Source organism: Nocardioides abyssi, from assembly GCF_030412915.1.
GTDB classification, from domain to species: Bacteria; Actinomycetota; Actinomycetes; order Propionibacteriales; family Nocardioidaceae; genus Nocardioides; species Nocardioides abyssi.
Genome location: NZ_JAUHJR010000008.1, coordinates 57672 through 170836, shown reverse-complemented (window position 1 = coordinate 170836; position 113165 = coordinate 57672). Strand labels below are relative to the sequence as shown.

Here is a 113165-nt window from a genome sequence, read left to right as displayed (position 1 = left end):
CGTCCTGCCGCAGGACTGGCGCCGCACCGTCGTCGTCTACGCCCTGTCGTCCACCGCCTTCCTCGGGACCATCGACGAGCTGCCCGGCGGCGACCCCGAGCGGCTCGACGGGGTCGCCTTCCCCGTCGCGGCGGGGCCGGGTCGCGACGGCTCGGCCGCCACCCGCTTCGCGCTGCACCCGCGCGTGCTCGGCCGTGCCGGCCCCGAGCGCGACCGGCTGGTGCGCCACGAGCTCGTCCACGTCGCGCTGGGCGACCGCGACGACGACGTACCGGTCTGGCTGAGCGAGGGGATCGCGGAGTACGTCTCGGTCCGGCCCGTCGACCCGGCCGACCGGGTCGTCGCCGAGGCGGCGCTCGGCCGCGCGGTCGCGGGCGTCGACGGGCTGCCCACCCGCGCGTCGTTCACCGCAGCCGGGGACGAGCCGGTCGCGTCGTACGGCCTGTCGTGGTGGGTGTGCGAGCACGTCGCCCGCTCCTTCGGCGAGGAGGCGCTCTGGACGCTGCTCGACGCGCTCGCCGAGGAGGGCGCCGACGAGGCCGAGGTGCTGCGCCGCGTGCTCGGGCTGACCGCCGACCAGCTGGCCGACCGGGCCTCGCGGCTCATGGTCGCCACCTTCGTCCCGGGCGTGCGGGCCACCCCATAGGCTGGGCGGGTGACCCAGGAACCCCGTCTCGTGCACATCGTCGACGAGGTGCCGGAGCTCGACGACGCCACCGACCTCACCCTGGTGCTCGTGCTCGACGGGTTCCTCGACGCGGGCAACGCGGCGGCCCGCGCCGCCCAGCACCTCGTCGACCTCTCCGACGCGCCCGTGCCCGGCGGGAAGGTGGTCGCGACCTTCGACGTCGACTCCTTCCACGACTACCGCGCGCGGCGTCCGGCGATCTCGTTCGTCCGCGACCACTACGAGCAGTACGACGCCCCCCGCCTGGTCGTCCGCCTGCTGCGCGACACCGGAGGCACGCCGTACCTGCTGCTCAACGGCCCGGAGCCCGACAACCGCTGGGAGGCCTTCGCCCGCGCGGTGCGCGAGGTCGTCGAGCGGCTCGGCGTGACCCGCGTCGTGGCGATGGGCTCGGTGCCGATGGCGGTGCCGCACACGCGGCCGATCGCGATCACCCACCACGCCAACGACCACGCCGAGCCGGTCGGGCAGAGCCCGTGGCGCGGCGAGCTGCGGGTGCCGAGCAGCGCGCAGGCGCTGCTCGAGGTGCGGCTGGGGGAGTGGGGCCACGCGGCGCTCGGCTTCGTCGTCCACATCCCGCACTACCTCGCCCAGCTCGACTACCCGCGCGCCTCCACGGCGCTCCTGGAGCAGCTCGAGCGCGGCGGACGGCTGACCATCGACCTGTCCGGGCTGCGCGCCGAGGCCGAGGACCGTGAGGTCGAGATCGCCCGCTACCTCACGGCCAACGAGGAGGTCGCCGAGGTGGTGGCCGCGCTGGAGCGGCAGTACGACGCGTTCGAGCGCTCCGAGGAGTCCGGCAGCAACCTGCTGGCCGAGGACCAGCCGCTGCCCAGCGGGGAGGAGCTCGGCCAGCAGTTCGAGCAGTTCCTCGCCGCCCTGGACGAGGACCCGAAGTCCGGCACCGAGCCGGGCAACGACGAGGACGGGGAGGGCTGAGTGCCGCGCGACGCCGCCGACCTGGTCGACCTGCTCGACCTGGAGACGATCGACACCAACCTCTTCCGCGGCCGGCAGGCGGTCTCGTCGCTGCCGCGGCTCTTCGGCGGCCAGGCGGCCGCCCAGGCGGTCGTGGCCGCGGGGCGGACCGTCGACCCGGCGTACGTCCTGCACTCGCTGCACTCCTACTTCCTGCAGCCCGGTGACGCCTCCGCGCCGATCATCTTCGACGTCGAGACGATCCGCGAGGGCCGCTCGTTCGCGACCCGGCGGGTGCTGGCGCGCCAGCACGGCCGCCCGATCTACGCGCTGACCGCCGACTTCCAGCGGCCCGAGGAGGGCTGGGAGCACCAGCAGGTCGCTCCCGTCGTGCCGCCGCCCGAGGAGTGCCCGGACCCCAAGAAGCTGCTGGGCCAGCCCGAGGACGACCCCGAGTGGGGCGTGATGGAGATGCGGTACGCCGGCAGCTCCCTCGACGGCGGGCTCGAGCCGGACGAGGTGCGCCCGGGCCGGCAGCGGGTGTGGCTGCGGGCCAAGGGCCGGCTGCCCGAGGACCCGTTCGCGCACGTCGCGGCGTTCGTCTACTTCTCCGACATGACGCTGATGGGCGCCGCGCTCGTGCCGCACGGCATCCGCATCGGCAGCGCGGACGCGATGGTCGCGTCGCTGGACCACTCGGTCTGGTTCCACCGGCCGTTCCGCGTCGACGAGTGGTGGCTCTACGACCAGGAGTCGCCGTTCGCGGGCGGCGCGCGCGGGCTGGTCCACGCCCGGGTCCACACCCCCGACGGCACGCTGGTCGCGTCGGTGTCGCAGGAGGCGCTGCTGCGCAAGCCGCGCCCGCGCCGGACCGAGGAGGGCGCGTGACCAGCGTCGAGGAGCTCGTCGCGCTGCTCGACCTCGAGGACATCGACGCCGACCTGTTCCGCGGCGCCCAGCCGCGGTCCCCGCGTCCGCGGGTCTACGGCGGCCAGGTGGCGGCGCAGGCGCTCGTCGCTGCGACCCGCACGGCCGGCGAGGGCTTCGCCGTGCACTCGCTGCACTCCTACTTCCTGCTGCCGGGCGACTACTCGGTGCCGATCGTGTACGACGTGGAGCGGATCCGGGACGGCCGCTCCTTCCTGACCCGCCGGGTCGTGGCCCGGCAGCACGGGCGGCCGATCTACTTCCAGACCGTCAACTTCCAGCTGCCCGAGGAGGGCTGGGAGCACCAGGACGCGATGCCCGAGGTCGGCGGCCCCGACGACGGGGTCGACATGGCCGACCTGATGCGCCGCTCCGGCACCGCGGAGGCCGACGCGCTCGCCGAGGAGTGGAGCGCCATCGACGTGCGCCACCTCGGCACCACCCGCCGCGGGCTCGCGCCGCACCCCGAGCACCCCTCGCGGGCCCAGCTCTGGCTGCGCGTGCGCGACGGGCTGGCCACCGACGACCCGGTGATCCACCTGGGGTTGTTCACCTACGCCAGCGACATCAGCCTGCTCGGCGCCGCGTTGGCCGCCCACGACACCACCCCGGCCCGCACGATGATGGCCTCGCTGGACCACACCATCTGGTTCCACCGGCCGTTCCGGGCCGACGAGTGGTGGCTCTACGACCAGTGGTCGCCGTCGGCGTCGGGCGGTCGCGGGCTCTCGCTCGGCCGGGTCTACACCCAGGACGGCCGGCTCGTGGCGACCGTCGCCCAGGAGGGGCTGATCCGGCCGGTGCGCTGAGCGCCGGCCGGACCCCGCCTCACAGGTCGGTCGTGCGCCCCGCCAGGTGCGGCGCGCCGGACCGCGGGTTGCTCAGCGAGAACGCGTAGCCGTCGTCGAGCGGGCGCGACCCGAGGGCCACCGTGCCCGGCAGCAGCACCGGCTTCTTGAACGCGACGTCGACGCGGACCGCGTCGGCGAGCCGGTTCTCCAGCGCGGCGGTGCAGCGCGCCAGGGTCCACATGCCGTGCGCGATCTGGCGCGGGAAGCCCAGCGCCTTCGCGGTCAGCGGGTAGAGGTGGATCGGGTTGTGGTCGCCCGACACCGCGGCGTACGTGCGGCCCAGGTCGCCGGGCAGCGACCACACCGTGCCGCCCGCCGGGGCGTCGGGGAACGTCGCGCCCGCGGGCGCGGACTCGTCGCCCTTGCCGCGGCGCAGGTAGGCCGAGGACTCCTCCCAGACCGTCTCGCCCTCGGCGGTGACGGTGGTGCGGAAGTCGAAGACCCGGCCCTTGGCGTGCGGGCGCGCCGGGTCCACCGTGACGGTGACGGCCAGGCTCTCGCCCACCCGCACCGGGCGGTGCTGGGTGATGGAGTTCTCCAGGTGCACCGTGCCGATGGCCGGCGCCGGGAACGCCGGGTCGCTCATCAGCGCCATGTGCAGCGGGAACGCGAGCATGTGCGGGTACGGCAGCGGGACGGTGTCCTTGACCGGGAAGCCGCACACCGCGGCGTACCGCTCGACGTGCGCGCGCTCGACCGTGACCGGCGGGCGGGTGACGGTGAGCCCGGTGAAGCCCTCGCCCGACGCCTTGCGGATGCCCGGCAGCTGCCCGACGACCGGGAGCGAGGGCAGGGCCGCCCGCAGCAGCGTGGTGAGGCCGCCGGCGTCGCCGCTGACCTCGCGCGCCGGGGTGCCGGGGCCGCTCTCGGGGGTGCCGGCCATCAGGCGCCCAGCATCATCTGGCCGCAGACGCGGACGACGTTGCCGTTGACCGCGCTGGAGGCGGGGTTGGCGTACCAGGCGATGGTCTCGGCGACGTCGACCGGCAGACCGCCCTGCGACATCGCGTTGAGCCGCTGGCCGACCTCGCGGGTCGCGAACGGCACGGCGGCGGTCATCTGGGTGATGATGAAGCCGGGGGCCACCGCGTTGATCGTGATGCCGTTGTCGAGCTCGTCGGCGAGGGAGTCGACGAGGCCGATGACACCGGCCTTGGAGGCGGCGTAGTTGGTCTGGCCGACGTTGCCCGCGATGCCGGCGATCGAGGCGACGCCGATGATCGAGCCGTGCGCGTTGACGACGCCCTGGTCGAGCAGCTCGCGGGTGATCCGCTCCGGCGCGGTGAGGTTGACGCCGATCACCGACTCCCAGCGGTCCTCGGCCATGTTGGCGAGCTTCTTGTCGCGGGTGATGCCGGCGTTGTGCACGACGACGTCGACGCCGCCGTGCTTCTCCTCGAGGTGGTGCGCGATCCGCTGGGGCGCGTCCTTGCCGGTGATGTCGAGGGTCAGCCAGTCGCCGTCGAGCTCCTTCATGAGCCGCTGGAGCGGGTCGGCGGCCTGCGGCACGTCGACGCCGACGACCGTCGCGCCGTCGCGGTGCAGCACGCGAGCGATCGACTCGCCGATGCCGCGGCTCGCGCCGGTCACGAGCGCGACCTTGCCGGCCAGCGGCTGCTGCCAGTCGGCGACCTCGCCGGCGACCGTCGCGCCGCGGGCGCCGATGCGGACGACCTGGCCGGAGACGTAGGCGGACTTGGGGGAGAGCAGGAACGCCAGCGTGCTGGTGACCGCGCCCTCCGAGCCCTCGGCGACGTAGACCAGCTGGACCGTGCCGCCGCGACCGACCTCCTTGCCGAGGCTGCGGGTGAAGCCCTCGAGCGCGCGCTGGGCGACCCGCTCGGCGCCGCTGACCTGCTCCGGCGGGGTGCCGAGCACGACGACCCGCGGGTTGGTCTCCAGGCTGCGCAGGAGCGGGGTGAAGAAGTCGCGGAGGGCGACGAGGTCGGCGGAGCTGGTCAGTCCGGTCGCGTCGAAGACCAGGCCCTTGAACCGCTGGCCCTCCTCGGGTGCCCCGGTCACCTCGGTCGAGGCGATGCCGACCGTCCCGAGGATGCCGCCGAGCGACTCGGCCAGCCGGCCCCGACCACCGAGGCCGACCGTGCCGGTGACCAGCGGTGCGCCGGCCTCGTACCGCTCGAGCTTGGTGGGGTTCGGCAGGCCGAGGTTCTTGACCAGGAGCTTGCCGATCGGGGACGAGGTGAAGTCGCGGTAGCGGTCGCTCATGCGACCACATGTAACTAGAGGTGTAACTCGGAGTCCACCTTTCGTGACGTGCCCCTCATGTCCTTCTGAAGACACGCGAACGGGGCAAGGATAGGAACATGGAGACCACCACTCGCCGCGTCGCCGTGCTCGGCGGCAACCGCATCCCCTTCGCCCGGTCGAACGGTGCCTACGCGACCGCCTCGAACCAGGACATGCTCACCGCCGCGATCGACGGGCTCGTCGCCCGCTACGGCCTCGAGGGCGAGCGCGTCGGCGAGGTCGTCGCCGGAGCCGTGCTCAAGCACGCCCGCGACTTCAACCTCGCCCGCGAGTCGGTGCTCGGCTCGCGCCTCGCGCCCACCACGCCGGCCACCGACATCCAGGAGGCCTGCGGCACCGGCCTCCAGGCCGCCATCCAGGTCGCCAACAAGATCGCGCTCGGCCAGATCGACTCCGGCATCGCCGGCGGCACCGACACCACCTCCGACGCGCCGGTCGCGATCAGCGACAAGCTGCGCAAGAAGCTGATGAAGGTCAACGCCGCCAAGGACACCAAGGGCCGGCTGACCGCCCTCGGCCAGATCCGCCCCGGCGACATCGGCCTGGAGATCCCCAAGAACGGCGAGCCCCGCACCGGGCTGTCGATGGGCGAGCACGCCGCGCTGACCGCGCTGGAGTGGCAGGTCACCCGCGAGGCCCAGGACGAGCTCGCCGCCGCCTCCCACCACCACCTCGCCGCGGCGTACGACGAGGGCTGGAACGACGACCTGGTGACCCCCTTCCGCGGCCTCGAGCGCGACAACAACCTGCGCCCCGACTCCTCGGTGGAGAAGCTCGCGAAGCTCAAGCCGGTCTTCGGCAAGGGCGAGTCGGCCACGATGACCGCCGCCAACTCCACCCCGCTCACCGACGGCGCGTCGACCGTGCTCCTCGGCTCGGAGGACTGGGCGAAGGAGCACGGGCTCGAGCCGCTCGCGTGGTTCGTCGACTCCGAGACCGCGGCCGTCGACTACGTCCACGGCGGCGAGGGCCTCCTGATGGCGCCGGCGTACGCCGTGCCGCGGATGCTCGCGCGCAACGGCCTGACGCTGCAGGACTTCGACTACTACGAGATCCACGAGGCGTTCGCCTCGCAGGTCCTCTCGACCCTCAAGGCGTGGGAGGACCCGGTGTTCTGCAAGGAGCGCCTCGGCCTCGACGCCCCGCTCGGCTCGATCGACCGCGCGAAGCTCAACGTCCGCGGCTCCTCGCTGGCCGCCGGCCACCCGTTCGCCGCGACCGGCGGGCGGATCGTCGCCAACCTGGCCAAGCTGCTCGCCGAGAAGGGCTCGGGCCGCGGCCTGATCTCGATCTGCGCCGCCGGTGGCCAGGGCGTCGTCGCGATCCTGGAGCGCTGAGCCGCAGGCTCCCGACGTGCGAGAGGGGCCGACCGCCGGATCCGGCGGTCGGCCCCTCTCGTCGTGCTGCGCTCAGTCGGCCTCGCGGACCCGCCACCCGTCCGGGAGGTCGGTGCCCGCGCGCACGCAGTCCTCCTCGACGTCCGGCTCGCCCCGCACGACCACGTCGCGCTCGACCGGGACCCAGCCGTCCTTGTCGCAGTTGTACGGCATCGGCCGGTTGCCGAACGGCTCCCAGCGAGCGCCGTCCGGCAGGTCCGTCGTCCCCTCGGGGAGGCACTCGCCGCCGCCCCGGGGGTACTCGATCGGCGCCTCGCCCTCCGAGCACACCCACTCGTCGCCCATCGGGTCGACGGCCCGCAGCGCGCCGAGCCCGAGGCCCACGAGGGCGGCCAGGCCGACGGCGGAGCCCACGACGCCGACCACCGTCGCCCGGACGATCCGCGAGCGGCGCGACCGCGGCGGCGGCTCGTCGGTCCGGTGCAGCGCCGGGTAGGCGGGGACGTCGAGGGGGCGCGGCTCGTCGGTCATGGCCCCAGCGTGACCCGTTCACGCGCCGGGCACATGAGTGCTGGTGCTCAGGTCGTGGTGCTCAGGCCGGACGGTGGGTGGCCAGCGCGAGCGCGGAGGTCACCAGGTGGTGGCGCACCTGCTCGGGGCTGATCTGCCCGACCGTCGGCACGCCGGGCGCGGCCTCGTCGACGAGGATGCCGAGCCGGGCCAGCTGCAGGGCGCCCAGCCCGCTGGCGTACAGCGTGTTGGCCAGCAGCGCCGGGTCGGTGACGTGGAAGTCACCGGTCGCCACCCCGTGCTCGAGCGCCGCGCTGAGCTGGCGCAGGCACGAGGAGATGCCGCGGCCGAGCCGGAAGAGCGCGCTCTCGCTGATCTCGTCGAGCAGCTCGGTGCCCGTGCGGCGCATCAGCGCCTGGGCGCAGTCGACGAACGCCGGGTGCTCGACGCCGTAGTCGACGAACGCCGTGACGATCGCGGCCAGCCGGTCGGGCGCGGAGTCGACGCCGTCCGCCGCGCGCTCCAGCTCCCCGCGCAGCTCGTCGAGGTAGAGCACGAGCGTCAGCGCGAAGATCTCCTCCTTGCCGGAGAAGTGGCGGTAGACGATGGCCCGGTTGATCCCGACCGCCGAGGCGATGTCCTCGATCTGGGCGTCGCGCACCCCGCGCTCGTCGAAGAGCCGGCGGGTCGCCGCGACGATCTCCTGCTCGCGTGCCCGCCGCCGGGCCGCGGCGGCGGACCGGCGCCCGTCGGGACGCTTCCCGCTCGTGCCCGCCTGCGCCTGCTCGGTCGTCATGCGGCCGATGCTAGTGCTCGTGCAACTCGCAGTTGCACGGCTGTGACGAAGTCGCCGCTCGCGCGCTCCACCCCAGGGGGCCCGTGGCTCAGCGGTCGACGAGCGAGGGGTCGACCTCCTGCCAGCGGCCCATCGCGTCGTCCCAGAAGACCAGCACGGCGGCGCCGTCCTCGGTGTTGGTGCCGCGGAAGAGGTGGCCGGGCGGGAGCGGGGTGTCCTCGATGTCGGCGTTGGCCTCGTAGCCCGAGACCTGCCAGAACTGCACGTTCCTCATGCGTCCTCCTCCGGGTCGGCCGCGCGGCCGGTGAGCAGCGCGCGGACGTCGTCGATGGTGTCGACCTCGTCGGGCCGCTTGTCGTCGCGGTAGCGGACCACCCGCGCGAAGCGCAGCGCCACGCCGCCGGGGTAGCGGGTCGAGCGCTGCACGCCGTCGAGCGCGATCTCGACGACCTGCTCGGGCCGCACCTGCACGGCGTAGGGGTCCCGCGAGGTCGCCAGCCCGAGGAACCGCTCGGTCTGCCAGGCGAGGACCTCGTCGGTCATCCCCTTGAAGGTCTTGCCGAGCATGACGAAGCCACCCGTGGCCGGGTCGCGGGCGCCGAGGTGGATGTTGGAGAGCCAGCCCTGGCGTCGGCCCGAGCCCCACTCGACCGCCAGCACGACGAGGTCGAGGGTGAGCACCGGCTTGACCTTGACCCAGGCGGCGCCGCGGCGGCCGGCGTCGTACGCCGCGGTGAGGTCCTTGACGACCACGCCCTCGTGGCCGGCGGCGAGCACCCGCGCGACGAAGGCGTCGGCCTCCGCGACGTCGGCGGTGACGAGGCGGGCGACGCGGTGTGCCTCGGGCACGAGCGCGTCGAGGGCGGCGAGCCGCTCGGTGCCGGGGGAGTCGAGCAGGTCGCGGCCGTCGAGGTGCAGCAGGTCGAAGAAGTACGGCGTGACCGCGACCCGGCCGTCCGAGGCCTGTGCCGTGCGGGACGCGGTCTCCTGGAACGGTCGCGGCCGGCCGTCGGCGTCGAGCGCGATCGCCTCGCCGTCGAGGACGAACCGTTGTGCCGGCAGCGACCGGGCGACCTCGACCACCTCGGGCAGCCGGGCCGTGATGTCGTCGAGCGAGCGGGTCGCGACGAGCACGTCGTCACCGTCGCGGTGGACCTGGATGCGGATGCCGTCGAGCTTGGTGTCGATCGCGACCTCGCCCGCCGTCCCGGCTCCTCCGCCGGCCTTGGCCATCGCCTCGGCGGTCGAGGTCGCCGACGAGGCGAGCATCGGCAGCACCGGCCGGCCCACCTCGAGGCCGAAGCCCGCGAGGGCCTCCTCGCCCCCGGTCAGCGCGGCCACGGCGACGGCCACCGTCGAGCCGGCGAGCATCGCCGCGCGGCGCACCGCGGCGAGCGGCACCTCCCCGGCGGCGGCCACCCCCTCCTGCACGAGCGCGTCGAGGGCGCCTTGCCGGACCTCGCCGGTCACCAGCCCGCGCAGCCAGGTCTGCTCCTCCTCGGTCGCGCGGCCGAAGAGGTCCGCGACGGCGTCCGCCCGGGCCGCCTGCGAGCCGGGGCCGGCGAGCGCGGCGATCGACCCGAAGGCCTCGTGGACCCCGGTGACGGTCAGCGTCGGCTGGTCCGCCGGGGCGGGCAGCGAGCCGAGCGAGCGCCACCCGAGGCCGGTGCGGCGCTGGCGCAGCGACCCGGCGACGTACGACACGACGGTGGCGACCTCGTCGGGGTCCGGCGTCGTGCCGTCGGCGACCAGGCGCCCGAGCAGCTCGGCGACGGCCGCGACCTTGGCCTTGCGGGACCGGGTCGCCGCGACGACCCGGGAGGTGGCGACGACGTCGGCGAGGAGCACGGGGCCATTCAACCGGCCGACGCAACAGTGTCCTCGTCGTTCGTGACCGCGGCGGCGTACCTCGACGCGCGACCCGTCGTTGGCAGACCGTGAAGCGCTCCCGCACCTCCCTCGCCGCCGTCGTCGGGCTGGCCGCCATGGCCACGCCCACCCTCACGGTGGTCAGCGCCGCCCACGCGACCTCGGCGCCCGCCCCCGCCGCCCGCACCGCCGGCCCCGTCGCCGGCTTGACCGGCGAGCTCCGCACGCTGGCGTACGACGCCCGCCGCGCCGTCCGCGCGCTCGGCCCGACCACGGCCCAGCGCACGGCGGGCCGGTCGCTCGGCGCGTCGGTGACGTGGAACCCCGCCGGCACCCCGCGGTCGGTGTGGAAGGACAGCGGTGCGCTGACCGGCCCGCGCGCGGGCGACCCGGTCGACATCGCCCGCGGCTGGCTCCGCGCCAGCACCCGGCTGCTCGGCCTCGACGCCGCCGACGTGGACCGCCTCGGCGTCGTCCGCGACCACGAGCTGCCCGGCATCGGCGCGCGCGTGGTCAGCTTCGAGCAGACCTTCGGCGGCCTGTCCGCGGGCTACGGCGGGGTGCTGACCGTCGTGGTCGACCGGGCCGGCCGGGTCGTGAGCTACGCCGGCAACCCGATCCGGCCTAGCCGGCTGACCGGCTCCTTCGACCTGTCCCCGGCCGACGCGATCGGCTCGGTCCTCGACACGGTCGCCCCGGCGGTCGACCTGGTGCTCAAGGCGCTGGGTCGCAAGCAGGCCGGCTACGACGTCTACGCCGCCGGGCCGCTGCTCGACGTGCTGCGGGTGCGCCGGATCGCCTTCCCGATGCCCGACGGCGCCCGCGCGGCGTACGCGGTCCTGGTCGTCAAGAGCGTCAACGAGGCCTACCTGCAGGTCGTCGACGCCTCGACCGGCGAGGCACTGCTGCGCAAGTCGCTGGTCCAGCACGCCGAGGGCACGGTCTACGAGAACTACCCGGGCGCCCCGAAGGGCGGCAAGCCGGTGCGGCGGTCGTTCGGGCGGACGCCGCAGTCCCCGAAGGGCTGGATCGACCCGGTCGGCCTGCTCGGCACCGGCATCACCACGCTCGGCAACAACGCGAACACCGCGAACGCCTGGACCGTCCCGCTCGTCCCGGTCGACCAGGCCATCCGGCCGATCTCGCCGACCGGCGCCTTCCACTACGACTTCCCCGACGCGTGGCGGAAGACCAAGGGCGGCACCGGCTCGTGGGTGCGCGACGCCAACGCGGCGGCGGTCAACCTCTTCTACCACCACAACCGGATCCACGATGAGTTCTACGAGTTCGGGTTCACCGAGACCGGCGGCAACTTCCAGCTCGACAACTTCGGCAAGGGCGGGCTCGGCGGCGACCTCGTCCTCGGCGGCGCGCAGTCCGGCGCGACCGGCCTGACCGACCCAGTCCTCGGGCTGGGCCGCAACAACGCCAACATGCTCACGCTGCCCGACGGCATCCCGGGCATCACGAACATGTACCTCTGGGCGCCGGTCGACGACGCCTTCGAGGGCCCGCACCGCGACGGCGACTTCGACGCCTCGATCATCCAGCACGAGTACGCCCACGGGCTGACCAACCGGTACGTCGGAGGCGGAGGCCTCGGGGCGCTGGGCGTCGTGCAGGGCGGGTCGATGGGTGAGGGCTGGGGCGACTGGTTCGCGATGAACCACCTCTTCCGCGAGGGACTGTCCCGCACGGCCGTCACCGCGGCGTACGTCGGCGACAAGCACCGCGGCATCCGCAACTGGAACTACGACGAGCACCCGACCACCTACGGCGACATCGGCTACGACACCTCCGGCCCCGAGGTCCACTCGGACGGCGAGATCTGGACCGCGACCCTGTGGGACCTGCGCAAGGCGATCCTGCGCACCGTCGGCGGCGACCACCGCCGGGCGAGCGACATCAGCGAGCACCTCGTCATGGACGCGATGCCGATCTCCGCGCCGGAGCCGTCGTTCCTCGACATGCGCGACGCGATCCTCAAGGCCAGCCGGCTGCGCTACGGCAAGAAGTACGACGACCTCCTGTGGTCCGTCTTCGCCAAGCGCGGGATGGGCGCGTCCGCCCGCACCCAGGGTGAGGCCGACACCGACCCGAGGCCGGGCTTCGACGCGAAGCGGGCCTCGCAGAACGGGCGGCTGCGGCTGAAGGTCGTCAACGCCTCGGCCGGCGGCCCGGTCAAGGGCGTCCGGGTGCTCCCGGGTGTCTTCGAGGCCCGCGCGACCCCGGTCGACACCACCGACAAGGCCGGCCGCGCGAGCGCGACGATGACGCCGGGCCGCTACACGCTGACCCTGCAGGCGCCCGGCTACGGCATCCAGCGCTTCCCGGTCACCATCCAGCGCGACACGACGCTCGACCGGACGATCCGGCTGCGGCCCAACCTCGTCTCGGGGCTCTCCGGCGCGAAGGTCGTCAAGGTCAGCAGCCAGAACCCGGCCCTCCCGGCGACCGCGATGTTCGACGACACCGAGGCCAGCGCCTGGCAGACCCGCGCGCAGGACGTCGCCTACGACCGGGGCCGGAAGGCCTCCGTCGTCGTCCGGCTCAAGAAGCCCTCGACCGTCGAGACGGTGGCCGTCAGCGTGATGAAGCCGCCGACGCTCCCGCGCTTCGCGGCGGCCGACAAGGTCCGCGTGCAGACCTCCACCGACGGCGAGCGGTGGCGCACCGTGACCACCGCCCGCTACTCGTTCCGGCAGCCCCGACCCACCGTCGGCGACCAGATGCTGAAGACCTACCGGCTCGACCGGCCCGTCCGGGCGCGGTTCGTGCGGGTCACGCCGCTGTCGACCTTCGGCGACAGCGCGGAGACCTCCTCGACCGCGATCGTCGGCGAGGTCCAGGTCTTCGGCCGGGCACCCGGCATCCGGCCCACCGAGCCGAAGCCGGACAAGCCGGTCACCACCCGCGGCTCGGTCGCGGTCGGCAACCCGCTGCAGGGCTCGCTGCTCGGTCTCGACCCCTACCGGCCCGGCGTCACCGAGCTGACCTGGGCGGCGACCTGCCCGGGGCTCCCGCCGGCCAACGGCTCCGACGCCTGGTTCACCAGGCTGCCGAAGGGCTCCGCCGACGGCGAGCACACGCTGACCTACTCCGGGTCGGTGCCGATCGGGGAGTGGCAGCTGTGGTGGTACGGCCCGGACTGCGCGCCGATCACCGGCGGCTTCCAGTACTTCGACGAGGCGGTCACCATCCCGCCGGGCGCGGCGTACGCCGGCTTCCTGCTGATCTACGGCGCCGGGGCGTCCTTCGACGTGACGGTGCGCGAGCCGCGCTGACCCGTGCCCGTCGGCGGGCCGGTCACATCCCGGTGAAGTCGGCCTCGCGGCCCTCGGCGAACGCGCTGAGGGCCTCGAGGTTGGCCGGACCGCCCATCAGCGCGGCGAACGCGGCGTTCTCGCGCTCGCGCGCGGCGTCGATGCCGGCGCGCAGCGGAGCGGTCATGGCCTGCTTGACCGCGACCAGCGACGCCACCGGGCGGGAGGCGAGCACCTCCGCGTGGCGTCGCGCCTCGGGCAGCAGGTCGTCGGGCTCGCAGACCCGCCAGACCAGGCCCATCTCCCGGGCCTCCTGCGCGGAGACCCACTCCGCGGAGAGCAGCACCCACGCGGCGTCCTGCCGGCCGACGAGACGCGGGAGGAGGTAGGAGGACGCCGCCTCCGGGGCCACGCCCAGCGAGGTGAACGGGCACTTCAGCCGGGCGGTCGAGCTCATGAACGCCAGGTCGGCGAAGCCGAGGATCGTCGCGCCGATGCCGAGGCCCACCCCGTTGACCGCGACGACCAGCGGCTTGGGGAAGCCGACGAGCGCGTCGACGAGCCCGGGGAAGCCGTGCCGGCCGCGCTCGAAGGTCGGGTCGGTGGCGATGCGGTGCATCTCCAGGAGGTCGGTGCCGGCGCTGAACCCGCGGCCGTTGCCGGTCAGCAGCACGACCGCCACGTCGGGGTCCGCCGCTGCCTCGAGGAGCGCGTCGGCGAGCGCGTCGTACAACGCCTCGTTGAAGGCGTTCAGCGCCTCCGGCCGGTCGAGGGTCAGGGTGCGGACGCGACGCTCGTCGGTGACCTGCAGCATGCGCGGCACCCTAGCGACCAGAAGTGGAACACGTTCTCGTTCGGGCCGGTGTCGGTGGCCCGGGTTAGCGTCGTGCCGTGACGTCGTCGACCCGCGTGTGGCGTCCCGACTGGCCGGCCGGCCTCGGGACGATGCGCGCGCACAAGCGCGGCGGCGGCGACCCGACGTACCGCATCGACGACGCCGGGCGGCACTGGCGCGGCATCCGCACCCCCGAGGGCCCGGTCACCCTCGCGCTGCACGTCGCCGCCCGCGACGGCGCGGTCCACGCCGAGGCGTGGGGCCCCGGCGCCGCCTGGGTGCTCGACACGGTGCCCGACCTGCTCGGTGCCGCCGACGACTGGAGCGGCTTCGACCCCCGCGACCACCCGGTGCTCGTCGACGCGCACCGCCGCCACCCACACGTGCGGCTCGGGCGCACCGGCCTGGTGATGGAGGCGCTCGTCCCCGCGATCCTCGAGCAGAAGGTCACCGGCCAGGAGGCGTTCGCGGGCTACCGCATGCTCGTGCGCCGCTACGGCGAGCCCGCGCCCGGCCGCGGCGCCGAGCTCGGCCTCTGGGTGCAGCCGACCGCCGAGGAGCTGCGCAGCGTGCCGTCGTGGGAGTGGCTGCGCATGCACGTCGACCACGCCCGCTCGCGCGCCGTCGTCACGGTCGCCCGGGTCGCCGACGCCATGGAGCGCCTGGCCCACCTGCCCGGCGACGAGGTCGAGCGGCGGCTCTGCACGATCCCCGGCATCGGCCGGTGGACGGCCGCCGAAGTCCGCCAGCGCGCGATCGGCGACCCCGACGCGGTCTCGTTCGGCGACTACCACGTGGCCAAGGACGTCGGCTGGGCGCTGACCGGCACGCCCTTCGACGACGCCGAGATGGAGGCCTACCTCGAGCCGTGGCGGCCGCACCGCGGGCGGGTCGTCCGGCTGCTGTACGCCGCCGGGCACCGCCGGCCCCGCCACGGCGCGCGGATGGCGCCGCGCACCCACCTGCCGGCCCGGGTCACACGTACCTGATCGGGCCCGCGACCGTTGGGCCGGGCATGACCCGACGGACCCCCGCCCTCCTGCTGGCGCTGCTGCTGTCCCTGGTGCTGTCCCTGACGGCGCTGGCCGGACCGACCGCAGCGACCGGACCGACCGCAGCGACCGGACCGACCGCAGCGACCACTGAGCCCGTGGCCGTCTCGGCCCTCTCCGCCGCCCCGGCCCGCACGACCGGCCCCTTCCGCGACGGACGGGGGATCCGGGTGGTCTCGGCCGAGCGGGTCGGCGCCCGCCAGTGGCGGCTGGTCGTGCGGACGGCGGCGCTGGCCCGCCCGGTGCGGGTGGTCGTGCTGCTGCCCCGCGGCTACGCCACCTCCGAGCGCCGCTACCCGGTGCTGCACCTGCTGCACGGCACCAGCGGCGGCGCGACCGACTGGGTCGAGCAGGGCGGCGTCGTCGCGGCGACCCGCACGCTGCCGATGGTCGTCGTCATGCCCGACGGCGGCTACGACGGCAACGGCGGCTCGTGGTGGACCGACTGGGTCGACCAGGGCACCCCGCTGGGCGCCGCCCGGTGGGAGACCTTCCACGTCCGGCAGCTCGTGCCGTGGATCGACGACAACCTGCGCACGGTCCGCGCCCGGCACGGCCGCGCGATCGCCGGGCTCTCCCAGGGCGGCTTCGGCGCGTTCAGCTACGCCGCCCGCCACCCGGACCTCTTCGTCTCCGCCGCGTCGCTGTCCGGCGCGCCCGACATCGCCCGCAACCCGCTGGCCCGCACCGTCGGCGCGGCCGTGGTCGGCGCGATCATGGGTGGGCTCAACGCGGTCCAGCCGTTCGCCGCGTTCGGCGACCCGGTGACCGACGCCGTCGTGTGGCAGGGGCACAACCCCGCCGACCTGGTCACGAACCTGCGCGACACCGACCTGCGGCTGTGGACCGCCAGCGGTGCCCCCGGGCAGTACGACGACGGCTTCCCCGACCCCGGCTCGATCGCCATCGAGGCGATCACCCACCTCTCGACGCTGTTCTTCGCCGACGCCGCCGACGCGGCCGGGGTCCGCTACCGGCTGACCGACCAGGGCGCCGGCACGCACACCTGGCCGTACTGGTCGCGCTACCTGCGGGCCTACCTGCCGGCGCTGCGGAAGGTCTTCGCCGAGCGGCGCCAGCGGCCGGCGACCGTCCGGCACCGGGCGATCGAGCGCACCTGGTCGCAGTGGGGCTGGCGGGTCGCCACGCGGCGTACGACCGAGCACGCCTTCACCGCGCTGCGCGGGGCCGGCCGACGTGGCTTCACCCTGGTCGGCGGCGAGGCCGTCGTCCGCACCTCGCGCGTGCACCGGCCGGGCGCGACGTACGCCGTCCGCTACCGCGGCGGGTCGGGACCGGCCCGGGTGCGCGCCGACGACGCCGGCCGGCTCCGCTTGCACGTCCGGCCCACCTCCGCGGGACGTAACTCCGAGGTGCATGTGGCGTTACAGCGGATGTGAGCGCCGTCACCTCCACCGCCGCGACCCGGGCCCAAAGCCCGCGGAGCGCGGGCCTGGGTGCGCGCGTCCGGGCCGGCGTGCGGACCACCGGGGCGATGGCGCTGCTCGCGGCGTCGGCCACGCGCGGCGCGGTCACCGACATCGCCGCGCGGCGCTTCTCCTGGGAGGAGTGCGTGCTGCAGGCCTGGTTCATGGTCCGGGTCTCGCTGGTGCCGACGATCCTGGTCGCGATCCCGTTCGGCGTGATCGTCTCGGTGCAGGTCGGCGGGGTGGCCCAGCAGATCGGCGCCGCGTCGTTCAGCGGCGCGGTCAACGGCATCGGCGTGCTGCGCCAGGGCGCCCCACTGGTGACCAGCCTGATGATCGCGGGCGCTGTCGGCTCGGCGATGTGCTCCGACCTCGGCGCCCGCACGGTGCGCGAGGAGGTCGACGCGCTGCGGGTCATGGGCATCGACCCCGTACGCCGCCTGGTGGCCCCGCGGCTGGTCGCCGCGGTGGCGGTCGCCCTGCTGCTCAACGTGGTGGTGGCCGTGACCGCGATCGGCACCGGCTACGCCCTCAACGTCGGCGGGGGAGACGTCGCGTCCGGCACCTACCTCGGCTCGTTCGTGTCCTTCGCCAGCCCGAGCGACCTGGTGCTGGCCGAGGTCAAGGCGGCCGTCTTCGGCTTCATCGCCACGATCGTGGCCGCCCACAAGGGCCTTGGGGCGACCGGTGGCCCGCGCGGTGTCGCCGAGGCGGTCAACCAGGCGGTGGTGCTGAGCTTCATCCTGCTCGCCCTGGTCAACGTCGCGCTGACCCAGGCCTACGTGCTCCTCGTCCCGCAGCGGATCGCCTGAGGTGGCCGGCTCCGCGCGCCGGCACCGCCCCGGCACCGCCCTCCTCGCCACGGCCGGCGACGCCGCGACGTTCTCGCTGCGGGCGCTCGCGGCGACCGGCTCGACGCTGCGGCTCTACCGCACCGAGGTGCTGCGCCAGCTCGCCGACATCAGCTGGGGCTCGGGCGCGATCGTCGTGGGCGGCGGGACGATCGGCGTGATGGTGTTGCTGGCGTTCTCGGCCGGCACGTCGCTCGGCATCGAGGGCTTCGCCGGCCTGGAGCTGGTGGGGCTCGCGCCGCTGACAGGCTTCGTCTCGGCCTCGGTCAACACCCGCGAGCTGGCCCCGCTGGTGGCCGCGCTGGCGCTGGCCGCGCAGGTGGGCTGCCGGTTCACCGCGCAGATCGGGTCGATGCGCATCCACGAGGAGATCGACGCGCTCGAGGTGATGGCGGTGCACCCGATGCGCTACCTCGTCTCGACCCGGGTCGTCGCGGCGATGACCGCGATCCTGCCGCTCTACCTCATCGGCCTGATCGGCTCCTGGATCGCCTCGCAGCTGGCGGTGACCGTGCTCTTCGGCCAGTCGCCGGGCACCTACCAGCACTACTTCGACACGTTCATCTCCGCGCGCGACGTCGGCTTCTCGATCGTCAAGATCCTGGTCTTCGCGCTGCTCGTCTCGCTGATCCACTGCTGGTACGGCTTCCGCGCCGCTGGCGGCCCCCAGGGCGTCGGCGAGGCGACCGGCCGCGCGATCCGCGCCTCGATCGTGGTCGTGGTGGTCGTCGACATGCTGCTGACCCTCGTCTTCTGGGGCAACGACCCCGGATTCCGGATCTCGGGGTGAGCAGGTGACCCGCAGCCGGCTCCTCGACGCGCTCCGCGGCCGCGAGCGCGACCCCTCGCAGGCCACGCTCGTCGTGCGCGGCGCGGTCGCGCTGGCCGTCGTCGCGCTGGTGGTCGCCGGGCTGGTCATGGTCGGCAACGGGTCGTTCTCCGACCGGGTCGCGGCGACGGTCGTGCTCGACGACGCCGGCGGCTCGCTGGTCCCCGGCGCCGACGTCAAGCACCGTGGCGTCGTGGTCGGCCGGGTCACCGGGCTGGCCCCGGGGGAGCGCGACGCGGTCGAGGTCGCGGTCGACCTGGATCCCGCCCTCGCCGAGGACGTGCCCGTCGACGTGACCGCCCGGGTGCTGCCCGCCAGCGTCTTCGGCACCTCCTTCGTCGACCTCGTCGCGCCCCGTGGCGGTGACCGCGGTGTGGTCACCGGCGCCCGGATCGCGCAGGACCGCCGCGGGCAGACCCTGGAGATCCAGGCCGTGCTCGACGGGCTGGACCGGGTCGTCGGCGACCTCGGCCCGGCCCGGCTCGCCACCGCGCTCGACGGGCTGGCCACCGCGCTCGACGGCAACGGCGAGCGGCTCGGCCGGACGATCGAGACCCTGCACCGCTACCTGGGGCGGCTCAACCCGAGCATGCCCCGCGTGCGCCGCAACCTGACCCTGCTCGCGACCAACCTCGAGTCGTTCGCGGCGTACGCCCCCGACCTGCTCGACGCCACCGACGACGCGCTCGTCGCCGCCCGCACGGTCGTGGAGCAGGAGGGCCGCTTCGGTGCGCTGGTGCGCAGCGGCGGGCGCACCTTCGCCCGCACGGCCGGGGTGCTGGAGACCAACGAGCGGGGGCTGGTCGACATGCTCGTGCGCACGGCCGTGGTCGTCGACGCGTTGTACGACGGGCGCCGCGACCTGGTCGAGGGGCTGCTGTCGACGATCGACTTCGCCGACGGCTTCGGCGAGGCGCTCTCGCACGGGCGCTACCTCCAGATCGAGGGCGACCTGCAGCTGCTCGAGGAGCCGGCGTACGGCCCGGGTGCCTGCCCGTCCTACGGCGCCCACCGTGGACGGGGGTGCTGAGGTGGCCGGCGCACGCGGGACCCGCTCGGCGGCCGTCGGGCTGGCGGTCTTCACCGCTGTCTCCCTGGTGCTGCTCGTCGGCCTGCACCGGATGATGACCAACGCGCCCGGCGACGGCGCCCGCTCGTGGACCGCACGGTTCGAGTCGGTCAGCGGGCTGCGCGCCGGCGACGACGTGCGGGTCGCCGGGGTCGAGGTCGGCCGGGTCGACGCGATCGAGGTGGTCGACGGCGACCTCGCGCGGGTGCGGTTCCGGATGGACCGCGACCAGGAGGTGCACGAGGGCACCCGGGTCACCCTGCGCTACCAGAACCTGCTCGGCCAGCGGTACCTTGCACTCAGCGCGCCCGCCGACCCCGCCGCCCGCGGCTCCCGGCTGCCCGACGGCGCCGAGATCCCGCTGTTGCGGACCAGCCCGGGCTTCGACCTGACCGCGCTGCTCAACGGCTTCGAGCCGCTCTTCTCGGTGCTCGAGCCCGCCGAGGTCAACGAGCTGGCCGGCTCGATCGTCTCGGTGCTCCAGGGGGAGTCCGGCACCGTCGAGTCGCTGCTCCAGGGCACGGCCGAGGCGACGGCGTACCTCGCCGACCGCGACGAGGTCTTCGGCGACGTCCTGGACAACCTCACCCCGGTCCTGCAGAACCTCGACGAGCAGTCGGAGGACGTCGACGCCACCGTCGTCGCGCTGCGCGACCTGATGCAGGGGCTCGCGGGGGAGCGGCGCACCTTCGGCCGCTCCATCGACAACCTCTCCGCGCTGGTCGACAGCACCTCCGGGCTGCTGCGCGAGCTCCGGCCCGGCCTGGACCGCGACGTCGCGGCGCTGCGCGAGGTCACCGGCCTGCTCGCCGAGGAGCGCGGCCGTGTCAGCCGCGCGGTCGAGCAGCTCCCGGACCTGCTCGGCTCGTTCGCGCGGACCATGTCCTACGGCGGCTTCCTCAACGTCTACCTCTGCAACCTCGGCGTCGACCTGGCCGACCGGACCGTCTGGGTCCCCAGCGGCGGCGGCCCCTACTCAGGAGCGTGCCGGTGAAGGCCCTCGCGGAGCGCGACCCGGCCCGGGTCGGCCTGGTCACGATCGTCGTCGTCGCGCTGCTGGGGGCGGGGGTGTCGGCCGCCGCGCGCGTCGCGCCCGGGTCGGACCGCTACACCGCCGTGCTCGAGCACACCGGCGGCCTGCGGGTCGGCGAGGAGGTGCAGGTGGCCGGCGTCGGCGTCGGCGAGGTGACCGGCATCGAGCTCGGCGACGAGATGGTCGAGGTCGCCTTCACCCTCGACGACGACCTGCGGCTCGGGTCGCGGACGAGCGCCGAGGTCAAGGTCGCGACCTTGCTCGGCACCCACTACCTCCAGGTCTCCCCGGCCGGCGAGGGCGAGCTGGCCGACGCCACGATCCCGGCGGAGCGCACCCGGGTGCCGTTCAACCTCCAGGACGTCATCGACCAGGCGGTCCCCGAGGTCGACGCCTTCGACACCGCCGCGATCGAGCGGTCGCTCGCCACCGTCGCGGACACGATGGAGGCCGCCGGCGGCGAGCTCGGCCCGGCCCTGGACGGCGTACGCCGCCTCTCCGGCGTCGTCGTCCGGCGCTCGGAGGACCTCGGGGAGCTGCTCGGCGCCACCCGCGACGTCACCCGCCGGCTCAGCGACAGCGGCGAGGACCTGGTGGCGCTCATGCGCGGCGCCGACGCCATCCTCGACACCCTGCGCGTGCGCCGCGAGACCATCCACGCCCTGCTGCGCGACCTCGCCGAGCTCGGCGACCAGCTCGCCGGCGTCGTGGAGGACACCCGGGCCGACCTCGCCCCGGCCCTGCGCGACCTGGTGGCCGTCACCGACCTGCTCGAGGAGCACGCGGGCGACCTCCGCTCGGCCGTGCGGAACCTCTCGCTCGCCTCCCGCTACTTCGCCAACGCCAGCGGCACCGGGCCCTGGCTCGACCAGTACGTCCCCGGCGCGACCCCCGACAACCTCGAGTGCATCCTGGAGCGGACGTGCGGATGACGTGGCCGGCCCGGACCCGGCGCTCCACCTCGGCGGTGCTCCTCGTCGCGGTGCTCGGCGGGCTGCTCGGCACCGCCGGCTGCGACCCGCTGGGGCCCTCGACGATCCGGCTGACCGCCGAGCTCGACGACGCCGCCGGCCTCTTCGTCGGCAACGACGTCGGCGTGCTGGGCGTGCCCGTCGGGGAGATCACCGCGATCGAGCCGCGCGGCCCGGTCGTCGAGGTCGAGCTGGAGGTCGACGGTGACACCGACCTGCCCGCCAGCGCCGGGGCCGTCGTGGTGGCCCGCTCGGTCGCGACCGACCGCTACCTCGAGCTGACCCCCGCCTTCGCCGACGGCCCGCGGATGGAGGACGGCGACCGCATCCCGCTCGAGCGCACCCGCACGCCGGTGGAGTTCGACGAGGTGCTCGCCTCCCTCGAGGGCTTCAGCACCGGCCTGGCCGGCGAGGACGGCGAGGCCCGCGCCCTGCGGCGCCTGCTCTCCTCCAGCGCCGAGGCGCTCGGCGGGCGGGGCGCCGACGCCAACGCGACGATCCGCGAGCTCTCGGCCGCCGCGGGTGGACTGTCGGACCACCGCGAGGAGCTGGTCGGTGCCGTGGACGGCCTGGACCGGCTGACCGCCCTCGTGGCCGCCAACGACGACGTCGTCGACCAGCTGCTCACCAGCGTCGCCGACGCCACCGACCTGCTCGCCGACGAGCGCCACGCCTTCGGCCGCTCGCTCACCTCGCTCAGCGGGGCGCTCGACACCCTGGCCGCGTTCGTCCGCGACAACCGGGGCGCCCTGCGCGGCTCGCTGCGCGGCCTGACCCGGGTCACCCGCAACCTGCTGGTCCACCAGGCCGACCTGGCCGAGGCGATCGAGGTCAGTCCGCTGACCTTCGCCAACATCGGCGACGCGATCAGCGACGACGAGCGGCTCAAGGTCCGGATGCCGCTGCGCCACCTCTCGCCGGCCCACGAGGTCACCGACGTCCTCTGCGACGACGTGCTGCCCGTCGGCGTCTGCGACGAGCTCGGCACCTCGCCGGACCTCCTCGACCTGCTCCGCGCGCTCCTGGGGCGCCGGCCGTGAGCCGGCAGCGGGCCGCGCGTCGCGGCGTACCGGCCGTCGTGGGTGCGGTGCTGGCCACCCTCGCCCTTGCCCTCGTCCTCGGCGGCTGCGGGCTCGGCGACTCCGTCGACCGGGTGCGCCCGCCCGCGGTCGGCGCCGACGAGTGGCGGCTCTCCGCCGTCGTCGACGACGCGCTCAACCTGCCCCTCGGCGCGGCGGTGAAGTCCCGCGGCCTCGTCGTCGGGCAGGTCGTCGACGTCCGGCCCGACGACTACCGCGCCCGGGTCGAGATGGCGATCGACGACGACGTGGAGCTGCCGCGGGGCAGCCGGTTCCGGCTGCGCTACACCACCGCGCTGGGGGAGATGTACGTCGACGTGGAGCCCGCCGGCCGCGGGACCCCGCTCGCCGACGGCGACGTCGTCGAGGGCCCGCGCGTCAGCACCTCGGCCACCGTCGAGGACACGCTCGCTTCGGCGTCCCTGCTCGTCAACGGCGGCGGCCTCGGGCAGCTGCAGACGGTCGTCTCCGAGCTCAACACCGCCCTGGGCGGCCGCGTCGGCGCGACCCGCGGCGTGCTCACCGAGACCGACCGGTTCTTGCGCGAGGCGCTGGCCAGCACGCGGCAGATCGACCGGGTCCTCGACGGCCTGGCCGACGCCGCGCGCACCCTGGACCGCCGCGAGGCGACCATCGACGCGGCGCTGCGCGACCTCCGGCCCGCTGCCCGCACGCTGACGCGCAACACCGACGACCTGGCGCGGCTGCTGCGCCGCAGCGACCGGCTCGCCGTCGTCGCCGACCGCCTCGTCCGCCGGACCCGCACCGACCTCACCACCGTCGTCGACGAGCTCGGCCCGGTGCTGGAGGAGCTGCTGGGCGCCCGCGACCGGCTGGTCCCGGGCCTCGACGTGCTGGCGGACTTCGGTGAGCGGGCGGACCACGCCGCGCCCACCGACTACCTCAACCTGCGGTTCCGGCTCGACGCCACCGCCGCGCTCGTCCCGGGCGGGCTCGGGGGCGGCTCGGGCGAAGGCTCAGGGGGCTCGAGCGACGGGTCGGGCGGGCTGCCGGGACTGCCCGGACTCCCCGGACTCCCGGGATTGCCGGGGCTCCCGGGCGCGGCACCCGCGCCGGGGTTGTCCGGCCTGCTCGGCACGGTGACCGACCTGCCCTGGCTGCTCGGCCTGCGACCGACGGGAGTGCCCCGATGACGCGGCTGCTGCGGGACCGGCTCGTGCTGGGCCTGGTGGGGCTGGTGGCGGCGTTCGCGCTGTGCGCGGTCTACCTGGTCACCGTCGTGCTGGACGTGCCGCTGACCGGGCGGGCCGACACGGTGCGCGTGGAGATGCCGCGCACCGGCGGGCTCTTCGAGGGCTCCCCGGCGACGTACCGCGGGGTGCGGGTCGGCACCGTGACCGACGTCGGGCTCGACCCGGCCGGGGGAGCGGTGGCCACGGTGTCGCTGCGCCCCGGCGTCGAGGTGCCGCGCGACGCCCGCGCGGTCGTGCGCAGCCTGTCGCCGGTGGGCGAGCAGTTCCTCGACTTCCAGCCCGAGCAGGACGCCGGGCCGTTCCTGGCCGACGGCGACGTCGTGCGGGCCACGGCGGCCGACGTGCCGGTCTCGATGGCCGCCGCGGCCGACGGGCTCGACAACCTCCTCGACCACGTCGACGGCCGCGACGTCCGGGTGCTGCTGCGCGAGCTCGCGGCGGCCACCGACGGCACCGGCGACGACCTCGAGGACCTCCTGGTCTCCGTCGACGAGGTGTCCGGCGCCCTCGACGAGGCCTGGCCGCAGACCGACCGGCTGCTCGACAACGGCCAGCAGGTCGGCGAGCTGCTGGCCGCCCACCGCGGGGACCTGGCGACGTTCGCCGGCTCGGCGCGGCGGTTCGCGTCGTGGCTGGAGGAGTTCGACCCGCAGTTCCGCCGGATCCTGCGCCGCGCGCCGGACGACCTCGACACGCTCGGCGACCTCGCCGACGACCTCGGGGTGGACCTGCCGCCCGCCCTGCGGGAGCTGGTGGCGGTCAGCGACCTGCTCGCCGACCGCGACCCCCACCTGCGCCGGCTGACCGGCACCCTGGGCTACGGCACCAGCCGCTTCGGCTCGGCGTTCAAGGACGGCTGGCTCGGCGTCGACCTGCTCATCGCCGGCCAGGAGCAGTGCAGCTACGGCACACCCCACCGCTCGCCGATGTCGACCGACCGCAAGCCGATCAACCGCGAGGGCCGCTGCACGATGGACGACGAGGTCTGGCGCGGCGCCGAGCACGCCCCGCCGCCCGTCGACCGCTGACCCGCGGCCGCGCGCCTACACTCCGCGGCGTGCCGATCCGCCAGGAGCTCCTCGACCTGCTCGCCCGCCGTGCGCTCACCGAGGACGCGGCCCGCCCCGACGCCGTCGCCCGCCTGCACGCCCGGGGCGGCCGCACCGCGCGGGAGAACCTCGCCGACGTCGTCGACCCCGGCAGCCTGGTCGAGTACGGCCGCTACGTCACCGCCGCCCAGGAGGGCCGGCGCGACCTCGACGACCTCCTCGACCGCACCGTCGCCGACGGCATCGTGGGCGGACTCGCCACGGTGGACGGCCGGCAGTGCGCGGTGCTCTCCTACGACTACCTCGTCATGGCCGGGACCCAGGGCATGCGCGGCCACCGCAAGACCGACCGGCTCCTCGACGTCGTGGAGCGGCTCGGGCTGCCGACGGTCTTCTTCGCCGCCGGCGGTGGCGGCCGCCCCGGAGACACCGACATCCCGCTCGTGTCCGCCCTCGACGTGACCACCTTCGCGGCGTGGGCGCGGCTGTCCGGGCGGGTGCCGCGCATCGCGGTCGTCGACGACAACTGCTTCGCCGGCAACGCCGTCGTCGCCGGCTGCTCCGACCTGGTCGTCGCCACCCGACGCGCGTCCCTCGGCATGGGCGGGCCGGCGATGGTCGCCGGCGGCGGGCTCGGCGACGTCGCCGCCGAGGACGTCGGCCCCCTCGACGTGATGACCGCCAACGGCGTCGTCGACGTCGTCGCCGAGGACGACGAGGCCGCGCTCGTCGCCCGCGAGCTGCTCGGCTACTTCCTCGGGCCGGTCGAGGGGTGGACCGCCCCCGACCCGACACCCCTGCGCGACGCGGTCCCCGAGGGCGAGCGCACGGCGTACGACGTCGTGCCGGTGGTCGAGGCGATCTGCGACGTCGACAGCGTGACCGTGCTGCGGCCGTCGTTCGCGCCCGAGCTGCTGACCGCGCTCGGCCGCATCGAGGGGCGGACCGTCGGGATCGTCGCGAACGACACCCGGCACATGGCCGGCGCGATCACCGCCGACGCCGGCGACAAGGCCGCCCGCTTCCTCCAGCTGTGCGACGCGCACGGCTTCCCCGTCGTCTCGCTGGTGGACACCCCCGGGATGATGGTCGGCCCCGACGCCGAGCGCACCGGGCTGGTGCGGCACACGTCCCGGCTGCTCGTGGCCGGCGCGCAGCTGACCGTGCCGCTGGTCGGCGTCGTGCTGCGGCGCGCCTACGGGCTCGGCGCGCAGGCGATGCTCGGCGGCAGCACCCACGAGCCGCTGCTCACCGTCGCCTGGCCGGGCGCCCACCTGGGCGCGATGGGCCTCGAGGGCGCCGTCCGGCTGTCGATGCGCCGCGAGCTGGAGGCGATCGAGGACGAGGCCGAGCGCGAGCGCACCGTCGCCGAGCTGACCGCCTTCGCCCGCGAGCGGTCCTCGGCGCTCAACGTCGCCCGGCACTTCGAGATCGACGACGTCATCGACCCCGCCGAGACCCGCCAGGTCGTCGCCCGGGTCATCGACGCCGCCGCCCGTGACGGCCGGCTCGTCGGCAGCGGCCGGCCCGTCGACACCTGGTGAGCCGGCGGTCCGGCCCTCAGCGGCGCCGGCGATCCGGCTGGACCCGCAGCACGCCGAGGGTGGTGGCCAGCATCTGGTAGTGCCCGACCAGCATCAGCACCTCGATGCAGGTCGGCTCGTCGAGCTCGGCGCGCAGGTCGGCCCAGGTGGCGTCGGAGAGGTCCTGGGTCGCGTGCAGCTCGTCGGTGACGCGCAGCAGGAGCCGCTCGCGGTGCGACCAGCCGGCGGCGTCCGGCCCGTCGGTGACCCGGTCGATCTCGGCGTCGGTCAGCCCGGCGCGGCGGCCGAGGCCGCGGTGCTGGGTCGCCTCGTACTCGCTGCCGGTCAGGTGCGCGACGCGGAGGATGACCAGCTCGGTCTCCCGTCGAGGCAGCCGGCCGCCGGGCATCATCCGGCCGGCGAAGTGCAGCCAGCCGCGGAAGAGCCGGCGGTGGCGGCCCAGCGTCAGGAAGACCGCCGGCGGCTCGGTGCCGGAGACCCGGCCGGCCAGGTGCGCGAAGGCCCAGGTCGCCAGGCCGACGTCGCGGCGCGACCCGGGGCCGATCCGGGCGCTCACGCGGCCCGCTCGGGGCGCCGGGCCTGCTCGACGGCCGGCAGGGCCTTGTTGGCGCCCCAGCTCATCACCCGCATCAGGAGCGCGTACGCCGGCGGCACGTGCCGCTGCAGCAGGTGCACCAGCCGGATGTCGCGCGACGTGTAGACCCAGTAGCGGTTGCGGCGCACGCCCTCGAGGATCGCCGCTGCGGCCTGCTCCGGCGTGGCCGCGCCGTGCCGGAAGCGCGCCTGCAGGCGGCGGAAGGTCGGGCTGGCCTTGTCGACGCCGGCGATGTGGATGGTCTCGGTCAGCGGGGTGTCCACCGCGCCGGGGCAGACCAGGCTGACGCCGATGCCGTGGCGGCGCAGGTCGAAACGGAGCACCTCGGAGACGCCGCGGATGCCGAACTTGCTGGCGCTGTAAGCCGCGTGCCACGGCATCCCGATGATCCCGGCCGCCGACGAGACGTTGACGAGGTGGCCGCCGCGGCCGGCGTCGATCATCGGCGGCACGAGCTCCTCGATGACGTGGATCGGACCCATCAGGTTCACCTCGACCAGGCGCCGCCAGTCCTCGTGCTCCAGGGAGCGGACGGTGCCCCAGCGGGAGATGCCGGCGATGTTCATGACGACGTCCATCGGGCCGTGGGCGTCGGTGAGCCGCCGGGCCAGCGCCCGCACCGCCTCGTGGTCGGAGACGTCGGCGGCCTCGACATGGCCGACCCGGCCGCCGGCGGCGCGGATGTCGGCGGCGACCTGCTCGAGCCGGTCGGCCCCGAGGTCGGTGAGGTGCACGACCGCGCCGTCCTCCGCGGCGAGCACCGCGGTGGCGCGGCCGATGCCGCTGGCGGCCCCGGTGACCAGGACCTGCTTGCCGGACAGGGAACGGAGGCGGCGCGAGCGCGGGAGCAGGCGGGTGAGCAGGCGAGGGAGCATGGCGCGCAGCCTCCCACTGCCCGCCCCCGCGCGGCCAGTGTCGTGCCGAGGGTCGGACGTGGTAGCCAGGTGCCGTGACCGCGACCTCCCTCGCCGCCCTGCGCACCGCCGACCGTGAGGAGGCGGACCGCTTCTTCGCCGAGACGCCCGCCGAGGACCTGGTCGCCGCGGTCGTGGCCACCGACGACGAGACCCTGCTGGACCTCATCGGCCGCGAGGAGGTGCGGGCCGCCGCGGTGCCGGGCATCCTCGCCCGCCTGGACGAGTATGCCGACCACGACCGCCTCGCCGCGGTGTCCGGCACGGTCCGCTTCGACCTGCGGCGGCGCGGCCGGCTGCTGGAGAGCCACGCGATCGTGCTCGACGGCGGGGCGGTGCGGCCGGTGGCCGACGAGCGGGCCGCGGCCGAGGCCGACGTCGTGCTCTCGACCAGCCTGCTGCGGTTCGTGCGGCTCGTGGCCGGCCAGCGCAACGCCGGGCTGGAGTACCTCTGCGGAGGGCTCGACGTCGAGGGCGACGCGATGCTGGCGCTGGCCGTCGGCGGGGTCTTCCGCGTGCCCGGCAGCGACGAGGTCGCCGTCGACCCGACCACCCTGGACCCGGACGCGGTGGCCCGGGCCGTGGGGGAGGCGTCGACCGACCACCTGCGCCGGGTGATGGCCGGCGGCTTCCGTCCGGTCGTGCTCGAGGAGGTCTTCCGCCGGCTGCCGTCGTTCGTCGACGAGCGCAAGGCCGACGGTCTCGACCTGGTCGTCGGGTTCCGGCTCGGCGGCGGCCCGGGCGACCCCGACCGCTACGTCGTCACGCTGCGCGACGGCGCCGCCTGTGTCACCCGCGACGACGAGGGCCGCCGCGACGCCACGATCGTCTGCGAGGCCCACGACTTCCTCCGGCTCGCCACCGGCCACCTCGGCGCCGTCGCCGGCGTCGTCAAGGGCCGGCTCGGCGTCAAGGGCGACAAGGCCAAGGCGCTCGCGTTCGCCGCCACCATCCGCTTCCCCTCCGGCTGAGCCCGGGCTGCTGCTCGGCGCGGCATGGCTGCGGGTCGCCGGGTCGCCGGCGGCGCTGGTGCAGGAGTCACCGGTTAACCGGTGACCCCTGCACATATCGGGGTAGATCTGCCCCGATATGTGCAGGACTCCCGTCAGCGGTGGGACGGACGTGACGGGTGGGACCCGTGGGACGGCACCCGGCAACCCGGCGCGATCGGGGCCCCACCGACCCCGCCCACCGACCCCGGCCCACCACCCGGCGAGCGGAGACAGCCGTCAGAGCAGCGGGCGCAACGGCCGCAGCAGCGACTCGGTGAAGCGGCGGTGCAGGTCGCGCGCCTCCCACTCGCCCCAGGTGAGCTCGATCGAGTTCGACTCGTCGACGAGGTGGATCTCCTCCAGCGTCCGGGCGAGGGCGCCGTCGATGACCTCGACGTTGATCTCGTAGTTGCCCTGCAGGCTGAGCCGGTCGATGTTGGCGGTGCCGACGGTCGACCAGGTGCCGTCGACGGTGGCGGTCTTGGCGTGGACCATCGCGTCCTTGAACCGGAAGATCCGCACCCCGGCCTCGAGCAGCTGCGAGAAGTACCCGCGCGAGATCCAGTCGGCGACGATGTGGTTGGACTTGAGCGGCACCAGCAGTCGCACGTCCACCCCGCGGCGGGCGGCGTCCCGGAGCGCGTCGACGAGCTGCTGGTCGGGCAGGAAGTAGGCCTGGGTGATCCAGATGTTGCGGCTGGCGCGGTTGAACGCCTCGAGGTACATCCCGCGGATGGGGAACATCCACAGCCGCGGCACGTTGCGCTGGAAGCGGATCATCGGCTCCCACGTCGACGCGGTCTCCAGCAGCAGCGGCCGCTCGCTGTGGCCGATGCGGCGCCGGCGGTGCAGGTTCCAGAAGTCGGCGAAGGCGCGCTTGAGGTCCCAGACGCCCGGCCCGGTGACGCGCACGTGGGTGTCGCGCCACTCGGTCTCGTAGGCCGAGCCGATGTTGTAGCCGCCCACGAAGCCGACCTCGTCGTCGACGACGAGCACCTTGCGGTGGTCGCGCCCGTAGCGGCCGAGGTCGAAGAAGCGCCACCCGGCGCCGTACACGGGGTAGCGCAGCACCTTCAGCGACGGCGGGAAGCGCTTGAAGCGGGGGGAGACGACGAGGTTCGCGAAGCCGTCGTAGATGCAGTAGACGTCCACGCCGCGCGCGGCCGCGTCGACCAGCGCCTGCTTGAACCGCTCGCCGACCGCGTCGCCCTTCCAGATGTAGGTCTCGAACAGGACCTGCTTCTTGGCGCCGGCGATGGCGGCGAGCATGTCCTCGTAGAGGTCCTTGCCGAAGGTGTACGTCGTCACCGTGCCCTCGCCGAGCGGCACGGTGCGCGGCGGGGTGACCGGGAACGGCTTGGGCTTCTTGCCACGGCGCCGGTAGGAGTCGACCAGCGACATCCCGATCGCGAGCGCGAGCTGGACGCCGACGACGGTCAGCAGCGTGCGGCGCAGGATCCGCAGCACCCGCTCGAGGACGAGCTGGCGGCGGGCGGTCACGGGGTCAATCTAGGGCACCGGCCCGGGGCGTCGTCGGCCGGAGCCGCCGCCTGCGACGGTCGTCACGGAGGGACTGTCGGCGCTGCGGCGTACGCTCGAAGCCATGCGTCCCGTGACCGATCTCGAGCGCCGCGTCGCCCCGTTCCAGGTGATCTCGGACTACCAGCCGTCGGGCGACCAGCCCGCCGCGATCAAGGAGATCACCAAGCGGATCAAGGGCGGCGAGGAGGACGTCGTGCTCCTCGGTGCGACCGGCACCGGCAAGACCGCGACGGTCGCGTGGGTCGCCGAGCAGGTGCAGCGACCGCTGCTGGTCATGCAGCCGAACAAGACGCTCGCCGCCCAGTTCGCCAACGAGCTGCGCCAGCTCTTCCCGGAGAACGCGGTCGAGTACTTCGTCTCCTACTACGACTACTACCAGCCCGAGGCCTACGTCCCGCAGACCGACACCTACATCGAGAAGGACTCCTCGATCAACGAGGAGGTCGAGCGGCTGCGGCACTCCGCGACCAACAGCCTGCTCACCCGCCGCGACGTGATCGTGGTCAGCACGGTCTCCTGCATCTACGGCCTGGGCACGCCGCAGGAGTACGTCGACCGGATGATCCGGCTCAAGGTCGGCGAGGAGCACGACCGCGACTCGATCCTGCGGCGGCTGGTGGAGATCCAGTACACCCGCAACGACATGTCCTTCACCCGCGGCACCTTCCGGGTCCGCGGCGACACCCTCGAGATCTTCCCGGTCTACGAGGAGCACGCGGTGCGCATCGAGTTCTTCGGCGACGAGATCGAGCGGCTGATGACGCTGCACGCCGTCACCGGTGAGGTGCTCACCGAGGACGAGGAGCTCTACGTCTTCCCCGCGACCCACTACGTCGCCGGCCCCGAGCGCATGGAGCGGGCGATCAAGGGGATCGAGCTGGAGCTGGAGGACCAGCTGGCGCGGTTCGAGCGCGAGGGCAAGCTGCTGGAGGCCCAGCGGCTGCGGATGCGCACGACGTACGACATCGAGATGATGCGCCAGGTCGGCTCCTGCTCGGGGATCGAGAACTACTCGATGCACATCGACGGCCGCGCCCGCGGCTCGGCGCCCAACTGCCTGCTCGACTACTTCCCCGAGGACTTCCTGCTCGTCGTCGACGAGTCCCACGTCGCGGTCCCGCAGATCGGCGGGATGTACGAGGGCGACATGTCGCGCAAGCGCAACCTGGTCGACCACGGCTTCCGGCTGCCCAGCGCGATGGACAACCGGCCGCTGCGGTGGGAGGAGTTCCTCGACCGGATCGGCCAGACGATCTACCTCTCCGCGACCCCGGGCGACTACGAGCTGGACAAGGTCGGCGGCGACGTCGTCGAGCAGATCATCCGCCCGACCGGGCTGGTCGACCCCGAGGTCGTGGTCAAGCCGACCAAGGGCCAGATCGACGACCTGATCCACGAGATCAGGCTGCGCGTGGACAAGAACGAGCGCGTCCTGGTCACCACGCTGACCAAGAAGATGTCCGAGGACCTCACGGACTACCTCCTCGACGCCGGCATCCGCACCCGCTACCTCCACTCCGAGGTCGACACCCTCAAGCGCATCGAGCTCCTGCGCGACCTGCGGCTGGGGGAGTACGACGTGCTCGTCGGCATCAACCTGCTGCGCGAGGGCCTCGACCTGCCGGAGGTCTCGCTGGTCTCGATCCTCGACGCCGACAAGGAGGGCTTCCTCCGCTCGGACAAGTCGCTCATCCAGACGATCGGCCGCGCGGCCCGCAACGTGTCGGGCCAGGTGCACATGTACGCCGACAAGATCACCCCGTCGATGGAGAACGCCATCGACGAGACCAACCGGCGCCGTGCCAAGCAGATCGCCTACAACACCGAGCACGGCATCAACCCGACGCCGCTGCGCAAGAAGATCGCCGACATCACCGAGATGCTCGCCCGCGAGGACGAGAGCACCCAGGCGCTGCTGGAGACCTGGGCCGGGACCGAGGCCAAGGGCCGCGCGGGTGGCGCCAAGGCCAAGCAGCCGGTGCCGACGCTCGGCAAGGACGCCGCGGGCAAGCACGCCAAGGACCTCGCCGGCATGCCCAGCTCCGACCTCGCGCAGCTGATCCAGGACCTCACCGACCAGATGCGGACCGCCGCCGCGGAGCTGCAGTTCGAGCTCGCCGCGCGGCTGCGCGACGAGATCTCGGAGCTGAAGAAGGAGCTGCGGCAGATGATGGAAGCGACCAAGTGAGCGGCAGCGCCGAGCGAGGAACGAGCTCGAGTGCTGGCCGCGAGCGCGGGAGCAGCGCGAGCGCAGCGAGCGCCGGCGACGAAGTGAGGCGCAGCGACGAAGCGAGCGCCGGCAACGAAGTAACCAGCAGGGCTTGGTGACGGAGGACCCCCGCCTGCGGACCGCGGTCCTGGTCTGGGGCGTCGGGCTCCTGGTCTACCTGCTGGCGGTCTTCCACCGCTCCTCGCTCGCGGTGGCCGGCCTGCTGGCCTCGGAGCGCTTCGACATCTCGGCGTCGCAGCTGGCGACGTTCACGATGCTCCAGCTGCTGGTGTACGCCGGCATGCAGGTGCCCGTCGGGCTGCTGGTGGACCGGTGGGGCTCGCGCAGCGTGCTGGCGGCGGGGCTGGCGGTGATGACGATCGGCCAGAGCGTGTTCGCCTTCGCCACGTCGTACGCCGTCGCGCTGGGCGCCCGTGCCTTCGTCGGCGTCGGTGACGCGCTGACCTTCATCTGCGTCATGCGGCTGGTCAACAGCTGGTTCCCGCGCCGGCGCATCCCGCTGTTCAGCCAGCTCACCGGCACGATCGGCCAGCTCGGCTCGGTGATCGCGGCGGTGCCGATGACCTGGGCGCTGCGCGACCTGGGCTGGACGAACGCCTACCTGACCGCCGCTGCCGTCGGGCCGGTGCTGATGGTCGCGCTGCTGCTCGTGCTGCGCGACAGCCCGAGGGCCCGCAACCTGCGGGGCGAGCCGATGTCGCTGGTCGCGGTGCGCCGCAGCCTGGCGGCGTCGTGGGCCGAGCCCGGGACCCGGCTGGGCTTCTGGATGCACTTCTCCACGCCGTTCAGCAGCAACATGCTCGGCCTGCTGTGGGGCTACCCGTTCTTCGTCCGCGGCGAGGGACTGTCCTCCGGCGAGGCCGGCGCGCTGCTGACGGTGATCGTCGCGGCGGCGATGACGGTCGGGCCGGTCCTCGGCTGGTTCGTCGGCGCCTACCCGTGGCAGCGGTCCTCGATGGTGCTGGCCGTGATCACGGCGCTGGCCGGTGCCTGGGCCGTGGTGCTGCTGTGGCCGGGGGAGGCGCCGTTCGCGGTGCTCGTCGGTCTCGCGGCCGTCGTCGGCATCGGTGGCCCGACCTGCATGATCGGCTTCGACGTCGGCCGGACGTCCAACCCGCCCGCGCGTCTCGCCAGCGCCACCGGGCTGATCAACCAGGGCGGCTTCATCGCGACCCTCGTGCTCGTCGTCGTCATCGGGCTCGTGCTCGACTGGCGGACCCCGACGGGCTCGGACTACACCGCGGACGCGTTCCGCTGGGCGATGGCGACCCAGTTCGCGTTGTGGGCGCTCGGCGGGTCGCAGGTCTGGCGGTTCCGTCGGCTGGCGCGGCGCGCCACGAGCCGGGAGCAGCTCGCGGCCTCGCTGCACTCGCCGACCTGATCGTCACCGGTACGACGCGGGCGGCCCTGGCGGGCTACCGGCTCGGCGAGCCGGACGAGACCCAGACGTGAGGCCGCTGGACGAGCGCGAGGTGCGGGCGTCGTTCGTCGACGCCAGCCGCGGCGAGGCGTCCCGGCTGCGGCGCAACCTGCTGACCTTCGTGCGCCGGGTCCGCGCGCGGCGCTGATGTCGGACGGAGGCTGGCTGGGTCAGCCGCCGACCTGCGCCAGCCAGGCCTGGTAGCCGCCGACGAGGTCGGTGGCGTGCGGCAGGCCCAGCCGCTGCAGCGTGGCCGCCGCGAGGCTCGAGCTGTAGCCCTCGTTGCAGACGACGACCACGCGACGCTCCGGGTCGTCGGCGACGGGCAGCCGGTGCGGGCTGGTGGGGTCCAGGCGCCACTCCAGCACGTTGCGGTCGACGACCAGCGCCCCCGGGAGCTCGCCGTCGCGCCGGCGCTGCTCGGCCGGCCGGGTGTCGACCACGAGCGCGCCCGCAGCGGCCGCGGCCGCGAGGTCGGCCGGCTCGACCCGGGCGAGGCCGGCCCGGGCCTCCTGGAGCAGCCTGCTGATCGCGGAGTCGTCGTCGGCGGCCATGGCCCGACAGTACGGTCCGCCAGTACGGTCCGGGGGTGGACGTCGAGCGGATCCGCGCGCACTGCCTGGCCAAGCCCGGCGCGTGGCCCGACGACCCCTGGGGCGAGGAGCACCCGGTGGTCAAGGTCGGCCCCGAGGGGCGGGCGAAGATCTTCGCGTTCCTGCGCGCCGACGGGGTCGGCGTCAAGGCCGGCATCCGCGAGGTCGCCGACGAGTGGCTCGACCGGCACCCCGGGAAGGCGCGGGTGATGGCCTACATCGGCCGCTCGGGGTGGAACGACCTGTCTTACGAGATCCCCGACGACGAGCTGCTCGAGGCGGTGGACGAGTCCTACCGGCTCGTCGTCGGGACGCTGCCGCGCAAGCACCGGCCCGACGGCTGGGACGCCTGAGCGGCCCGCCCGGTGGTCAGTCGCGCGGGGGGCGGGTGGCGTTGCGGGTGACGACCAGGCCGACGAGGCGGGCCACCACGAGCGCGACGTAGAGGACGCCGGCGACCATCTCGATCATCACCAACGACCGTGCGTGGGCGGCCACGGGGACGACGTCGGACAGGCCGACGCTGGTGAGCACGGAGAAGGACAGGTAGAGCAGCTCGAACCAGCTGCGGTGGTCCGCGGAGGTGGTGCCGATGAACGCGCCGTCCACGACGACCTGCACCGCGGCGTACAGGTAGGCGAACCCCCAGGCCACGACGGTGAAGGCCGCGCCGGTCGCGTAGAGCTCGTCGGTGGTGACCCGGTCGTCGTGGAAGAGGTAGCGGATCATCGCGTAGGAGACGTAGAAGTAGAAGGGCGCGTGCAGGCACGCCGAGACCAGGACGATCCAGTCGGTGTGCGGCCAGATCGCCTCGAGCACGGTGAAGACGATCGCCGGCAGGCCGAGGAACGCCGCTGACCAGTTCAGCGCCGGGGTGCGGCGCACGGCCCAGACCGCGATCGTCACGACGCCGATCTGGACCACGCCGATGACGGCCCGCCCGGCGGCGGAGTCCTGGAGGAAGGGGTAGACGAGCACCGCGACGAGCTGCACGCCGAGCAGCACGGCGGAGGGGTGCTGGCCCAGGACGCCGTGGACCCGCTGGTCGCGGGAGGCGTCGCGCGGGTGGAGGGCGCGGCGGGTCACGGGAGCAGGCCCCGCCCGCCCCGGCCGTCCCGGCCGCGCAGCGCCTTCGCCTGGCGGCGCTCGAGCCGCTCCAGCTCGGAGGCGATCAGCTCCTGGCGGGCGACGAGCGTGCGCACGAGGTGGAAGCCGGTCGCGGCCATCACGATGAGCGGCCAGGGGAAGGACGCCTCGAAGCCGTCCGGCCCGAAGGAGGTCGCCAGCCAGACCGCCCAGCAGATGAGGGAGGGGCCGATGAAGGCGAGCACCGCTGAGCGCCGGTCGGACTCCCACTCGCGCACGGCCATCCGGCGCAGCTCGTCGGGCCCCGCGGCCGCCAGCGCCGCCGTCTTTCCCCGCGAGGGCGCGGGGGAGGTCGGCACGAGGTCGTCGAGCAGCGGCCGCAGCTCGCCGAAGGTGCGGGTCGCGGCCAGCCTGGCGGCCCGCTGGTCGTGCTCCTCGCGGGTCAGCCTCCCGTCGGCGTACGCGTCGCCGAGCACGCGGAGCACGACCTCCCGGTCGGCGTCGCCGGCCCGCAGGCTCGCGTTGGCCTTGGCGCGCGGGTCGTGGGTGAAGGACGCCCAGGTGGCGGCGGGATCGGGCGGGCTCGGCACGTCGGCATCCTAGGCCGCCCGTTCGGTGGACGCCCGTTGCCCGAAACAAGAACACGTTCTACGGTGGGCCCCGCCGTCATCGATCTGGGGAGGTGGGGGGATGGCGTTCTCTGCTGTGTCCGTCATCCGCGGACCCGGTGAGCTGACCGCGATGGTCGTCGACGTCACCAAGCGCCTCTTCACCACCCCGTTCCAGCTGCGGGAGTTCATCGAGCAGGCCTGGTTCATCACCAGCGTGACGCTGATGCCGACGATCCTGGTCTCGGTGCCGTTCGGCGCGGTGATCTCGCTGCAGGTCGGCAACCTCACCGGACAGCTCGGCGCGCAGTCCTTCGCCGGCGCCTCCGCGGTCCTGGCGGTGGTGCGCGAAGCGGCGCCGATCGCCGCCGCCCTCATCATCGCGGGGGCGGCGGGCTCGGCGATCTGCTCGGACCTGGGCGCCCGCAAGATCCGCGAGGAGATCGACGCGATGGAGGTGCTGGGCGTCGACCCGATCGCCCGGCTCGTGGTGCCCCGCGTGATGGCCACCGTGTTCGTCGCGCTGATGATCAACGGCCTGGTGATCTCCGCCGGCATCGGCGGCGGCTACTTCTTCACCGTGATCATCCAGGACGGGTCGGCCGGGGCGTTCCTGTCCTCGTTCACCGCCCTGGCGAGCCTGCCCGACCTCTACATCTCGATGGTCAAGGCGGCGGTCTTCGGCTACCTCGCCGCGATCGTCGGCGCCTTCAAGGGGCTCAACGCCGGCGGCGGCCCCAGCGGCGTGGGCCGGGCGGTCAACGAGTCGGTGATCGTCGCCTTCATGCTGCTGTTCTTCCTCAACGCGATCATCACCGCGATCTACTTCCAGGTCGTCCCGCAGCAGGGGCTCTGAGGTGTCGGCGATCAGCGAGGTCGGGAGCGCCCTGCTCAAGGAGCGTCGCGCGCGCCTGGAGGAGTACGGCGACCAGCTGCTGTTCTACGTCAAGGCGCTCGCCTGGACGCCGCGGGCGATCCGCCGCTACCCCCGCGAGATCCTCAACACCCTCGCCGAGGTCTCCTTCGGCGTCGGCGGGCTGTCGGTCATCGCCGGCACCGTGGGCGTCATCGCGTTCCTGGCGTTCTTCGCCGGCACCGAGGTCGGCATCCAGGGCTACGCCTCGCTCAGCCAGCTCGGCGTCTCGAAGTTCACCGCCTTCATCTCCGCCTACTTCAACACCCGCGAGGTCGCCCCGCTGATCTCCGCGATCGCGCTGGCCGCGACCGTGGGCTGCGGCTACACCGCGCGCCTGGGCGCGATGCGGATCAGCGAGGAGATCGACGCCCTCGAGGTGATGGGCATCCCGTCGCTGCCGTTCCTGGTGACGACCCGCATGATCGCGGCGTTCATCGCGGTCATCCCGCTGTACGTCGTGGCGCTGAGCGCGTCGTACCTCTCGCCGCGCCTGATCACCACGATGGTCTACGGCCAGTCGGCCGGCACCTACGACCACTACTTCCTGCAGTTCCTGCCACCGATCGACATGCTGTGGTCGTTCTTCAAGCTGATCTTCCTGGCCGTGGCGATCATCCTCATCCACTGCTACTACGGCTACACCGCCTCGGGCGGCCCGGCCGGGGTCGGCATGGCCGTCGGCAAGGCGATCCGCACCAGCATCGTGACGACCGTCGTCGCCGACTTCTTCCTCAGCTTCGCGATCTGGGGCTCCACCACGACCGTGCGGATCACGGGGTAGCCGCGTGCTGGTCAACGTCCACCACGACACCCCCCGGGAGCACCGACGGCTGCTGGTCGCCGGCGTCGTGTTCCTGACCGTCATCGCGCTGCTGCTGTGGCTGTCGGTGGCGATCTACAACAAGGAGTTCGAGCGCTCGACGCGGATGACGCTCGAGGCCGACCGGGCCGGCCTGCAGCTCGCGGTCAACGGCGACGTGCGCTACCACGGCGTGCTGGTCGGGCGGATCGACTCGATCAGCCAGGACGGCGAGCAGGCGGTCGTCGACCTCGCCCTCCAGCCCGCGGCCGCGCGCGACATCCCGCGCAACGTGCGGGTCGAGATCCTGCCGACGACGCTGTTCGGGCAGAAGTTCGTCTCGCTCGTCGAGCCGGGCGAGCCGTCCGCGGAGCCGGTCGCCGACGGCGACGTGGTGCCCGCCGACCGGGTCGAGACCAACGTCGAGCTCAGCCGGATCCTGGCGAACCTCTTCCCGCTGCTGCGCTCGGTCAAGCCGGCCGAGCTCAACAGCACCCTCTACGCCCTGGCCTCCGCGCTCGCCGGCCGCGGCGAGCGGGTCGGCGCGCTGCTGGAGCGGCTCGACGGCTACACCGGCCGGCTGGCCGAGCGGCTGCCCACGCTCGAGCAGGACCTCGAGCTCATCGCCGACGTCTCGGGCATCTACGAGCGCGCGACCCCCGACGTGCTGCGCCTGCTGCGCAACGCCACCGTCTCGGCGCGCACGATCGCCGACCAGGAGGCCGAGCTCTCCTCCTTCATCGGCGACGTGACCGGCATGGCGGAGACGACCACCCGGGTGCTGGCCGAGAACGAGGACGGCATCATCCGCCTCGGTGAGCTCTCCCGGCCGCTGCTGCGGCTGCTGGACACCTACGCGCCGCAGTACCCCTGCCTGCTCGAGGGGCTCGACATCTACACCGCGAAGCTCGCCGAGATCTTCAAGAACGACCGCGTCAACCAGGTGCTCGAGCTCGGCTCGGTGCAGAAGCCGGCCTACGACGTCAACGACCGCCCGGAGTACGGCGAGGTCGGGCACGGGCCGTGGTGCGCGGGCCTCCCGCGGCCCGACGGCCCCAACAGCACGCCGCTGCGCGACGGCAGCGACCAGGACGAGATCGTCGGCTCGACGCTGCCGTTCCGGACCGTCGACCCGGCGTCGTACCGCAACCCCACCAAGGGGTACGCCGGCACCGTGCCCGAGCAGCGCCTGGTCAACGTGCTGCTGGCCAGCGAGGCGGGGCTGTCCTACCGCGACCTCGGCTCGCTCTCGGCGCTCCTCTACGGCCCGCAGGTCCGCGGGACGGTGGTGGAGCGATGAGCACCCGCAACACCACCACGATCCTCGCGGCGGTCAAACTCGGGATCTTCACCGTCGTCTCGGTGCTCGTCACCGGCCTGCTGGCGGTGATCATGGGCAACATCGGCTTCGGCGACAAGCGCACCGTGCACGCCGAGTTCACCAGCGCGAGCATGCTCCAGGAGGGCGACGACGTCCGGATCGCCGGCATCCCGGTCGGCGAGGTCAAGGAGATCGAGCTGCACGAGCGCAGCCGCGCGATGGTCACGTTCTCCGTGGCCGCCGACGTGCCGCTCACGACGACCAGCCGGGCGGAGATCCGCTACCTCAACGTCGTCGGCGACCGCTACCTGGCGCTGGAGGAGGGCCCGAGGGGCGGCGAGCGGCTCGACGACGACGCGACGATGCCGGTCAGCCGCACCGAGCCCGCGCTGGACCTGACCGCGCTCTACAACGGCTTCCAGCCGCTCTTCTCCGCGCTCGACCCGGCCGCGGTCAACGAGCTGTCGCAGAACATCATCGACGTCCTCCAGGGGGAGTCCGGCACCGTGCAGGGCCTGCTGGCGCGCACCGCGTCGCTCACCAACACCCTCGCCGACCGCGACGAGCTGATCGGCGAGGTCATCACCAACCTCGACGAGCTGCTCGGCACCGTCGACCGGCGGCGCACCCAGCTCTCCGAGCTGGTCACCGGACTGGAGGAGTGGATGGGCAACCTCGCCGAGGACCGCGACGTCATCGGCACCTCGGTGCAGAACCTCTCCGAGCTCACCGACACCGTCGCCGACCTGCTCACCCGGGCCCGGCCGCTGCTCGCCGAGGACGTCCGCGGACTGCGTCGCCTCGTCCGCACGCTGTCGAAGCAGGAGAACCTCGAGGTGCTCACCACCCTGCTCGACCGGCTGCCCGAGGCGATGACCGACCAGACCCGGATCGGCACCTACGGGTCTTGGTACAACTACTACCTCTGCGACTTCGAGGGCAGCATCAAGCTCCCCAAGATCCTCGGCATCGACCTCGGCTGGCTCGAGGACGCGCTCAACGACCTGTCCTTCCACAGCACCGCTCCGAGGTGCCAATGATGGGGGACCGGTAGTGGGCGCGCGGGGACGCAGCGACCGCCAGGTCATGCGCTTCGGCGCGGTGGCCCTGGTGGTGCTGCTCGTGGTGATGGCGGCGGCGTTCAACCTGCAGAAGTTCCCGGGCTTCCGGGGCGTCGGCTACCACGCCGAGCTGACCGACGCGAGCGGACTGCGGCCGGGCCACATGGTGCAGATCGCCGGCAAGCGCGTCGGCCGGGTCAACGCGATGTCGGTCGAGGACGGCCTCGTGGTCGTCGACTTCGAGCTCGACGCCGGCACCGAGCTGGGGCCGGAGAGCCGGGCGTCGGTGGAGGTGCTCAACCTGCTGGGGGAGAAGTACCTCGAGGTCGTCCCCAGCGACGAGGGCCAGCTCGAGGCCGGCGGCACCATCCCCGTCGAGCGCACCCAGTCGGCGTACGACATCGTCAACGTGCTCGGCGACCTGACCACCACCACCGAGTCCATCGACGACGAGCAGCTCGGCGAGGCGCTCGACGTCATCTCCGAGACCCTCGACGGCGCCGCGCCGGAGGTGCAGGACAGCTTCACCGGCCTGTCCCGGCTCTCGCGCACCATCGCGACCCGCGACGAGGACCTCGCCGGCCTGCTCGACCGGGCCGAGTCGGTCACCGGGCTGCTCGCCGACCGGCGCGGCGACCTGGTGCAGCTGATGGCCAGCAGCAGCCAGGTCTTCGACGAGCTCGACCGGCGCGAGGAGGCCATCCACGACCTCCTCGTCAACGCCCGCACGCTCGCGACCCAGCTGAAGGGGCTCGCCAAGGACAACGAGGACGAGATCGGCCCGGCGCTGCGCGACCTCCGCACGGTGACCACGATGCTGCGCGACCGGCGCGACAAGCTCAAGGAGACCGCCCAGGCCGTCGGGCCGTACGCCGACATCCTCGGCCACATCGTCGGCACGGGTCCGTGGTTCGACGCCTACCTGGTCAACCTGCTCGGCCTCGCCGGCGAGTTCGTCCCCGGACGGAGGAGCTGACCGTGCCACGGATCACGATGCGGGCCGCCGTCGCCCTGGTCGCCGCGCTGCTGCTCGTCGGCACCGTGCTGGTGCTCGTCGACGGCGACGGCGGCCAGAAGAAGGTCACCGCGCACTTCGCGCGGGCCGTGAGCGTCTTCGTCGGCACCGAGGTGCGCATCCTCGGCGTGCCCGTCGGCGAGGTGACCGCGGTGGTGCCGGAGGGCGAGTCGGTGCGGGTGGAGATGGTGTACGACGACACCTACGACGTGCCGAAGGACGCCCGGGCCGTCATCGTCACCCCGACCCTGGTCGCCGACCGGTTCGTCCAGCTGACCCCCGTCCACACCGAGGGGCCGGTCATGGCCGACGGCGCCGACATCCCGCTGGCGGAGACCGCGAGCCCGGTCGAGCTGGACCGGATCTACGAGAGCCTCTCGACCCTGGCCAACGCGCTCGGGCCCAACGGCGCCAACAAGGACGGGTCGCTCGACACGCTGCTGGCCTCGGGTGCCGAGGCGCTCGACGGGCAGGGGCGCACGGCCAACCAGCTCATCCGCGACCTGTCGGCCGCGGCCCAGACCTTCGGCGACAACAGCGGCGACCTCTTCGGCACCGTGAAGCAGCTGGACGCCTTTACCCGGACCCTGGCGCGCAACGACGGCCTCGTCGACGAGTTCATGGGCGACCTGGGCCGGGCCACCGAGCAGCTCTCGGGGGAGCGGCAGGAGCTCGGCGCCGCCCTGGAGGCCCTCGCCGGCGCGGTCGGCACGGTCGAGGCGTTCGTGAAGGACAACCGCAAGGCGCTGGTCGGCGAGGTCGAGGACCTCACCGACGTGCTCGACGTGCTGGTCTCGGAGCAGGAGTCCCTGACCCAGGCGATCGAGAAGGGTCCGCTGGGCCTGGGCAACCTGGCGCTCGGCTTCGACACCAAGACCGGCTCGCAGAACGCCCGGATCCAGGTCGGCCCCAACGTCGAGGACCTCGACGGCTTCCTGTGCGCCGTCGTCACCAACGCCGGTGTCCCTGCGGCGGGCACGGTCTGCAAGCTGCTCACGTCGCTCCTCGAGCCGCTCGGCCTCGCGCTCCCGCGCGGCCCGGCCCGCGCCGATGCCCCCGACACCCGGGTCCCGGGCGAGGCCGTCCCGGCCCAGGACCTGCGCCAGCTGCTCGGAGGTGGACCCCGATGAGGACCTCGATCACGGGCCTGACCAGGCGGGCCGCCGGCCTGGTCGCCCTCGCGGTGGCCGTCCCGCTGCTCGGGGCCTGTGACTTCGACGGCGCCTACGACCTGCCGCTGCCCGGCAGCCCGGTCAGCGGCGAGGAGACGTTCACGGTGACCGCGGAGTTCGACGACGTGCTCAACGTCGTGCCCCGCTCGCCGGTCATGGTGAGCGACGTCGTGGTCGGCGAGGTGGACGACGTCGAGCGGGACGGGTGGAACGCCGTCGTACGCCTCAAGATCCGCAGCGACATCGAGCTGCCCGACAACGCGGTCGCCGAGATCCGCCAGACCAGCCTGCTGGGGGAGAAGTACGTCGCCCTCGAGGAGCCCGCCGGCCGCGCGCGGGGCCGGCTGGAGGACGGCGACCGGCTCGACCTCGCCGACACCGGCCGCAACCCGGAGGTCGAGGAGGTCCTCGGCGCGCTGTCGTTCCTGCTCAGCGGTGGCGGCGTCGGCCAGATCAAGCAGATCAGCGACGAGGTCAACGACATGCTCTCCGGTCGCACCGACGACGTGAGGTCGCTGTTCAACCAGCTCGAGCAGCTGGTCGGCGGGCTCGACGAGCAGAAGGACGACATCGTCTCGGCGATGGAGTCGCTCGACAAGCTCGCCCGCACCCTCAACCGGGAGTCGCGCACCATCACCGACGCCATCGAGGCGACCGGCCCGGCGCTGGAGGTGCTCAACGAGCAGCACGACCAGCTCGTGGCGATGCTCGGCCAGCTCGACGAGCTCGGCGAGGTCGGCACCCGGGTCATCAACGGCACCAAGGAGAACCTCCTGGCCGACCTCGACCACCTGCGGCCGATCCTGCGCCGGCTCAACGAGACCGGCGACTCGCTGCCGCGCGGCCTCTCGCTGCTGATCAGCTTCCCGTTCCCCGAGCAGGCCAGCGAGATCGTCAAGGGCGACTACGCCAACGCGAAGTTCGCGCTCGACGTCTCGCTGGAGGGCATCACCCAGCTCATCGAGCAGCCCGGCGACGGCCCGTCGATCCCGCTGCCCGACATCCCCGGCCTGCCGGACCTGCCGGACATCCCGCTCCCGGACATCCCGGGCCTGCCGACGCTGCCGGGGCTCGGCCGCGCCGGCACCGACGGCTACACCCGTGACTCGTCGGTCGGCACCGGCGGCGGCCTCCTCGCCGAGGGGCTGGGCCGATGACGCGCGGGGTGAAGGTCCGGCTGGTGCTCTTCGTGGCGCTGGCGGCCATCGGCATCGTCTACGTGACCGGCACCTACCTCGGGCTCGTCGACCGGCTGCTCGGCCGCGGCCTGACGATCTCCGCGACGCTGCCCGACTCCGGCGGCCTGTTCGTGGGCAGCGAGGTGACCTACCGCGGCGTCAAGGTCGGCAAGGTCGCGGGGATGGACGTGACCCGCGAGGGGCTCGAGGCCGAGCTCGCGCTCGAGGAGGGCACGAAGATCCCGCTCGACGCGAAGGTGGAGGTGCACAACCTCTCCGCGGTCGGGGAGCAGTACCTCGACATCGTCCCCGAGGGCGGCGACGGGCCGTACGCCGAGGACGGCGCCGTCCTGGCCGGCGACGCCGACAGCCTGCCCGTGGGGGAGGACGAGCTGCTCGTCGACCTCGACCAGCTGGTCTCCTCGGTCGACCAGGGCAACCTCTCGACCGTCATCGAGGAGCTCGGTCTGGCCTTCGCCGACACCGCCGGCCCGCTGGAGCGGATGGTCGACAGCGGCTCCCGCTTCGTCGAGGCCGCGCTGGAGAACGAGGAGTCGACGTTCCGCCTGCTCGACAACGGCCGCACCGTGCTGCGCACCCAGCAGCGCCACCGCGAGGACATCCGCACCTTCGCCCGCTCGCTGGCCGACCTGACCGGAACGCTGAGGGGCAAGGACCCCGAGCTGCGCACCGTCCTGGAGGGCGGGGCCAGCGCGGTGCGCGAGGTGGACAGGCTGATGGCCGGCCTCGAGCCGACGATGCCGGTCTTCATCGGCAACCTGGTGACGCTCAACCAGATCGTCACCACCCGGCTCCCGGCCGTCGAGCAGCTGCTCGTGACGTTCCCCAAGATCGTCGCCAACGGCTTCACCGGCACCCCCGGTGACGGCTACGGCCACATCAACCTCCAGCTGGCGCAGAACCCTGGTCCGTGCCGGGAGGGCTTCAGGCCGAGCAACGAGTGGCGGCCGTCCTCCGACCTCACCGACGCCCCGATCTACCCGGCCACGTGCCTCTCGGGACCGCCGTACAACCAGCGCGGACCGAAGTACGCTCCCCGCTTCGGGGGCTCGACCAACCGGGTCGCGCCGGGCGCTACCCTCGCCGACGAACCGGCCGTGACCATCGGGAGCAAGGGCGGGCTGCAGGACGTGTTCGGCGAGGACTCCTGGCGCTGGATGCTCATCGGCCCGCAGGAGGGGATGTGAGTCCGCTGCGCCTGGACCAGGCTCGGACCTCGCGCTGGGGCGTGCTGACCGCCGTCCTGGCGGTGCTGGCGGTGGCCCTGACCGGGGCGATCGCCGTGACCGCGCTGCGCTCCGACGAGGGCCGCGACGCGTTCCGGGTCGCCGTGACCGGCAGTGCCGGCGGCGGCGACGAGGAGCTGACGCAGGCGCACCGCGACGTCGCCGAGGCGGCGCGACAGCTGACGCTCGCGTTCCTCGAGGTCGACCACCGCGACATGGAGCCGCTGACGGAGAAGGTGCTGTCGCTGGCCACCGGCGAGTTCGAGGAGCAGTACGCCGCGAACGTCGAGCAGCTCGTCGAGGCGGCCGAGCGCAACAAGTCCGTCAGCACCGGCACCGTCGTCGCCCTCGGTGTAGGCGACCTCGACGCCGACTCCGCGCTCGTCTACGTCGCCGCCGACAGCGAGGTCTCCAACGTGACCACCGACGGCACGTCGCAGCCGCGCTACTACCGGCTCCAGCTCGACATGGTCCGTGAGGGCGACGAGTGGCTGGCCTCCAACGTGCAGTTCGTGGGATGAGGGGGCCGACCATGACCGACGAGACCAAGACCTGCCCGTTCTGCGCGGAGACCATCAAGGCCGCCGCCATCCGCTGCCGCTATTGCGGCTCCGACCTCGAGACCACCCCCTCGGCCGGCTGGTTGAGGAGGCGCGCCAGCGCCGTCTCGAAACCCGCCGCCGAGCCTGAGCCGCTGGTCGAGCAGCGAGCGCCAGCGAGCGTCGACGAGACCCCGCGAGCCGACAGCAAGCCGCACCGCCGCTGGCCCGTGGCGGTCCTGGCCGTGCTGGTCGTCGCGCTGGCCGTCGTCCTCGTCCGCATGCTCACCGTCGACGAGGGGACCGACGGCCCACCCGACGGCACGACCCCCCTCGCGGACGGCGTGGTCTTCGAGTCCGAGGGCGCGAAGTCGGCCGGGCTGAGCGCGGCGACGGAGGCGGCGGAGAAGGTGCTGTCCTACTCCGCGAAGACCCTCGACGCCGACATGGAGGCCGCGCTGCCGCTGCTCGCACCGAAGATGCAGACGGAGTACACCGAGACGCTCGAGGCGATCCGCGAGGACACCGAGCGCAACCAGGCGAAGGTCGAGGCCTCGGTCGTGGCGGCCTCGGCGATCTCGGCGAGCGAGCACGACGTCAAGGCGCTGCTGTTCGTCAACCAGGCGACGACGGGCAAGGGCAGCAAGCAGCCGCGGGCCGACCTCAACCGCGTGGTGGTCACCCTCCACCGCGACGCGGGGGACTGGGTCGTGACGGATCTCGACGCGCTCTGATAGAACTGTCCCGACCGAACCTAGAACACGTTCTAGTGGACCACCTCGGGCGGGAGGAGCAGGATCGCCGCCGTGACCGCGACCGCCAGCCCGACCAGCGCGCCCGCGCGCATCGAGACCGACCTGCTCGTGGTGGGTGCCGGCCCGACGGGGCTCTTCGCCACCTACTACGCCGGCTTCCGCGGGCACCGGGTCGCCGTCGTCGACTCGCTGCCCGAGCTCGGCGGCCAGGTCACCGCGATGTACCCGGAGAAGCTGATCCTCGACGTGGCCGGGTTCCCCGCCGTCAAGGGCCGCGACCTGGTCGCCGGACTGGTCGAGCAGGCCGCGACCGCCGACCCGGCGTACCTCCTCGGGCGCACCGCGACCACCCTCGAGCACGGTGACGACGGCGTGGTCGTGGGGCTCGACGACGGCACCGAGGTCGCCGCCGGCGCGGTGCTGGTGACCGCCGGCATCGGCAAGTTCAGCCCGCGGCCGCTGCCGGCGGGGGAGGGCTGGCTGGGCCGGGGGATGGAGTTCTTCGTCCCGAGCTTCGCGCCGTACGCCGGCAAGGACGTCGTCATCGTCGGCGGCGGCGACAGCGCCTTCGACTGGGCGCTGCACCTCGAGCCGGTCGCCCGCTCGGTGCGGCTGGTGCACCGCCGCGACGCGTTCCGCGCCCACGAGCGCACCGTCCAGCAGGTCCGCGACTCCTCCGTCGAGATCGTCACCCGCGCCGAGGTGACCGCGCTGCGCGGCGCCGAGCACCTCGAGGAGGTCGAGGTGACCGTCGACGGCGAGGCAACGACGTACCCCTGCCAGGCGCTCGTCGCCGCCCTCGGCTTCATCGCCGACCTCGGGCCGCTGCAGCAGTGGGGGATCGACGTGCACAAGCGGCACGTCGTCGTCGACCCCTCGATGCGCACCAACCTGCCGCGGGTCTTCGCCGCCGGCGACATCACCGAGTACCCCGGCAAGGTCCGGCTGATCGCCGTCGGCTTCGGCGAGGCCGCGACCGCCGTCAACAACGCGACCGTGGCGATCGACCCGACCGCCCACGTCTTCCCCGGCCACTCCAGTGAAGGGAGCTAGTCCATGAGCAGGATCAAGGTCGACTTCGACCTCTGCGAGTCGAACGCGCTGTGCGAGGCGATGGCCCCGCAGGTCTTCGAGCTCGACGACGACGACTACCTGCAGGTCAAGGCCGAGGAGACGACGCCCGAGACCGAGGGCGACGTCAAGCGCGCCGTCTCCGCGTGCCCGCGCGCGGCCATCTCCCTGGAGGACTGAAGCCCTGATGAGCACCACCTCAGACGACCTGTCGCTCGACGGCCGCGTCGCCGTCGTGACCGGCGCCGGCGCCGGCCTCGGGCGCGCCGAGGCGCTCGCCCTGGCCGCCGCGGGCGCGAAGGTCGTCCTCAACGACCTGCCCGGCGCTGCCGACGAGGCGGTCGAGGAGATCCGCTCGCGCGGCGGCGAGGCCGCCGTCGTCGAGGGCGACGTCTCCCAGCGGTCCACCGCCGACGCGATGGTCGCTGCCGCGGTCGACGGCTTCGGCTCGCTGGACATCGTGGTCAACAACGCCGGGATGACCCGCGACCGGATGCTGTTCAACATGTCCGACGAGGAGTGGGACGCGGTCATCGCCGTCCACCTGCGCGGCCACTTCCTGCTCTCGCGCAACGCTGCGGCGTACTGGCGTGGCAAGTCGAAGGAGACCGACGCCCCCGTCTACGGCCGGGTCGTCAACACCGCCAGCGAGGCGTTCCTCGGCGGGTCGCCGGGCCAGCCCAACTACGCCGCCGCCAAGGCCGGCATCGCCGCGCTGACGCTCTCGACCGCCCGCGGCCTCGGCCGCATCGGCGTGCGCGCCAACGCGATCTGCCCCCGCGCCCGCACCGCGATGACGGCGCAGGTCTTCGGCGAGGACACCTCGGGCGAGGCGGTCGACCCGTACTCACCCGACCACGTCGCGCCGTTGGTCGCCTACCTCGCCTCGCCCGCCGCGGAGGCGATCACCGGCCAGGTCTTCGTCGTGTACGGCGGGATGGTGGCGCTCGTCGCCGCGCCGGTCGTCGAGCAGCGCTTCGACGCCTCCGGCTCGGTCTGGGACCTCGAGGACCTCGCCAAGCAGGTCGGCGGCTACTTCGACGGTCGCGACCCGTCGGTGGGCTTCGCCGCCGACTCGATCATGCAGCTCACGGTCTGAGGGGGACGGTCATGGGACGACTCGCAGGGAAGGTCGCCATCGTCACCGGCGGCGCCATGGGCCAGGGCGCGGCGATCAGCCGCGCCTTCGTGGCCGAGGGGGCCGCAGTGGTCGTCGCCGACATCGCCAAGGACGCCGGCCAGGAGCTCGCCGACGAGCTCGCGGCGGCCGGCGGCCGCGCGCACTTCGCGCACCACGACGTCAGCGACGCCGCCTCCTGGGCGACGCTGGTGGAGGACACCGGCACCCGCTTCGGCCCGGTCTCGGTGCTCGCCAACAACGCCGGCCTGCTGCGGTTCGGCGAGATCGGCACCATGCCGCAGGACGACGTGGAGCTGCTGTTCCGCGTCAACCAGCTCGGCTGCTTCCTGGGCATGCAGGCGGTCACCGCGACCATGCGCGCCCACGGCGGCGGCTCGATCATCAACGCGTCGTCGGTCGAGGGTCTGGCCGGCATGCCCGGCTGCACGGCGTACGCCGCCACCAAGTGGGCGATCCGCGGCATGACCAAGTGCGCCGCGATGGAGCTCGGCCCCCAGGGGATCCGGGTCAACTCCGTCCACCCCGGCATGATCGACACCCCGATGACGCGCGTGCACGGCGGCGACGCCGCCATGGAGTACGGCGCCTCGAAGGTGCCGCTGCGCCGGGTCGGCCACCCGGAGGACATCGCCCCGCTGTACGTCTACCTCGCCTCCGACGAGTCGGCGTACGTCAACGGTGCCGAGATCGCCATCGACGGCGGCGTGACCTCCACGCACGCCTTCGGTGGCTGACCACTAGGTTCTGCGCCATGGCCAACCAGCGGTCCCAGGTCGTCATGTCCGACGACGAGGTGGACACCTTCCTCACCCAGCAGCGCAGCTCGACCGTCGCGACGATCGGCCCCAACGGGCAGGTCCACCTCGTGGCGATGTGGTACGCCTGGCTCGACGGCCACATCTGGCTGGAGACCAAGGCGAAGTCGCAGAAGGTCGTGAACCTGCGCCGCGACCCGCGGATGAGCTTCCTCGTCGAGTCCGGCCACACCTACGACCAGCTCCGCGGCGTCTCGCTCGAGGGCAACGGCGTCGTGATCGAGGACGAGCAGACCGTCTGGGACGTCTGCGTGAACGTCTTCGAGCGCTACAACGCGCCGTACACCGAGGAGCTCAAGCCCTTCGTGGAGCTGATGGCCAAGAACCGTGTCGTCGTCCGCCTCGACGTCGACCGCGTCCGCAGCTGGGACCACCGCAAGCTCGGCATGGCCCCCCTGGATCTCGGCGGCTCCACCGCCGAGTTCCTCGACTGACGTCTCCCCGACGGCTGGTTGAGGAAGGCGCGCTGGCGCCTGTCTCGAAACCCGCCCGGCTCCGGCTGGTTGAGGAAGGCGCGCTGGCGCCTGTCTCGAAACCCGCCGTGCTCCGGCTGGTTGAGGAAGGCGCCCTGGCGCCTGTCTCGAAACCCGCCCGGCTCCGGCTGGTTGAGGAAGGCGCTCTGGCGCCTGTCTCGAAACCTGCAGAGGAAGGCGCTGGCGCAACCTCCTCGCCGACCCGAGCTCCGTTGTCCACAGGCCGGCGTCGGCCCGCTGGACGGCGTACGGCCCTCGGACGATCGTCGATGCATGGCTTGGACCTACATCCTCCGATGCGCGGACGACAGCTACTACGTAGGCAGTACGACGGACCTCGAGCGGCGGGTCTGGGAGCACAACCGTGCCGACCACGGCGCGGCCGTCCGCACGCGGGCGCGTCGCCCGGTGGTGCTGGTGTGGTCGGCGGAGTTCGCGTTGATCAACGAGGCGTACGCGTTCGAGAAGCAGGTGCAGGGGTGGAGCCGGCGCAAGCGTGAGGCGCTCATCCGCGGTGAGCTGGAGGCGTTGCCCGGCCTCGCCAGCCGCGCGTGGTGCTACCGGCAGGAGCGGTGACCTGACCCGGCCCGGGTCGAGGCGCGGGCTGGTCCCGGCGGGTTTCGAGACGGTTGCTGGCGCAACCTCCTCAACCAGCCGGGGGCGCTGGCGCAGCCTCCTCAACCAACCGGACCGGACTGCCGGCGAGGAGTCAGATCAGTCGCGGAGGATGAGGTGGACGGCGCGCTCGATCTGGGCGCCGGTCTCGGCGGCGGTCATCCGGCCGGTGACCCAGCCGACGAGGGCGGCGAGCCAGACGTCGCCGATGATCCGGGTGATGGCGACGTCGTCCTCGGTGGGCTCGGACTTCCCGGGGTGCATGGCGCGGGTGAGCATCGTGCTCAGCAGCATGCCGACCTGGTGGATCTCGGCCTGGACCGAGGCGTCGGCGAACATGAACGCGCGGGTGAGGGCCTCGGTGAGGTGCGGGCTGCTCTGGAGGCCGCGGGTGGTGCCCTTGAGGACGTTGATGACCCGCTCGGAGGCGGTGTCGCCGGGGACGTCGACGTCGCGGCGGGCGGCCTCGGCGCGCTCGAACTCGCGGCCGAGGGCGCTGACGAGCAGGTGGATCTTGGAGGGGAAGTAGCGGTAGAGCGTGCCGAGGGCGACGTCGGCCTGGTCGGCGACGGCGCGCATCTGGACGGCGTCGAAGCCGCCCTTGGAGGCGAGGTCGATGGTGGCGTCGAGGATGCGCTTGCGGCGGTCGCGCTGGGCGGCGGAGCCGAGGTCCTCCACGCTGAGGGAGTTGGTCGCGCTCATTCGCTCGTGCCCCTGGGTGTCGATGCGGTCATGACGGAACCGGTGTCCCGCGTCGTGTGATCCGATGCGGACCCGACCGCCGGTATGTGGCACTAGGCTAGCCCCACGTGGTCCATGATAGGAACACGTTCCAGTTCGTCCGGCCCGGCGTGTCAAGCATCCGGATTGTGTCCGGATGTCGGCAACGGCACAGTCGAGAAAGGTCGTGACGCGTGCGGATCGCGATGCTGTCCTACCGGAGCGCTCCCCACACCGGAGGCCAGGGCATCTACCTGCGACACCTCACGCGGGAGCTGGCGAACCTCGGTCACGAGGTCGAGGTCTTCTCCGGCCAGCCCTACCCCGAGCTCGACCACCCCGAGGTGAGGCTGACGAAGGTGCCGAGCCTGGACCTCTACCGCCAGCCCGACCCGTTCCGGGTGCCGAAGCTGCGCGAGTTCCGCGACCGCATCGACGTCGAGGAGTTCCTCACGATGTGCGCGGCCGGCTTCCCCGAGCCGAAGACGTTCAGCTCGCGCGTCGCCCGGGTGCTGCGCGACCGGGTCGAGGACTTCGACATCGTCCACGACAACCAGGTGCTGGGCTACGGCATGCTCGAGATCGAGAAGATGGGGCTGCCGCTCGTCACGACGCTGCACCACCCGATCACCTTCGACCGGCGCATCGACATCGGCCAGACGAAGAACCCCTGGCGGAAGTTCACCCTGTGGCGTTGGTACGGCTTCCTGCGGATGCAGGCCAAGGTCGCCCGCGCCGCCCGCAAGATCCTGACCCCGTCCGAGGCGTCCAAGCGCGACATCGCCAAGGACTTCGGCGTCGACCCCGCCCGGATGCAGGTGATCCTGCTCGGCGTCGAGGACCTCTTCAAGCCGCCGACGAAGCCGCGCGTCGCGGGCCGGATCCTCGCCATGGCGAGCGCCGACGCCCCGATGAAGGGCATCGCGACGCTGCTCGAGGCCTTCGCCAAGCTGCGCACCGAGCGTGACGTCGAGCTGGTGCTCATCACCAAGCCCCGCCCGGGCGGCACGACCGAGAAGCTCATCGAGAAGCTCTCGATCGGCCACTGCGTCCGGTTCGTCAGCGGCGTGACCGACGAGGAGCTCGTCGACCTGATGGGCTCGGCCGAGGTCGCGTGCGTGCCCTCGCTCTACGAGGGCTTCTCGCTGCCGACGGCCGAGCTGATGGCCTGCGCGACCCCGCTGGTGGTCTCGCGCGCCGGCGCGATCCCCGAGGTGACCGGCCCCGACGGCGAGGCCGCCGACCTGGTCACGCCCGGCGACGTGGGGGAGCTGACGCAGGCGCTCGGCGCGCTGCTCGACGACCCCGAGCGCCGCGCGCGGATGGGTGCCGCGGGACGCAAGCGCGTCGAGGAGCTGTTCAGCTGGCGTGCCGTGGCGGTCAAGGTCGCCGCGGCGTACGAGGAAGTGATCGAGGACTACCGCCGCGAGCGCGCCGCGGGTCCGCAGGACGAGAGGAACAACCGTGCTCACCGTTGACTTCGACCGCCTGGGGCTGCGCCCCGGTGACCGGGTGCTGGACATGGGCTGCGGCGCGGGTCGCCACGCCTTCGAGATGTACCGCCGCGGTGCCGACGTCGTCGCCTTCGACATGGACGCCGACGAGCTGGCCAACGTCCGCGACCTCTTCGTCGCGATGAAGGAGGCCGGCGAGGTCCCCGCCGGCGCCGAGGCCGACGTCAAGGAGGGCAACGCCCTCCAGCTGCCGTTCGCCGACGGCGAGTTCGACCGCATCGTGGCCGCCGAGGTCCTCGAGCACATCTGGGAGGACGTCGACGCGATCAAGGAGCTGGTCCGGGTGCTGCGCCCCGGCGGCACGCTGGCGATCTCGGTGCCGCGCTGGCTGCCGGAGGTCATCAACTGGAAGCTCTCCGAGGAGTACCACAACGCCACCGGCGGGCACATTCGCATCTACACCGACCACGAGCTCGTCGACAAGGTCACCAAGGCCGGCCGGCCCAACGACGGCGAGCCCGGTGACGCGATGGTCTTCGAGGGCAAGGACTACGCCCACGGCCTGCACGCGCCGTACTGGTGGATCAAGTGCGCCGTCGGCGTCAACAACGACGACCACCCGCTCGCGAAGGCCTACCACAAGCTCCTGGTGTGGGAGATCATGAAGCAGCCGACCGCGCTCAAGGTCGCCGGCAAGGTCCTCGACCCGCTCATCGGCAAGAGCATGGTGCTCTACTTCCGCAAGCCGGTCACCGCCGACGTCCGTGGCGCGGGTGCCGATGTCTGAGCTCCTGCCGTACGTCGACGGGGTGCTGACCGCCTCGCAGGTCGCCGACACCGCCGCCTCGATCGCCGCGATGCAGGAGCCCTCGGGCGCCGTGCCGTGGACGACCGGTGAGCACGTCGACATCTGGAACCACGTCGAGGCCGCGATGGCGATGCTCGTCGGTGGCCAGGTCGAGGCGGCCGAGCGCGCCTACGCCTGGGTGCCGACGCTGCAGCGCGAGGACGGCTCGTGGCCGATGAAGATCGTCGGCGGCGAGGTCGAGGACGAGCGCGGCGAGGTCAACATGTCGGCGTACTTCGCCGTCGGCCTCTGGCACCACTGGTTGGTACGCCGCGACCACGCGTTCGTGGAGCGCTACTGGCCCAGCGTGCGCGCCGGCCTGGACTGGGTCGTCGGCCAGCAGCTGCCCTTCGGCGGCATCCGGTGGACCCCGACCGAGGAGGGCGCGCTCCTGGCCGGCTCCTCGAGCATCTACCAGTCGCTGCGCGCCGGTGTGGCGCTGGCCGACCTGCTCGACGACCCGCAGCCGGAGTGGGAGCTGGCCGGCGGCCGGCTCGGCCACGCGGTGCGCGAGCACCGGGACCTGTTCCTGGACAAGGCGACCTACTCCATGGACTGGTACTACCCGGTCCTCGGCGGCGCCGTCCGCGGCGAGGCCGCGGAGGAGCTGCTCGCGACCCGTTGGGACGACTTCGTCGTGCCGGGCCTCGGCATCCGCTGCGTCGACACCAATCCGTGGGTCACCGGCGCGGAGACCTGCGAGCTGGTGATGGCGCTCGACGCGATCGGCGACCACCGCCGCGCGCTGCAGCTGCTGGCCGACATGCAGCACCTGCGCGCGGAGGACGGCAGCTACTGGACCGGCTGGGTCTTCGGCGACGACGTCAACTGGCCCCACGAGTGGACGACCTACACCGCTGCCGCGGTGGTCCTGGCCGTCGACGCGCTCGGCGAGGTCGCCGGGCACAGCACGGCCGGGTCGGGAATCATGCGCGGCACCTCGCTGGCGCCGCACTTCACCGAGCTCGCGCTCGAGTGCGATTGCCCGCTCGCCGCCAGCGCCACCTGAGGTGTCAGGGCAGGCGGTCTCCCGGCTCTCCGACCGTCCGTCGTAGGACACGCAGGGAGCCCAGCGCCTCGACCTCCTCGAAGGCGCCGGACTCCAGCGCGCGCAGGAAGACGTGGTACGGCGCCTGGCCGCCGTCGGCGGGGTCCTTGAACACGTCGTGGATCACCAGCAGCCCGCCGACCTCGAGCCAGCGGGCCCAGCCGGTGTAGTCGTTCTGCGCGTGCTCCTCGGCGTGCCCGCCGTCGATGAAGAGCATCGACAGCGGGGTGCGCCAGTGGGTGGCGACCGTGGTGCTGCGGCCGATGACGGCGACGACCTGCTCCTCGAGTCCGGCGCGCTTGAGCGTGCGCCGGAAGGTGGGCAGCGTGTCCATCTCGCCGAACTCGTCGTCGACGAGCGTGGCGTCGTGGTGCTCCCAGCCGGCCTGGTTCTCCTCCGAGCCGCGGTGGTGGTCGACGGTGAAGACCACCGCCTGCGGGCCGCCGACCTCGCGCGCGGCCGCGCCGAGGTAGATCGCGGACTTGCCGCAGTAGGTCCCCACCTCCAGCGCCGGGCCGTGGGGGAGGCGCTCGAGGGCGACGCGGTGCAGCAGCATCCCCTCGTCCTCGGGCATGAAGCCCTTGGCGGCCAGGGCGTGGCCCAGCCAGTCCGTCGGCTGGTCGGAGGTGTGGTCGACCGTGTTCGTCACGGCGTCAGACTAGTAGGGTTGGAACACGTTCTAGTTTCACCCCTGGAGCCTCGCCGCCTGGAAGGACGCCCCCATGTCGATCGGTATCTCCGACGAGCACGTCGAGCTGGCCGGCAGCCTGCGCAAGTGGGCCGCGAGCCTCGACGGCCCCGCGGTGGTGCGGGCCGCGGAGCGTGAGGCGGCCGAGCCGTTCGCCGCGACCTGGCAGGCCGTGACCGAGATGGGCGTGGCGACCATCGGCCTGCCCGAGACGGCCGGCGGTGGCGGCGGGTCGGTGCTCGACCAGGCGGTCGCGCTCGAGGCGTGCGCCCACGAGATGGTGCCGGGCCCGCTGCTGGGCCCGGTCGTGGCCGCGGCCCTGCTGGCCGGCACCGAGGTCGCGGGCGCGCTCGGCGAGGGGTCGGTGGTCGGGGTCGCCCTCTCCGACCTGGTCTGGGACGTCCCGTCGGCGACCCACGTCCTCGTCGACGTCGGTGGTCCCGGTGGCGGGGAGGAGTGGCGGGTGCTGCCGGTCGCGGCGGTCACGACCACGCCCGGGACCGGGCTCGACCTGAGCCGACGCTACGGCGCGGTGGCGGTCGACGACGTGACGGCGGGGACGGCCGTGCCGGGCCTGACGCGCGAGCTGCTGCACCGCACGGTCGTGACGTACGCCGCCGCGGAGGCCGCGGGCCTCGCGCGGTGGTGCCTGGACACCGCCGTGGACTACGCCAAGGTCCGCGAGCAGTTCGGCCAGAAGATCGGCGCCTTCCAGGCGGTCAAGCACCTCTGCGCGCAGATGCTCGAGACCGCCGAGGCCGTCACCAGCGCGGCGTGGGACGTCGCCTCGGCGGCGTCGGGCCCGGAGGACCAGTGGGCCTTCGCGGCCGACGTCGCGGCGGTCACCTGCTTCGACGGCGCGGTGGAGGCCGCGAAGACCTGCATCCAGGTGCTCGGCGGCATCGGCTTCACCTTCGAGCACGACGCCCACCTCTACCTGCGGCGCGCGGTCGCCCTGCGCAGCCTGGTCGGCAGCACCGACGAGGCCGCCCGCCGGCTCACCGCCCGGGCGGTCGCCGGGACCCGGCGCCGGCTCGAGGTCGACCTCGAGGGCCGCGACGCGGCGGTGCGCGACGAGGTCCGCGCGACGGTCGAGCAGGTCGCGGCCCGGCCCGAGGAGGAGCGGCGGGCCGGCCTGGTGGACACCGGCTACCTGATGCCGCACTGGCCGGCGCCGTACGGCATCGGCGCCGACGCGGTGACCCAGATCGTCATCGACACCGAGCTCGCGCGGGCGGGCGTGACCCGGCCCGACATCGTCATCGCCGGGTGGGCGCTGCCGACGATCCTCGAGCACGGCACCGACGCCCAGCGCGAGCGGTTCGTCGAGCCGTCGCTGCGCGGGGAGCTGGTGTGGTGCCAGCTCTTCTCCGAGCCCGGCTCCGGCTCCGACCTGGCCTCGCTGCGCACGCGCGCCGAGAAGGTCGAGGGCGGGTGGCGGCTGACCGGCCAGAAGGTGTGGACCTCGGTCGCCGACCGCGCCGACTGGGGCATCTGCCTGGCGCGCACCGACCCCGACGCCCCACAGCACCAGGGCATCTCCTACTTCCTGGTCGACATGCGCTCGCCGGGCATCGACGTGCGGCCGCTGCGCGAGATCACCGGCGAGGCGCTCTTCAACGAGGTCTTCCTCGACGACGTCTTCGTGCCCGACGAGATGATGGTCGCCGGGCCGGGGGACGGGTGGCGGCTGGCGCGCACGACGCTCGCCAACGAGCGGGTCGCGATGGCCAGCAGCCGCCTGTCGAAGTCCACCGAGCGGGCCGTCCAGCTCGCGGCCGACGGCGTCTCGGTCGCCCAGGAGGTGCGGGTCGGCCAGGCGGTCGCGCTGTCGACGGTCTGCTCGCTGCTGGGTGTCCGGTCGACCCTGCGGTCGCTGGCCGGGCAGGGCCCCGGCCCGGAGTCGAGCGTCGCCAAGCTGCTCGGCGTCCGCAACCGCCAGGACGGCTCGGAGCTGGTCGTCTCGCTGCACGGCGACCGCGCGCTGACCGACGCTGACGACGTCCGCGCCGACGTCTGGGAGATGCTCAACACCCGGTGCCTGTCGATCGCCGGAGGCACCACCCAGGTGCTGCGCAACGTCGCCGGCGAGCGCATCCTGGGCCTGCCGCGCTGACCCGCTGAAGTCGCAGGTCAGAAGGGGTTTTCGGCCGATTCTTCTCCGGCGCCCGCGAGCCGTACGATTCGCCGGTGCTCGACGCCGCCATCCTCGCCTACTTCGCCGACGACACCACGCGCACCTACCAGCTGGTGCAGTGGCTGCCGGTGCTCGAGCTGCTCGCCGAGCAGCAGCCGGTCGGGGTCGTCGCGCGGGACCCGGAGGCGGCCGCACTGCTGCGCACGCGGACCTCGCTGCCGGTCGCGCTGGCCGAGTCGTTCCCCGAGCTGACCGAGCTGTACGCCGCGGTCGACCCCAAGGTCGTCCTCTACTGCAACAACTCGATGCTGAACTTCCAGTCGCTGCTCCACGCCCGCACGCTGCACGTGCACATCAACCACGGCGAGAGCGACAAGCAGAGCATGGCCAGCAACAACGCCAAGGCCTACGACCGCGTCTTCGTCGCCGGCGAGGCCGCCGTGCAGCGCCACGAGGCCGGCCTGCTCGAGCTCGACACGCGCCGCCTCGTCCGGGTCGGCCGACCCCAGCTGGACCTGCAGCGCGAGCCGCTGCTGGCGCCGAGCACGCGGCGTACCGTGCTCTACGCGCCCACCTGGGAGGGCGACGCGGAGTACAACGACTACACGTCGGTCGACACGATCGGCCCCGACGTCGTGCGCGCGGTGCTGGCCGTGCCCGACGTGCGCCTGGTCTACAAGCCGCACCCCAAGGTCGTCACCAGCGAGACCCCGGCCGTCCGCGGCGGGCACCGCACCGTCCTGGCGCTGCTCGACGAGGCGACCCGCCGCGACCCGGCGGCCGGCCACGCCGCCGTCCTCGCCGGCGACATCCTCGCGGTCATGCCCGACTGCGACGCGATGGTCACCGACGTCTCCTCGGTCGGCCTGGACTGGCTCTACCTGCGCACCGAGCGGCCGATCTTCATCACCGACCGCCACCACGACGCCGACCGCCTGCGGCAGGAGGTGCCGGTCAGCCGCTGCGCCGACGTCCTCGACACCGTCGACGTGCCTGCGCTGACCGAGCTGGTCACGGCGCGGCTCGAGCACGACGAGCACCACCTGGCGCGCGTCGCCATGCGGCACCACTACTTCGACGACCTCCAGGTCGGCGACAGCACCGTGCGCTTCCTCGCCGCGGTCACCGAGCTCGCCGGCCTGCGCGACCACCTCCTCGGCGAGACGGCTCCCGGCACCGCCATCACCGCCTGAGGGGATCTCCCGGCTGGTCGAGCAGCGGCTCAGCCGGCGAGGCGCCCGTGCTCGCGTCGGTGCTGGTTCCAGTGCCAGTGCAGGTAGCGGTCGATGGCGCGGACGACGTGGCTGCTGCGGATCGAGGGGAAGACGTCGAAGGCGTGCTGGGCGCCCGGCAGCTCGGCGTACACCACCGTCCGCTTGGAGGTCCGGCGCAGCTTCTCGACGAAGGCGCGGGCCTGGCTGACGGGCACGAGGGTGTCGTAGGCGCCGTGCAGCACGAAGAAGTCCGGCGCGTCGGGCGTGATCCGCAGGATCGGTGAGGCGTTCTCGAAGGCCTCGGGGTCCTCGGCCCAGGTCTTCTTCAGCACGCGCGGGGCGAGGAAGAGGTCCCGCAGCTGCTCGGCGGCCTTGGTTCCGGTCGAGCCCGCGAAGTCGTAGACGCCGTAGTGCGGCACCGCGACCTGGACCGAGGTGTCGGCGTCCTCGAAGCCGGGCTGGTACGCCGGGTCGCCGGGCGTGAGGGCGGCGAGCGCGACGAGGTGGCCGCCCGCCGAGCCGCCGGTGATCGCGACGTAGTCGGGGTCGCCACCGCGCTCGGCGATGTTGGCCTTGATCCAGGCGATCGCCTTCTTCACGTCGACGACGTGGGCGGGCCAGTCCGAGCGCGGCGAGAGCCGGTAGTTGATCGCGACGCAGACCCAGCCCTTGGCGGCGAGGTGCTGCATGAGCGGGATGCCCTGCTGGTCCTTGTTGCCGATCGTCCAACCGCCGCCGTGCACCTGCAGCAGCACGGGCGCGCCGCCGTCGGGGACACCGTCGGCGGGGGAGTAGACGTCGAGCAGGCCGCGCCGGCCGATCGCGGGGTCGTAGGCGATGTTCTTCTCGACCCGCACACGTGCGTCGCGCATGCGGAACGGGTTGACCAGGCGCCGCCACGGCACCGCGAGGTCGGCGGGGGTGGGCGCGGCGTCGAGCTGCTCGACGTAGTCGGCGCCGAGGCCCTCGACCAGGCTGTCCTCGGCGCCCTGCTGCACGCGGCGGGCCTGGGCCACGAGGTAGGCCAGGCCGGCGCTGCTGGCGGCGGCCAGGGCCAGCCCGCGGGGGTCACGGCGCCGGCCCCGGGCGTGCGCGGCGGCGTCGGCGACGGTCAGCGCCAGCACGTGCGGGGCCAGCTCGCCGACGAGCCAGCCCGCGGCGAAGGCGGGGATGCCGGGACGGAAGCCGGGCAGCGGCCGCAGGGCGTTCGCGGTGAGGGCAGCAGTCACGACCTGACGTCGGAGGAACGACATGCGCACGAGGGTAGTGCGGAGTTGACGCGTGTCACCGACGCGTTCGCGTGACGTCGTACGGTCCGGGCCGTTGAGGACCAGAACACGTTCTACGTCGGATGGAGATGCTCGTGGTGGACCGGCTGTCGGGGCTCGACGCGAGCTTCCTCTACCTGGAGACGCCCGCGCAGCTGATGCACGTCTGCGGGATGATCGTGCTCGACCCCGCGACGATGCCCGAGCCGTACACCTTCGCCCGCCTGCAGCGGACCGTCGAGGAGCGGGTCCGCGACACCCCGGCGTTCACCCGCAAGCTGCGGCGCGTGCCGCTCGGCCTCGACCACCCGATCTGGGTGCGCGACCGGCAGTTCGACATCGAGCGCCACGTCCACCGCCTCGCGCTCCCGCAGCCGGGCGGGCTCGCGGAGCTGACCGAGCTGGCCGGCCACCTCGCCGGGCAGCCGCTCGACCGCTCGCGGCCGCTGTGGGAGATGTGGGTGATCGAGGGGTACGACGCCGGGCTGGGCCACGACCTGGTCGCGGTCTTCATGAAGATGCACCACGCCACCGTCGACGGCGTCTCCGGCGCCAACCTGGTCTCCCACCTGTGCAGCCTCGAGCCGGAGGCCGACCCGCTGGCCACCGCCGCGGACCAGACCTACGGGCGCGACCCCGACCAGCTCGAGCTGCTCGGCCGGGCGCTGCTGTCCAACGCGACGAAGCCGGTGCAGGCCGCCCGGCTGCTCAGCCCCTCGGCCCAGCTGGTCACCAAGACCGTCGGCCGCGCCCGCGCCGGCACCGCCATGGCGGCCCCGCTGACCGCGCCGCGCACGTCGTTCAACGGCACCATCACCGGTCACCGCACGATCGCGCTGGCCGACATGGACCTCGAGCAGGTGCGCGAGATCAAGGCGGCCACCGGCACGACGGTCAACGACGTCGTGCTGACCGTGGCCGGCGGCGCGCTGCGCTCGTACCTCGAGGACCGCGGCGAGCTCCCCGACGACTCGCTGCTCGCGACCGTGCCGGTCTCGGTGCACGGCAGCACGAAGCGGTCCAGCGGCGCCAACAAGGTCTCCGCCCTCTTCGCCAAGCTCGGCACCGACGAGGAGGACCCGCTGGTCCGGCTCGAGGACATGGCCACCCGCAACCGGCACGCCAAGGAGCACCACAACGCGATCAGCGCGGACTCGCTGCAGGACTGGGCGGAGTTCGCCGCGCCGCGGACCTTCGGGCTTGCGGTGCGGACCTACGCCTCGCTCCGCCTGGCCGAGCGGCACCCGGTCGTGCACAACCTGGTCATCTCCAACGTCCCGGGTCCGCCGGTCCCGCTGTACTTCTGCGGCGCCGAGGTGCTCGGGCTCTACCCGCTCGGCCCGGTGTTCCACGGCGCCGGGCTCAACATCACGGTCATGTCCAACCACGGGCACCTGCACGTCGGCGTCATCGCCTGCCGCGAGTCGGTGCCGCACCCCGACGACCTGGTGCAGCGGTTCCCCGCCCAGCTGGCCGAGCTGCGCGCCGCGGTGGCCGCCCGCCCACTGCGTGAGGAGGCCGAGACCAGCTGATCGCTCGGCTGATCGCTCGGGTGACGGTCAGCTGATCTCGGGCAGCTCCTGGGCGGCGCCGAGCAGCGCGCGGAACGGGTCGCCGTGCTCGGCGATCCGGTCCAGCGCCGTGCGGATCGTCCACCGGTCCGGCCGCAGGTCGGGGTCGTCGAGCTCCTCCCACCGGATCGGCACCGACACGGGCGCGCCGGGCGCGGGCCGCGGCGACCACGGGCCGACGAGCGTCTTGTTGACGGCGTTCTGCGTGTAGTCCAGCCGTGCCAGCCCGCCGCGCGCCTTGACCTCCCACTTCCAGCTGACCAGCTCCGGCACGACCTTCCCGACGGTCCGCGAGAGCCGCTCGACCCAGGTACGGGTGTCGGTGAACGAGTAGCCCGGCACGACCGGCACCCACACCTGGATGCCGCGCCGTCCGGTCACCTTCGGCAGTGCGGTCACGCCGAGGTGGTCGAGCGCGGTGCGGTGCAGCCGGGCCAGCACCAGCAGATCCTCCCAGCTGGTGCGCTCGCCCGGGTCGAGGTCGACCAGGGCGTACGTCGGCTCGTGCATCGCCTGGGTCCGCGAGGTCCACGGGTGCCACTCGAGCGCCCCGAAGTTGGCCATCCACACCAGCGTGGCCGGCTCGTCGGCGACGACGTACGCCGTGGTCTCGCCCTCGTCGGCGTCCGGGTTCTCCCAGCAGTCGACCCACTCGGGTGCGTGGTCGGGACGCTGCTTGTGCCAGAAGCCCGGCCGGTCGGCGCCCTCGGGGTAGCGGTGCAGGTTGACGGCCCGGCCCTCGAGGTAGGGCAGCGCGACCGGCGCCACCTGCGCGGCGTAGGCCAGCAGCTCGCGCTTGGTGATCGCCTCCTCGCCGGGGCGGCCCGGGAAGAGCACCTTGTCGAGGTTGGTGACCTTCAGCCGCCGGCCGTGCACCTCCCAGGTGCCGCCGACACCGGGCAGGTCGCCCAGCGCGTCGATCGCCTCGTCGGGGACGCCCGCGGCCGGCGTCGGCGGGACGCCGGCGAGGACGTCGTCGTTGGTCCGGCCGCTCAGCACCGACCGCGGGTGGTCCTCGGGGTCCCAGCCGTCCACGGCGTGCTCGTCGCGCTTGTGCAGGAGCATCCACTCGTCCTTGCCGGAACCAGAGCCCTTGCCCTCGCGGCGGACCAGGACGAGCCGGCCGCGCAGCTTGCGGCCGTGCACCTCGACGTGGAGCTCGCCGGCGGCGACGGCGACCGCCGGGTCGTCGGTGCGGACCGGCTCGAAGGTGCCGGTGTCCCACACGATGACGTCGCCGCCGCCGTACTCACCGCCGGGGATCGTGCCCTCGAAGTGCAGGTAGTCGACGGGATGGTCCTCCACGTGCACCGCCAGCCGCCGGGTGCCCGGGTCGAGCGTCGGGCCCTTCGGCACCGCCCAGCTCACCAGCACGCCGTCGATCTCGAACCGCAGGTCGTAGTGGAGGTGGCTGGCCCGGTGCCGCTGCACCACGAAGCGCGGCGCACCCTCGTCGGTCGCCACGTCGCCGGCGGGCTCGGGCGTGCGGGCGAAGTCGCGCATCGAGCGGTACGTCGCGAGCGGGTCGGTCACGGCCGGTCGGTACCCACCGGCGGTCAGGCTCTCCTGGTCGGCCGTCAGCCGGGCTGCTGCTGCTCCTCGATCTCGCGCTGGTCCGCCGCGCGCTCCCGCTCGCTGACGGTCCGCTCGCGCTCGGCCGACCGCCGGTCGTGCTCGTCGGCGGAGAGGTCGCGGTCGTCGGCCGCCCGGTCGCGCTCGTCGGCGGCGCGGGACCGGTCGTCGGCGGCCTGCCCCGACCAGCGCTCGCGGTCGGCCGCGACGGCGTCGCGCTCGTCGGCCTCGCTCGAGCGCACCTCGAGGTCGATCGCCCGCTGCTCGGTCTCCGCCCGTCCGTCGCGATCGTCTGGGTCTCGATCCTCTGGTGGGTGACCTGGGTCCGTCATCGGATGCACCTCCGCTCCGCATCGTCGCACCCGGAGCGGGGGGCCGTGTGGCCGTGCGTGCCATCGTGGCCGGCATGAGCGAGACAGCAGCAGACGCCCCTGTCGTCGTCGTGACCGGCGCGAACGGCTTCGTCGGGTCCGCCACCTGCACCGCCCTGGTCGAGCGCGGCGCCTCCGTGCGAGCAGTCGTACGCCGTGCCGGCTCGGCGCCGGCGGTGGCCGGGGTGGAGGAGCGGGTCGGCGAGCTCGGCGACCCGGCGTTCGCCGCGTCGCTCGTCGAGGGCGCGACCGCCGTGGTGACGACCGTCCACCCGATGGGCTCGGACCGCGAGACCCAGCACCGGGTGGGGGTCGAGGCGACGACCATCCTCGCGCGGGCCGCGCGCGAGGCCGGTGTCGACCGGCTGGTGCACGTGTCGACCGCGGCGGTCTACGACCGCACGCCCGGGACGGGCGACGTCGACGAGGGCTCGCCGCTGGTCGGCGAGGACGGTGGCGACTACGGCGTCACCAAGCGCGACACCGACGCCTCGCTGGCCGAGGTCGACGGGATCACCCGGGTGCTGGTGCGCCCGCCCGCGATCCTCGGGCCGGGGGAGACCTCGGTGTGGAACACGCTGCGGCCCGCCGCCGTCCGCGACCAGCCGGACGCGCGGCGTACCGCTCCGGACAAGACGTTCGCCTGGATCCACGTCCGCGACCTCGCTGCGTTCCTCGCCGACGTCGCGACCGGCGTGGTGGCCGGGTCCGACGACCCCGGCCGCGGGCCGGTCACCGGCCGCTGCACGCCGGTCAACCTGGCGGCGGAGCCGGCGCGGACGCGGGACTACCACGAGACCGTCACCTCCGCCGTCGGCGTCGAGCCGGAGTGGGTGGACGAGCCGTCGTGGACCGGCCGGATCGTCGCCGACCGGGCCCGCGCCTGGGGCTGGTCGCCGGCGGTGTCGCTGGAGCAGGCGCTCGCCGAGCTCGCCGACGGGCTGCGCTGACGACCGGCGCTGACGACCTGCGCCGGGTCCGCCACGCCTCGGGGCACCTAGGCTCACGCGCATGAGCGAGGAGCGGCCGACCGACACCCGGACGATGCGCGAGCGGATGGAGGCCGGCGAGCTCTACCTCGCCGACGACCCGGAGATCGCGGAGGCGAGCGCGGCGGCGCTGGACCGGATGGCGGCGTACAACGCGACCACGGTGCGCCAGGCGCCGCTGCGCCGCGCGCTGCTCGAGGAGCTGCTCGGGTCGGTCGGGGAGGGCACCGAGCTGCGGCCCCCGGTGCACGTCGACTACGGCACCAACATCTCCATCGGCGCGCGCTGCTTCGCCAACTTCGGCCTCGTCGCCCTCGACGTCGCGGCGATCACGATCGGCGACGACGTGCAGATCGGTCCGAACGTCCAGCTGCTCACGCCTACGCACCCCCTCGAGCCCGGCCCGCGCCGCGACAAGTGGGAGGCGGCGCAGCCGATCACCATCGGCGACAACGTGTGGCTCGGCGGCGGCGCGATCGTGCTCCCCGGCGTCACCATCGGCGAGAACACCGTCGTCGGGGCCGGCTCCGTCGTGACCAAGGACCTGCCCCCGAACGTCGTGGCCGTCGGCAACCCCGCGCGGGTCGTCAAGCAGCTGACCGACGACTGAGCTGGTCCTCTGGAGCGCCCGCCGTCAGGGGCTCAGTGCCGGACGGCGTACCGGGTCATCACGACCCCGCCGGGGAAGGTGAGCGTCTCCACGAGGTCGAGGTCCACGCGCGCGTCCAGCGTGGTGAGGAACGGCAGGCCACCGCCGAGCAGCACCGGGTGGGAGACGACGGCGTACTCGTCGACCAGGCCGGCCCGCATCGCCGCCGCGGCGAGGGTGGGCCCGCCGACGCGCAGCGGCCCGCCGTCCTCGGCCTTGAGGCGGGTGAGCTCGGGGACCGGGTCGCCGGTGACGAGTCGGCTGTTCCAGTCGACCGACGCGAGCGTCGAGGAGAAGACCACCTTCGGGGTGTCCCGCCAGTTGCGCGCGAACGCGACCTGGGCCGGGGTGGCGTCGGGCTGCTGGTCGCCCGTGGGCCAGTAGGAGCTCATCGCCTCCCACAGCCGACGCCCGTAGGCGATCACGTCGACGGCCTGCTCCTCGGCGAGCCACCACGCGAACAGCTCGTCGCTCGAGGCGCCCCACCCGTGGTCGCCGTCGGGCCCGGCGACGTAGCCGTCAAGGCTCACGTTCATCCCGTAGGTCAGCTTCCGCATGCCTCGCGCCTTCCGTCCGTCGGTCCTGGACGAGGTGGACCGGCGCGGTGCGCGGGACTCATCGGGCGGGGGCCGCGAGCGGGGCATCCCGACCGCGTCGGCGGGTACCAGCCCAACCGAGGGCGACACCCCCGACCAGCGTCCTCGGAGGTGCCCGATGTCCGCTCTCGAGCCACAGGAGACCGCGGCCGCCGCGGCGTCGGCCGGCGTGAAGAAGGTGCACCGGTCGTGGGACCGGGTGCTGGTCAGCGCGTTCCTGGCCGGCGCCTACATCGCCTTCGGGGGGATGGTCGCCATCAGCGTCTCCTCGGGCCTCGACCCGGCGACGTGGGGGACGCTGCCGACGCTGTTCACCGGCGCCGCGTTCACCCTCGGCCTGGTGCTGGTGGTCGTCGCCGGCTCCGACCTCGCGACCGGCAACATGATGCTCGTCCCGCTGGGGGCGCTCGAGGGTCGGCTGTCGGTCGGCGACGTGGCCCGCAACCTCAGCCTCGTGCTGGTCGGCAACCTGCTGGGTGCGTTGTTCGTGGCGTTCTTCCTCGCGGTGCAGAGCGGGGTCATCGGCAGCTCGTCGGCCGAGGCGGGCAGCGCCGCGGCGATGACCTTCGAGCGGCTGGCCGGCATCGCCGAGGACAAGGCGACCGCGCACACCGCGTGGGAGACGTTCCTGCGGGCGGTCGGGTGCAACTGGCTGGTCTGCCTGGCGGTCTTCATGTCGTTGGCCGCCCGGTCGGTCGCCGGCAAGATCCTGGCCGTCTTCTTCCCGATCATGGCCTTCGTCGCGATGGGCTTCGACCACGTCGTGGCCAACATGTTCTTCCTGCCGGCCGCGATCTTCGCCGGGGTCCCGGACCTCGGCTGGGGCGACGTGGTGACCAACTGGCTGCTCGCCGGCGCCGGCAACCTCGTGGGCGCCGTCGTCTTCGTCGCGACCTCCTACTGGTACCTCTTCCTGCGCGACGACGAGCCCGCGAAGGACCAGCCGGAGCCCGAGCAGGGGGCCTGAGCAGGGGGCCTGAGCGGGGGCCGTCCCACCGGCCCGGACGCACGGCGACTTCCCCCATGTTGAGGATGCCGGCCGCCCCACCACGCCCTAGGTTCCGACGTCTCGGCATGGTCCGACCGACGCGGCGCAGAGGTGGGGGAGATGACCCAGATCGACGACCCGGAGCGGGCGGACGACGCCCTGGCGGTGCCGTTCACCCCCGGGATGCGGGACAACCCGGCTCAGCTCGCGGAGCACGTGGAGACCATCGCCCGGCAGCCGCTGCCGCTCGCGGACGTCACGGCGACGCCGGAGCAGGAGCTCGCCGCCGAGTGGCGCAACGCGGCGTACAACTGCTTCTCCTCGGGCCACAAGTTCTGCCGCGAGGTCTGCCCGGTCACCCAGGTGACCCGGAACGAGTCGTGGACCCCGACCGCCTTCCACGCCAACGTCGTGGCGATGGAGCAGGGGCAGCTGAGCATCGAGGACGTGGCGGCGGACTACGTCAACTGCACCCAGTGCGGCGCGTGCGAGCTGCGCTGCCCGAACACCCTCTTCACCGGCGACTTCTACCGCTTCCGGACCCGCACCGTCGACGTCGTCAAGGCGGTGCGGGCGCTCGCCGTCGACCAGGGGGTGCACCAGGAGGGCTGGCGAACCTGGAACGCACGCACCGACCAGCTCACCCACGAGCCGGTGCTCGGGGACACACCGGTCAGCCAGGAGCACGTCCGCGACTGGAGCGCCGGGCTCGACCTGCCCGTCGGCGGGTCGACGGTGCTGTTCGTCGACTGCGAGGCCGCGTTCTACCGGACCTCGGTGCCGCGCGCGGTGGCGCAGGTGCTGCAGCTGGCGGGCGTCGAGTTCGGCCTGATGGACGAGCAGTGGTGCTGCGGCGGCCCGGCGGCGGAGATGGGGTACGTCGACCAGGCACGGCGCTTCGCCCGGCACAACCTCGACAGCTGGCGCGCGACCGGCACGACCCGGGTGCTGGTGCTCGACCCGCACGACTACATCTCGTTCACCGAGGACTACCCGCGCTACTTCGGCGAGGAGTACGCCGACATCGAGGTCGTCCTGGTCGTCGAGCTGTTCGCCGAGCTGCTCCGCGAGGGCAGGCTGACGCCGTCGGTCCCGGTCGAGCGGACGATCACGTACCACGACCCCTGTCGGCTCAACAAGCGCAAGGGCATCTGGCGGGAGCCGCGCGAGGTCCTCCGGGCGATCCCCGGGCTGACCTTCCACGACGTGGACCGGGTGACCCAGTGGTCCTACTGCTCCGGCGGCGGGGGCGGGCTCCCGATCGAGAAGCCGGAGCTGACCGAGCGGATCGCCGCCGGCCGGGTCGACAAGGCCGCTGCGCTCGGGGTCGACACCCTGGTCAGCGCCTGTCCCTGGTCCGAGCGGCCGCTCGCGGGCGCGGGCGAGGCCGTCGGCATCGACGTCGTCGACATCCACGAGCTGCTGGCGCTCTCGCTCGGCATCGACGTGGGCGGGACGACGAACGGCGGTGCGCCGTGACGCTCCAGGTCGAGCGCGTCGACGAGGTGGTCACCGCGCTCCGCACCGTGCTGGCCGACGACCAGATCCTCACCTCGCGCGCCGACCGGTTGAACCGGTCCCGCGTGCCGGCGCCGTTCCCCGTGCACCGCTGGGCCGAGCGGATGCCCGACCTCGCCGTGCTGCCCACCAGCACCGAGCAGGTCGCGGGCGTCGTCCGGATCGCCAACGAGCTCCGGGTGCCGGTGGTCCCTCGCGACGGCGGCACCGGCCTCACGGACGGCGCGGTGCCGCTGCGCGGGGGGATCGTCGTCGACGTCAAGCGGATGAACCAGGTCAAGGAGATCGACCTGGAGAACCGCACCGCCACCGTCGGGGCCGGCACCAGCATGCTCAAGCTCAACGAGCAGCTGGCCGTCCACGGCCTGATCTACCCCGACGACCCGGCGTCGTACCCCTGCTCGCTGGTGGGTGGGCGGATCGGCACCAGCGGGTGGTCGCTCATCGGGTCCCGCTACGGGCACACCCGGGACCTCGTGCTCAGCTTCGACCACGTGCTGCCCACCGGCGAGGTGCTGCACGTCGGCGACGGGGTCGGCCAGAAGATCAGCAAGTCCTCGAGCGGCTACCAGCTCAAGCACCTGTTCATGGGCCACCAGGGCACCTTGGGCATCGCGACCGAGGCGACCCTGAAGCTCTACCCGAAGCCCGAGGCCGAGCTGTCGCCGTTCTGGGCCTTCGACGACTACGACGCGGCGTACCGCTGCGTGGGTGCGCTCGCCCGGGCCGGCGTGGCGACCTTCGCGGGTGCGGTGCTCTTCGACGAGTGGAAGGTCGCCTACCTCCGCCGCGACGACGAGGCCTACATCCCGCAGCCGCGCGACGTCCGGGCGCTGGTCTGCGCGGTGCTCTACGGCTACGAGGACGAGGTGCGGGTCGGCGGCAAGCGGCTCTTCCGCATCGCGCGCGAGCACGGCGCCCGCTACCTCGGCGACGAGATCTCCGAGGGGGACTGGGCGGCCCGCCACGACCGGTACGCCACCCCGCTGCACGGCCGCACGAAGGACGGCCAGGTGATCCCGATGAGCTGGCACTGCGAGGACGCGGCGGTGAGCTACACCCGGGTGCCGGCGGTCAGCCGGGCCTGGCACGCGATCGTGGCCGACCTGCGCCGCCAGAGCGACGTCTTCGACGACTGGGGCATGTTCGCCTACACCTCGGCCGACACCGGCGTGGACTACCTGACCGAGATCGACGTCGGGATCTGGGAGCAGCAGCTCGACGACCGGGCGTGGGAGCTGTGGGTCCGGGCCAAGCGGGACATCGCGGCCGCGGCCCTGGCCCACGACGGCTCGATCAGCGCCTGCCACGGGTCGTGCCGGGAGGGCGAGGTGGACCTCGTGCCCTACGAGCTCGGCCGCGGCTTCGACGTGATGCTCGACGTGAAGCGTGCGGTGGACCCGAACAACATCATGAACCCCGGCAAGTACCTCCTCGACCGGGCCTACCGGACCGAGGAGGCGCCATGAGCCCGGAGGAGCACGACCCCCAGGACGGCGGCGGCCGGATCGGCTACCGCTACGCCGAGCAGCACGACCTGCCGCCAGCGGTCCCGGTCACCGACGTCGCGGTCACGACCTTCGAGCACGTCCTCGAGGTCGACCCGCGGCTGATGGAGCGCTGGGTGCAGCAGCAGCAGATGCCTGCCTGGGACAGCCTGCGGATCGTGCACGGCCGGCACGACCACCTCACCTGGATGCACCGCCACTTCGCGGACCGCGTGGTGGCCGGCTCCGGGCTGCTGCACGAGGTCGAGGACGACGACCGCGAGGTCGGGCCGTGAGCCACCGGCTCGGGGACCGGCCGCTGCCGGGCGACCGGCGCCAGCACGACGCCGACGCGGCGACGCTGGCGTCGCTGGGCTACCGCTCGGAGTTCCGGCGCGAGATGAGCCCGGCCGCGAACTTCGCGCTCGGCTTCACCTACCTCTCCCCGGTCGTCGGGATCTACACGTTGTTCGCGGTCGGCCTCGTCAGCGGCGGGCCGGCGATGATCTGGTGGCTGGTGATCGTGGGCGTGGGGCAGCTCCTGGTCGCCCTGGTCTTCGGCGAGGTCGTCTCGCAGTTCCCCGTGGCCGGCGGCGTCTACCCCTGGGCGCGCCGGTTGTGGGGCCGTCGGTGGGCGTGGATGACGGGCTGGATCTACCTCATCGCCCTGCTGACCACCATCGCCGGCGTCGTCTACGGCTCGGGGCCCTTCCTCGCCCAGCTCCTGGGCTTCACCCCCGGGACCTCGTCGACGATCACCTGCGCGCTGATCCTGCTGGCGCTCGCGCTGGCCATCAACCTGATGGGGACCAAGTGGCTGGCGACCGCGGCCGTCGTCGGGTTCTCGGCCGAGCTGATGGGCGCGCTCGCGGTGGGCTGGTGGCTGCTGCTGACCGAGCGGCACCAGTCCCTGTCGGTGATCTTCGAGACCGGGGACGTGGTGGGCCACAGCGGCGGCTACCTCTCGGCGTTCATGGCCGCCGCGCTGATCGGCATCTACCAGTACTACGGGTTCGAGGCCTGTGGCGACGTGGCCGAGGAGGTCCCGGACCCCTCGCGCCAGATCCCGAAGGCGATGCGGATGACGATCTACGTCGGCGGGGCGGCGGCGATCTTCGTGTGCCTGGCGCTGCTGCTGGCGGTCTCCGACTACGCCCGCGTCATCGACGGCACCGACGCCGACCCGGTCACGACGATCCTGCACGAGGCCTTCGGCGAGACCGGCACCAAGGTCGTGCTGGTCGTCGTGATGATGTCGTTCCTCTCCTGCGCGCTCAGCCTGATGGCCGCCGCGAGCCGGCTGCTGTACGCCTACGCGCGCGACGACATGGTCCCGGGCGCCCGCCTGTTCCGGACGTTCCTGCCGGGTCGCCACGTCCCGCCGTACGCGATGGTGGTCGCCGCGGTCGCGCCGGCCGTGATCGTCCTGGGCTCGGTGTTCTCGACGAAGGCGCTGACCTCGATCATCTCCTTCGCCACCCTCGGCATCTACCTCGGCTTCCACATGGTCACGGCCGCCGCGCTGCGCGCCCGCCTCCTCGGCTGGGTGCCGAGCGGGCCGTTCACCCTCGGCCGGTGGGGCCTGGTCGTCAACGCCGCGGCGCCGGCGTACGGCGTCCTGGCGATGGTCAACATGGCGTGGCCGCGGAGCCCGGGCCTGCCGTGGTACGACAACTGGCTCGTCGCCCTCTCCGCCGCGATCGGCGTGGGCATCGGCGGGCTCTACCTCGTCCTCGCGCGTCCCCACGAGCGCAGCGACGCCCTCGCCGGGGACGCGATCCCCGCCCCGGTCGACAGCGACCGTCCCTCCCCGCCCGCCGAAGGAGCCATCCGATGAGGTTCAGCTACGCGATGCTGCCGGACTACCCGCTCAGCGAGTCCCTCGCGTCGATCCAGAAGGCCGACGAGCTCGGCTTCCACGCGGTGTACGCCGCCGACGAGACCTGGCACAAGGACCTGTGGCTGCTCTTCGCGGCGGCCGCGGCGACCACGAGCCGGATCCGCCTCGGCCCGAGCGTCTCGGGGATCTGCCTGCGCGAGCCGACGCTGGTCGCGCAGGCCGCCGCGACCCTCGACGAGCTCACCGGCGGCCGCGCGGAGGTGGCCGTCTCCAGCGGCAACTTCGGCCTGCTCGCGCAGTACGGCATCGACTGGGCCGGCACCAAGCCGCTCTCGCGGGTCAAGGAGGCCGTCCACGTGATCCGCACGCTCCTCGACGACGGCGTCGTCACCTTCGACGGCGACTTCTTCACCTACAACGGCCTGTTCACCTTCGCCCGCCCGGTGCAGGAGCACCTGCCGGTGATGATGGGAGCGATGCGCGGGCCCAAGTCGTTCGAGGCGGCCGCCGAGCTCTCCGACGGCTGCCACCACGCGCTCAGCTACACGCGCGAGGCCTACGAGTACATGATCGAGCACTGCGCGATCGGCGCGAAGCGGGCCGGCAAGGACCTCGACGACCTGGACCTCGGCTCCTGGGTGGTGTTCTCGGTCGCGGAGGACTCCGCCGTCGCCAAGGACGCCGCCCGCAGCATGGTCGGGCTCTACGCGTCCTCGATGCCGCACGAGCAGCTCGAGCGCAACGGCGTGAAGCCGGAGGAGATGGCTCCCATCATCGAGGCGATCGGCGCCGGCGACATGGCCCGGGGGATCGAGCTGACCACCCCGGACATCGCCGACCGGCTCTCGATCGCCGGCACGCCCGAGGAGGTCACCGCCCTCATCAAGGAGCAGATCGAGCCGACCGGGGTCAACCACATGATCCTCGCGATCACCGACGCCGCGCTGGTCAAGGCGCTCATGGGTCGCGAGCTGGAGGGGGTCCCGGACATCAACGCCCAGCTGCAGCTGGTCCACGACCAGGTGATGCCGGCGTTCGCCTGACCCGGGGGCGGTGGGCTGGACCGGCTTGTTAGCGTCGAGGTCGGCTCTCGTCCGGCGCGGAGCCCGCCGGAACGTGTCCGCACCGCCAGCCCGAACCCGTCCCTGCCCGAGAGGTCAGCGTGCCCCCCTCGCAGCACTCCGCCCGTCCGTCCCGGACCCACGGGAGGGAGGGCGGAAGGCCGCAGCGGAGAGGGTTCCGCGACGACATCCAGGGTGTCCGCGCGCTGGCCGTGCTGGCGATCATGCTCTACCACGCGGGGCTGAGCCCCTACCCCGGCGGCTTCGTCACCCTCGACGTCTTCTTCGTCGTCTCGGGCTTCCTGATCACCCACCTCCTGCTCAAGGAGGTCGACCGCGACGGGTCGGTGTCGCTGGTCACGTTCTACGCCCGGCGGGCCCGGCGCATCCTGCCCGCGGCGTCCGTGGTCACGATCGCCACGCTGGCGGCGTCGGCGATCTGGCTCGGGGTCGTCGAGGCCAAGGACGCCGCGACCGACGCGCTGTGGACCGCGTTCTTCGCCGCCAACATCCGCTTCGCCAGCGAGCAGACCGACTACTTCGCGCAGGACACCGCGGCCTCGCCGTTCCAGCACTTCTGGTCGCTCGCGGTCGAGGAGCAGTTCTACCTCGCGTTGCCGCTGCTGGTCGTGCTCGCCGCCTGGTGGGCGTCGCGGCGGGCCGGGTCGGTCCGCGCGCGGGCGGCGGTCGTGCTGGGCACGATGACCGCGGCGAGCCTCGCCTGGTCGGTGCACGCCTCTACGACGAGCCCGGAGACGGCGTACTTCTCCACCTTCACCCGCACCTGGGAGTTCGGGATCGGCGCGCTGCTCGCGATCGTCGCGCCGTGGCTGGTGCGGGCGCTGGGCGCCCGCGACCGCAGCCTGCTGGCCGCGACCGGCCTGGCCGCGATCGTCGTCGCCTGCTTCACCACGACCGAGGAGGCGGCGTTCCCGGGGTACGTCGCGCTGCTGCCGGTCCTCGGCACGGGCGCCGTCATGGTCGCCGGCGCCGAGTGGTCGGGGCGCCCGCCGCTGGTGCAGCGGATGCTCGGGATCGCGCCGCTGCGGTGGGTCGGCGACGCGTCGTACTCCCTCTACCTCTGGCACTGGCCGGTCTTCCTCATCGCCACCCAGCACGTCGGCCGCGACCTGAGCCTGCGCGGCACGGCCGCGGCGGTGCTGGTGACGTTCGCGCTGTCGTGGGCGACCTACCGCTTCGTCGAGACGCCGTTCCGCACGCTGTCGTGGACGCCGCGGCGGACGCTGCGGCTCTACCCGGCCTCCGTCGGCCTGGTGCTCGCGGCCAGCCTCGTCGCCGGCGCCGCCGTCGAGCGCTCGATGGTGCACGACGACGCCCCGCCGATCACCGTCGCCTCCCAGGACGAGGGGCCGACGGGCGAGCGGCTCTCCGACGACCCCGCCGTCGCGCTGGTGCAGGCCAGCGCGCGGGCGGCCAAGGACGGCGAGCCGATCCCCTCCGACCTCCAGCCCGGGCTGCTGGACCTCAAGGGTGACAAGGCCGAGCTGGGGGAGTGCGACTACGGCGCCGCGCCGTGGACGCTGTGCCGTCGCGGCGACACCGACGGCGAGCGGACGATCGTGCTGCTCGGCAACTCCCACGGACGCCACTGGGTGCCGGCCTTCGAGAGGATCGCGGAGCGTGCCGGCTACCGCGCCTACTACCTGGTGAAGTCGGCCTGCACGCCCGCGCGCGTGGTCTCGCTGCACCCGAGGCTCGACGAGCCGTTCGACGAGTGCACCGACTTCAACCGCTGGGCGCTCAACCGGGTCGCCAAGCTGAAGCCCGATCTCGTCGTCGTCACCGGGTCCGCGCCCCGCGGCGTCGTGGTCGACGGCGAGGTGGTCAAGGACCGCGGCGAGATCCTGGACGCGATGGGCCGGGGCTTCGCCGACGTCATCGACGAGGTCCGGCCCCACGCCGGCCAGGTGGCCGTCCTCGGCGACGCCCCCAAGCGGCAGCGCGAGCCCGCCGACTGCCTCGGCCGGCGCGGCGCCACCCTGCAGGACTGCCTCGACGAGCCGGTCGACTCCGCCCGCCAGGTGACGCTCGCCGCGCGCGACGCCGCCCAGGACGCCGGCGTGGACTGGGTCGACCCGCAGCGCTGGTTCTGCGCGGGCGGGGTGTGCCCGGCCGTCGTCGGCGCGACGATCACCATGCGCGACCTGGGGCACCTCACCACGGCGTACTCCGACCAGCTCGGCGAGCCCCTCGGCCGCGCGCTCGGTGTCTGGGACCGGGACTGACGGGCTCGTTGTCCACAGGCTGGGCGGCGTCGGCGGCGTAGTCCGTGACGTTCGGCAGGGATTTCGGCCCGGATCGCCACCCGAACGTCACGGACTACCCCGGCCCCGCGGTCGATGCGTCGTAGCGGAGACCCTCCGGGGTGACCAGCGCGCCGGCCGACGGCTCGTGGAGGGTGGTGCGGCCGTCGTGGGCGAGGTGGTGGACGGGTACGCCGTGGAGCAGCGTGAGCGCGTCGGCGACCATCCGCCGGTGGCAGCGCCACCACAGCGACTCGCTGCACATGATCGCGGTCGTGCCCGCGGCTGCGCCAGAGAGCAGCTCGTCGAGGCCGGCGCGGAACTCGTCGGTGCGCATGTGCGCGGCGTACCCCCGGAACGCGGTGACCCGCCACCAGCCGTCGACCGCGGGGTCCTGGCCCTTCGGGACGCTGCGGCGCCCGCCGAGGCGGGGCTCCCACGCGTAGTCGATCCCGGCGGCCGGCACCCACTGCTCCATCGCGTCGCGCGAGACGTCCGGGTTGCGGCGGCTGCCGGGGAAGCGGCGCACGTCGACGAGCCGGTCGACATCGGCGCTCAGCAGGAGGTCGCGGAGGCCGTCGCGGTCCGCGGTGCCGTGTCCGACGGTGAGCAGCTGCGGCATGTGGGCCCGGTGCCCCACCGCCGCTGAGGCACGCTGGGGGCATGGACGGGCTGCTCGGCTCCGCTGCGCTGGACGGTGCGGTCGTCGCGGGCGTCGACGGTTCGACCCAGGCCGACGAGGCGCTGCTGTGGGCGGCCGAGCAGGCCGTGCTCGAGGGGCGGCGGCTGGTGGTGCTCCACGCGGCCGACGCCGGCACCGCCTTCGCCTCGGCCTGGGCGGGCGTGCCCGGCAGCGCCCCGGAGGCGCTGCTGCAGGAGCTGGAGGAGCACTCGCGCGGGTTCGTCGTGCGGGCGGCGAGCTCGGTGGCCGACCTGGTGCCGGGCGTCGAGGTGCTGACCGCGGTCGGTCGGAACGACGCCCGCCAGGCGCTGCTCGCCTGCGCCCGGCACGCCGCGCTGCTGGTCGTCGGGTCGCGCGGTCGCGGGCCGGTGCGGACGCTGCTGCTCGGGTCGGTGAGCGCCGGGGTGGCCCGCCACGCGACGTGCCCGGTGGTGGTCGTCCGGCCCTGGTGCGGCGGCCCGGCGCGGACGCCGCGGACGGGAGTGACCGTGGCCCACCACCCCGCTCTGCTCGGCCCGTGCACCGTCGAGCGGGCCCTGCTCCACGCCCGGGTCCGCGACCTGCCCGTGACCGTGCTGCACCGTCCGCAGGACGACCCGTCGGCGCTCCTGCCCGCGGGCAGCCACCGTGGTGTCGCGGTCCGCCACCGGGCGGTCGACCGGGACCTCGTGCACGCGCTGCAGGACGCCAGCGGCACGAGCCACCTCGTGCTGGTCGGTGCGGCGAAGGAGCCCCGGGCCGCGCGCGGTCCGCGGGCCGCGCTCGCCGTGGTCGAGCACGCGAACGGTCCGGTCTGCGTCGTGCCGGAGCGGTAGCCGGCGGCGTACCGTGGAGCCTCGCCGTCGTCGGAAGGACCCCCTCGTGCGAGCCGTGCTCCGACCTCTGCTCATCGCCGGTGGCCTCGTCGTGGCCGCAATCTCGAACGCGCCGGTCGCGGTGTCCGCGGTGCCTGCGGGTGCCGCTTCGGCTCCGCCCTGCTTCGGGCTCGCGCCGACCGTCGTCGCCGAGCCCGGGACCACCGAGGTGGTCGGCACCGAGGGGGACGACGTCGTGGTCGTCTCGGACGTGTCGCGGGTGATCACGCTCGGTGGCGACGACACCGTGTGCGCGACCGGCGCCCGGTGGATCGACGCCGGGGACGGCGACGACCGGGTGCGGCACCGCTCCACCGCCGGAAGCTGGGTGGTGCTCGGCTCGGGGTCCGACCTGTTCGAGGGGTCCGACGCGCGCGACCGGGTCTACGCCGAGCGGTTCGACGGCGAGGACCCCTATCCCGGCGAGGGGCCCGACAACACCGACGTGGTGCGGACGTACGGCGGTCGCGACTCGGTCACGACGATGGCCGGCCCGCAGGGACCGGACCGGGACCGGGTGTCCCTCGGCGACGGCGACGACACCGTCACGGCGTACGGGCTCGCACCCGGGGACGACCGGCGGCTGCGAGGTGGCGCCGGCCGGGACACCGTCGTGCTCACCGCAGCCGGCGCTGCGGGGAGCGAGCTCGTCGTCGACCTCGAGGACGGCCGGGCCCGGCTCGACGGGGAGACGGTCGCGGTCGCCGACGCGTTCGAGGACGTCGTCGGGCGGGCCGGATCGGCCGACCTCACCGTGCTCGGCACGGACGGGCCGAACGCGATCTCCGTGGTGGGCTCCGCCGCGGTCGACGCGCGTGGTGGCCGGGACCGGATCACGCTGCACGGCGACCCGCGGTCCGTGCGCGGCGGGCCGGGGATCGACCACGTCGAGGTGCAGGGGTACGCCGACCTCGAGGACCTGCCGGTCCGCTACGACCTCCACCGCCGGACCTTCACCAGGAACGGCGCGACCGTGCCGTTCGCCGTCGAGAAGCTCCTGGTCCGGTCCACTGGCGCGCTGCGCGAGGACGTCGTCGTGCTGGGCACCCCGGGCCGTGACGTCGTGGTGATGCGTGCCTGCGGCGGCGTCGTGCGCGGCGCCGGCGGCGACGACGTCCTCCGCTCCCGCGCCGAGCAGTGCGAGGACACCCGCACCGTGCTCCGCGGCGGCCCCGGTGACGACCGGCTCAGCGGCGACGTCGACGGCGAGGTGCTCATCGGCGGCGCCGGCCGCGACCGCGCCGTCGGCGGCGCCGGCACCGACCGCTGCCGGGCCGAGATCGAGCGGGAGTGCGAGCTCGAGTGAGTGCTCGTCCGGGGTCCTCAGTCGTTCCGCCCCGAAGTCTTAACTTCCGCCGTAGCCTCCCCGCATGTCCGAGGAGACCTGGCACGAGGCCCGACTCATCCCGACCTCCGGCATCAGTGGGGCCGAGGAGCAGGAACGGCGTGCGACATCAGCCGTGCTCGCCGTGATGAGCGTCGTCAAGGAGTTCAGCAAGGCGCTGCTCGGTCCTCTCGGTGCGCCGGCCGGCAACGTCGACACCTTCATCGAGGTGCCGTTCATGCTGGGGGAGAAGCGGTGCTACCCGGACGGCCTGATCCGAGTCAGCCGAGGTGCCCGGTCCTGGACGGCGCTCGTCGAGGTCAAGACCGGCAAGAACGAGCTGCAGACCGAACAGCTCGAGAACTACCTGGACGTGGCGCGGGAACAGGGCTTCGACGCGCTGGTCACCATCAGCAACGAGATCCCGAGCATCGCGGGGCAGCACCCGACCAAGGTGGACAGGCGGAAGCTCAAGAAGGTCGACATCCACCACTGGTCCTGGTCGCAGGTGCTGTCGACCGCAGTCGTCCAGAAGGAGCACCGAGGTGTTTCCGACCCGGAGCAGGCCTGGATCCTCGGCGAGCTCATCCGATACCTCGAGCACCCGAGGTCCGGCGCCATGGAGTTCGAGGACATGGGTGCCAACTGGGGCGCCGTGCGGGACGCGGTCGTCGCCGGCACGCTGCGCGCGTCCGACCGGACGGCGCCGGAAGTGGCGGCTCGCTTCGATGCGCTGCTCCAGTACGTCAGCCTCCGGCTGGGCCGTCAGCTCGGCACCGAGATCCTGCCGGTCCTGACCCGCAAGGAGCAGGCCGAGCCCGCGCTGCGTTCGCAGAGCCTGCTCACGCGGATGGTCGACCAGGCCGAGCTGGCCGGAGCCATCCGGATCCCCAACGCGGTGGCACCGATCCACGTCGTTGCCGACCTACGTGCGGGCAGGGTCACCTGCCATGTCGACGTGGACGCCCCACGGGAGGGCCGCCCCACCACCAGGGTCAACTGGCTGCTCCGGCAGCTCAAGCACGCGCCCGACTCGACGAGGGTCGAGGCGTTCGTCGCCAACGCACGTGGCAGCAGCGCTGCCGAGCTCCTGGGGAAGGTACGCGAGGACCCGGCCGTGCTCGTCACCGATCCGAAGAAGGACATCCGCTCGTTCCGAGTTGCGTTGTCGGTGCCCATGGGCGTGAAGCGAGGCCGGGGGCGCGGAGCCTTCATCGACTCCGTCATCGACCTGGTGGACTCCTTCTACGGTGATGTCGTCCAGCACCTGAAGGCGTGGTCACCCGCAGCGCCGAAGCTGCGCGAAGCAGCCTCGGCTCCGGACGACAAGCCGGCCCTGAGCTCGACGGCACTCTCGTCACAGGACGGGCCGGAGACCGACTGACGGGTGCCCGGCGGCGTACCCTCCGGGCATGCACCGGATCTACACCACCAGCGTCGCGTCGGTGTACCCGCTCTACGTCACGAAGGTCGAGCGCAAGGGGCGGACGAAGGCCGAGCTCGACGCGGTGATCGAGTGGCTGACCGGCTTCGACGAGGCCGAGGTGGCCCGGCACCTGGAGGCGGGGACGACGTTCGAGGAGTTCTTCGCCGCGGCCGAGCTCAACCCGCTGGTCTCGGAGATCACGGGGTCGGTGTGCGGGGTGAAGGTGCAAGAGGTCGAGGACCCGTTGATGCGACGCATCCGCTACCTCGACAAGCTCGTCGACGAGCTCGCGCGCGGCAAGGCGCTCGAGAAGGTCCTGCGGTCCTGACGCTCAGGCGCGGGGGATCGGGTCGGTGACGCCAGTGACGTCGGTGGTGCCCGTGGGTCCGCGCAGGTAGTGGCGACCGTGGGGGTCGGTCCACAGGTGGACCCCGGGATCGGTCACGGGGTCGAGCGGCCGGTAGCGCCATCGCGCGTGGGTCTTGAGCCGGTGGTGGCGGCGGCACAGCGGGGCGAGGTTGTGGGCGCAGGTCGCGCCGCCGGCGCCGTGCGGGTGGATGTGGTCGCAGTCGCAGGCCGCCGCCCGACGGGTGCACCACGGGAAGACGCACTGCGGTTCGCGGAGGGCGACCTGGTCGCGGAGCCGGTCGGGCACCTCGTACTGCTCGGCGTGGACGTGCGCGGCGAGGTCGAGGACGGGCTGGACGACCAGGTGGGTGTCCTCCCGGCCGCACCACGAGCGGATGACCTGCTCCAGCTCGGGGCGGCCGGTGGTCTGGTTGCGCCCGACGGGCTCGAGGCCGCAGAGGCCGGCGTCGGTGAGGTGGAGGTAGAGCACGGTCTTGCTGCTGGGTCGCGACGGCCGGTCACCGTCGAGCAGGGCGGTGGCCGCTGCGGGGTCCGCGAGGACGCCGACCGCCATCGAGCGGCGCACGTCGAGGGACAGCCCGTGGCCGGCCCGGCCCTCCTCGGCGAGGACGACCGCCAGGCGGGAAACGGTCGCGTCGAGGTCGTGGAGGTCCTTCCAATCGCCGCGGACGACCAGCTCGGCGATGCCGGTGTGGTTGAGGGTGCGCTCGTCGAGACGGACGTACCGGCTGTCCAGCGCGGCGAGCTGGGCCAGCTCGCGCTCCTCGGCGTGGAGGCGGAGCAGCGCCTCGTCGACGACCCGGTCGAGCCGGACGGCCCCGATGGTGCCGGCGACGGGTGCGACGTGGGTGTCGACGTACGTCGTGACGTCGTCGGGCCGGCCGAGCACGGCCTGCGCGATGCGGCGGGCGCGCCAGGCGGTGACCTCGCCGGCCAGCGTGCGCGCCCACACCCGCGGCATGCGGTGCCGCAGGGTGAGGGCGTCGCGGATGAGGGACTGACCGGCATCGGTCGTCATCGCGTTGGCGGCGGCGAAGGCGGCGGGGGCGTCCCACCGCACCAGCGGCAGGCCGGCCAGCTCGTCACCGACGAGCTCCGCCTCGGGGTCGTCGTCCGCACCGTCCGTCGGTGCTGCCTCGTCGACGCACCCGGGGATGCCGGGCACGCTCCAGGCCTCCTGCCCCGGCAGCACCGGGTGGGCGTGCGCCCACTCGACCGCGAGCACCAGGACCTCCACCTCGGCCGCGTCGGCGGCCCGTCGCGCCGCACGCAGCCGGGCCAGCACGGCGCCGGGCGTCACGTCGACGTCGGCCACGGAGGCGACGTCGCGCGTAGCGGGGATATCGGTCGAGGACATGGCCTTATGCTAGTCGAACACACGTACGAATAGAAGAGATGTGCACAGGTCGGGAACCGACTCCCACCCGCGGACAAGTAGAGGCATGAGCAACGAGAGCGAGGCCGATCCGCGGCGTGTGCGGCGGGCGCTGAGAGAGGGCGACGACGAGGCGTTCGCGGACCTCTTCCGCACCCACGTCGACGCCGTCTTCACCCTGGCCCACCGCCTGACCGGCAGCTGGAGCGCGGCGCAGGACGTCACCTCCGAGACGTTCCTCGCCGCGTGGCGGGGCCGCGACCGGATCGCCGACGACGACCGACCGCTGCGGCCCTGGCTGCTGGGCATCACCGCCCACCAGGCCATGAACGTACGCCGCGGCGCGCGGCGGCGGCTCGGCTTCCTGGCCCGTCGTCCCGGGCCGGGCGTGGTCGAGGACTTCGCCGACGAGGCGGCCAGCCGGATCGACGACGCCGCCACGCTGGCCCGTACCGCCGAGGCGGTCCGCCTGCTGCCGCCGCGGGAGGCCGCCGTGCTGGGGCTGTGCGTGTGGTCGGGACTGAGCTACGCGGAGGCGGCCGAGGCGCTCGGCGTCCCCGTCGGGACCGTGCGGTCACGGCTCGCCCGCGCCCGCGCCCGGCTGCGGGAGCTCACCGAGCCGCCGGGGGAGCCGGGCGCCACTTCCGACCACGCAACAGGTGAGACCCGCGAGACCCGCGAGACCCGCGAGACCCGAGGAGCCCGACGATGAACCAGCCCGAGCACACGCCGGCGGACCGCCACGACCGCACCCTGCTCGCGCTGCGCGAGCAGCTCCCGCCCCCGCGGCCGATCACGTTGTCCGACGACCACCGCCGGGCGCTGCAGCGGCGCACGCTCGCCGCCGCACGGCGTACGGACCGGCGCCGCGAGGTGGTCCGCACCGTGGCCCCGGCCGGGCTCGTCGTGGCCTGCCTGGCCACCGCCGTCGCACTGCTGGCGACGACCCTGCTCGGCGGCGCCGAGCCCGGACCGACGGACGGCCCTCGGCCGGTAGCGGCCGCGCCGGCGGCGGCCTCGCGGCTGCAGGCGATCGCCGCGGTGGCCGGGCGGGCCCCGACGCCCGCGGTGGGCGACGACCAGTTCGTCTACGTCCGCAGCGCGGTGGTGTCCAACGAGGCGGCGCTCGGCGAGGCCCCCGACCTCGGCGCCGTGCACGAGCGGGAGATCTGGCTCGCGCAGGACCCGGACGCCCACGGCAGCCGGGGGAGCCTCATCCGGGAGGACGGGCAGGACTGGCCGATCGTCACGGTCGGGTCCGACCCCGCGGGCGCCCGGCGGCCGACGTACTCCTGGCTCGCCTCGCTGCCCACCGACCCCGACCGTCTGCTCGACGAGCTCGAGGCGCTGGCGGTGCCGGTCGACGGGCAGGAGCCCGAGCAGGCGGTCTTCGACCTGATGACCGGGCTGGTGCGCGAGACGGTGCTGCCGCCGGACCTCGCCGCCGCGCTCTACCGCGCGGCGCGCCTCGTGCCCGGCGTGGTGCTCGAGCGGGGAGCGGAGGACGCGGTCGGACGTCGAGGGGTGGGCATCAGCCGCACCGACGAGCGGTTCCGGTCGCGCACGCTGTGGGTGGTCGACCCCGGCACCGGCGAGCTGCTCGGCACGCGCGACCACCTGCTGGGGCCGGACGGCGAGCCGATGCTCTTTCACGCCACCGCGGTGCTCGAGCGGGCGGTCGTCGACGAGCCCGGTCGTGAGCCCGCCGGGGGCGGTCGCGCCTGACGCGCGCCGGGGCCGCGACCGATGAGGATCGGTCGCGGCGACGGTCGGACCCGCTGACCCGTCCCGAGCACCCCAGGAGCCCCTCGTGCGCACACTGATCGTCACCGCCTTCATGTCCCTCGACGGCGTCATGGAGGCGCCCGGGGGTGAGCCGGGCTACCGCAACAGCGGCTGGACCTTCGACGGCATCGCGTTCGACGAGGCGGCGTACGCGCTCAAGGCCCAGGAGCAGGACGAGGCCGGCGCGATGCTGATGGGTCGCCGCAGCTACGAGGCGTTCGCGCCGGTGTGGCCGACGATGACCGAGGAGTTCCCCGGCTACAACGAGATGCCGCGGTACGTCGTCTCCACCACGCTCGACGCCGACGACCCGCGCTGGCCGGCGACCGTGCTGCGCTCGCTCGACGACGTCGCCGCGCTGAAGCAGACCGACGGCGCCCCGATCATCGTCCACGGCAGCGCCACCCTCGGGCACGCCCTGGCCGAGGCGGGCCTCGTCGACCGCTACCACCTGCTCGTCTTCCCCGTGCTCCTCGGCGCCGGCAAGCGGCTCTTCAGCGACGCCGACCGCGACAAGACGCTCCTCAACGTGGTGGACACCGAGTCCTACGGCAACGGGATCGTCAAGGTCGTCGCCGACGTCCGGCGCTGAACCGGCCCGTGTGAGGCTGTCGCTCGCACGCCGTTCGCCACCCAGGGAGACCCGTCATGCCCACGAGCTGGTCGCTGCACCCCGAGGTCGAGCAGCGGCTGGACCCGTCGTGGAAGCGCGCCACGAAGGACAAGGGCAGCGTCTTCGCCGGCACCGACGTCGCGGCGTGGCTGGCCGATCAGGGCGTCGACACCATCACGATCGTCGGCTTCATGACCAACAACTGCGACATCGCCACCGCGGTCCACGCCGAGGAGCTGGGCCTGGCCGCGGAGGTGCTCGGCGACGCCACCGGCGCGATCCACCTGGCCAACGAGGTCGGGCAAGTCTCCGCCGAGCAGCTGCACCAGACCCTGCTGGTGCTGCTGCACTCCAACTTCGCGGCCGTCGCCTCCACCGAGGCCTGGACCGCGGCCGTCACCGCCGGCGAGGCGCTCCCGAAGAGCGACCTCGGCACCTCCGCGACCCGGGGCCGCGCCGCGTTCGGCGGCTGACCCGCGTCGAGCGAGGGGGCCGGCTCAGGCGCTCGCCTCGGTCAGGGTCACCGGCGGCAGCCAGTCGGCCCCGAGGAGCTCCGCGAGGTCGGCCAGGCCGGTGGTGTCGCTGCCGACGGTGTCGGAGGCCGCCGCGATCCGCTCGACCATGACCTTGCCGACCTGCTCCTCGACCGTCCCCTCGGCGTACGCGATGTGCCACGGCGAGACCTGGTGGTCGCGGTGCGTGCGGCCGGTGACCTGACGTCCGGCGATGCCGGAGAAGCGGGCCTGGTGGAAGACGCCGACCCGGGGGTCGGTGCTCGCCCGTCGGCCGTCGGCGAGCGTCTCGCCGGCGTGCAGGCTGATCGAGGCGACGGTGGTGAAGACGCAGACCTTCGCCTCCCCGGTCTGGAAGCGGAGCCGCTCGGCCTCGACGTCGAACCGGTCGCGGCCGTAGATCGTGGCCACCTCGATGCCGGCGTCGCGCAGCCGGTCGGCGATGGGGTCGGCGGCGGTCGCGACGAACTCGACCGAGCACGCCACCTGCCGCTCGGCCTCCACCTGCTGGGCGATCCAGGCGACGGTGGAGTCGACGCGGATCAGCCCGGCCTTCTGCCGGAAGCGCAGCAGCGCGGCCCGCCCCTTCGCGACGTTGCGACCGCGCCGGGCGATGTCCATCTCCCGGCAGAACTCGCCCCACTCCGCTTCGTACGCCGCTCGCTCGGCCGGCGTGAGCGCCACCGGCATGCCGGAGATCGGCACCGGCCCCCACGGCGCGGCCCGGTGCAGCATCGCCGGGGGCCGGTCGTCCGCGAGCCAGCCGCGCACGAGCGCGAGGTCCGCGGCGCGCCGGGCCGGGTCGGTGGTCCACCCGGCGCCGTACCGTCCCTGCTCGACCCCGACCCCGTGCCGCTCCAGCGCGGCGGCGAACGTGGCCCCGGGCTGCGTCGCGGACGTCCACTCCCGCATCGGCTCGCCGAGCCGCTGGGCGTAGGCCGGCGCGAGGTAGGGCAGCTCGAGCGGGGTGTGCCCCGGCGTCGCGGTCGTGGCGATGACGAACGACGCCTTGTCGTGCGGCCGCCCGTGCCCAGAGACCTTCGACCACAGCTTCCACCGCTTGGTCGTGGTGCGCCGCAGGGCGTGCGCCTCGTCGGCGATGATCACGTCCCAGTCGTGGTCGGTGACCTTGTCCAGCCGGTCCCAGGTGATGACGACCCACTCCAGACCGCCGTCGCCGAGCGCCGTGATCGTGCGGCACCAGTGACCGATCGTGATCGCGGCGGGCCGGTCGGCCACCACCAGGACCCGCTGTGCCCCGCGGAGGTCACCGACCGCCTGGGCGCCGAGGACGGCGGAGATCGTCTTGCCCACGCCGGGCTCGTCGGCCAGCAGGAACAGCCGTCCGCCCGCCGCGGCCCGCTCCGCGATCGCGTCGGCCGCCTCGAACTGGATCCGCCGCGGCTCCAGCGCCTCGCTCGGCTCCGGGTTCGGCGTCGGGTCGTCGGGGTTGAGGGTGTTCTCGAGGAACCGCCCGAGCGTGTGCGGGCCGGGGGAGTACGCCGCCAGGTGCGCCGGCAGCGCCCGCCCGACGTGCAGGTGCATCCTGACCGCCGGGTGCCAGGCCGCGCCGTCGACCTGTGTCCCGTACGGCACGTCGAGCACCCACACCCGCTCGCCCGGCCCCGCCACCGGCAACGGCCGCTCCGCCTGCCGCGACCCGCTCCGCCGCTTCGTGGTCGACCGCGGGGAGGACCTGCGCCCGCGCGCACCGGATCGTCGCGAGCTGGCCACCCCCGGACGCTATCCGGGTCGGCCCCTCCTGCTGCGGAGCCGCTCCCGGGACCGGTCGGTCATCACGCTGGCTCGGCTGCCGGTCAGGGATCCGGTCGGGGACCAGGTCAGGGTGTCGAGAGTGTCAGGTCGATCTCCCGGAGTCTCCCGTGATCGTCAGCGGCTAGCACCAGCGCGAAGTCGCTGGCGCACGTGCGCCAGTCCGGGCTGGGCCTGAGGACCACACGGCGGCCGGGCGGCAGCGGGCCCGTCCTCGTGGCGGCACACGTGACCTCGCTGTACTCGGCCGAGTAGACCAGCGGGGTGTCGTTCACGACGGCGCTCGTGATGGGACCGCGGAGGTCCACCGGGCACGACGAAGCCCCGTACACGTCCCGGTCGGCCGGACAGATCTGCCAGATCCTCCGCTGCGACAGGGCGGCGGCCATGTCATCGACCGAGACGACTGGTTCGCCGCCCAGGGACATCGAGACCGACTCCCCGTGCGGGAAGGACCTCGAGTCGCCCAGGATCTCAAAGCCGCGTACGACCACGCCGCGACAGACGACGCGAAGGCGGTGCCTTCCAAGCGGTCCAGTTCGGCGAGGACAGGCCCGAAAACTTCCTGGCGCGTTCGTCAGCCTCCATCACAGACGCTTCACAGTGTCGGGCCAGCGCCGGGACAGGGCGGCGGCCCACCGTGGGGACTCGCCAATCTCCAGTGAAGGAAACCTCGGATGACCACCACGTACCTGCTCGCCGCGGCCGATGCCGTCGCCGTCGCCGTCCTGGCCCTCGCCGTCTACTTCCCGCGTCACCGTCGTGCCGACCTGGTCACAGCGTTCCTCGCGGTGAACGTAGGCGTCCTGGCCGTCACGATCGCCCTGTCCAGCAGCGCCGCCACCGTCGGTCTGGGGCTCGGTCTGTTCGGGGTCCTCTCGATCATCCGGCTGCGTTCGACCGAGCTCGGGCAGCACGAGATCGCCTACTACTTTGCGTCCCTCGCACTGGGCCTTCTCGGGGGCCTTGGCACCGGTGACCCGGCGTTGGCCGTGACCCTGATGGGGCTCCTGGTCGCGGTCGTCGCGATCGCCGACACCACCGCCCTCCAGCGCGGCGCCCGCCAGCAGGTCGTGGTCCTCGATTCCGCGATCACCGATGAGTCGAACTTGGTGCAGCGCCTTGAGCTGGTCCTTGGTGCGCGGGTCCATCGGGCCATCCCGCTGCGCGTCGACCTCGTCAACGACTCGACGACCGTGGACGTGCGCTATGCCCAGCAGGCCTCGCGGGACTCAATGCCGGAGTCGGAACGCGTCACCAGCACCGCGCCGACCGTCGCTGTCCGCTGACATGGACGACCTCGCCGGGCTCCCAGCCATCGATCTCGACTCACTCAACGCCACCGCGGAGTTGCTTGTCCGGACCGATCGGAAGTACGTCGTCCCCCAGCACGACCTTCGTGGCTTGCTACGGGGCCTTCCTGGCCTCCGCGTGCTCGAGATCGACGGCCGCCGGGCCTCGACCTACGAGTCCACCTACTTCGACACGACCGAGCTGACGAGCTGGGCCGCGTCTGCTCATCCCCGCCGTCGCCGCTGGAAGGTCCGCACCCGCGTCTATGCCGACACCGGCGAGTGCTGGCTGGAGGTCAAGACCCGAGGCGGCCGGGGGGAGACCGTCAAGGAGCGGATGCCCTACGACGCATCGTCGCGCGACGACATCGGCGACGAAGCAGCGATGTGGTTGTCGGCCCGGCTAGGCGCTGGAGGAAGCGTCCGGATCAACGTGCACGGCCTCGTCCCGACCCTGCGCACCTCGTACCAGCGGTCGACCATCTTGCTCCCGGACGGCGCAGGCCGGGCGACGATCGACCGTCGTCTGGTGTGGTCCTCGCCATTCGGTCGTGCTGCACTCGACGCCGCGTCCGTCGTGGAGTCCAAGACCCCACCGGGCGCGGCCGGCCCGCTCGACCGCCACATGTGGGGACTCGGGCACCGCCCCAGACGAATCTCCAAGTACGGAACAGGGCTGGCACTGCTGACACCCGAGCTCCCCGCCAACCGCTGGCACCGCGTGATCACCCGCGACCTCGCGGCCAACCTAACCATCACCCGGGACATCCCGGCCTGAGGTGCCCCCGGCCTGTCGGTCGTCGAGGGCCGCGGGCCGAGGGATGGCGGCGCCCGAGACGCTCCGCGCGTCACCGTGTGCGGCGGACCCGGTCACGAGGCCCGCAATGCTGTCGCCGCGGCGACGATCCGGTCCGGTCTCTGACACCTCTCGGGGTTCTGTGCGGCCCGACCCACTCGCTCGTCGGCGGTCGCCGAGGGTCGGAGGCACCCCTCCCGAGCTACCCGTGCCGTTCCGGCCAGGGCTCACAGAACACTCACAAGGTCATGCCACCTCAGCGAAAGAACCGCCGACCAGAGTCCTCAGCACCGGGCACCACTGCCCACCGCAAGCCCCACACCAGAAAGGCAACATCGTGCGACATCTCCGACTCCGCCGGGCTCTGGCCGCCACCGCGGCCACCGCTCTGCTCGCCGGTTGCAGTACTTCAACCACGGCTGACCTCACCACGACCTCCGCCGACTCCAGCACGTCCTCGGTCGCCGTCAGCGACGCGACCACCGTGACCGACGCGCTCAGCGGCAACGTCGAGGTCGAGACCGGTGACACGTCCTACGACGAGTCCGAGGTGGTCGACGTGACCCTCTCCGGAGGCGCAGCGGAAACGGACAGCGAAGCTGTCAGCTCCGAGGACGGCACCGTCACCATCAACGCCCCCGGAACCTACCGGCTCAGCGGCGAGCTCGACGGCCAGCTCGTCGTCGACAGTGCGGGCGACGGCGTCGTACGCCTGGTCCTCGACGACGTCTCCATTTCCTCGGAGTCCACTTCAGCCGTCAACGTCGTGGGCGCCGAGTCGGTGACAGTCGTGCTCGCGGAGGGCAGCACCAACACGCTGACCGACGCGACGTCGTACGCCGACACCTCTGAGGATGCCCCCACCGCAGCGCTCCATTCGACCGCTGACCTGACCATCGGCGGAACCGGGGCCCTCGCCGTCACCGGCAACACCAACAACGGCATCGTCGGCAAGGACGGCCTGGTCATCACCGGCGGAACCATCGAGGTCACGTCCGTCGACGACGGCATCATCGGCAAGGACTACCTCGCGATCAGCGGCGGAGACATCGCCGTCGACGCCGTGGACGACGGCATCAAGTCCGACAACACCACCGACCCCGGGTCCGGGTTCGTCCTGGTCGAAGGTGGCTCCGTCGAGGTCAGCTCCCAGGACGACGGCATCAAGGGCGTCCAGGTGCTCGTGGCCGGCGGCACGATCGACGTCGCCGGCTCCACCGAAGCCATGGAGGGTTCGCTGATCATCATCGACGGCGGCGACATCGAGCTGCACTCCGCCGACGACGGCGTCAACGTCGCCACCTCCGACGACAGCGCCAGCACCGACGGCAGCGGCGGCCCCCCGGACGCGGGGGGTGGCGGCGGCTCCATGGCGACCGACGACTCGCTCAACCTCGTCGTCAACGGCGGCACCCTCGAGGTCTGGGCAAGCGGTGACGGGCTGGATTCCAACGGCAACGCCGTCATCGCCGGCGGCGACATCACCGTCTACGGCCCGACGAGCGACGGGAACGGCGCAGTGGACGTCAACGGGACGTTCGACGTGTCCGGCGGCACCCTCCTCGCCACCGGCAGCGCCGGGATGATGGTCGCCCCGTCCCCCGACTCGCCGCAGGCGTGGGTCTCCACCGCCCTGCCCGGCGCCGCGGCAGCCGGTTCCGAGGTTGTCATCACCGCAGCCGACGGCACCCAGATTGCGTCCTACACGGTCGAGAAGGACTTCGCCTCGGTCACCTTCTCCTCGGCCGACCTCGAGCACGGGGCGACCTACACGGTCACCGTCGACGGCACCGACACCGAGGTCACGGCCGGCGAGGCACCGGCCGGCAGCCACGGACCCATGGGCGGCTGAAGCGCGGACCGCCAGCGCCCTCCACCACCACGACAACGCGAAGGAACCACCATGGATGCACAGCACGACCTCGACACGACGACCCCTCTCACGCCCAACCCCGCCACCAACCCCGCCCCCGAAGCTGCAATGGCGACGCGGGGCTGGAAGGAGCGCCTCACCCGCGGCCGCACCCCTGCCCTCGCCGCAGCCACCGCGGCTGCCCTGGTCATTGGGGGCGCGGGGTTCGGCATCGGGTACGCCGTCGCGGACCCGGCCGGAGACGGGACGAACCCGTCGCAGGTGACGGGGACCGGCCAGGACGATCCCAGGTTCGGCGGGCCCCCCGACGGCCGCATGGGTGGCCCTGGTGAACCGATGGGCGGACAGATGGGCGGCTCGACGGACGGCGAGTCCGACCCGGGCTCAGGAGATACCGGACAGGCGCCCGACCTCGACGGCGATGGCCAGCCCGACGCCAGCACCAGCGTCCCCGACGACTCCGAACAACAGAGCTGACCGTCTTGGTCGCCCCCGCCGCCTTGCTGCGGGGGCGGCCGCGCGTCCGCCGGCAGGCTACGAATCCCGCACGTCGCGCCGTCCCGAGGAGACGACGGACCGGTCCGAGAACCACCGGCTGTGCCATCCCGCCGGCCGGGCGGCGTAGATGGTCGACCAGCGCGGCCGCGTGACCCTCGGCGCCGCCATATCGGTTGACTCGGCGTCGCGCCCTCGTTCGACGGCCCGAGGGAAGTCCCGTCCCGGGGCCGTCGTCCATGGGTCTGACGCTGACGCCTGGAATGGACACGCTGTGCCCCCTCACAGCAGACCCACAGGTTGTCGAGCCAGGCTGGTGCCATGGAGACCGCCCGAACTCTGACTCGCCTCGACGGCTCGCCCCTACGGGTGCTGGTCGTCGACGACGAGGTCAATCTCGCTGAGCTGATCGCTATGGCGCTGCGCTACGAGGGCTGGCACGTCGAGATCGCGCACACTGGTGCCAAGGCGGTCAGCACCGCAAAGACGCAGCGTCCCGACGCAGTGGTGCTCGACATGATGCTGCCCGACTTCGACGGCCTCGAGGTGCTGCGGCGGATGCGAGCCACCGCGCCGGATGTCCCCGTCGTCTTCCTGACCGCCCGCGACGCCGTCGAGGACCGGATCGCCGGCCTCACCGCTGGCGGGGACGACTACGTGACCAAGCCCTTCTCGTTGGAGGAGGTGGTCGCCCGGCTCCGGGGCCTCCTGCGACGCGCGGGTGCACAACAGGCGGCGACCTCATCGGTACTGACCGTCGGCGACCTCACCCTCGACGAGGACAGCCACGAGGTACGCCGCGGGGATGAAGAGATCACCCTGACCGCCACCGAGTTCGAGCTGTTGCGCTTCCTCATGCGCAACCCGCGCCGGGTGCTCAGCAAGGCTCAGATCCTCGACCGAGTCTGGAACTACGACTTCGGCGGTCAAGCCAATGTGGTCGAGCTCTACATCTCCTACCTCCGCAAGAAGGTCGACGCTGGACGCATACCGATGATCCACACGATGCGCGGCGCCGGCTACGTCCTCAAGCCCGCCGGATGAGTCCGGTGAGGAGGTATGAGCCCTCTCGGGCGTCTGGTCGACCCAACCGGCGTCCGAGTCTTCCACGCTCGTTGACCGCACGGATCGTGCTCTCTGCAGTCCTGCTCGTCGTCGTCGTCGCGGCCGCGATCGCCGCCGCCACAGCGCTTGGTGTCCGTGGCTACCTGTTGGACCGGCTCGAGGGCGAGGTCCAGCGCTCCGCCCAGCGCGCGCCGGCCGACCTGACTCTGTACGAGCAGGGCGTCGTTCCCGGTCTTGCCGGCAGCCCGGGAGACCGCGGTGGGCCCGACGACGGTCCCGGAGGCCCGCGCATCCAGGACCTGGGCTCACTGACCGCATTCATAGGCGTCACCGGGCAGGAAGACTTCGGTTGGATCCTCACGGAGGGCCAGGCCGGTCAAGGAGGGGCCGAGCTGCTCGGCACCGGCACCGTCGTCCGACTGTCCGAGGTCCCCGCCGACGGCCGCGCCCACCGGGTAGAGGTCGAGGACGGCGACTCCTACCTGGTAGTCGTCACGTCTCTTCCCGGCGGCACCGTGATCTCCGGGCTGCCCACCGATGACGTCGACGACGTGGTGTCCACCATCGTGACGTGGGAGGTGGCTCTGGTGGCCATCGGCGCCGTGGTGGCGCTGGGCGTCGGCCTCGTGGTGGTCAGGCGTCAGCTGCGTCCGCTGCGGAAGGTCGCTGCCACTGCGCACGCCGTCGCCGCCCTGCCTCTGGACACCGGCGACGTCGAGGACTTGCAGGACCGGGTTCCGGCGCACCTACGCGACGGCACGACCGAGGTCGGACAGGTAGGCGCGGCCCTGCACACCCTGCTGTCTCACGTGGAGTCCTCGTTGCGCGCTCGTCACCGCAGCGAGCAGCAGGTCCGACAGTTCGTCGCCGACGCCTCCCACGAGCTGCGCACACCGCTGGCAACGGTCGTTGGCTACACCGAGCTCGCACGTCGTCGCCCCGATGACGTCGAAACCGTTCGCACTGCGCTGGCCAGGGTCGCGGACGAGTCGACCCGCATGACCTCGCTGGTCGAGGACCTCCTCCTCCTCGCTCGCCTCGACGCGGGGCGACCGTTGGCCACCGGAGTTGTCGATCTCACCCGCCTCCTCCTCGAGGTCACCCGGGATGCCCAAGTCCTTGCACCATCGCACCGGTGGCGACTGGAGCTCCCGGATGAGGCGGTCGAGGTGCACGGAGACGAGGAGCGGCTACGTCAGGTGCTCAGCAACCTCGTCACCAACGCGCGGAAACACACTCCGCCAGGAACGACCGTCACCGTGGGCGCCCATGCCGACCACGAGCATGACCGGACCGTCGTGACTGTTCAGGACGACGGGCCGGGCGTTTCACCCGAGCTGACCGCTCACGCCTTCGAGCGCTTCGCGCGAGGTGACAGCTCACGCAATCGCGAAGGTGGCGCCGGCCTCGGCCTCTCGATCGTGCAGGCCATCGTCTCGGCCCACGGCGGCTCGGTGTCATTGTGCAGCGAGCCCGGTCGGACGGTGGTTTCGATCGACCTCCCCGCCGGTTGACGCGAGGCGAGTACTGCCCGCTTCCACCTGACCGGGTCGATGCGCCGCCTGCCGGACACTCGACTGGAGTGCAGGCGAGCGCCTGCGGGCGCACGATCATCGACATGAGCGGACGTTGAGCTGTCACCGATAGGCGGCGGAGTCACAAGCGCGGGTACGGCGCCGACACCAAGGCTGCCGAGATCCTGGGGTGGCTGAAGGACGACGTCGGTCTCGGGCGCGGCCACGGGATGGCGCTCGTCCACGTCATCAAGAACGGGCCCGGCATCAGCGAGGCCCACGTCGGCAGCAGCGGTGTGCACCGCGACGAGTCCGCGGTGCTGCGCCTCGACGGGATCGCCCGGCGCTGACCTCGGGCCGTGGCTCTCGCGCGACGACGTCGTGAGGCGGGCCCGCCCCGCGGCGTACGGACGAGCAGTGACGTCCACGCCGGGGGCGGCCTCCGGGGTCAGCGCATCCGGATGGTGCGGGACTTGCTCTTGCCGCCGACCTTCTTGACCGTCACCTTGAACGTGTCGGCGCCCTTGGTGTCGCCGCGGCGCTTGTCGATGTCGACGTCGCCCTCACCGTCGGCGCGGTGGACCTTGTTGTGGAAGACCTTGCCGTCGTGGCGCAGCACGACGCGCCACTTGCTGCCCTGCTTCGCGTCGTCGATGTCGACGTCCACCTCGAAGCGACCGTCGTCCTTCTCGACCTTGAAGTCGACCTCGGCGCCGGCGAGGCGGAAGCTTCGCTCCTTCTCCGGGCCGTCGGCCTGGGCGGGGGCGGCGAAGGCCAGGGGCGCGGCGAGCAGGGAGGTCGCGGCGAGGGCGGCGGTGGCGGTGCGGAGGTGCGTCATGGGGGTGGCTCCGTTTCGGTGGGGGAGTTTCCGAGATGTGCGGACGTCCTGCCCGAACGGTTCCCACCATCCACGGCGCCCATGAGGGCCGGGTGAGACCTTCATGAGGCGGTCTCTCATGTTCGCTGCTGGGGCACCGTCCGCTCGCGCAGCCACGTCGTCGTGCCCGGCGCCAGGCCGCGCAGCTTCGGCGTCTCGTGCAGGGGTACGACGACCAGCGCGGCGTCGTCGGGCAGCGCCCACTTCAGCGCGTGGTAGACCGCCGACAGGTGCTCGGTGCTGTCGATGAGCAGCAGGCCCGGCGCGACCGGCCGGGCCTCGGTCCACGGGCCGTCCAGGTCCTCGGGTGGCTCCGCGGTCCAGGCCAGGTAGGCGGTCATGGGCTCATCCTGGCGGGTGGGACGCCTGGTTTGCCGCCCCCACCTGCGGAGACCGGTACAGCAGCCCCGCGGAGCGACGTACCCCGAGGAGGTGGTGGCGGTGGCGCTTCCCGAGACGCTCGAGGGCATCAACGGGACGGACGACGGGCCGCACCAGCGCGGCGGCCTCTGGTCTCGCCGCGCGGTCATCGCCCTGCTCGCCCTGGTCGTGGCGGCCGGGCTCGCCGGCGTCCTCGGCGTCCGCACCACCACGTCGGAGGGCACCACGGGGGACTGGCACCTCGAGGTGCTCCACCCGCAGGTCGCGCGCGCCGGCCTCGACGCCCCGTGGGAGGTGCGCGTGCGCCACGACGGAGGCTTCGGGCCGGAGGTCGAGATCGCGGTGACCGGCGCCTACTTCGACATCTTCGAGACCCAGGGCTTCCACCCCGAGCCCACCGAGGCGACCCGCGACGGCGAGACGCTCCACCTCACCTTCGCCGCGCCCGACACCGACGAGCTCGTCGTGCGGTACGACGCCTACATCCAGCCCGCCAGCCAGCAGGGCGCGTCCGGGGAGGTCAGCGTCCTGGAGCGCGGCGCCCCCGTGGTGTCCGTCCCGATCCGCACCCGACTGCTCCCCTAGGAGGACACCCGTGGAGATCGTGCTCAGGGCCGTGGTCGTCTTCGTCTTCCTCTGGATCGTCACCCGCGCCGCCGGCCGCGCCACCCTCGGGGAGCTCAGCACCTTCGAGCTGCTGCTCTACGTCACGATGGGCGACCTCGTGCAGCAGGCCGTCACCCAGCAGGACTACAGCATCACCGCAGCGGTGCTGGCGGTCGGCACGTTCACCCTGCTGACCGTCGGCCTGTCGTGGACCCAGTGGCGCTTCCCCCGGGTGCGGCCGCTCGTCACCGGCCGACCCGTCCTGGTCGCCCGTGACGGCGCGCTCCTGGACGACGCGATGCGCAGGCAACGGCTCGCCGTCGCCGACTTCCTCATGTCGGCCCGGGAGCAGGGCATCCGCCGCGTCGCCGACGTGGAGTACGCCGTCCTGGAGCCGGACGGACGCATCTCGTTCTTCACCTACGACGACAGCGGCGCCGGCGCGCCCGAGAAGCCGCCGGGAGGGTAGGCGGGTCTCGAGACGGTTGCTGCGCAACCTCCACGACCGGCCGAGCTGCTCAACGATCGGCGCGGCGGCGGGCGTCGACGGTGGCGGCAGCCTCGACGAAGCGGGGGACGAAGACCTCGGCCTGGAGGACGCAGCCGGCGTGGCCGGTGGGGATCTCGTGGACCGTCGCGCCGGAGATGCGGCGGGCCAGGGCCAGCTGCCGGGAGGCGGGGATGACCCGGTCGCCGAGCGTCACGACCACCGCGGTCGGCACGTCGATGCGGCCCAGCCACGGCTGGGAGTGGTGGTTGCCGAGCGCGCTGAGAGCCTGCCCGACGGCCCAGGGGCTGGTGCTGCGCAGCTCGCGCAGCGCCCAGTCGTGGACGTCGGTGGGCCGCAGGCCGGTGGCGCCGCGGGCGGCCCGGACGGCGGTGCGCGAGCGGGAGATGCCGCGGGTGGCGAGCATGGTGGCGCCCATCCCGGCGAAGAAGCCCTGCTCCACCGGGTTGTTGCGGAACCGGTCGCTCGTCGCGGCGAGCACCAGCCCGCCGACCCGGTCGGGGTGCTGGCGCCAGGTGCGCTGGGCGACCACGCCGCCCATCGAGTAGCCGCCGACCAGCACCTCGTCGAGCCCCAGCACGTCGCAGAGCGCGACCACGTCGTCGGCGCAGTCGCGCAGCGAGAAGTCCTCGCTGCGGATGCCCTGGCCGTGCCACCGCTGGTCGAGGGTGATGACGCGGAAGCGTCGCGCGAGCGCCTCGACCGCGGGGTACCACGTCAGCAGCCCGGTGCACCCCAGCGCGTGCAGCAGCACCAGCGGCGTCGCGTCGGGCGAGGGCCCCGGGGTGTCGGTGACGTACGTCGTGCCGCGGCCCGGCAGCTCGACCAGCCGGCCGTCGGGGATCCGCGCCCACGGCATGTAGACGCGCCGCAGGGCGCTGCGCGGGGAGGGCAGGGCCACCGCGATCACCTCCTGACGACACCGTCGACCTGTGCTAGAACACGTTACAGTTTCGGGTGGGAATCCCCGAGTCGTGAGGAGACACGCGTGGGCACGGACGGCTACACCGAGGTGGACGCGGAGCGCGCGGAGTCGCTCGACGCGGTCCGGTCGGTCATCACCGAGGCGCTGGAGCGCGGCGGCGACGGCTGGCGCGAGGACTGGGCGGCCCTGGCCGCCAACGGCCTCACCGCCCTGCCCGTGCCGACCGAGCACGGGGGAGAGGGGCTCGGCCTGGCCGAGGTCGCCGTCCTCCTGCGCGAGACCGGCACCCGCGCGCGCCACCTCCCGGTCTGGGAGACGCTGTGCTGCGGCGCGCTCGTCCTGGCCGCCCACGGCACCGACGAGCAGCGCGCGGCCCTCCTGCCCGGCGTCGCCTCCGGCGAGCTGCTGCTGACCCCGGCGCTCCGCGAGGTCGGCTCCGGCCTCAGCGGCCCGGCGGCGGCCACCCCGACCACGCGATACGACGGCAGCGCGGTCTCCGGCCGCAAGCTCGGCGTGACGTACGCCGAGGACGCGGCCCGCCTGCTCGTCACGGCCACCGGGTCCGACGGCGAGCCGGTGCTGGTGCTCGTGGACCCCCAGGGACCCGGCGTCGAGCTGCACGCGTCGCCCTCCTCCGCCCGTCTTCCCGAGCACACGGTCGTCCTCGACGGCGCCCCCGCGGACCTCGTCGGGGGCGCCGACGCCGCGCGGTCGCTGCTCGAGCACGCCGTCGCCGGCCTGGTGCTCACCGCCGCGGGCGTCGTCGCCGGCGCGCGCGACCTGACCGCGGCGTACGTCAAGGACCGCACGCAGTTCGGCCGCTCCCTCGCGCAGTTCCAGGCGGTCGCGATGCAGGTCGCCGACGTCTACATCACCTCCCGCCTGGCCGACCTGGCCGCGGCCAACGCCGCCTGGCGCGTCGAGCACGGCCTGGACGTGACCGACGACCTCGCTGTCGCGGCGTACTGGATCTGTGCCGAGGCGCCCCGCGCCATGCGCACCTGCCACCACCTGCACGGTGGCATGGGCGTCGACGAGACCTACCCGATGCACCACTACTACTCGTGGGTGATGGACGTCGTGCACGCGCTCGACACCCGCCCCGAGCACGTCCAGGTCGAGGACCCGACGACCAAGAACCTCGAGCTCAGCGCCGACCAGCGCGCGCTCAAGGCCGAGCTGCGCACCTACTTCACCGGGCTCGCCGACCACGACGCGCACCTGGACATAGGCAAGGACCGGCACGGCCCGACCTACCAGCGGGTCGTGCGCCAGATGGGCGCCGACGGCTGGATGGGCATCGGCTGGCCGAAGGAGTACGGCGGCCACGGGCTCGGCGAGATCGAGCAGACCGTCTTCGCCAACGAGGCGCAGCGCGCCGACGTCCACCTGCCGGCCGTCACGCTGCAGACCGTCGGGCCGACGCTGATCCGCTACGGCACGCAGAAGCAGAAGGACATGTTCCTCAAGCGGATCCTCGAGGGCGACGTGCACTTCGCGATCGGCTACTCCGAGCCCGACGCCGGCACCGACCTGGCCTCGCTGCGCACCACGGCCCGCCGCGACGGCGACCACTACGTCGTCAACGGCCAGAAGCTGTGGACCACCGGCGGCCACCAGGCCGACTACCTGTGGCTCGCGGTGCGCACCGACCCCGATGCGCCCAAGCACAAGGGCATCTCGATCCTCATCGTCGACACGACCGACCCGGGCTACTCCTTCACGCCGATCATCACCGCCGACGGCAGCCACCACGTCAACGCGACGTACTTCAACGACGTCCGCGTGCCGGTCGACATGCTGGTCGGCGAGGAGAACCAGGGCTGGAAGCTGATCACCACCCAGCTCAACCACGAGCGGGTCATGCTCGGCCCGGCCGGCCGCATCGAGGGCCTCCGCGACCGGGTGCTGGACTGGGCGACCAAGGCCGGCGTGGCCGAGCAGCCCGACGTGGTCGAGGTGATGGGCCGCACGACCGCGGTCTTCCGTGTCAACGAGCTGCTCAACTGGGAGGTCGCGCGCGCCGCGGCCACCGGCGAGATCTCGGTCGGCGACGCCTCCTCGTCGAAGGTCTTCGCCGCCGACCAGGTCCAGCACCTGCTCGACGACCTCACCCGCATCGTGCACCGCCACGGCGACCCGGGGGAGGCCGAGACCCGGCACCTCGTGGACTACCTCGACGCGCAGGCCAAGCGGAACCTGGTCCTGACCTTCGGTGGGGGCGTGCAGGAGGTGCAGCGCGAGCTGATCGCGATGTTCGGCCTCGGGCTGCCGCGGGTGCCGCGATGAACCAGCCGAGCGCCGCCCACGAGCGGATCATGGCCGAGGCCGAGCGGATCCAGGCGCTGGGCGAGGCCGCCGAGCGCGAGGCCCGCGACCCGGTCAACCAGCCGACGATCAACAACTGGCTCGAGGCGATGGGCAACACCAACCCGCGCTGGAAGGCCGGCGAGGCGCCGCCGTCGATGGCGCAGGTCTGGACGATGTACGGCCTCGGTGGGAAGCCGCCGGCCGACGACCCGCTGCACGGGATGATGAAGGTGCTCACCGACGAGGGGTTCACGGCCGTCCTCGGGACCAACTGCGAGCAGGAGTACCGCCGCACGCTCACCGTCGGCGAGCAGGTGCGGGTCACCACCGCACTGGAGTCCGTCGTCGGCCCGAAGAGGACCGGCATGGGCGAGGGCTACTTCGTCACCTCGCGCAACACCTGGTACGTCGACGGGGCGGACGGCGACGCCGAGGTCGTCGCGACCATGCTCTTCCGCGTGCTGAAGTTCGTCCCGAAGGGGGCGGCCTCGTGAGCGCACCCAACCCCGCTGCCGTCCCAGCCGCCACCCCGGGCATCATCCGGCCGATGGTCGGTCGCGACACCGCGTTCTTCTGGGAGGGCACCGCCGTCGGCGAACTGCGCATCCAGCGGTGCCACGACTGCGATGCGCTCCGCTTCCCGCCCGGCCCGTCGTGCCCGCGGTGCCACTCCTTCGACCAGGGCCACGTCGTCGCGGCCGGCACCGGCACGGTGTTCAGCTACGTCGTGCACCGGCACCCGCCCGTGCCCGGCAAGGAGCTGCCGATCGTCATCGCGCTCATCGACCTCGACGAGGGGGTCCGGATGGTCGGCGAGGTCGCCGACGCCGTGCCCGATGGTGGGGGCGCCGAGGAGATCGAGATCGGCATGCGCCTGCAGGTCGACTTCCGCCGCATCGACGACGACCTGACCCTCCCGACCTGGCGGAAGGCCTGACATGACCACGCCCACCACGAGCACCAACCCGAGCACCACCGGCGCGCCCCTGGCCGCCGGGGACACCATCCCGGCCTGGGTGCTGCCGATCACGCCCACCCTGGTGGTGAGCACGGCGATCTCCACCCGCGACTTCCAGGACGTCCACCACGACCGCGACATCGCCCAGGCGGCCGGGTCGAAGGACATCTTCGTCAACATCCTGACCTCGACCGCGCTCGTCGAGCGGTACGTCACCGAGTGGCTGCACGAGCGCACCGGCGACTGGGACACCGACGTCCGCGGCATCGCGATCCGCCTCGGCGCGCCGGCGTACCCCTACGACACGCTCACCTTCACCGGCTCGGTCGCCTCGGTCGAGGACGGCGTCGCCACCCTGCAGGTCACCGGAGCGGTCCCGCTCGGGGACCACGTCACCGGCACCGTGAAGGTGGCCGTGCGATGACCGGCCTCTCCCGCGCGGCCGCGGTCGTCGGCATCGGCGCCACCGAGTTCTCCAAGGAGTCCGGCCGCTCCGAGCTCCAGCTCTCCGTCGAGGCCGTCCTGGCCGCGCTGGCCGACTGCGGGCTGACGCCGGCCGACGTCGACGGCCTGACGACGTTCACGATGGACACCTCCTCCGAGATCGCCGTCGCCCGCGAGCTCGGCGTGCCGGAGCTGCGGTTCTTCTCCCGCATCAACTACGGCGGCGGCGCGGCCTGCGCGACCGTCCAGCAGGCCGCGATGGCCGTCGCGACCGGCGTCGCCGACGTCGTGGTCTGCTACCGCGGCTTCAACGAGCGCTCCGGCAGCCGCTTCGGCCAGGTCTCGGTCGCCGCGGCGACCCAGGTCAACACCAACGGCCTCGACAACGCCTGGACCTACCCGATGGGGCTCGGCACGCCCGCCGCGACCGTCGCCATGCAGGCGCGGCGCTACATGCACGAGTACGGCGCCACCTCCGAGGACTTCGGCCGCGTCGCCGTCGCCGACCGCCGGCACGCCGCCACCAACCCGAACGCCTTCTTCTTCGAGCGGCCGATCACCCTCGAGGACCACCAGGCCTCGCGGATGATCGCGGACCCGCTGCACCTGCTCGACTGCTGCCAGGAGTCCGACGGCGCCGTCGCGCTCGTTGTCGTCTCCGCCGAGCGGGCGAAGGACCTGCCGCAGAAGCCGGCGTACGTCGCCGCGGCGGCCCAGGGCAGCGGCCGGGACCAGTTCGTGATGACCTCCTACTACCGCGACGACATCGGCATCCCCGAGATGGGCGTCGTCGGCCGGGAGCTGTGGCGCCAGTCCGGCCTGCGGCCCGACGACGTGCCCGTCGCGGTGCTCTACGACCACTTCACGCCGTACGTGCTGATGCAGCTCGAGGAGCTCGGCTTCTGCGGCCGCGGCGAGGCGCCCGGGTTCGTCGCGGACGGTGCGATCGAGATCGGCGGACGGCTGCCGATCAACACCCACGGCGGCCAGCTCGGCGAGGCCTACATCCACGGGATGAACGGCATCGCCGAGGGCGTCCGCCAGCTGCGCGGCAGCTCGGTCAACCAGGTCGACGGCGCCGAGCACGTGCTCGTCACCGCCGGCACCGGCGTGCCGACCAGCGGGTTGGTGCTCTCGGCCTGAGGTCGGGAATGTACCCCTGGGGGGTATGTGTTACGCCCGGCATGGACCACGCCACCCACGAGCACCACGCCCATCAGCACCGCCCCCACGAGCACCACGAACACGACCTGGCGAGCCGGTCGATGGCGGTCAGCGCCACGCTGCACTGCCTGAGCGGCTGCGCGATCGGCGAGATCGCCGGCCTGATGATTGGCACCGCCCTCGGCCTCGCCAACGGGTGGACGATCGCGCTGTCCGTCGGCCTGGCGTTCCTGTTCGGCTACTCGCTGTCCACGCTCCCGCTCGTCCGGTCCGGCCTCGCCGTCGGCGCCGCGCTGGGCGTCGTGCTCGCCGCCGACACGCTGTCGATCGCGACGATGGAGGTCGTCGACAACGCCGTCATGGCGCTCATCCCGGGCGCGATGGGCGCCGGCCTGGTCGACGTCACCTTCTGGATCGGCATGCCGATCGCGCTGGCGGTCGCGTTCGTCGCGGCCTACCCGGTCAACCGCCACCTGCTGGCGCGCGGCAAGGGTCACGCCCTGACCCACGCCTTCCACGGCGCCCCGGCCGAGCCGACCGGCTACCGGCGGTTCATCCCGGACGTCGCGACCTCGACAGTCGTCGCCGCTATCGCCGCGTTCCTGCTCGGCGGGCTCGTCGTCTCGGCTGCCGACACGCTGGGCACGGAGACCTCGGAGGGCGGCGGCCACGCCGCGCCCACGCCCGTCAGTGCACGAGCTTGAGCCCGATGACGCAGCCGACCAGCCCGGCGATCAGCAGCACGCGCGCGACGCTGACCGGCTCGGCGCCCGTGGCCATGCCGAAGGCGACGGTGAGCGAGGCGCCGATCCCCACCCACACGGCGTACGCCGTGCCGATCGGCAGGGTGCGCATCGCGTAGGCGAGCCCGGCCATGCTCGCCGTCAGCGCGACCGCGAACACCACGGACGGCGTCAGCCGGGAGAAACCCTCCGAGCGGCCGAGCGCGACCGCCCACACCGCCTCGAGACCACCGGACAGGACCAGCACCAACCACGCCACGACGACTCCTCGTGGCCGTCTTGTCGCTGTCCGGGTACGGCTCCCTCGTCCGGGGGCCACCTCGGCCCACCCCCGAGGCTAGCAAGCCCTCAGGGACGCCGGACCAGGCTCAGCGCCAACCAGCCCAGCAGGCCCCCGACGACCGCGCCGATGGTGTTGGAGAGCCAGTCGTTGGTCGCGCACGAGCGGCCGAGCGCCGGCACCAGCGCCTGCATGGCCTCGACCGCGGCCGACAGCACGCTCGCGCCCAGCACCGCGAGGGCCGGCCGCCGGGAGGCGACCGCGGCCAGGAGGGCAGGGGCCACGAAGAGGACGACGTTGGCCGCGAGCTCGACCCGGCCGATCGTCGGCAGCGACCAGTCCACCTCGCAGCGGGAGAACAGCTCGCGGTCGACCGGGACGAGCGTCAGCACGGCCACCGGCACCAGCGCGAGGGCGGTCGCCGCCCACGCGAGCCGGGGCCGCGTGGCCAGCCACGCGCCGACGAACGGCCCGAGGACGACGAGCACGAGCAGCGCGGTGGGGGAGAGCCAGGGGTGCTCGACGAGGACGGTGGTGATCACGGGGCGAGGTCCTGCACAGACGAGGAGGGTACGGCGTGGGTACCGTCGAGTCATGACCCGCGCACCCCGCCACGTGTCCGTCGAGTGGCTCCACGAGCACCTGTCCGACCCCACGCTGCGTGTCATCGACGCGACCGTGCACCTGACCTTCGACGCCGACGGTGCGCACGTCGAGCCGGGCCGCGAGAGCTACGAGCGCGGGCACGTCCCCGGGGCGGCGTACCTCGACCAGGTGACCGCCCTGAGCGACCCGCAGGGGGAGGCGCCGTTCGCGGCCGTCGACAGCGACCGGTTCGCCGCCGCGGTCGGCGAGGCCGGCATCGGTGACGAACACCGGGTCGTCGTCTACGACACCGTCAACGGGATCTGGGCGACCCGGCTGTGGTGGCAGTTCGGGCTGGAGGGCAACGACCACGTCTCCGTGCTCGACGGCGGCCTCGGCGCCTGGTTGGCCGCGGGCTACGAGACGGTGACCGGCAAGGAGCAGTACCCGCCGACGACCTTCACCGCGCGCCGCCGCCCCGAGCGGATCACCACCACCACCGAGGTCGAGCGCGCCGTCGACGACCCCGGCGTGCTGCTGGTCAACGCCCTCGACCGCGACACCTTCGCCGCCGGCCACATCCCCGGCAGCGTCAACGTCCCCTTCGACGAGCTCGTCGGCCCCGACGGGCGGATCCGGCCTGCCGACGAGCTGCGGCACCTCTTCGAGTCCGTCGGTGCGCTCGACCCCGGCAAGCAGCCGGTCACCTACTGCGGCGGCGGGATCGCCGCCACCGCGGCCGCGCTGGCGCTCATGGAGCTCGGGCGCGACGACGTCGCGGTCTACGACGGCTCGATGAACGCCTGGACCGCCGACCCGTCCCGGCCGGTCGAGACCGCCTGACGCCGACTGGCTGAGCCCGTCAGCCGAGCAGGTGGTGGCTGAGGTCGCCGGTGAGGTCGAGGCGCATCTCGCGGGTGGCGAACCACCAGGTGCCGTCGACGCGGTGGAACGTGTCGACATAGCGACCGGCCGCGACGACCTGCAGCGGCAGGTCGGGGGTGGCCTGCACGACCGTGAACCGCGAGCGGCAGGTCGCGGTCCCCGCGTGCTCGTCGACCTCGACGATCGGGTTGCTGACGACGTGGTGGCTCAGCGGCCGGCCGGACGGCTCGTGGAGCCGCACCGTGGCGGCGTACATCTCCTTCACCGCGGCCGGGCCCTCGTGGCTCACGACGCTGCCGTGCTCGAAGAGCGCCGCGACGCCGTCGAGGTCGCCGGCGTCGACCCGCTCGGCGTAGACGTAGATGAGGTTCTCGATCGCGCGTGCGCTGTCCACGCCCGGCAACCTAGCCGCGTCGGGCCGGCCCCGCGGGGTATGCCGTCGAGCCGGTGCGGAACCGGGAGCACATGACCGGATGGATCGTCCTCGTCGTGGTGCTCGTCGCCATCGTCCTCGGCTACGTGCTCGCCAGCTCCCGCGCGGCCAAGCAGGAGGAGCGTCGGATGAACGACGGCATCGCCGGCGGGCACCAGGACACCCACCTCGACCCGGGGCCGCACCCGCAGTCGCGGCACACCGGCCCCCGCGACCCGCACGTCGGGCCGCAGCCGCCGTTCGGCGACTGAGCCCACCGCGCGGGCCGATCTGCACGGGACCTCCACACCTCCTCGACCCGGCCCGACCACCGCCGCGCCTAGCGTCGGAGGCATGAGCCTGCGCCTCCACCCGACCACCGCGTCCCGCCTCGGCCTCGCGGTCGCCGTCGGCACCGCCGCCCTCCTCGTCCTCTCCGCCGGCGCGCTCGGGATCGTCGGCGACGGCGGCCGGCCCGACCGGGCGTACGTCGCCGTCCCGGCCGTCCTGCTCCTCGGCTCGGTCGCCGCACGGCTCCGGCCGCGCGGGATGGTCCTCGCGCTCGGCGCCACGGCGCTCGCCCAGGTCGTGGTCACCGCCGCCCTGCTGCTCGCCGACGTCCACGGCGAGGCGTCCGTGGTCGACGTCGTCGGCATCACCGCGATGTTCGCCGGCCTGTTCGCGGCCGCAGCGGCGCTCCAGGCGGTCGCCGCGGGGGCAGGGGACGCGGTGGTCGCGGCGGACTGAGGGCTAGCGGCGCAGCCGGTCGTCGAAGAACGCCAGCACCGCGTCGACGGCGTCCTGGTGGCGGTGCAGGGTGAGCGTGGCGTGCTTCGAGCCCGGCAGGTCGACCCGGAGGAACGCGTCGCCGAGCTCGCGGGAGAGCGTCTCGAACCGGGAGCCGATCATCCGGTCGCCCTCGTAGCGCAGCCCGAGCACCTGGCAGCCGGCGGCCGCCCGGGAGCGGACCGTGTCGAGGTCGGCGGGGGAGAGCTGCAGGTCGGCCGCGCGCCGCCGCCCGAGCGGGAACGGTGTCGACGGCTGGGCCAGCACCGGCGCCGCGACCGAGTCGTCGACCATCATCGCCAGCGCGAAGCCACCGGTGAAGCACATGCCGAGCGCCCCGACGCCCGGCCCGCCGATCTCCCCGTGCAGCTCGCGCGCCAGCGACCGCAGCCAGCCCGCGACCGGCGTGGTCTCGCCGGCGGCCAGCATCGACATCTCCCGGCTGACGCAGATCTGCGCGAGCGCGCGACCCACCGACCGGGCACCGACGGGCGCCGCCGGCGTGCCGAACAGGTGCGGCATCATCACGGTGTAGCCCGCGGCGACCAGCTCTTCGGCGTACGCGACGACGTCGGGGGAGATGCCGGGGATCTCGTGGACGAGCACCACGCCGGGGCCGTCGCCCTTGCGGTACGTCGGGTGGCTGGTGCCGGCGGGGTCGGTGTGCTCGCCGCGGGTCCAGGTGTCGAGGAGCGCCATGACGCGGAGTATGGGTACCGGCGGCCCGTGACGGAACGGCGTGTCCAGCTGGTGATGCCCCACCAGCTCTTCCTCGACCACCTCGAGGCGCCGCGCGGCACGACGTACGTGCTCGTCGAGCACGACCTGCTGTTCCGCCAGTACCGCTTCCACACCCAGAAGCTCGTGCTCCACCGCGCCTCGATGCGCCGCTTCGCCGACCGGCTGCGCGAGGCCGGCCGCGACGTCGAGGTGGTCGAGACCTCCGCGGAGCGCACCAGCCACGACGGCCTGGTCGAGGTCCTGCGGCGGCTGCGACCCACCGAGGTGCGCGTCCACGACGTCGTCGACGACTGGCTCGCGCGCGACCTCACCGCGACGCTCGCCGAGGCCGGCCACGAGCTGCGCGCCGAGGAGGTCCTCGAGACGCCGATGTTCCTCACCTCGCGGGCCGAGCTCGCCGCGCACTTCGACGGCGTCGCGGGCCCGCGGGGGCGCACCGCCCGGATGCAGCACTTCTACTCCTGGCAGCGCAAGCGGCTCGACGTGCTCGTCGAGGGCGACGGCGAGCCGGTCGGCGGGCGGTGGTCCTTCGACGAGGACAACCGCAAGAAGCTCCCGCGCCAGCACCCCGTCCCCGACGTGCCGCAGCCCGAGCGGCACCCGGCGGTCGAGGAGGCGATCGCCTGGGTGCGCGCGGAGTTCCCCGACAACCCCGGCGACCCCGACGCGTTCACCTGGCCGACCTCCCACGAGGAGGCCGAGGCGGCGTACGAGGTGTTCCTGGCCGACCGGTTCGCCCAGTTCGGCCCCTACGAGGACGCGGTGTCGACCGCGCACCCCTACCTCTTCCACTCGCTGCTCACCCCGGCGCTCAACACCGGGCTGATCACGCCCGACCGGGTGCTCGCCGGCGCGCTCGAGGCGGGGGAGTCGGCCGACGTGCCGCTGGCCTCGCTGGAGGGGTTCGTCCGGCAGGTCATCGGCTGGCGGGAGTACATGCGCGCCTGCTACGTGCTGTGGGGCCGGCCGATGCGCAGCCGCAACCACCTCGGCCACACCCGCCCGCTCGCCGACGGCTGGTGGGACGCGACCACCGGGCTCGAGCCGGTCGACCACGTGCTGCGGTCGGTGCTGCGGACCGGCTACGCCCACCACATCGAGCGGCTGATGGTGCTCGGCAACGCGATGTGCCTGCTGCGCACGGAGCCCGACGCGGCGTACGAGTGGTTCATGGAGATGTTCATCGACGCCTACGACTGGGTGATGGTGCCGAAACAGCATACATATGTTTCGGCTGCGTAGGGAGGATGGGGAGGTTGACGTACCCCACACCCTGTAGGTTACTCATGGGTAACTTGGCACGGTGGCCCTAGTGGGTAAATCGGGGACTGTCGCAGGTAAATACGAAACTGAAAACAGCCTCTGACCTGCGGGTTTACGATAATCTAACCTTGACCAATGAGGGTGTGTCACGGTAAGATGTGGACCACTGGCAACCACACAGGAGTGATGCCGCTGACAGAGAAGAGAGCACCTATGACAACCCTGCCCGCACCACCCGAGACCGCTGACGCACCTGACCTACTGAGCACGCTGCCTCACGAGACGCTTGCTGAGACCCTTGACCGACTGGTTGAGTTCCAGAAGCGGTTCGTCTACCACCCGCATGAGTCCACCTACGACCTGACGGTTCTGTGGGCGGCTCACACCCACGCCATGCAGACGTGGCGTGCAACCCCAAGGCTCTACATCGTGGCCCCTGAGCGTGGCTGCGGGAAGAGCACGCAAGCGGACATCATCAAGTTCGCCTCACACGCTGGCATCCGTGCAGGCACCAGCAGCACGGCTGGCCTGTTCAAGATTTGCCAGTTGAACACGGTGTTCTTGGACGAGACCGACAACCTGTTTTCGGGCCACCCTGAGCGCAAGGTACTCACGGCGGTCATCAACGACGGCTACACGCCTGACGGCTTCGTGCTTAGGAAGAGCGGGGCTATCCCTGTCTATGGCGCTCTGGCCTTCGCAGGCATCGAGAACGGCACCATGCCGGAGGCCACCCGACAGCGTTGCATCCCGGTACAGATGCGGGTTGGTGAGCCGGAAGAGGCGTTCGACCCCTACGACCACATCGCCTACCACGATGAGGTACAGGCACGCCTTGCCAAGCACTCCGAGTCGTGGACGTGGGTCAAGCCCACCACGGTCAACCGCACCAACCAGATTTGGGCACCGCTGCACTCCATCGCGGCTGCTGCCGGTGGTGACTGGCCCAAGCGTGCCCGTGAGGCCCAGAAGCGTCACCAGTGGCCTGATGAGGCTGAGAACCTGCCGAACGAGATTCTGAGCGCCACGCGTGACTACTTCGACGAGCACAAGGGAGACCGCGTGCAGTCGTCGGTGCTGGCCGACTACCTGAGTGCCTACGACACGCTGCCCAACATCACGCCCAAGGCGCTGCGTCCCTGCATGAAGGCGTACGGAGTGGAGCCGCGCAAAATCTCCAACTGGTACTACTTCCGGTCGGACCTAGAGCCGGTGTGGAACGAGTGGCTGTGAGCGTCTGAGGAAAGCCCCTGAGGTCTATGGCCTTGGGGGCTTTTCCATGCCCTCAGAACGGCTCCTGCGGCCTCCTACACTGCTCGCATGGGTTGGTTCAGCAAGACTCCTGCCGCTCCACAGGTCCATGAGGTCTGGGAGGGCGACCTACGCACACCCATCACCAAGGATGAGGCTGACGCGGGCTTGGCTGACGGCTCCCTGACGTTCGACGGCTACCACTCCGAGAGCAGGGGCGGTGGCTACCAGCAACCAACCATCGTCTACCGCTACGTCCGGTCGTAGAACGAAGAAACCCCGCTAGGATTTCTCCTAACGGGGCTCTTGCTCACTCTTCGATTTCGTATGTATGTGTTTCCCAGAAGGCTGCTGCTGCTTTCATTTGCTGCTGTGCTGTTTCGGGGTCTTCGTCATATCCTTGGTCTACGATGTGGCCTTCTTTAATGACTAGCCACGCGTAGGTATCTCCAATCGGACCGTGCATAATCTTCACTCATCTTCACTCCCTTCGTACTTAGCAAGGGTGTCTAGGATGAGAGGGCCGGTAGTGGAAATATCGCTTCCCTTATCTACCGCCCCGAATCCCCACTCTGCGTAGTTTTCTAGGTGTTCAATCTCGTTCTCGTTAAATCCCTCACAGATGAGGTCAGCCCAGATGGTTTGTTCCTCAGCCGTTAGGTGCTCATCCATCGGGGGAGTGGTTTCACGAATCACGCCCACTCACCATCCAACTGGTAGGTGATGATTGCCTTGGACGTGGCTGCCTTGTTCTCAGCGGTCTTCTGAGTCTTGGCTACGCCTTGGTCTAGGACGTGAGACCCGTTAAGGACATACCAACGCCATGTTGTTGTATCTACATCGCGGTAGATGAAGGTATTGAGCATCAGTCATCCACCGCACTCTTGGTGTCATAGACTGACTTGCTATTGCTGATGACCTTCCTGTTACCCGGCCCTTCGTGAGCCTTGGCACGCTTATCAGTCTCAGTGTTGAGGGTCTTCCACAATCTGATAACTGCACGTGATGCCTGCTGACGGTCCTTAGGCTCAGATAGTTCCTCACCGTCTCCGTACTTCCTAACTAGAATCTCTCGCTGTGCTGCGCTCAACTTGTCCATAGCAAGCGACAGGTCGCACATCATTTCTACGTTGTCGTTACGGGTCATGGTTGCCGCACCATCCGGTACCGGCGCTAGTGCCCATGACTCATACAGACCGAAGAAGTGGGGGAGTAGGTCCTTAACTTCTTCTAGCGTGTAGTAGAACGTGTCCGTCTCACGTAGAGCGGTATCACGCATCTTGGCTGCGTAGTTGCGAGCAACGTTAAGGATGCTTCGACGGATATATTCGTCACTACGCTCTTGCTCTAGGAACGCTGGTTCCTTCTTCCACAGGAAGACCCAAATCTCTTGGGTTACGTCCTCTTCCTCTACCTTCGCATATGACCTGCTGATAGAGCGGGCGGTAGAAGTAATGTAGTTGTGGTGGGCTGTCCACAGAAGTTCGCCCTGCTGCATTACGCTCACTTGGCACCGCCATTGACCTGTGCGTACCGACCGGTCTTGTAGGAGCGGTTACCGTGCTTGGCGTCGTATGCCTTGTGGCAGTCTGAGCAACGTGGCTCATAGTCATCGGGGTTAAGAGAAAAGGCCGTAGTTGGCTTTCTGCCGTATGCCGAATACCCGTAATGCTTCTCAGAAGGATTTACGATTAGGCACCAGTCGGTTGCCATGTTGTCGCAGTCAAGGCACTGGTAGTCCCTCGCACTACCCTTGGCGCGACGCACCCTGTAGTGGGCTGTGGCGTAGGTGACGTTTTCGGCCTTGAAGTTGTGGTGGCCCTCATCGACCGGCTTTTGCTCGGCGTTCTCTGACCACCATGCCATGTAATGCGCCTTGCACATGCCGCGAGATTGGGCAGGCTTGCCGCAGTGGCATTCCTTCCCGGAGTTGATGAAGTCCTGCTGGTGCAGCGGGTCTCCATAAGTCCTGAACTTAGCGTAGTGCTTCCTGCAATACTGCTTTGCGTAGTGCTTCTCTTCGCAGTCTTGTACCAAGCAGCCAAAGTAACTGGCGCTGCGTCCTCGCTTGGTGTTTTCTTCTGTTCGGTCCTTTACCGAAGTTGTTTCGTTTGTCATGATTTTGTTGTCCTATTTTATGTAAGTCAGGGTGGTACTCCTTCCAAGAGCGTCTATTTCCATCCTGCTAATATTAACTATATACTATATGGTTTCCCAATGCAAGCCAGGGAACGTCATTTCCGGCCCTTTTTGGGTCTTTTTCGGACTTATTTGGTAACAGTTTGGTAACAAACTCTGAGATTAAGCAAGAATGCCCCGGAAAACACCGGTTGGTCCATTCGGACTGTCGGTGGGGCCTGCTATGATTGAGATATCGAAGAATCACCAAGAATGTTGCTCTCAACTTGACAAGTAGAACAACTTGGTTTAAGATAGTATATGTAAGCAAGACACGACCAACGATTGCCTCTTGCAAGGAGTACCCACAGTTTTACGAAATCTAGTTTCGTTCCTATGAGAACCCCTGTCAGCGGCTTGGTCGTGGCTGGCAGGGGTTCTTTCTTTTTGAAGGTTCCCCCTGTGTATCACCTACGTTGAAGTACACAGTATCTACCGTATAGATGCTAGTTAACCAGCGTCAGGGAACGACACGGTGTGTAGGAATAGGGACGGCCAAGGACGCAGAGATAGCGTCGTAATGGAATAGACAGTTTCGGAATACGTAGTGACCGAGACCGGGTAAAACCCAAGGCGTCTGACCGCTAGAACCACACGACAGTGGAACCTGACTGAAACGGTCTCTAAAGAGACGCGGGTAGCAAAAACTACCCAGCATGGAACATTGAAGCACTGGAACGGTGGCTGGGAGACCAGACTTCCTGAAAAGGTCGTATGGTCTTTCACGCCCAAAAACAGCCCAACACAAACAAAACTAAGACAAGCCCAAAGACGTTAGAAGCAGTTACAAACACTCCGCTCCTGCGTCGCTACGTGAGGCTACGGCGCAAGCGCCTACGCCTTGAAGTTAGAAGGAACAAAGGTTAGGACAGGGTACGTAAATAACAAACCCTCTCCTAACTTCTAGGAAGAAAGAGTCACCCACCGAAGGCGTAGCCGAGTGTGGGACGTGAGGCCGGTAGGCCGAACGGTACAAATAACAATAGGAGAATAAACAGATGACGTACAGCAGTTACAGGCTAAGGAGACAAATCCTTGCCGACACAGAGAAGAGTGACAAGGTAAAAGTGTGTTCACTCGTCGTAGTGGAACACATTGATTGGCAGACAGGTCAGAAGAAGTTTGCAGCCAAGACCCATATGGCTAACTGGTTCAAGAGTCTAGGACAGCAGTACGGACTTGAAGATGAGGACGGCACGGGAGAAGCGTGGTTGTCTTATTCGTTAAGGCTAATGATTGAGAGCGGTCATGCAACGCTTGATAAGAAGACAGGTTTGCTGTCTTTGCACCAGAAGCCCGATTGGGACGACGAAGAGGAAGGGGACTCAACCGCTTAATGGCAGGACAACAAAAGAGAGAAGCGATGGTACGTAGGAAGTTGGAAGTAACCGACTATGTACCGGGAACCAACCACTTGCTAGATGCAATGATGGATGGTGAGGCAGTAAAGATTGTTCAAGGCATGTACGGTCGCACACCCATCATCGCTAACACCGATGAGGAAGCAGCAGACCGCTATGTAGAGAAGTACCGCAACAGAATCAAGCAAGATGAAGAGGATGAACCCGTCACGGATGAGGGGTAATCACCACTCCATAAGTATGTAAGCATAAAAAAGACAGGGCTGGTCTGAGGACTGGCCCTGTTTGCTTTTCCCTAGGAGACATATGAAGACGACCGTTGAGAAGATGCTGTGGTGCGCCAAGTGCGAGAAGTTCCACAGACGTAAGCGAGTCATCAAGAAGTGTCCCGACTGCAAGCAACCAGTCGAGTCCGTGGGATTTATCGAGTCTGCCGCCTGAACCGGGCGGTACGGAGAGTTATGTTGCTGCTGCGCTCTCCTTAACGGGTACATCGTTCCGCATTGGGAAACACGAACCAACGTTGCCAGTGGTCTGAGTATGGGTGTACCGACAGGTTTGGCAGGGCATGGGTCAAGTAGTAAGTAGTATCTTGTGAAGCAGTCTGCCGGGTGGTTCCTTCCCGGTCTTCCACAGACTCCCCATGCTCTGTCAGCCTCTAGAAAAAACAACAGCCCCTCTGATACCTAGAAACACTCCTAGGCCGTCAGAGGGGCTTTTTTGTTGCTCTCAGAGGCTACTGAACGCCTTCCGTGCCTGACGGTTTACCCGTGCAACCTCACGGCTGGTCAGACGACGACCACGGGACTTGGCAGCCACCGAAACGGCGGTACGGGAGAAGTCGTGACGAGTGGTGGCGTTCATATCGGCATCCTTAGGTTGGTAGTTCCTGCTGATGCCTTTATTGTCCGCTACGTGGTGGAGGGTAAAGCAAGTCCAAGGTGGAGGGTAACCGCAACTTTCTTCCAGAAAACCAAGAACCCCACCAGCCTGTTGAGGCCAGTGGGGAACTAGGGAGGTTAGGGAGGTTGCCGCTACGTAGTCCTCAGGCAGACGCAGACTCAAACTGGTCGATGACGCTCTGAGGGATGCGACCACGGGCCGGAACCTCAATGCCGTTGGACTCAGCCCACGCACGGACCTCAGCAGCGTTGGACTTGCCCTTGCTGGCGCTCTTGGTGGACTTGGCCTTGCCGGTGACCTTGCGGGCAACGCTCAGGTACTTCTCCATGACCTTGTAGAAGTCCTCAGCCTCCTTGCTGGTCAGGTCAATCTCGTAGTCCTTGCCGTCCCAGCCGAACGAGACGGTAGGGGCGTCGTTGTCCTCAATCGCCTTGCCAGACAGGTCCGACTCGTAGACAACGTGCTGCTTCTGCGCCATGTGGCTCTCCTAAGTCAGTGGTTAGGCCGGTAGTTGAAGGCCCGATGACGGAGATAGTAACCAGACAGAACGCCATTCACACAACTTCTTGAAGAAGTTTCTTCCGAACGTGTCACACATCTGGGCAATCACCCATCCTTCTATATGAGAAGGAAAAACAGGTGAGCATGGCAACAACGCACAGCAGAAGGAAGCGCACGGCGGGCGAACTGAACGAAGACCGCATCCTCTACCGCGAGGGTAGGCGACGTTGTACCACATGCCTCACCATCAAGCCGCTGGCTGACTACGACGAACTGCCTGTAGGTCACCCACATGCACGGTTGCTGCTAGACCGCCGGTACGTACAGACACACGATACTCGGTGCCGAGAGTGCAAGCGCCACGCCGGGAATGCCCGACGCCACAAGCGCAGGCTGCACTACACCACAGGAGACTTCCCCAGCAACGGTATGCAGATGTTGCTAGCCGAGTACGGCGCAGCCTGCATGAAGTGTGGTCGCACAGAGTCAATCGAACTTGACCACATCGTACCTATCTCGCTTGGTGGGCCTCACTCACTGAGCAACGCACAGTTGCTTTGCCAGCCATGCAACGGCAGCAAGGGCAATCGCAACT

The 113165-nt window shown here is 72.1% G+C and carries 116 protein-coding genes, 1 pseudogene and 1 riboswitch (2 of these 118 cut by a window edge); of the genes and pseudogenes, 83 read left to right on the top strand and 34 right to left on the bottom strand.

Features of this window, described 5'->3' with window-relative positions:
• The 4 genes in view from QWY29_RS16970 to QWY29_RS16955 are tightly spaced (at most 9 nt apart) and all read left to right on the top strand, a layout consistent with a single transcriptional unit that may run on beyond the window.
• Nucleotides 1-646 carry the 3' end of a peptidase MA family metallohydrolase gene (locus QWY29_RS16970; RefSeq protein ID WP_300962267.1) on the top strand. Its footprint begins 671 nt before the window's first position, so only the last 646 of its 1317 coding nucleotides appear in the window; the start codon falls outside the window, past its left edge; the stop codon is at nt 644-646.
• A 9-nt stretch (nt 647-655) separates the two neighbouring features.
• The gene (locus QWY29_RS16965; RefSeq protein WP_300962265.1) at nt 656-1627 is read left to right on the top strand and encodes a PAC2 family protein; all 972 of its coding nucleotides are present in this window, start codon (nt 656-658) and stop codon (nt 1625-1627) included.
• Nucleotides 1628-2494, top strand: coding sequence for an acyl-CoA thioesterase (locus QWY29_RS16960; RefSeq protein ID WP_300962264.1), 867 nt, complete (start codon nt 1628-1630; stop codon nt 2492-2494). It abuts the gene before it with no gap.
• Nucleotides 2491-3342: an acyl-CoA thioesterase gene (locus QWY29_RS16955; RefSeq protein ID WP_300962262.1), complete on the top strand. Its 852-nt coding sequence runs from the start codon at nt 2491-2493 to the stop codon at nt 3340-3342. Before QWY29_RS16960 ends, QWY29_RS16955 begins: the two co-directional genes overlap by 4 nt.
• Before the next feature lie 19 nt (nt 3343-3361).
• Here QWY29_RS16955 and QWY29_RS16950 read toward each other — a convergent pair whose 3' ends face one another.
• Together QWY29_RS16950 and QWY29_RS16945 are read right to left on the bottom strand one after the other, a co-directional pair.
• On the bottom strand, nt 3362-4267 hold the full coding sequence (locus QWY29_RS16950; protein WP_300962261.1) for a MaoC/PaaZ C-terminal domain-containing protein: 906 nt from the start codon (nt 4265-4267) through the stop codon (nt 3362-3364).
• Complete coding sequence (locus tag QWY29_RS16945) at nt 4267-5610, bottom strand: 3-oxoacyl-ACP reductase (RefSeq protein ID WP_300962259.1); 1344 nt, start codon at nt 5608-5610, stop codon at nt 4267-4269. Before QWY29_RS16945 ends, QWY29_RS16950 begins: the two co-directional genes overlap by 1 nt.
• A 98-nt stretch (nt 5611-5708) precedes the next feature.
• Here QWY29_RS16945 and QWY29_RS16940 point away from each other — a divergent pair, with 98 nt between their 5' ends.
• The gene (locus QWY29_RS16940; protein WP_300962258.1) at nt 5709-6989 is read left to right on the top strand and encodes an acetyl-CoA C-acetyltransferase; all 1281 of its coding nucleotides are present in this window, start codon (nt 5709-5711) and stop codon (nt 6987-6989) included.
• A 72-nt stretch (nt 6990-7061) separates the two neighbouring features.
• On the opposite strand, the gene QWY29_RS16935 is transcribed toward QWY29_RS16940, so the two are convergent.
• The 4 genes from QWY29_RS16935 to QWY29_RS16920 all read right to left on the bottom strand — a co-directional run bounded on the left by QWY29_RS16935 (nt 7062) and on the right by QWY29_RS16920 (nt 10143).
• Entirely contained in the window at nt 7062-7520 is a 459-nt protein-coding gene (locus tag QWY29_RS16935) for a hypothetical protein (RefSeq protein ID WP_300962257.1), read from the bottom strand.
• A 61-nt stretch (nt 7521-7581) separates the two neighbouring features.
• Nucleotides 7582-8295 (bottom strand): TetR/AcrR family transcriptional regulator, encoded by a 714-nt coding sequence (locus tag QWY29_RS16930; RefSeq protein ID WP_300962256.1) that lies wholly within the window; start codon nt 8293-8295, stop codon nt 7582-7584.
• An 88-nt stretch (nt 8296-8383) separates the two neighbouring features.
• Nucleotides 8384-8569, bottom strand: coding sequence for a hypothetical protein (locus tag QWY29_RS16925; protein WP_300962255.1), 186 nt, complete (start codon nt 8567-8569; stop codon nt 8384-8386).
• The gene (locus tag QWY29_RS16920; RefSeq protein WP_300962254.1) at nt 8566-10143 is read right to left on the bottom strand and encodes an ATP-dependent DNA ligase; all 1578 of its coding nucleotides are present in this window, start codon (nt 10141-10143) and stop codon (nt 8566-8568) included. The genes QWY29_RS16925 and QWY29_RS16920 overlap by 4 nt, the downstream gene beginning before the upstream one ends.
• 89 nt (nt 10144-10232) lie before the next feature.
• Here QWY29_RS16920 and QWY29_RS16915 point away from each other — a divergent pair, with 89 nt between their 5' ends.
• Nucleotides 10233-13448, top strand: a complete 3216-nt coding sequence (locus QWY29_RS16915) for a M36 family metallopeptidase (RefSeq protein ID WP_300962253.1) — start codon at nt 10233-10235, stop codon at nt 13446-13448.
• A gap of 22 nt (nt 13449-13470) precedes the next feature.
• On the opposite strand, the gene QWY29_RS16910 is transcribed toward QWY29_RS16915, so the two are convergent.
• The gene (locus QWY29_RS16910) at nt 13471-14241 is read right to left on the bottom strand and encodes an enoyl-CoA hydratase/isomerase family protein (protein ID WP_300962252.1); all 771 of its coding nucleotides are present in this window, start codon (nt 14239-14241) and stop codon (nt 13471-13473) included.
• A gap of 77 nt (nt 14242-14318) precedes the next feature.
• Between QWY29_RS16910 and QWY29_RS16905 the strand changes: the two genes are divergently transcribed.
• The 11 genes from QWY29_RS16905 to QWY29_RS16855 all read left to right on the top strand — a co-directional run bounded on the left by QWY29_RS16905 (nt 14319) and on the right by QWY29_RS16855 (nt 26380).
• The gene (locus tag QWY29_RS16905) at nt 14319-15251 is read left to right on the top strand and encodes a DNA-3-methyladenine glycosylase family protein (RefSeq protein WP_300962250.1); all 933 of its coding nucleotides are present in this window, start codon (nt 14319-14321) and stop codon (nt 15249-15251) included.
• A 26-nt stretch (nt 15252-15277) separates the two neighbouring features.
• Nucleotides 15278-16714: an alpha/beta hydrolase gene (locus QWY29_RS16900; protein WP_300962249.1), complete on the top strand. Its 1437-nt coding sequence runs from the start codon at nt 15278-15280 to the stop codon at nt 16712-16714.
• Nucleotides 16715-16791: 77 nt separating this feature from the next.
• Entirely contained in the window at nt 16792-17553 is a 762-nt protein-coding gene (locus tag QWY29_RS16895; RefSeq protein WP_300962248.1) for an MlaE family ABC transporter permease, read from the top strand.
• A gap of 1 nt (nt 17554) precedes the next feature.
• The gene (locus QWY29_RS16890) at nt 17555-18382 is read left to right on the top strand and encodes an MlaE family ABC transporter permease (protein ID WP_300962247.1); all 828 of its coding nucleotides are present in this window, start codon (nt 17555-17557) and stop codon (nt 18380-18382) included.
• 4 nt (nt 18383-18386) lie between these two features.
• On the top strand, nt 18387-19451 hold the full coding sequence (locus QWY29_RS16885; protein WP_300962246.1) for an MCE family protein: 1065 nt from the start codon (nt 18387-18389) through the stop codon (nt 19449-19451).
• Complete coding sequence (locus tag QWY29_RS16880; RefSeq protein WP_300962245.1) at nt 19435-20484, top strand: MCE family protein; 1050 nt, start codon at nt 19435-19437, stop codon at nt 20482-20484. The genes QWY29_RS16885 and QWY29_RS16880 overlap by 17 nt, the downstream gene beginning before the upstream one ends.
• Nucleotides 20481-21455 (top strand): MCE family protein, encoded by a 975-nt coding sequence (locus tag QWY29_RS16875; RefSeq protein WP_300962244.1) that lies wholly within the window; start codon nt 20481-20483, stop codon nt 21453-21455. Before QWY29_RS16880 ends, QWY29_RS16875 begins: the two co-directional genes overlap by 4 nt.
• Nucleotides 21452-22534 (top strand): MCE family protein, encoded by a 1083-nt coding sequence (locus QWY29_RS16870; RefSeq protein ID WP_300962243.1) that lies wholly within the window; start codon nt 21452-21454, stop codon nt 22532-22534. Before QWY29_RS16875 ends, QWY29_RS16870 begins: the two co-directional genes overlap by 4 nt.
• Nucleotides 22531-23727, top strand: coding sequence for an MCE family protein (locus QWY29_RS16865; protein WP_300962242.1), 1197 nt, complete (start codon nt 22531-22533; stop codon nt 23725-23727). The genes QWY29_RS16870 and QWY29_RS16865 overlap by 4 nt, the downstream gene beginning before the upstream one ends.
• A complete protein-coding gene (locus QWY29_RS16860; protein WP_300962241.1) occupies nt 23724-24815 on the top strand; it encodes an MlaD family protein in 1092 nt (363 codons plus the stop codon). The genes QWY29_RS16865 and QWY29_RS16860 overlap by 4 nt, the downstream gene beginning before the upstream one ends.
• A 29-nt stretch (nt 24816-24844) precedes the next feature.
• Complete coding sequence (locus tag QWY29_RS16855) at nt 24845-26380, top strand: acyl-CoA carboxylase subunit beta (protein ID WP_300962239.1); 1536 nt, start codon at nt 24845-24847, stop codon at nt 26378-26380.
• A 16-nt stretch (nt 26381-26396) separates the two neighbouring features.
• Here QWY29_RS16855 and QWY29_RS16850 read toward each other — a convergent pair whose 3' ends face one another.
• Together QWY29_RS16850 and QWY29_RS16845 are read right to left on the bottom strand one after the other, a co-directional pair.
• On the bottom strand, nt 26397-26936 hold the full coding sequence (locus QWY29_RS16850) for a carboxymuconolactone decarboxylase family protein (protein WP_300962238.1): 540 nt from the start codon (nt 26934-26936) through the stop codon (nt 26397-26399).
• Nucleotides 26933-27850, bottom strand: coding sequence for an SDR family oxidoreductase (locus QWY29_RS16845; protein WP_300962237.1), 918 nt, complete (start codon nt 27848-27850; stop codon nt 26933-26935). The genes QWY29_RS16850 and QWY29_RS16845 overlap by 4 nt, the downstream gene beginning before the upstream one ends.
• Nucleotides 27851-27924: 74 nt before the next feature.
• On the opposite strand from QWY29_RS16845, the gene QWY29_RS16840 reads away from it, so the two are divergent.
• Nucleotides 27925-28860, top strand: coding sequence for an SCP2 sterol-binding domain-containing protein (locus QWY29_RS16840; protein WP_300962235.1), 936 nt, complete (start codon nt 27925-27927; stop codon nt 28858-28860).
• Between the two features lie 258 nt (nt 28861-29118).
• On the opposite strand, the gene QWY29_RS16835 is transcribed toward QWY29_RS16840, so the two are convergent.
• Nucleotides 29119-30381, bottom strand: coding sequence for a phospholipase D-like domain-containing protein (locus QWY29_RS16835; protein WP_300962234.1), 1263 nt, complete (start codon nt 30379-30381; stop codon nt 29119-29121).
• A gap of 103 nt (nt 30382-30484) precedes the next feature.
• Between QWY29_RS16835 and uvrB the strand changes: the two genes are divergently transcribed.
• Together uvrB and QWY29_RS16825 are read left to right on the top strand one after the other, a co-directional pair.
• Nucleotides 30485-32611: an excinuclease ABC subunit UvrB gene (uvrB, locus tag QWY29_RS16830; RefSeq protein WP_300962233.1), complete on the top strand. Its 2127-nt coding sequence runs from the start codon at nt 30485-30487 to the stop codon at nt 32609-32611.
• Between the two features lie 136 nt (nt 32612-32747).
• Nucleotides 32748-34034: an MFS transporter gene (locus tag QWY29_RS16825; RefSeq protein WP_300962231.1), complete on the top strand. Its 1287-nt coding sequence runs from the start codon at nt 32748-32750 to the stop codon at nt 34032-34034.
• Nucleotides 34035-34243: 209 nt separating this feature from the next.
• Here the strand turns inward: QWY29_RS16825 and QWY29_RS16820 are convergent, their stop codons facing one another.
• Nucleotides 34244-34627, bottom strand: a complete 384-nt coding sequence (locus QWY29_RS16820; RefSeq protein WP_300962230.1) for a rhodanese-like domain-containing protein — start codon at nt 34625-34627, stop codon at nt 34244-34246.
• Between the two features lie 35 nt (nt 34628-34662).
• Between QWY29_RS16820 and QWY29_RS16815 the strand changes: the two genes are divergently transcribed.
• On the top strand, nt 34663-35019 hold the full coding sequence (locus QWY29_RS16815) for an MmcQ/YjbR family DNA-binding protein (RefSeq protein WP_300962229.1): 357 nt from the start codon (nt 34663-34665) through the stop codon (nt 35017-35019).
• Between the two features lie 16 nt (nt 35020-35035).
• Here QWY29_RS16815 and QWY29_RS16810 read toward each other — a convergent pair whose 3' ends face one another.
• On the bottom strand, nt 35036-35752 hold the full coding sequence (locus QWY29_RS16810) for an ion channel (RefSeq protein WP_300962228.1): 717 nt from the start codon (nt 35750-35752) through the stop codon (nt 35036-35038).
• Nucleotides 35749-36342 carry a DUF1707 SHOCT-like domain-containing protein gene (locus QWY29_RS16805; protein ID WP_300962227.1) on the bottom strand — a complete coding sequence of 198 codons (594 nt, stop codon included), beginning with the start codon at nt 36340-36342 and terminating at the stop codon, nt 35749-35751. Before QWY29_RS16805 ends, QWY29_RS16810 begins: the two co-directional genes overlap by 4 nt.
• A gap of 100 nt (nt 36343-36442) precedes the next feature.
• Here QWY29_RS16805 and QWY29_RS16800 point away from each other — a divergent pair, with 100 nt between their 5' ends.
• The 16 genes from QWY29_RS16800 (at nt 36443) to QWY29_RS16725 (ending at nt 50439) form a co-directional block, all read left to right on the top strand.
• Nucleotides 36443-37216, top strand: a complete 774-nt coding sequence (locus tag QWY29_RS16800) for an MlaE family ABC transporter permease (protein ID WP_300962226.1) — start codon at nt 36443-36445, stop codon at nt 37214-37216.
• Between the two features lies 1 nt (nt 37217).
• Nucleotides 37218-38057: an MlaE family ABC transporter permease gene (locus QWY29_RS16795; protein ID WP_300962224.1), complete on the top strand. Its 840-nt coding sequence runs from the start codon at nt 37218-37220 to the stop codon at nt 38055-38057.
• Nucleotides 38058-38061: 4 nt separating this feature from the next.
• A complete protein-coding gene (locus QWY29_RS16790) occupies nt 38062-39375 on the top strand; it encodes an MCE family protein (protein ID WP_300962223.1) in 1314 nt (437 codons plus the stop codon).
• A complete protein-coding gene (locus tag QWY29_RS16785; RefSeq protein WP_300962222.1) occupies nt 39372-40436 on the top strand; it encodes an MCE family protein in 1065 nt (354 codons plus the stop codon). Before QWY29_RS16790 ends, QWY29_RS16785 begins: the two co-directional genes overlap by 4 nt.
• 13 nt (nt 40437-40449) lie before the next feature.
• Nucleotides 40450-41433, top strand: a complete 984-nt coding sequence (locus QWY29_RS16780; protein WP_300962220.1) for an MCE family protein — start codon at nt 40450-40452, stop codon at nt 41431-41433.
• A gap of 2 nt (nt 41434-41435) precedes the next feature.
• Nucleotides 41436-42602 carry an MCE family protein gene (locus QWY29_RS16775; RefSeq protein WP_300962219.1) on the top strand — a complete coding sequence of 389 codons (1167 nt, stop codon included), beginning with the start codon at nt 41436-41438 and terminating at the stop codon, nt 42600-42602.
• Nucleotides 42599-43801 carry an MCE family protein gene (locus QWY29_RS16770; RefSeq protein WP_300962218.1) on the top strand — a complete coding sequence of 401 codons (1203 nt, stop codon included), beginning with the start codon at nt 42599-42601 and terminating at the stop codon, nt 43799-43801. Before QWY29_RS16775 ends, QWY29_RS16770 begins: the two co-directional genes overlap by 4 nt.
• On the top strand, nt 43798-45030 hold the full coding sequence (locus tag QWY29_RS16765; protein WP_300962216.1) for an MlaD family protein: 1233 nt from the start codon (nt 43798-43800) through the stop codon (nt 45028-45030). Before QWY29_RS16770 ends, QWY29_RS16765 begins: the two co-directional genes overlap by 4 nt.
• Nucleotides 45027-45590, top strand: a complete 564-nt coding sequence (locus QWY29_RS16760) for an Rv1363c family protein (protein WP_300962215.1) — start codon at nt 45027-45029, stop codon at nt 45588-45590. The genes QWY29_RS16765 and QWY29_RS16760 overlap by 4 nt, the downstream gene beginning before the upstream one ends.
• 11 nt (nt 45591-45601) lie before the next feature.
• The gene (locus QWY29_RS16755) at nt 45602-46342 is read left to right on the top strand and encodes a hypothetical protein (RefSeq protein ID WP_300962213.1); all 741 of its coding nucleotides are present in this window, start codon (nt 45602-45604) and stop codon (nt 46340-46342) included.
• A 72-nt stretch (nt 46343-46414) separates the two neighbouring features.
• Entirely contained in the window at nt 46415-47416 is a 1002-nt protein-coding gene (locus QWY29_RS16750; RefSeq protein WP_300962212.1) for an NAD(P)/FAD-dependent oxidoreductase, read from the top strand.
• 3 nt (nt 47417-47419) lie between these two features.
• Nucleotides 47420-47614 carry a ferredoxin gene (locus QWY29_RS16745; RefSeq protein ID WP_300962211.1) on the top strand — a complete coding sequence of 65 codons (195 nt, stop codon included), beginning with the start codon at nt 47420-47422 and terminating at the stop codon, nt 47612-47614.
• A 7-nt stretch (nt 47615-47621) separates the two neighbouring features.
• Nucleotides 47622-48533 (top strand): 3-oxoacyl-ACP reductase, encoded by a 912-nt coding sequence (locus QWY29_RS16740; RefSeq protein WP_300962209.1) that lies wholly within the window; start codon nt 47622-47624, stop codon nt 48531-48533.
• An 11-nt stretch (nt 48534-48544) separates the two neighbouring features.
• Complete coding sequence (locus QWY29_RS16735; RefSeq protein WP_300962207.1) at nt 48545-49309, top strand: SDR family NAD(P)-dependent oxidoreductase; 765 nt, start codon at nt 48545-48547, stop codon at nt 49307-49309.
• 17 nt (nt 49310-49326) lie between these two features.
• On the top strand, nt 49327-49824 hold the full coding sequence (locus QWY29_RS16730) for a TIGR03618 family F420-dependent PPOX class oxidoreductase (RefSeq protein WP_300962206.1): 498 nt from the start codon (nt 49327-49329) through the stop codon (nt 49822-49824).
• A 312-nt stretch (nt 49825-50136) separates the two neighbouring features.
• Nucleotides 50137-50439 carry a GIY-YIG nuclease family protein gene (locus QWY29_RS16725; RefSeq protein ID WP_300962204.1) on the top strand — a complete coding sequence of 101 codons (303 nt, stop codon included), beginning with the start codon at nt 50137-50139 and terminating at the stop codon, nt 50437-50439.
• Nucleotides 50440-50577: 138 nt separating this feature from the next.
• Here QWY29_RS16725 and QWY29_RS16720 read toward each other — a convergent pair whose 3' ends face one another.
• A complete protein-coding gene (locus QWY29_RS16720) occupies nt 50578-51180 on the bottom strand; it encodes a TetR family transcriptional regulator (protein ID WP_300962202.1) in 603 nt (200 codons plus the stop codon).
• Nucleotides 51181-51392: 212 nt separating this feature from the next.
• Here QWY29_RS16720 and QWY29_RS16715 point away from each other — a divergent pair, with 212 nt between their 5' ends.
• From QWY29_RS16715 to QWY29_RS16705, 3 genes are read left to right on the top strand one after another with little or no spacing between them, the layout of a single operon-like run.
• Nucleotides 51393-52676 carry a glycosyltransferase family 4 protein gene (locus tag QWY29_RS16715; RefSeq protein ID WP_300962201.1) on the top strand — a complete coding sequence of 428 codons (1284 nt, stop codon included), beginning with the start codon at nt 51393-51395 and terminating at the stop codon, nt 52674-52676.
• Entirely contained in the window at nt 52663-53439 is a 777-nt protein-coding gene (locus QWY29_RS16710; RefSeq protein WP_300962198.1) for a class I SAM-dependent methyltransferase, read from the top strand. The genes QWY29_RS16715 and QWY29_RS16710 overlap by 14 nt, the downstream gene beginning before the upstream one ends.
• Entirely contained in the window at nt 53432-54508 is a 1077-nt protein-coding gene (locus QWY29_RS16705) for a prenyltransferase (protein ID WP_300962196.1), read from the top strand. The genes QWY29_RS16710 and QWY29_RS16705 overlap by 8 nt, the downstream gene beginning before the upstream one ends.
• 4 nt (nt 54509-54512) lie before the next feature.
• Here the strand turns inward: QWY29_RS16705 and QWY29_RS16700 are convergent, their stop codons facing one another.
• The gene (locus tag QWY29_RS16700) at nt 54513-55196 is read right to left on the bottom strand and encodes a class I SAM-dependent methyltransferase (RefSeq protein ID WP_300962194.1); all 684 of its coding nucleotides are present in this window, start codon (nt 55194-55196) and stop codon (nt 54513-54515) included.
• Between the two features lie 73 nt (nt 55197-55269).
• Between QWY29_RS16700 and QWY29_RS16695 the strand changes: the two genes are divergently transcribed.
• Nucleotides 55270-57351: an acyl-CoA dehydrogenase family protein gene (locus QWY29_RS16695; protein WP_300962193.1), complete on the top strand. Its 2082-nt coding sequence runs from the start codon at nt 55270-55272 to the stop codon at nt 57349-57351.
• A gap of 74 nt (nt 57352-57425) precedes the next feature.
• Entirely contained in the window at nt 57426-58565 is a 1140-nt protein-coding gene (locus QWY29_RS16690; protein WP_300962192.1) for a CDP-glycerol glycerophosphotransferase family protein, read from the top strand.
• 29 nt (nt 58566-58594) lie between these two features.
• Here QWY29_RS16690 and QWY29_RS16685 read toward each other — a convergent pair whose 3' ends face one another.
• Nucleotides 58595-59839 (bottom strand): alpha/beta hydrolase fold domain-containing protein, encoded by a 1245-nt coding sequence (locus QWY29_RS16685; RefSeq protein ID WP_300962191.1) that lies wholly within the window; start codon nt 59837-59839, stop codon nt 58595-58597.
• A gap of 98 nt (nt 59840-59937) precedes the next feature.
• Between QWY29_RS16685 and QWY29_RS16680 the strand changes: the two genes are divergently transcribed.
• Nucleotides 59938-61386, top strand: coding sequence for a WS/DGAT/MGAT family O-acyltransferase (locus QWY29_RS16680; RefSeq protein WP_300962190.1), 1449 nt, complete (start codon nt 59938-59940; stop codon nt 61384-61386).
• 27 nt (nt 61387-61413) lie between these two features.
• On the opposite strand, the gene QWY29_RS16675 is transcribed toward QWY29_RS16680, so the two are convergent.
• Entirely contained in the window at nt 61414-62958 is a 1545-nt protein-coding gene (locus QWY29_RS16675; protein WP_300962189.1) for a non-homologous end-joining DNA ligase LigD, read from the bottom strand.
• Nucleotides 62959-63002: 44 nt separating this feature from the next.
• On the bottom strand, nt 63003-63239 hold the full coding sequence (locus tag QWY29_RS16670; RefSeq protein ID WP_300962188.1) for a hypothetical protein: 237 nt from the start codon (nt 63237-63239) through the stop codon (nt 63003-63005).
• Between the two features lie 164 nt (nt 63240-63403).
• On the opposite strand from QWY29_RS16670, the gene QWY29_RS16665 reads away from it, so the two are divergent.
• Both QWY29_RS16665 and QWY29_RS16660 read left to right on the top strand, forming a co-directional pair.
• Entirely contained in the window at nt 63404-64318 is a 915-nt protein-coding gene (locus QWY29_RS16665) for an NAD-dependent epimerase/dehydratase family protein (RefSeq protein ID WP_300962187.1), read from the top strand.
• A 61-nt stretch (nt 64319-64379) separates the two neighbouring features.
• Nucleotides 64380-64967, top strand: coding sequence for a sugar O-acetyltransferase (locus tag QWY29_RS16660; protein WP_300962186.1), 588 nt, complete (start codon nt 64380-64382; stop codon nt 64965-64967).
• A gap of 32 nt (nt 64968-64999) precedes the next feature.
• Here QWY29_RS16660 and QWY29_RS16655 read toward each other — a convergent pair whose 3' ends face one another.
• A complete protein-coding gene (locus QWY29_RS16655; RefSeq protein ID WP_300962185.1) occupies nt 65000-65563 on the bottom strand; it encodes a dihydrofolate reductase family protein in 564 nt (187 codons plus the stop codon).
• A 157-nt stretch (nt 65564-65720) separates the two neighbouring features.
• On the opposite strand from QWY29_RS16655, the gene QWY29_RS16650 reads away from it, so the two are divergent.
• From QWY29_RS16650 to QWY29_RS16620, 7 genes are all read left to right on the top strand, one after another.
• Nucleotides 65721-66569, top strand: coding sequence for a formate/nitrite transporter family protein (locus tag QWY29_RS16650; RefSeq protein WP_300962183.1), 849 nt, complete (start codon nt 65721-65723; stop codon nt 66567-66569).
• A gap of 141 nt (nt 66570-66710) precedes the next feature.
• Nucleotides 66711-68069 (top strand): (Fe-S)-binding protein, encoded by a 1359-nt coding sequence (locus QWY29_RS16645; RefSeq protein WP_300962182.1) that lies wholly within the window; start codon nt 66711-66713, stop codon nt 68067-68069.
• Complete coding sequence (locus tag QWY29_RS16640; protein WP_300962181.1) at nt 68066-69577, top strand: FAD-binding oxidoreductase; 1512 nt, start codon at nt 68066-68068, stop codon at nt 69575-69577. Before QWY29_RS16645 ends, QWY29_RS16640 begins: the two co-directional genes overlap by 4 nt.
• Nucleotides 69574-69891, top strand: coding sequence for a hypothetical protein (locus tag QWY29_RS16635; protein ID WP_300962180.1), 318 nt, complete (start codon nt 69574-69576; stop codon nt 69889-69891). The genes QWY29_RS16640 and QWY29_RS16635 overlap by 4 nt, the downstream gene beginning before the upstream one ends.
• A complete protein-coding gene (locus tag QWY29_RS16630; protein ID WP_300962179.1) occupies nt 69888-71432 on the top strand; it encodes an APC family permease in 1545 nt (514 codons plus the stop codon). The genes QWY29_RS16635 and QWY29_RS16630 overlap by 4 nt, the downstream gene beginning before the upstream one ends.
• Entirely contained in the window at nt 71429-72478 is a 1050-nt protein-coding gene (locus QWY29_RS16625) for an LLM class flavin-dependent oxidoreductase (RefSeq protein WP_300962178.1), read from the top strand. The genes QWY29_RS16630 and QWY29_RS16625 overlap by 4 nt, the downstream gene beginning before the upstream one ends.
• A gap of 119 nt (nt 72479-72597) precedes the next feature.
• Nucleotides 72598-74742, top strand: coding sequence for an acyltransferase family protein (locus QWY29_RS16620; RefSeq protein WP_300962177.1), 2145 nt, complete (start codon nt 72598-72600; stop codon nt 74740-74742).
• A 94-nt stretch (nt 74743-74836) separates the two neighbouring features.
• Here the strand turns inward: QWY29_RS16620 and QWY29_RS16615 are convergent, their stop codons facing one another.
• Nucleotides 74837-75382: a DUF488 domain-containing protein gene (locus QWY29_RS16615; protein WP_300962175.1), complete on the bottom strand. Its 546-nt coding sequence runs from the start codon at nt 75380-75382 to the stop codon at nt 74837-74839.
• A 41-nt stretch (nt 75383-75423) separates the two neighbouring features.
• Between QWY29_RS16615 and QWY29_RS16610 the strand changes: the two genes are divergently transcribed.
• From QWY29_RS16610 to QWY29_RS16595, 4 genes are all read left to right on the top strand, one after another.
• Nucleotides 75424-76257, top strand: a complete 834-nt coding sequence (locus QWY29_RS16610; RefSeq protein ID WP_300962171.1) for a universal stress protein — start codon at nt 75424-75426, stop codon at nt 76255-76257.
• A gap of 46 nt (nt 76258-76303) precedes the next feature.
• A complete protein-coding gene (locus tag QWY29_RS16605) occupies nt 76304-77602 on the top strand; it encodes a calcium-binding protein (RefSeq protein WP_300962169.1) in 1299 nt (432 codons plus the stop codon).
• A 256-nt stretch (nt 77603-77858) separates the two neighbouring features.
• The gene (locus QWY29_RS16600; protein WP_300962297.1) at nt 77859-79004 is read left to right on the top strand and encodes a hypothetical protein; all 1146 of its coding nucleotides are present in this window, start codon (nt 77859-77861) and stop codon (nt 79002-79004) included.
• 28 nt (nt 79005-79032) lie between these two features.
• The gene (locus QWY29_RS16595) at nt 79033-79374 is read left to right on the top strand and encodes a DUF2200 domain-containing protein (RefSeq protein ID WP_300962167.1); all 342 of its coding nucleotides are present in this window, start codon (nt 79033-79035) and stop codon (nt 79372-79374) included.
• A 3-nt stretch (nt 79375-79377) separates the two neighbouring features.
• Here the strand turns inward: QWY29_RS16595 and QWY29_RS16590 are convergent, their stop codons facing one another.
• Nucleotides 79378-80772, bottom strand: a complete 1395-nt coding sequence (locus tag QWY29_RS16590) for an HNH endonuclease signature motif containing protein (RefSeq protein ID WP_300962165.1) — start codon at nt 80770-80772, stop codon at nt 79378-79380.
• A gap of 85 nt (nt 80773-80857) precedes the next feature.
• Here QWY29_RS16590 and QWY29_RS16585 point away from each other — a divergent pair, with 85 nt between their 5' ends.
• The 4 genes from QWY29_RS16585 (at nt 80858) to QWY29_RS16570 (ending at nt 83661) form a co-directional block, all read left to right on the top strand.
• Nucleotides 80858-81502 (top strand): RNA polymerase sigma factor, encoded by a 645-nt coding sequence (locus tag QWY29_RS16585; RefSeq protein WP_300962164.1) that lies wholly within the window; start codon nt 80858-80860, stop codon nt 81500-81502.
• A complete protein-coding gene (locus QWY29_RS16580) occupies nt 81499-82515 on the top strand; it encodes a CU044_5270 family protein (protein ID WP_300962161.1) in 1017 nt (338 codons plus the stop codon). The genes QWY29_RS16585 and QWY29_RS16580 overlap by 4 nt, the downstream gene beginning before the upstream one ends.
• An 85-nt stretch (nt 82516-82600) precedes the next feature.
• Nucleotides 82601-83167: a dihydrofolate reductase family protein gene (locus QWY29_RS16575; RefSeq protein WP_300962159.1), complete on the top strand. Its 567-nt coding sequence runs from the start codon at nt 82601-82603 to the stop codon at nt 83165-83167.
• A gap of 56 nt (nt 83168-83223) precedes the next feature.
• Complete coding sequence (locus tag QWY29_RS16570) at nt 83224-83661, top strand: isochorismatase family protein (RefSeq protein WP_300962157.1); 438 nt, start codon at nt 83224-83226, stop codon at nt 83659-83661.
• 24 nt (nt 83662-83685) lie between these two features.
• Here the strand turns inward: QWY29_RS16570 and QWY29_RS16565 are convergent, their stop codons facing one another.
• Nucleotides 83686-85332, bottom strand: a complete 1647-nt coding sequence (locus tag QWY29_RS16565; protein WP_300962295.1) for a DEAD/DEAH box helicase — start codon at nt 85330-85332, stop codon at nt 83686-83688.
• A 209-nt stretch (nt 85333-85541) separates the two neighbouring features.
• A complete protein-coding gene (locus QWY29_RS16560; protein WP_300962155.1) occupies nt 85542-85967 on the bottom strand; it encodes a hypothetical protein in 426 nt (141 codons plus the stop codon).
• A gap of 183 nt (nt 85968-86150) precedes the next feature.
• On the opposite strand from QWY29_RS16560, the gene QWY29_RS16555 reads away from it, so the two are divergent.
• The 7 genes and pseudogenes from QWY29_RS16555 to QWY29_RS16525 form a co-directional block, all read left to right on the top strand.
• Complete coding sequence (locus QWY29_RS16555; protein WP_300962154.1) at nt 86151-86762, top strand: DUF4956 domain-containing protein; 612 nt, start codon at nt 86151-86153, stop codon at nt 86760-86762.
• 1 nt (nt 86763) lies between these two features.
• Nucleotides 86764-87543, top strand: coding sequence for a polyphosphate polymerase domain-containing protein (locus QWY29_RS16550; RefSeq protein ID WP_300962152.1), 780 nt, complete (start codon nt 86764-86766; stop codon nt 87541-87543).
• 355 nt (nt 87544-87898) lie between these two features.
• The gene (locus QWY29_RS16545; protein WP_300962151.1) at nt 87899-89413 is read left to right on the top strand and encodes a carbohydrate-binding domain-containing protein; all 1515 of its coding nucleotides are present in this window, start codon (nt 87899-87901) and stop codon (nt 89411-89413) included.
• 51 nt (nt 89414-89464) lie between these two features.
• Nucleotides 89465-89911, top strand: coding sequence for a hypothetical protein (locus QWY29_RS16540; RefSeq protein ID WP_300962148.1), 447 nt, complete (start codon nt 89465-89467; stop codon nt 89909-89911).
• 339 nt (nt 89912-90250) lie between these two features.
• Entirely contained in the window at nt 90251-90973 is a 723-nt protein-coding gene (locus QWY29_RS16535) for a response regulator transcription factor (protein ID WP_300962147.1), read from the top strand.
• Between the two features lie 71 nt (nt 90974-91044).
• Nucleotides 91045-92508, top strand: coding sequence for a sensor histidine kinase (locus QWY29_RS16530; protein WP_300962145.1), 1464 nt, complete (start codon nt 91045-91047; stop codon nt 92506-92508).
• A 173-nt stretch (nt 92509-92681) separates the two neighbouring features.
• Nucleotides 92682-92858, top strand: a pseudogene (locus QWY29_RS16525) (DUF4287 domain-containing protein); the annotation flags it as partial.
• 98 nt (nt 92859-92956) lie between these two features.
• Here QWY29_RS16525 and QWY29_RS16520 read toward each other — a convergent pair.
• Together QWY29_RS16520 and QWY29_RS16515 are read right to left on the bottom strand one after the other, a co-directional pair.
• Entirely contained in the window at nt 92957-93346 is a 390-nt protein-coding gene (locus tag QWY29_RS16520; protein ID WP_300962144.1) for a hypothetical protein, read from the bottom strand.
• 116 nt (nt 93347-93462) lie between these two features.
• Nucleotides 93463-93726 carry a hypothetical protein gene (locus QWY29_RS16515; protein ID WP_300962143.1) on the bottom strand — a complete coding sequence of 88 codons (264 nt, stop codon included), beginning with the start codon at nt 93724-93726 and terminating at the stop codon, nt 93463-93465.
• Nucleotides 93727-93826: 100 nt separating this feature from the next.
• Between QWY29_RS16515 and QWY29_RS16510 the strand changes: the two genes are divergently transcribed.
• Together QWY29_RS16510 and QWY29_RS16505 are read left to right on the top strand one after the other, a co-directional pair.
• Nucleotides 93827-94351, top strand: coding sequence for a hypothetical protein (locus QWY29_RS16510; protein WP_300962142.1), 525 nt, complete (start codon nt 93827-93829; stop codon nt 94349-94351).
• Between the two features lie 10 nt (nt 94352-94361).
• Nucleotides 94362-94841, top strand: coding sequence for a DUF421 domain-containing protein (locus QWY29_RS16505; protein WP_300962140.1), 480 nt, complete (start codon nt 94362-94364; stop codon nt 94839-94841).
• A gap of 49 nt (nt 94842-94890) precedes the next feature.
• Here the strand turns inward: QWY29_RS16505 and QWY29_RS16500 are convergent, their stop codons facing one another.
• Nucleotides 94891-95781, bottom strand: a complete 891-nt coding sequence (locus QWY29_RS16500) for an alpha/beta fold hydrolase (protein ID WP_300962139.1) — start codon at nt 95779-95781, stop codon at nt 94891-94893.
• An 87-nt stretch (nt 95782-95868) separates the two neighbouring features.
• On the opposite strand from QWY29_RS16500, the gene QWY29_RS16495 reads away from it, so the two are divergent.
• The 6 genes from QWY29_RS16495 to QWY29_RS16470 are packed head-to-tail and all read left to right on the top strand — an operon-like array spanning nt 95869 to nt 101385.
• On the top strand, nt 95869-98094 hold the full coding sequence (locus tag QWY29_RS16495) for an acyl-CoA dehydrogenase family protein (RefSeq protein ID WP_300962136.1): 2226 nt from the start codon (nt 95869-95871) through the stop codon (nt 98092-98094).
• Entirely contained in the window at nt 98091-98609 is a 519-nt protein-coding gene (locus tag QWY29_RS16490; protein WP_300962133.1) for an FAS1-like dehydratase domain-containing protein, read from the top strand. The genes QWY29_RS16495 and QWY29_RS16490 overlap by 4 nt, the downstream gene beginning before the upstream one ends.
• Entirely contained in the window at nt 98606-99052 is a 447-nt protein-coding gene (locus QWY29_RS16485) for a Zn-ribbon domain-containing OB-fold protein (protein ID WP_300962131.1), read from the top strand. Before QWY29_RS16490 ends, QWY29_RS16485 begins: the two co-directional genes overlap by 4 nt.
• Nucleotide 99053: 1 nt before the next feature.
• A complete protein-coding gene (locus QWY29_RS16480) occupies nt 99054-99497 on the top strand; it encodes a MaoC/PaaZ C-terminal domain-containing protein (protein ID WP_300962130.1) in 444 nt (147 codons plus the stop codon).
• Nucleotides 99494-100660, top strand: coding sequence for a lipid-transfer protein (locus QWY29_RS16475; RefSeq protein ID WP_300962128.1), 1167 nt, complete (start codon nt 99494-99496; stop codon nt 100658-100660). The genes QWY29_RS16480 and QWY29_RS16475 overlap by 4 nt, the downstream gene beginning before the upstream one ends.
• Nucleotides 100661-100701: 41 nt before the next feature.
• Nucleotides 100702-101385, top strand: coding sequence for a DUF4396 domain-containing protein (locus QWY29_RS16470; RefSeq protein ID WP_300962127.1), 684 nt, complete (start codon nt 100702-100704; stop codon nt 101383-101385).
• On the opposite strand, the gene QWY29_RS16465 is transcribed toward QWY29_RS16470, so the two are convergent.
• On the bottom strand, nt 101369-101683 hold the full coding sequence (locus QWY29_RS16465) for a DMT family transporter (RefSeq protein ID WP_300962126.1): 315 nt from the start codon (nt 101681-101683) through the stop codon (nt 101369-101371). The two genes, QWY29_RS16470 and QWY29_RS16465, sit on opposite strands and share 17 nt — an antisense overlap.
• Before the next feature lie 10 nt (nt 101684-101693).
• Nucleotides 101694-101756: riboswitch (guanidine-III (ykkC-III) riboswitch) on the bottom strand.
• 16 nt (nt 101757-101772) lie between these two features.
• On the bottom strand, nt 101773-102246 hold the full coding sequence (locus QWY29_RS16460; RefSeq protein ID WP_300962125.1) for a VanZ family protein: 474 nt from the start codon (nt 102244-102246) through the stop codon (nt 101773-101775).
• A 52-nt stretch (nt 102247-102298) separates the two neighbouring features.
• Between QWY29_RS16460 and QWY29_RS16455 the strand changes: the two genes are divergently transcribed.
• Nucleotides 102299-103132 carry a sulfurtransferase gene (locus QWY29_RS16455; RefSeq protein ID WP_300962124.1) on the top strand — a complete coding sequence of 278 codons (834 nt, stop codon included), beginning with the start codon at nt 102299-102301 and terminating at the stop codon, nt 103130-103132.
• 19 nt (nt 103133-103151) lie between these two features.
• Here QWY29_RS16455 and QWY29_RS16450 read toward each other — a convergent pair whose 3' ends face one another.
• On the bottom strand, nt 103152-103568 hold the full coding sequence (locus QWY29_RS16450; RefSeq protein ID WP_300962123.1) for a nuclear transport factor 2 family protein: 417 nt from the start codon (nt 103566-103568) through the stop codon (nt 103152-103154).
• A 71-nt stretch (nt 103569-103639) separates the two neighbouring features.
• Between QWY29_RS16450 and QWY29_RS16445 the strand changes: the two genes are divergently transcribed.
• Both QWY29_RS16445 and QWY29_RS16440 read left to right on the top strand, forming a co-directional pair.
• Nucleotides 103640-103858, top strand: coding sequence for a hypothetical protein (locus tag QWY29_RS16445; RefSeq protein WP_300962121.1), 219 nt, complete (start codon nt 103640-103642; stop codon nt 103856-103858).
• Nucleotides 103859-103940: 82 nt separating this feature from the next.
• Complete coding sequence (locus QWY29_RS16440; RefSeq protein WP_300962119.1) at nt 103941-104333, top strand: hypothetical protein; 393 nt, start codon at nt 103941-103943, stop codon at nt 104331-104333.
• A 3-nt stretch (nt 104334-104336) separates the two neighbouring features.
• Here QWY29_RS16440 and QWY29_RS16435 read toward each other — a convergent pair whose 3' ends face one another.
• Nucleotides 104337-105071: a dienelactone hydrolase family protein gene (locus QWY29_RS16435; RefSeq protein WP_300962118.1), complete on the bottom strand. Its 735-nt coding sequence runs from the start codon at nt 105069-105071 to the stop codon at nt 104337-104339.
• Nucleotides 105072-105098: 27 nt separating this feature from the next.
• Between QWY29_RS16435 and QWY29_RS16430 the strand changes: the two genes are divergently transcribed.
• Both QWY29_RS16430 and QWY29_RS16425 read left to right on the top strand, forming a co-directional pair.
• On the top strand, nt 105099-106355 hold the full coding sequence (locus tag QWY29_RS16430) for a cryptochrome/photolyase family protein (RefSeq protein WP_300962117.1): 1257 nt from the start codon (nt 105099-105101) through the stop codon (nt 106353-106355).
• A 234-nt stretch (nt 106356-106589) separates the two neighbouring features.
• Nucleotides 106590-107609 (top strand): DUF3631 domain-containing protein, encoded by a 1020-nt coding sequence (locus QWY29_RS16425; RefSeq protein WP_300962115.1) that lies wholly within the window; start codon nt 106590-106592, stop codon nt 107607-107609.
• A gap of 328 nt (nt 107610-107937) precedes the next feature.
• Here QWY29_RS16425 and QWY29_RS16420 read toward each other — a convergent pair whose 3' ends face one another.
• The 3 genes from QWY29_RS16420 to QWY29_RS16410 form a co-directional block, all read right to left on the bottom strand.
• Nucleotides 107938-108102 carry a hypothetical protein gene (locus QWY29_RS16420; RefSeq protein ID WP_300962114.1) on the bottom strand — a complete coding sequence of 55 codons (165 nt, stop codon included), beginning with the start codon at nt 108100-108102 and terminating at the stop codon, nt 107938-107940.
• A 390-nt stretch (nt 108103-108492) separates the two neighbouring features.
• Nucleotides 108493-109134 (bottom strand): RNA polymerase sigma factor, encoded by a 642-nt coding sequence (locus tag QWY29_RS16415; protein ID WP_336621848.1) that lies wholly within the window; start codon nt 109132-109134, stop codon nt 108493-108495.
• Nucleotides 109131-109745: a hypothetical protein gene (locus tag QWY29_RS16410; protein ID WP_300962112.1), complete on the bottom strand. Its 615-nt coding sequence runs from the start codon at nt 109743-109745 to the stop codon at nt 109131-109133. Before QWY29_RS16410 ends, QWY29_RS16415 begins: the two co-directional genes overlap by 4 nt.
• Nucleotides 109746-110803: 1058 nt before the next feature.
• On the opposite strand from QWY29_RS16410, the gene QWY29_RS16405 reads away from it, so the two are divergent.
• Complete coding sequence (locus tag QWY29_RS16405) at nt 110804-111142, top strand: hypothetical protein (protein WP_300962110.1); 339 nt, start codon at nt 110804-110806, stop codon at nt 111140-111142.
• Between the two features lie 41 nt (nt 111143-111183).
• A complete protein-coding gene (locus QWY29_RS16400) occupies nt 111184-111390 on the top strand; it encodes a hypothetical protein (RefSeq protein ID WP_300962109.1) in 207 nt (68 codons plus the stop codon).
• A gap of 821 nt (nt 111391-112211) precedes the next feature.
• Here the strand turns inward: QWY29_RS16400 and QWY29_RS16395 are convergent.
• Nucleotides 112212-112547: a histone-like nucleoid-structuring protein Lsr2 gene (locus tag QWY29_RS16395; protein WP_300962106.1), complete on the bottom strand. Its 336-nt coding sequence runs from the start codon at nt 112545-112547 to the stop codon at nt 112212-112214.
• 167 nt (nt 112548-112714) lie between these two features.
• Here QWY29_RS16395 and QWY29_RS21085 point away from each other — a divergent pair, with 167 nt between their 5' ends.
• Nucleotides 112715-113165, top strand: partial view of an HNH endonuclease gene (locus QWY29_RS21085; protein WP_369292664.1) — the 5' portion only. 35 nt of this gene lie beyond the right edge of the window; the window shows 451 of its 486 coding nt (coding positions 1-451); its start codon is at nt 112715-112717; its stop codon lies off the right edge, out of view.

Bases quoted from the DNA above. Each gene is read 5' to 3' on its own strand.
- QWY29_RS16405 (WP_300962110.1), top strand. From the start codon at position 110,804: ATGACGTACAGCAGTTACAGGCTAAGGAGACAAATCCTTGCCGACACA.
- QWY29_RS16725 (WP_300962204.1), top strand. From the start codon at position 50,137: ATGGCTTGGACCTACATCCTCCGATGCGCGGACGACAGCTACTACGTA.
- QWY29_RS16425 (WP_300962115.1), top strand. From the start codon at position 106,590: ATGACAACCCTGCCCGCACCACCCGAGACCGCTGACGCACCTGACCTA.
- QWY29_RS16870 (WP_300962243.1), top strand. From the start codon at position 21,452: ATGACGTGGCCGGCCCGGACCCGGCGCTCCACCTCGGCGGTGCTCCTC.
- QWY29_RS16395 (WP_300962106.1), bottom strand. From the start codon at position 112,547: ATGGCGCAGAAGCAGCACGTTGTCTACGAGTCGGACCTGTCTGGCAAG.
- QWY29_RS16570 (WP_300962157.1), top strand. From the start codon at position 83,224: ATGCCCACGAGCTGGTCGCTGCACCCCGAGGTCGAGCAGCGGCTGGAC.
- QWY29_RS16770 (WP_300962218.1), top strand. From the start codon at position 42,599: ATGAGGACCTCGATCACGGGCCTGACCAGGCGGGCCGCCGGCCTGGTC.
- QWY29_RS16735 (WP_300962207.1), top strand. From the start codon at position 48,545: ATGGGACGACTCGCAGGGAAGGTCGCCATCGTCACCGGCGGCGCCATG.
- QWY29_RS16845 (WP_300962237.1), bottom strand. From the start codon at position 27,850: ATGCTCCCTCGCCTGCTCACCCGCCTGCTCCCGCGCTCGCGCCGCCTC.
- QWY29_RS16685 (WP_300962191.1), bottom strand. From the start codon at position 59,839: ATGTCGTTCCTCCGACGTCAGGTCGTGACTGCTGCCCTCACCGCGAAC.
- QWY29_RS16555 (WP_300962154.1), top strand. From the start codon at position 86,151: ATGACCACCACGTACCTGCTCGCCGCGGCCGATGCCGTCGCCGTCGCC.
- QWY29_RS16625 (WP_300962178.1), top strand. From the start codon at position 71,429: ATGAGGTTCAGCTACGCGATGCTGCCGGACTACCCGCTCAGCGAGTCC.
- QWY29_RS16720 (WP_300962202.1), bottom strand. From the start codon at position 51,180: ATGAGCGCGACCAACTCCCTCAGCGTGGAGGACCTCGGCTCCGCCGCC.
- QWY29_RS16540 (WP_300962148.1), top strand. From the start codon at position 89,465: ATGGATGCACAGCACGACCTCGACACGACGACCCCTCTCACGCCCAAC.
- QWY29_RS16755 (WP_300962213.1), top strand. From the start codon at position 45,602: ATGACCGACGAGACCAAGACCTGCCCGTTCTGCGCGGAGACCATCAAG.
- uvrB (WP_300962233.1), top strand. From the start codon at position 30,485: ATGCGTCCCGTGACCGATCTCGAGCGCCGCGTCGCCCCGTTCCAGGTG.
- QWY29_RS16660 (WP_300962186.1), top strand. From the start codon at position 64,380: ATGAGCGAGGAGCGGCCGACCGACACCCGGACGATGCGCGAGCGGATG.
- QWY29_RS16745 (WP_300962211.1), top strand. From the start codon at position 47,420: ATGAGCAGGATCAAGGTCGACTTCGACCTCTGCGAGTCGAACGCGCTG.
- QWY29_RS16580 (WP_300962161.1), top strand. From the start codon at position 81,499: ATGAACCAGCCCGAGCACACGCCGGCGGACCGCCACGACCGCACCCTG.
- QWY29_RS16935 (WP_300962257.1), bottom strand. From the start codon at position 7,520: ATGACCGACGAGCCGCGCCCCCTCGACGTCCCCGCCTACCCGGCGCTG.
- QWY29_RS16480 (WP_300962130.1), top strand. From the start codon at position 99,054: ATGACCACGCCCACCACGAGCACCAACCCGAGCACCACCGGCGCGCCC.
- QWY29_RS16695 (WP_300962193.1), top strand. From the start codon at position 55,270: ATGTCGATCGGTATCTCCGACGAGCACGTCGAGCTGGCCGGCAGCCTG.
- QWY29_RS16765 (WP_300962216.1), top strand. From the start codon at position 43,798: ATGACGCGCGGGGTGAAGGTCCGGCTGGTGCTCTTCGTGGCGCTGGCG.
- QWY29_RS16730 (WP_300962206.1), top strand. From the start codon at position 49,327: ATGGCCAACCAGCGGTCCCAGGTCGTCATGTCCGACGACGAGGTGGAC.
- QWY29_RS16490 (WP_300962133.1), top strand. From the start codon at position 98,091: ATGAACCAGCCGAGCGCCGCCCACGAGCGGATCATGGCCGAGGCCGAG.
- QWY29_RS16615 (WP_300962175.1), bottom strand. From the start codon at position 75,382: ATGCCGCAGCTGCTCACCGTCGGACACGGCACCGCGGACCGCGACGGC.
- QWY29_RS16535 (WP_300962147.1), top strand. From the start codon at position 90,251: ATGGAGACCGCCCGAACTCTGACTCGCCTCGACGGCTCGCCCCTACGG.
- QWY29_RS16950 (WP_300962261.1), bottom strand. From the start codon at position 4,267: ATGGCCGGCACCCCCGAGAGCGGCCCCGGCACCCCGGCGCGCGAGGTC.
- QWY29_RS16515 (WP_300962143.1), bottom strand. From the start codon at position 93,726: ATGACCGCCTACCTGGCCTGGACCGCGGAGCCACCCGAGGACCTGGAC.
- QWY29_RS16900 (WP_300962249.1), top strand. From the start codon at position 15,278: ATGACCCGACGGACCCCCGCCCTCCTGCTGGCGCTGCTGCTGTCCCTG.
- QWY29_RS16440 (WP_300962119.1), top strand. From the start codon at position 103,941: ATGAGCCTGCGCCTCCACCCGACCACCGCGTCCCGCCTCGGCCTCGCG.
- QWY29_RS16455 (WP_300962124.1), top strand. From the start codon at position 102,299: ATGACCCGCGCACCCCGCCACGTGTCCGTCGAGTGGCTCCACGAGCAC.
- QWY29_RS16600 (WP_300962297.1), top strand. From the start codon at position 77,859: ATGCTGGGGGAGAAGCGGTGCTACCCGGACGGCCTGATCCGAGTCAGC.
- QWY29_RS16945 (WP_300962259.1), bottom strand. From the start codon at position 5,610: ATGAGCGACCGCTACCGCGACTTCACCTCGTCCCCGATCGGCAAGCTC.
- QWY29_RS16585 (WP_300962164.1), top strand. From the start codon at position 80,858: ATGAGCAACGAGAGCGAGGCCGATCCGCGGCGTGTGCGGCGGGCGCTG.
- QWY29_RS16705 (WP_300962196.1), top strand. From the start codon at position 53,432: ATGTCTGAGCTCCTGCCGTACGTCGACGGGGTGCTGACCGCCTCGCAG.
- QWY29_RS16650 (WP_300962183.1), top strand. From the start codon at position 65,721: ATGTCCGCTCTCGAGCCACAGGAGACCGCGGCCGCCGCGGCGTCGGCC.
- QWY29_RS16680 (WP_300962190.1), top strand. From the start codon at position 59,938: ATGGAGATGCTCGTGGTGGACCGGCTGTCGGGGCTCGACGCGAGCTTC.
- QWY29_RS16475 (WP_300962128.1), top strand. From the start codon at position 99,494: ATGACCGGCCTCTCCCGCGCGGCCGCGGTCGTCGGCATCGGCGCCACC.
- QWY29_RS16930 (WP_300962256.1), bottom strand. From the start codon at position 8,295: ATGACGACCGAGCAGGCGCAGGCGGGCACGAGCGGGAAGCGTCCCGAC.
- QWY29_RS16610 (WP_300962171.1), top strand. From the start codon at position 75,424: ATGGACGGGCTGCTCGGCTCCGCTGCGCTGGACGGTGCGGTCGTCGCG.
- QWY29_RS16860 (WP_300962241.1), top strand. From the start codon at position 23,724: ATGACGCGGCTGCTGCGGGACCGGCTCGTGCTGGGCCTGGTGGGGCTG.
- QWY29_RS16645 (WP_300962182.1), top strand. From the start codon at position 66,711: ATGACCCAGATCGACGACCCGGAGCGGGCGGACGACGCCCTGGCGGTG.
- QWY29_RS16435 (WP_300962118.1), bottom strand. From the start codon at position 105,071: ATGGCGCTCCTCGACACCTGGACCCGCGGCGAGCACACCGACCCCGCC.
- QWY29_RS16925 (WP_300962255.1), bottom strand. From the start codon at position 8,569: ATGAGGAACGTGCAGTTCTGGCAGGTCTCGGGCTACGAGGCCAACGCC.
- QWY29_RS16800 (WP_300962226.1), top strand. From the start codon at position 36,443: ATGGCGTTCTCTGCTGTGTCCGTCATCCGCGGACCCGGTGAGCTGACC.
- QWY29_RS16665 (WP_300962187.1), top strand. From the start codon at position 63,404: ATGAGCGAGACAGCAGCAGACGCCCCTGTCGTCGTCGTGACCGGCGCG.
- QWY29_RS16445 (WP_300962121.1), top strand. From the start codon at position 103,640: ATGACCGGATGGATCGTCCTCGTCGTGGTGCTCGTCGCCATCGTCCTC.
- QWY29_RS16590 (WP_300962165.1), bottom strand. From the start codon at position 80,772: ATGTCCTCGACCGATATCCCCGCTACGCGCGACGTCGCCTCCGTGGCC.
- QWY29_RS16910 (WP_300962252.1), bottom strand. From the start codon at position 14,241: ATGCTGCAGGTCACCGACGAGCGTCGCGTCCGCACCCTGACCCTCGAC.
- QWY29_RS16550 (WP_300962152.1), top strand. From the start codon at position 86,764: ATGGACGACCTCGCCGGGCTCCCAGCCATCGATCTCGACTCACTCAAC.
- QWY29_RS16595 (WP_300962167.1), top strand. From the start codon at position 79,033: ATGCACCGGATCTACACCACCAGCGTCGCGTCGGTGTACCCGCTCTAC.
- QWY29_RS16820 (WP_300962230.1), bottom strand. From the start codon at position 34,627: ATGGCCGCCGACGACGACTCCGCGATCAGCAGGCTGCTCCAGGAGGCC.
- QWY29_RS16410 (WP_300962112.1), bottom strand. From the start codon at position 109,745: ATGACAAACGAAACAACTTCGGTAAAGGACCGAACAGAAGAAAACACC.
- QWY29_RS16635 (WP_300962180.1), top strand. From the start codon at position 69,574: ATGAGCCCGGAGGAGCACGACCCCCAGGACGGCGGCGGCCGGATCGGC.
- QWY29_RS16655 (WP_300962185.1), bottom strand. From the start codon at position 65,563: ATGCGGAAGCTGACCTACGGGATGAACGTGAGCCTTGACGGCTACGTC.
- QWY29_RS16785 (WP_300962222.1), top strand. From the start codon at position 39,372: ATGAGCACCCGCAACACCACCACGATCCTCGCGGCGGTCAAACTCGGG.
- QWY29_RS16940 (WP_300962258.1), top strand. From the start codon at position 5,709: ATGGAGACCACCACTCGCCGCGTCGCCGTGCTCGGCGGCAACCGCATC.
- QWY29_RS16470 (WP_300962127.1), top strand. From the start codon at position 100,702: ATGGACCACGCCACCCACGAGCACCACGCCCATCAGCACCGCCCCCAC.
- QWY29_RS16740 (WP_300962209.1), top strand. From the start codon at position 47,622: ATGAGCACCACCTCAGACGACCTGTCGCTCGACGGCCGCGTCGCCGTC.
- QWY29_RS16520 (WP_300962144.1), bottom strand. From the start codon at position 93,346: ATGACGCACCTCCGCACCGCCACCGCCGCCCTCGCCGCGACCTCCCTG.